Here is a 115343-nt window from a genome sequence, read left to right on the forward strand (position 1 = left end):
AAAGTCAATGTCTTAACTTAATGACATTGCCAAACGGATGACTTCTTTTTTAATTTATTGACCAGGCTTTAAAAGTCGCCTGAAGTACTAAACATGTAGTCCTTATTATGCCATTTCATGGACATGATGAGACCAATCCCGATCATGTTCCCGATCAAGGCAGACCCCCCTTGTGAAACAAATGGGAGGGGTACCCCCGTAAGGGGCAGTAAATCAATACTCATGCCGATATTTTCAAATACGTGGAACAAAATCATCATGATAATCCCTGTGGACACATAAGAGTAAAAGGCATTTCTGGTTGAAAAGGTAATCTTGACCATCTGGATAATTAAGATTAAGTAGATCCCAATCAGTCCTACCCCACCGACAAAGCCCAGGGTTTCGCCGATTACAGAGAAAATCATGTCAGAATTTCGAACTGGCACATAGACCTTGATATTGTTCAGGCCATTGCCAAAAATCTGGCCAGACCCGATCGCCTTCATGCTCTGCCAGAGCTGGTAGGCACTGTCAGAGTTGTCGCTTGACGGATCGCTCCAGGACTTGATTCTTTCCAACTGGTAGGTCTTAAAGTAATGCTTCAAGATAGTCTGCCCTTCGCTGGTAAAGACCAGTAAAATTGCGCAGGCCCCAACTATTACCAGGAGTAAGAAGACTGGAATGATAATCTTCCAGGAAATCCCAGAAACCAGTAAAATCCCGGCGGTAATCGCGACAAAGACCAGGGTCGTCCCAAAGTCGGGCTGCAGCATCAGCAAGATGGCGACTGGCAAGAACCAGGCCAAAACCTTGCCGATGAGCAGCCAGTCGTTGCGCAAATTGTGGGCATAGCGTTCATTGTGCTCCCGCACAACCCGGGCCAGTTGTAGGATAAAGGCCGGCTTCATGACTTCTGATGGCTGAAAGCTGACCGGTCCAACCACGAACCAGCTCTTGGCCCCGCTGCTGGCTGCCGTCGTTCGGTCATAAAGGAACAAAACCGCAACCAATAAGAAGATCCCAGCCCCATAAAGGTAAGGGGCCAGCTTAAAGATCTGCTCAGCATCAAAGCGCATGATAAAGGCAACCATGACCCAAGAGATGGCATACCAAACGATCTGCATCGCGACCGTTTTGGTTGGCGTTCCATAGCTGGAATCGTTGACGGATGCATTATAAATTGCGTAAAAACTGACGAATGACAGCAAAACGACTGGGATGATCACTCCCCAGGCTATGCGGTCATACCATTTGCTTTCTTCTTGAACTTTTGCCATTAAATATCACTGCTTAATTTAGATTTACTTTTCGTGCAAAGTGAAGTAAGCCAGCAGGTCACTGATGCCTGCATCCAGCGTTTTCGCATACATGACGCTGTTTGACTTGCTACTGGTTACCCGGTATTTGCCATCAACCAGTTCAATCAAGCCAATTTGGAACTTCTTAGGTACAACGACTTCCCAGGTCGGAACCTTCCGCCCAGTCAGTTCATTAACCTCAATGCCGATGTTTTCTTGCTTTCTTGACATATTCCCTCCTTGTTAGTGACTGTGAAATTTTCTAACAATTATTTCATCCTCATCTTCTTCTGGGTGGGGGTTGCGCAAAAGCGTAAACTTATCCGGAACTGGATCTACGCCGCCCCGATTAAAAGGATTGCAACGCAGTATCCGGGCACTCCCCATCAGCAGCCCCAAAATCAGTCCGTGCTTTTCCAACGCGGTAATCATGTAGCTAGAACAAGTCGGGTAGAAGCGACAACTAGCTGGGAAAAGAGGCGAAATCGCCTTCTGGTAAAAGCGAACCAGAAGAATCAGCACGTGGCGCATGATTAGTGCTGTTCGTGCTTTTCAATGTGCTGAAGCAAAATCCCAGTACCCAAGGCCACTGATTCAAGTGGTGACTCAGCGATCAAAACTGGTACTTGCAAGCGTTCGGCAATCAGCTTATCAATATTCTTCAGCAAGGCCCCACCACCGGTGATCATGATGCCGCGGTCAATAATGTCGGCAGACAATTCTGGTGGCGTTTCTTGCAAAACTTGCTTGGTTGCGGTAATGATTGATTCCAAACCGTCTTGCAAGGCCTCGGTAACTTCCTTGGCAGAAACAGTGATTTGCTTTGGCAAGCCATCAATCGTGTCCCGGCCACGCACGTTCATGCTGGCATCTGGATCTGGATCAGTGGCAGCGCCAATTTCAATCTTGATGGCTTCTGCCGTTCTCATCCCAATCAAGAGCTGGTGGTGCGTCTTGATGTAGTTGACGATCGCCTGGTTCATCTTGTCACCAGCATAGCGCAAGGACTTGGATGTAACGATTTCGCCCATTGACAAAATCGCAATATCAGTGGTGCCACCGCCGATGTCAATTACCATGTTGCCTTGAGGCTTGAAGATGTCAAGACCCGCACCAACGGCTGCTACCTTTGGCTCGTAGTCCAAGTATACCTTGCCGCCGCCGGACTTTTCAGCTGCTTGAATGATCGCCTTTTGCTCAATTGAAGTTACGCCAGTTGGGGTGCAGACCAGGATGTTTAGCTTGCTCATGAAGCCTTTAACATTGATCTTCTCAATAAAGTAAGACAGCATTTCTTCGGTCACGTCAAAGTCAGCGATCACGCCGTCTTTCAATGGCCGAATAACGCGAATGTTGCCGGGGGTCCGGCCAACCATTTCATAGGCATCAGTACCGACTGCTACCACCTTGTTGGTGTTAGTATCAATCGCAACCACTGATGGCTCATCAATAACAATGCCTTTACCTGAAACGTTGATTAAAACGTTTGCGGTACCCAAATCAATACCAATATCTTTTGACACGTTAATTTCCTCCATAACATATTAATTTTAATTGTACCATAAAAGGGCTCTACATAGCGGATGTTACAATTGTTTAACCGATTCTTTTAAAATAAATTCGATAGCTGCATGGAGGTATCGATCAAGGCAATGATAAATTGAGCTACTAAATAGCCCAGGCCAATTGCGGAAAAAAGCAAAAAGACCTGTGATTCAAAGACGCGATTGCTCCGGATCAGCTTTTCAATTCTGATCGCCTTGATCGCCTGAAAGGCCAAGGCAATGCAGACAAAGTAGATGATCAGGCTAATAACCGCGTGGATTCCAAGTTGTTTCATATTTTCACCATCAAAAAAGAGCGGATTGAATCCGCTCTTTTCCCTTTATTTGTGTAGCGCATCGTAAACGTGAATTCTGTTTACCGCACGCCGCAAAGCAATTTGGGCACGTTCAAGTGATTGCTCATCATGCTTTTCCTTAGCTTCCTTGATGTGAGCCTCAGCACGCTGCTTAGCGGCTTCTGCCCGGCTAAGGTCAATGTTACGTGCACGTTCTGCATTGTCGGCAATAATCGTTGCTTCGTTATTGGCAAATTCGATAATCCCACCGCTGACGGCAATGTGGTCAACTTTATGATCCACATCCGCGCCGCGCTGAACCCGAACTTCACCAATCGTTAATGGCGTCAAAATTGGCAAGTGATTGTACAAAATCTCTCGGTCACCATCAATAGCCCGCATAAAGACGGCGCTGCCACGGTGATTGTAAATGAGACCATTTGGAGTAACGATCTTAATCTTAAACAGTTTTTCTGCTTCTGCCATCATGCATCACCCTACTTTTCTAATAAGGCTTGTGCTTCTGGATCGCTTGGGGTAACGCCCATTTGTTGGGCCTTCTTAACAACGTCTTCGATTGGGCCAACGCCTCTGAAGGCATCTTCTGGCAGGTCGTCCAAGTGACCATCAAGGATCATCTTAAAGCCCTTTACAGTGTCCTTAATTGGCACGTATGAGCCTGGCACACCAGTGAAAACTTCAGCAACGAAGAAGTTTTGTGACAAGAAGAATTGAACCTTACGAGCCCGAGCAACAATCAGCTTTTCTTCGTCAGACAATTCGTCCATACCCAAAACGGAGATGATGTCTTGCAGTTCGTGGTAACGTTGCAAGATGTGCTGTACCCGAGTAGCAACTTCGTAGTGTTCTTGACCAACGATTTCTGGGTCCAAGGCACTTGAAGTAGATTCAAGTGGGTCAACGGCTGGATAGATACCCTGTTCAACCAAACTACGTTCCAGGTTAGTCGTTGCGTCCAAGTGAGCGAAAGTCGTCGCTGGAGCAGGGTCGGTGTAGTCATCGGCAGGAACGTAAACAGCTTGAATGGAGGTAATAGAACCCTTCTTGGTAGAAGTGATTCTTTCTTGCAATTGCCCCATTTCAGTCGCCAAAGTTGGCTGATAACCAACGGCACTTGGCATCCGGCCAAGCAAGGCTGAAACTTCTGAACCGGCCTGGGTGAAACGGAAGATGTTGTCGATAAAGAGCAACACGTCTTGACCTTCAACGTCTCTGAAGTATTCAGCGATCGTCAAGCCAGTCAAGGCAACCCGCATTCTGGCACCAGGTGGCTCGTTCATCTGACCAAAGACCATGGCAGTCTTGGACAAAACGCCAGATGCCTTCATTTCAAAGTAAAGGTCGTTACCTTCACGCGTTCTTTCACCAACACCGGTGAAGACGGAAATACCGTTGTGTTCTTGGGCGATGTTGTGGATCAATTCCTGAATGATCGTGGTCTTACCAACACCGGCACCGCCGAACAGACCAACCTTACCACCACGAAGATATGGTTCAAGTAAGTCAATAACCTTAATCCCAGTTTCCAGGATTTCCCGGCTAGTAGTTAATTCATCATACTTAGGAGCTTCTTTGTGGATCCCTGACCGAGGGTGGTCAGCTGGAAATTCCGGACCACCATCGATTGGTTGACCCAACACGTTGAAGACGCGGCCTAAAGTGTCGGGACCAACTGGAACAGAAATGGATGAACCAGTATCTTCGACCTTCATCCCGCGGCGAAGCCCATCGGTAGATTCCATTGCGATGCAGCGCAAAACGCCATCGCCTAGTTCAAGAGTAACTTCAAGGATAATTGAATCAGTGTCTGACTTGATAACCTTCAAGGCATTGTTAATGTCTGGCAGGTCTTTGTCAATTGGGAACTTGACGTCAACGACTGGTCCAATTACTTGAACGATTTCACCTTGACTCAAACTTCTACCTCCTTTAATTTTATTCAAGTGCGTTTGCACCACTAACGATTTCAGTCAATTCAGTGGTGATTTGTGCTTGTCTTGCACGGTTTAATTGTAAGCTAAGACTAGAAACAAGATCCTTAGCGTTGTCAGTAGCACTCTTCATCGCCGTCATTGAGCTTGCGTGCTCTGCAGTCTTGGCATCCAAGATTGCCCCGTAGATTTCGGCACGGGCAAACTGCGGAAGCAAGGTTGCTAAAACGCTGTCGATGTCAGGAGCGACTTCAAACTCGATCTTCTTGCTTTCCTTGGCTTCAACAGTACCAATGTCTAAGTCGACGATTGGCAGCATCTTTTCAGCCCGGAAGGCAGATGACAGAGAGTTCACGTGGTGAGTGTAGCAAACGTACAGCTCATCATAGACGCCGTTAAGGTACATCTTAATTGCCGTTGAGACAATTGGCAGAGTTTCTTTAAAAGTTGGCACGTCTGAGACGCCATTTTTTTCATAAACCACGTTCAGATTGTTCTTCTTAAAGAATTGGGAGCCTACGCTGCCGATAGACAAGATCTTAGACTCGCGGCCTTGAACCTTGTCATCTTCAATGATGCTCATCATCTGCTTGATGACAGAGCTGTTGTATGAACCAACAAGCCCCCTGTCACCAGTTACTACCAAGTAGCCGACTGAACGAACCTCTTTACGAGGCTTGATCATGTCAGAAATAATCCCCATCCCGAAGACATCGATGTAATCGATGCTGTCGATGTTGTCTTGGGTCAGCTTATAGTTTGCCTTGTTCAGGTGGTTAACGACACTGGCACTCATCAGCCGTGAAACGGTTTGGTGCAGGAGCTGATTATATTCTTGGTAGCCCTTGTCTCTTTTTTCAGTCTGATTCAGCTTAGCAGCGGAAACCATGTGCATGGCTTCCGTGATTTTACTTGTTTGCTTAACTGAAGCAATTCTCTTCTTCAATTCAAGTAAAGATGCAGGCATAGTCTACCTCCTATTCGTTACTTGATGAAAAGCCATCAACGAATTGTTGAAGAGCTTCCTTTAGCTTATCCTCATCTGGCAACTTACCAGTTGACTTAATCGTATCAAGCAAGTCAGCATGGTTGGCATCAAAGTCAGTATACAGTTCTTGTTCAAAGCGAGCGATGTCAGCAACTGGCACTGCATCCATAAAGCCGTGAGTCAAAGCGTAAAGCAAGACAACCTGCTTTTCAACAGGGATTGGCTTATGAAGTGGCTGCTTCAAAACTTCAACGGTCCGCCGGCCCCGGGCTAAACGAGCCTGGGTGGCTTGGTCAAGATCGCTGCCGAACTGAGCAAAGCTTTCAAGTTCCCGGTATGAAGCTAGGTCCGTACGCAAGGTACCAGCAACCTTCTTCATGGCTGGAATCTGGGCTGCCCCACCAACACGAGAAACTGAGGCACCGGCGTCAATGGCTGGCCGAGTACCTGAGAAGAACAGGTCACTTTGCAAGAAGATCTGTCCGTCAGTGATTGAAATCACGTTAGTTGGGATATAAGCTGAAATGTCCCCGGCTTCAGTTTGAATGAATGGCAAGGCAGTCAAAGAACCGCCGCCAAGTTCTGCGCTCAGTTTTGCGCTGCGTTCAAGCAGACGTGAGTGCAGGTAGAAGACGTCACCTGGGTAAGCTTCACGGCCTGGTGGACGCCGCAAAAGCAAGGACAATTCACGGTAGGCAACGGCTTGCTTGGACAAGTCATCGAAGACAACCAAAACGTCCTTGCCGTTGTACATAAACTCTTCACCCATCGCAGTACCAGAATATGGCGCAATGTACAGCATTGGCGCTGGTTCTGATGGACCGGCTTCAACAACAATGGTATAATCCATTGCTCCAAGCTTCTTTAATGTTTCAACTTGAGCTCTAACCGTTGATTCCTTTTGACCGATTGAAACGTAAATACAAATGACGTTTTGACCCTTTTGGTTCAAAATGGTGTCAATTGCCAAACTAGTCTTACCGGTCTTACGGTCACCAATGATCAACTCACGCTGACCACGACCGATTGGAACCAACGCATCGATAGCCTTAATCCCAGTTTGCAGTGGTTGGTTAACTGATTGACGCTGCATAACGCCTGGCGCCTTAGACTCGATTGGGCGAGTCTTATCAGTCTTGATTTCGCCCAAGCCATCAACGGGTTGGCCTAGTGGATTAACAACTCTACCAATCAATGCGTCCCCAACTGGAACTTCCATGATTCGGCCAGTTCTCTTGACTTGGTCCCCTTCACGGATGTCGTCAAACTTACCCAAGATAATGATACCAACGTCATTAGCTTCCAAGTTTTGGGCGATACCGTAAGAACCATTGTCAAACTGCAAAAGCTCACTGGACAAGACATTGTTCAAGCCGTGAGCGCGGGCGATACCATCGCCGACGTAAGTTACGACACCGACTTCATCAATGTCCAGCTTATCGTCGTAGTGTTCAAGTTGTTGCTTGATTAAAGAGCTGATTTCTTCCGCTTTAATGCTCAATGGTTTCACCTCTTTATAATATTACTTCGTTAAAACGGCGCGGATTTTTTCCAATCGATGCTTTACTGAGCCATCGATTACGCGGCCTTGAACCTTCAAGACCACACCGCCGATAATTTCTGGATCAACTTCATTTTCAAGATGAAGTTCTTGCAAGCCATACTTCTTCGCATAGCTGTCTGCAAGACGCTGCAGTTGATCTTTGTCGAGCTTAACTGCAGTCTTAGCAATACCCGTTCCGATGTGGTTGACCTTGTTGTACAAGTCGGTAAACTCGTCAATAATGTCAAGCAAGTTTCCAAAACGATCATAGCTAAGCAGGAAGTTTAACACTTCTTGAAGCTCCGCAGAAAAGCCCTGTTCAACAGCCGTTAAGAGATCTTTCTTTTCTTGGCTGTTAATGACAGGATTGCTGAGAACCTGCACAAAACGTGGCTCTGCTTGAACGGCCTTCTTTAATTCGGTCAGTTCCTTAAACATCAGCTCAGTTTTGTCTTGATCTTTAGCAAAATCAAAGATAGCAGTTCCGTAGCGTCTTGCAATTTCTTCTCTACTTAAGGCCATTAATCGTTCAACCCCTTAATAAACTGATCAACCAATTCCTTTTGATCAGCAGCAGATAAGTTCTTAGCAATTACCTTTTCCGCAATCGTTACAGAAAGATCAGCAACTTGGTCGCGAGCTTCTTGCAAGGCGTCAGCCTTAGCTTGAACGGCGTCTGCCTTAGCCTTTTCGCGAATTTGAGAAGCCTCATCATTGGCTTCGCTCACGATTTGCTTGCCAGTCTTCTGTGCATTGTCTTTTGCATCGGAGAGAATTTGAGTAGCTTCTTGTCTTGAATTCTTCAAAGCAGCTTCCCGTTCGTTGGCCAAGGTTTCAGACTTCTTGCGGTCGCTAGCTGCTTGATCCAAGTCATCAATGACTTTTTGGCGGCGCTTCTCCATCATGTCCTTAACTGGGCCCCAAGCGTAGTGCTTAACGGCAACCAGCAGAATTGCAAATACAATTAAATACCAAATGGTATTAACGATTGAGATTTCGGCGCCGGCGAATACTGGTTGAAATTCCATCGACAATCCTTCTCTCTCAATTTATTAGTGATAGTAAAGTTTTTTAAAAAAGACTTTATTTCAGGAACAAAATCAAGAAAGCGATAACGATGGCCAAAATTGGAACGGCTTCGATCAAACCAACACCGATAAACATGGTTGATCTCAAGTTACCAGCGCTTTCTGGTTGGCGAGCAATACCTTCAATAGTCTTGGAAATAACCTTACCGTTACCCCATGAAGCAGCTAAGGCAGCAATACCAGCAACAAGAGCAGCTGCTAAATCCTTCAAACCTGTAGTCATAATAAAACCTCCGAAAAATTATTCTTGCGTAACCTTCTTGCCAATGTAAACCATAGACAAAGTTACAAAAACATACGCCTGGATAGAGCCAATGAAGACAGAGAAACCTTGCCAAATCATTGCGAGTGGGGCTGCCAAGATTCTCGTGACAATCCCCATGCTTGGTCCCAGCTGCCCCCCGATCAGGGTCAGCAGAACTTCGCCCGCAAAAATATTACCGTAAAGACGCAGTGACAACGTTAAGAAGTTAGTAAACTCTTCGATAACGTTGATAGGCAGCAAAAAGCCAACTGGACGTGCATAATTCTGCAAGTAGCCCTTCGTGCCAAACTTCTGAATCCCAAAGGTAAAAGATAGGAGCAAGGTCATCATCGCAAACGACATTGTCGTCACTGGATCAGCAGTTGGTGATTTGATGACCATATAGTCACCGACTTTCACTTCTAAGAACAACCCAAGTTGATTCATGCAGAAGATGAAAAGGAACAATACGAATGCGTAAAGAGACAGATGTTTTTGCGCGTCTGGGTCTTCGACGTTGTCCTTAACAATCCCATCGGTAAAATCGATCAGATATTCAAGGACGTTTTGCTTCTTGTTCGGTTTCATTTCAACTTTACGTGAAAGAGCGTAACAAATGACAAAAACCACAATTGCCATCAAGGTTGAGCCGATAATGCCAACCATATCGACATTCAACCCGTGAATATTGAAGACAAGTGATTTCTCCAATTCTTCGTGACCTCCCTTCTTGTGTTGAATTCTTCGAACACGACATTAATTGTACACCTTTAAAATCTTTTTGGTACTTATGCAACCGCTTTAAAGGGCAAATTTAATTATTTCGTACCGAAGATCCGGTCACCGGCATCACCCAAGCCTGGGAAGATATAGCCGTTTGGCAGCAGCTTTTCATCAAGGGCAGCTGCATAGATGTCAACGTCAGGGTTTTCATCTTGTACAGCCTTAACGCCTTCTGGGGCAGCCACTAAAACGGCCAGCTTGATGTCCTTAACGCCGCGCTTCTTCAAAGCGGAAATAGCCAGGTTGGCTGAGCCACCGGTTGCCAGCATTGGGTCAACAATCAAGCATTCTCTTTCGGTGACGTCCTTTGGAACCTTGAAGAAGTATTCAACTGGCTGCAAGGATTCTTCATCGCGGTACATCCCCACGACGCCAACCTTAGCAGATGGGATCATTTCCAAGACCCCGTTGACCATCCCCATCCCGGCACGCAGGATCGGTACGATTGTCAGCTTCTTGCCGGCCAATTCCTTTTGAACCGTCTTGCCCATCGGCGTTTCAATTTCAACGTCCTTGAGTGGCAGATCACGGGTGATTTCATAAGTCATCAGACCTGCGATTTCACCGACAATTCTTCTAAATTCATTTGACCCAGTTTCCTTGCGGCGAATAATCGTCAGCTTGTGCTGGATCAATGGATGGTTTAACACAGTAAACTTTCCCATAAAGTCCTCCATTCAAAAAAATACCATGTCACACTTATTATATTAAAAAACGGAAATGGTTTAAAGCCATTTCCGTCTCTTTAATATCTTAAATATGTTTGCCGCCAGCGGCCTTGTTCAGTCGGTTCATGTAGGCCCAGCTTTCTTCGCCGTCATTGAAAGCCTCAACGTAAATTGCATTAATATTCTTCATGTCATCGAAGTAGCGCAGCCCCGCAAAGAGGTTATGATCGGCTTCAAGCAGGCTGTCACCCAAGCTAAACTTATTTTCTTCTGGGATAGTCAGTTTAGCCAAAATATCGCTAGTAGCCATAACGCCGCTCTTTTGGTCAAGCGCCAATTTCAAAAACTTTTCAGAGTGATCAACCACATAAACTTGGGCACTTGGGGCATAGTGGCGGTATTTCATACCGGGAGCTTTAGGAACGTCCTTATCAGCAACCTTGCCCCGGTTGATTAGGACTTTTTCGCCTAAAACCTGGCTGATTTCTTCTGGTGTGACCTTACCCGGCCGCAAAACAACTGCTGGTTCCACTGACAAGTCGACAATGGTGGACTCTAAGCCAAAACTGGTTTGCCCCCCGTCCACGATCCCGGCGATCTTGCCCTTTAAGTCATGGTAAACGTGCTCAGCGCTGGTTGGACTTGGCTTGGTCGACGTATTAGCCGATGGCCCAACGATCGGATAACCGAGCTTTTTAATCAGGTCATGGGTCAATTGGTCATCTGGGCAGCGGAAGGCAACGGTTTTGAGGCCCCCAGTAACGGAACTTGGCAAGGCGCCTTCTTTAGCAAAGAGCAGGATAGTCAAGGGACCTGGCCAAAAGTGCTTGATCAGTTTTTCGGCTCTTTCAGGCACTTCTTTAGCATATGGCCGCATCATTTCTGCATCAGCCACGGTCACGATCAAAGGGTTGTCGCTTGGCCGGCCCTTGGCTGCGTAAACCTTTTTGACAGAATCATCGCGAGTAGCGATTGCCCCTAAGCCATAGACGGTTTCGGTAGGAAAAGCAACTAGTTCCCCTTGCCGCAAGAGCTCCGCTGCTTCATCCAGCTCATCGCGCTTAAAAATCTTGGTTTCCATTATTTCGTCCACTTCCCAAACAGCATTCTTGGCTTGCCAGCCATGTCTTTTCTGAATTCTACCTCAAAATCAGGCAGTTCTTTGGCAAACAAGGCCTTTAATTCCGCTTCTTCGCTAAAGCCGAATTCCATGAAGAAACGGCCACCTGAATTTAAGTGGTCCCGCACTTCTTTGGCAAATTTCCGGTAAAAGTCTAACCCATCTTCGCCGCCAAACAGGGCTTCTTCTGGCTCATTAGCCAAGACATTTTTGTCCATTACGCCTTTTTCGCTTGGCTTAATGTAAGGCGGATTGGAGATGATCAAGTCAAACTTGCCAAGGCCCAATAATACGTTAGCCTTTCTGGTAGTTACGTTTAAACCGTAGGTCAAAAAGTTTTCTTCGCTGATCAAGAGCGGCTTGTCCTTAATATCGCTCGCATAAAAGTGAAGATCCTTAATGCCCTTGGCTTCAGCTTCTTTGGCCAAGGCCACGGTAATGCAGCCAGAACCCGTTCCTAGGTCTAAGACTGTATCGCCATCGCGCAAATTGTCCAGCGCCCATTCAACCAGTTCTTCGGTTTCAAAGCGCGGAATGAGGACGCCGCGGTCAACCAGCAGCTTGTAGCCCAAAAACCAGGCGTAGCCCAAGATGTATTGGGGAGACACGCCCTTAGCCAGCTTTTTCATATCGCGGCTGATTTGCTTGACCTGGTCGTCAGTTAAGACTAGGTCTTGCTTTAACTCGTATTCGCTAGGGGTTAAAGCAAGACGTTCTGCGATCACATAGTCAATATCTTCTGGGCGAGCTTCTTCAGCGGTTTCGCTCGCCAGAATCCGCATTTCTTTCAAAGTTTTAGGCATTTTCAGCCAGCTCCTCTAATTGCTTGGTTTGGTAGTAAACCGTCAAAGCATCGATGATTTCGTCCAGTTCTCCGTTCATGATCCGGTCCAGCTTGTTCAAAGTCAGGCCAATCCGGTGGTCGGTTACCCGATTTTGTGGGTAGTTGTAGGTTCTGATTCTTTCAGACCGGTCACCGGTACCAACTGCGCTCTTTCTCTTAGCGTCATAACTGTCCCGGTTTTGGCTTTCATAGTAATCATATACTCTAGACTTCAAGATTTCCATAGCCTTGGCCCGGTTTTGCTGCTGGGACCGCTGATCCTGCATGGCAACCACGATCCCAGTTGGGAGGTGGGTCATTCTAACGGCTGAGGAAGTCTTGTTGATGTGCTGACCACCGGCACCAGATGAACGGTAAACGTCAACTCTGATATCTTTTGGATCCAGGTCGATGTCCACTTGTTCATATTCTGGCATGACGGCAACGGTCGCCGTAGAAGTGTGAACCCGGCCAGCTGATTCGGTTACTGGGATTCTTTGCACCCGGTGAGCACCGTTTTCGTACTTCAGCTTAGAGTAAACCTTGTTGCCCGTGATCATGATGGCAACGCGCTTGTAGCCGCCCACTTCGGTTTGTTCGCTGTCGACGATAGACACGTTCCACCCCTGGGTTTCAGCATACTTTTCATACATCCGGAGCAGATCCCCGGCAAACAGGGAAGCTTCATCCCCGCCGGCTGCTCCGCGGATTTCCATGATAATGTCTTTATCATCGTTAGGGTCCTTAGGCAGCATCAAGATCTTGATTTCGTCTTCCAGCTTAACGACTTCGTCTTCCAGTTCAGAATTTTCCATCTTAGCCATTTCGACTAATTCAGCATCTGAACCGTCAGCAATAATTTCTTTGTTGCCGGCAATTTCTTCCTTGTCAGCCTTGTACTTGCGGAACTTTTGCACGACTTCGCGCATTTCGGCTTCTTCTTTGGTAATTTCCATGTACCGCTTGGTATCAGCAATTACTTCCGGGTCCGCCATCATTTCTTGAATTTCTTCATAGCGTACTTCCAAGCTCTCAAGCTGAGCCATTACATTGTCCATTTAGTCAACCTTCCAATCTTTGTTTGATAGTTATCTTGTTTTACTTTTTACCTGTATTTACTTAGTCTCTGGCCTGTCCAGGGTGGAAATAGTGGAAGCGGCAAACTGGGTAGTAAGCCTCATCGCCGCCAATCTGCACCTGCTCGCCTTCATAAACCGGCCGCCCATCCTTATAGCGCAAGGCCATAATTGCCTTATGCCCGCAGAAGTGGCAGATGGTCTTCATCTCCTCTATTTTATCAGCATATAAGAGCAAATACTCGCTGCCTTCAAAAAGATGGTTTTGAAAGTCATTTTTCAGGCCAAAAGCCATTACCGGAATGTGCAGCTCATCAACAATCTTAGCACATTCGATAACCTGCTCTTTTTTTAAAAATTGGGCTTCATCGATCAAAACCGCAGCCAGCGGATAGCCATCTGCCTCTTGCTCTTGCTGGTTGAGCTTAGAAATATATGCAAAAAGGTCCTGGTCAGGAGCAATTGGCTGGGCCTGACGGCTCAGACCAATTCTCGAAGCCACAACGCCGGCGCCGGACCGGTCGTCTAGGCTGCTGGTCATCAAAACCACCTTGCGACCTTGCAATTCATAGTTGTGGGCAACCTTCAAGATTTCAATCGTCTTGCCGCTGCCCATTGCTCCATATTCAAAGAAAAACTGTGCCATAGTTCCCACCTTTAATTTGTTCTGCTAAATAAGTATAGCAGTATTTTTCAAAAGTTTAAAAGCTTCGCATTTTATCCACTAAAAAATTCTCTATATGGTAAGATTTACTTTAGCCAAAATGCAAGAATAGGAAGTAAATCATGAGTATCAAATCAAGCATTGCAACTTTTGCCGGCAAGTCTTCATACTGGTTTTTGCATAACGTCTTAAAGGGCGGCACCAGTTTTCCAGGCAAGCTGGCAATGAAAATTGACCCTGAAGTCTTAGAAGACCTGGGCCAAAACTACGAAACCATTATCGTGACAGGGACCAACGGCAAGACCATGACCACGGCCTTGATCACCCAAACCCTGAAAGAAAAATACGGCGACATCCTGACCAACCCGTCCGGTTCCAACATGGCCCAAGGGATCGTCACCGCCTTTTTAGCCCACAGCCAAAAGGGCCAAAGAAAGATTGCGGTTTTGGAAGTCGACGAAGCCAACGTTAAGGCAGTCACGCAATTGGTTCACCCCAAGGCCTTCGTCTTGACCAACATTTTTAGAGACCAGATGGACCGGTATGGGGAAATCTACACCACTTACGAAAAGATCGTAAACGGGATTAAATTGGCTCCAGAAGCCACCGTCATTGCCAATGGCGATGCCAGCATCTTCTCTTCCGTTGACCTGCCAAATCCAAAAGTCTACTTTGGCTTTGAAACCGAGAAGGACAAGCCGCAAAATGACTTAAAGGCTGGCGTCAACACCGATGGAGTCTTATGCCCAAAGTGCAACCATATCCTCCACTACCACGCCATCTCTTATGCCAACTTGGGCGACTTCTTCTGCCCCAACTGCGGCTACAAGCGGCCAGAATTGACCTACAAGCTGGAAAAAATCAGCGAGCAAACGCCAAGCAAGATTGCCTTTACCATTGATGGACAAGACTTCGCCATCAACATCGGCGGGACCTACAACATCTACAATGCCTTAGCGGCCTTTGCCTGTGCCCGGGAATTTGACGTTTCCGGGGAAGAAATTGCCCAAGCCTTTGCCAAAAACAAGCGAATTTTTGGCCGGCAGGAACTGATCAACTACCAAGGCAAGGAAATCAACATTATCTTGGTAAAAAACCCAGTCGGCTTAAACGAAGTTTTGAGCCTGCTCAATACCGAAGAAGAGCCATACACCCTGGCTGCCCTCTTAAACGCCCACCACGCCGATGGGATCGACACCAGCTGGATCTGGGACGGGGACTTTGAAAGCCTGGAAAAGGAAAAAATCAAGCAAATCATTGTCGGCGGCGAGCGGCACAAGGATATGGACTTCCGCTTGAAGGTTGCCGGCTTTGATCCAGCAATCATGACGGTGGAAGCCGACTTTGATCAGTTGCCAGATGCCTTTACCAAGGCTGAGACTAAGAAGGTTTACGTTTTGTCCACCTACACGGCCATGCTCCACTTGCGGCAAATCTTTACCGACAAGGGCGTCTTGAAGCGGCGAATCAACTAATAAATCCCCATATTTTAAACCCATAGAAAAAGCTAGATCATTGATCTAGCTTTTTCTTTTGCCTTTAGCAAGTTGCTAAATTAGTTACTAAATAGCTGTCGTCATTACTGCAATCAAGGTCACAATCGCCACAAGTAAAGCTGCCTGGGCAACCGTCCGGTAGGTCCGGGCTTCTTTGACCTTGTTCTTAAAAATTAGGCTCAAGGCCATTTCGATCACAGCGATCAATAGAGCGGCAATTACTGTTAAGGCATAATACGGCTGCATCCGACTGTTAAAGCGGCCAAGAATAATGATCAAAATACCGTAAACGGCCAGAATGATGTAGCTAATCTGCTTCTTGCTCAGCTTCTTTGTTTTTTTCACGAAAATCTCCTTTGGTGTATGGTTTTCTACTTATTTTCTGCCAAAAAGGCGTGAATGATCCGGCTCCGCATGGTCAAAAAGGCCTGGTTGTGCCGGGTAGGGTGAACCCGGTTGGTCAGCAAGATCAGCCCTGACTGCTTGACGCGGTCAAAGAGGATCAAGGTGCCGGTATAGCCGGTGTGGTAGATCAAAGGGTAGTTTTTTTCAGGATCAAAAATGAGGTTCCAGCCCCAAGACCGCTCCTTTAACCCAGCTGGCGTCTTGACCTGGTAGAGGTCTTTTACGCTTTGCTTGTTTAAAAAAGGCAAATCTCTAACGCCCATATAGCCCTGGCCCAGCTTGACCAAGTCTTCCATTACGGAAAAAAGTCCCGCTGACCCGCAGCGCTTGCCCAGCTGCTGGGCCTTGGGGTCATGGACAATTCCTTGCAAGACCTGCCCATGAGCGAGTTCTGTCGGCACGCATTCAGCCTTGGGCGGGTCAAAAGTGGTTTCCGTCAATCCCATTGGCTGAATCACCCGCTCCATGGCTAATTCTTGGACGGGCTGGCCAGTCAGCCGCTCTAGAGCTAGGCCCAGCAAGACGAAGTTGGTATCGGCATAGCGGACGACCCGGTTAAACTCGCTGGTCACCGGCAAGGAGATAATGGCAGAGGCCAGCTCTTCCCCTGACAATCGGTCCCGGTTGGGGATCCAGCCCTTGATGCCAGAAGTATGGGTGAGTAGGTGGCGAATCTCTACCCGGCGATCCTGAAATTCAGGAATAAACTTTTGCAAGGGATCGGAAAAGGCCATCCGCCCCGCTTCGACTTCTTGCAAAACTAACGGCGTCGTTGCTAGCACCTTGGTGCAGCTGGCCAAATCATAGTAGGCAAAGGGGCTGAGCTGGGTGATTTGGGGATAGATGCTGGCAAAGCCCACCGTAGACGCAAAGACCTGCTGACCCTTTAAGAAGGCATAGTTGACGCCAGGCACGATCCGCTCTGAGGCTAGCGCCTCAATCAGGGTCTGGGTTTTGGGAAAATAAATCATCCTTGCCTCCTTTATGCGAAAGATAAAACTATGATCTATTATAAGCTATTGGCGCAAATCTTTATCACTTTTTTCACCATCTTGAAAAAACTTTTGCTTTTTTCTGCCTGATAACTTGACTTTCTTTTCTAAAAAAAGCATAATAATAAACGTCGGTGATGAACACTGAACTTCGCCCGTTGGTCAAGTGGTTAAGACGCTACCCTCTCAAGGTGGAGTCATGAGTTCAATTCTCGTACGGGTGATTTTACTGCGATGTAGCCAAATTGGTAAGGCAGTGGACTCTGAATCCATAATGTTCCGGTTCGAGCCCGGACATCGCAATAAAGATAAAAGCGAAGCTTGTAATCAAGCTTCGCTTTTTTGTTATCTTCTAGACTTTTTTGTTAAGGACTCAGCTATTTGATGTAGGCATTCTTGAAGTCCCAGTCAGCCCGGGTGCAGAGCCATCCCTTAACGTTTGGCCGAATCATCCATGCATCGTCTTCGTAGTAGACTGGTACCACGCCGCAGTCCTTTAGCATGATGCTTTCAGCCTGGCTCATGTCCTTCATCCGCTCGTTTTGATCATTGGTGGCCTTTGAAGCCTTGATCAAGCGGTCGTATTCACTGTTCTTCCAAGAGCCATAGTTAGAAGCGTTGGCACTGGTCAGCAATTCCAAGAAGGAAATTGGGTCGCCAAAGTCCGCTATCCAATCAGACCCACAGAGCTGGAAGTTGCCGTTTTCCCGGCGAGCCAGTCTAGTCTTAAATGGCACGCTGGTAACCGTTAGTTTGAGGCCTGACAAGTTGCTTTCCAGCATACTTTGGAGAGCTTCCCCGGTCTTCTTGGCTGAGTCCGTGTCACTGGTCAAGAGGTTTAAAGTGAGTGAGCTCTTGCCCAGTTCAGCCAGCCCCTTCTTCCAGTACTTCTTAGCCAGACTAGGATTGTAGGTCGCCATCTTCTTAGCACTTGCATCAATCATGCTCGTGTAGTCCTCGCCGTTCACCTTGGTCAAGTCCTTGGCCGTGTAGGTGTTGGCTGGCAGGTTGTTGCCGCCTAAGATGCTGGTCAGGTTCTTGCGGTTGATAGACAGAGAAATCGCCTTCCGGATATTGGCGTTAGCCAGGTTTTGGTTCTTTTCGTTTAATTCCAGATAGTAGGTCCCGCCATTTGCTAGGCTATGGTAGGCGGACTTACCCTTAAACTGCTTGGTCAGATTGGAGTCTAGGCCAAAGCCGTCCAGCTTGTTTGATTCATAGAGGTTGTAAGCCGTTGATGGGGTCTTGTTAACCGAGTAGCTGATCTGGTTCAACTTGACGCTGGACTTGTCCCAATACTTGCTGTTTTTCTCCAGCTTCCAAGATAAATTAGAGCCGGTCCAGCCCTTTTGAACAAATGGCCCGTTGTAAGCCATATACTTGGATGCCGTCCCGTACTTATCGCCGTACTTCTTGACCGCTTTTTCTTGTTGCGGGAAGAAGACTGGGAAGGCCATCAGGTCCTTAAAATAGGCCATTCTCTTCTCTAGAGTGACGACCAGCTGATACTTGCCCACAGCCTTGATACCGAGGCTAGAAACCGGCTTTTTGCCGTTTTGAATGCTGTCGGCATTCTTGATCCCGGAAAAGAGGTAGGCATATTCTGACTCGGTCTTGGGGTTAACGGTTCTGCTCCAAGAATAGACAAAGTCCTTCGCCGTCACCGGGCTGCCGTCGCTCCAAGTGGATTTACGCAAATTAAAGGTATAAGTCAAGCCATCTTTAGAAACTGTTGCACTGGTAGCCAGGCCTGGCGTTTGCCCATTCTTGCTGCTCCGGTACAAGCCTTCCATGGTGTTGACCATTTGAGTAAAGCTGACGACATCAGTTGCCTTGGAGGGGTCCATCGTAGTGATTTCCCCAGCTACCGACCAGCTCAAATCCTGCTTGCTGGAGCTGCTCTTCTTTGAACTGCCACAAGCTGTCAAGGCCGTCGCTGCTAATAGCACTGCCCCAGCTTGCCAAAACTTCTTCCGCTTCATCTTTTTCACTCCTTTTTCATCATTTTACAATCACAATCCATAAGGGATTATTTGCTGTATCCCCTTACATTCTATGTTATACTTTTACATTTTTATTTCAAGAGCGAAAAAGTAAGTAAAAAGTAAAGATTTTTGACCAAAAAGAAAAAGAGCAAAGCATTTGCTTTGCTCTTTTCATTGCTAAGATGTTAATCTTTTCGCTTGATTACAGGCGGCTTGCCAATTCGTCGTGCAAGTCTTCGTAGCCTGGCTTGTTCAGTAAACCAAACATGTTGCGCTTGTAAGCTTCAACGCCTGGTTGGTTGAATGGGTTGATCCCGTTCAAGTAGCCGGAGATTGCTACTGACAATTCGAACCAGTAGATCAAGTAGCCCAAAGTGTGTTCAGTTTGGTCGGCAATGTTCACAGTCATTACTGGAACGCCACCGTCAGTGTGGGCCAAGACAACGCCTTCGTAAGCACGGTCGTTTACGTAGTTCATGGTCTTGCCTGACAAGAAGTTCAATTGGTCCAAGTTGCTTTCGTCACTTGGGATTTCAACGTCAGCGCGTGGGCCAGCAACCCGGACTACAGTTTCCATCAAGTTGCGACGACCTTCTTGGATGTATTGACCAAGTGAGTGCAAGTCAGTGGTGAAGTTAGCACTTGATGGGTAGATGCCCTTTTGGTCCTTGCCTTCTGATTCACCCATCAATTGCTTCCACCATTCACCAAACATTCTGATGCTTGGTTCGTAGTTTTCAAGGAGTTCAGTAGTGAAGCCCTTGCGGTAGAGAATGTTTCTCAAAGCTGCGTATTGGTAAGGTGAGTCCTTAGTTACGTCGGCGTCAGTGTAAGCAGCGCGGGCGTCTGCAGCACCTTGCATCAAAGCGTCGATGTCGCAGCCAGCAGCAGCGATTGGCAATAAACCAACAGCTGACAAAACGCTGAAACGACCACCAACGTCATCTGGAACTACGAATTCTTCATAGCCTTCAGCGTCGGCTTCAGTCTTCAAGGCACCCTTCTTGCGGTCAGTGGTTGCGTAGATACGCTTAGCTGCTTCTTCCTTGCCGTACTTTTCAATCAGCTTAGCCTTTAAAACGCGGAAGGCAACTGATGGTTCAGTAGTGGTACCTGACTTAGAAATGATGTTCAAGGAGAAGTCCTTGTCGCCCAGCCAGTTGATCAAGTCTGACAAGTAAGTGCCTGACAAAGAGTTGCCGCAGAAGACAACCTTTGGATAGTCACTCTTTTCAGCCATGTAGAAGGATGAGTTCAAGAATTCAATAGCGGCTTGGGCACCCAAGTATGAGCCACCGATACCGATACCGATCAAAACGTCTGAGTCGCTTTGGATCTTCTTGGCTGCCTTCTTGATTCTGGCAAATTCGTCCTTATCATAGTCAACTGGCAGGTCTAACCAGCCGCGGAAGTCGTTGCCGGCACCAGTGCCGTCGCGGAGTTCCTTGTCAACTGCGTTAACCATTGCTTGCATTTCCTTCAGTTCGTTGTCGTGAACAAAAGGAGTTAACTTACTACTATCAAAACTAACTACACTATTCATTGATTTATGCTTCCTCACTAGAAAATGTTAAATAAATCATTCACAAGATAATAGTATCATTTATACCCTTACATTGCTAGTCTTTTTGCGATTTTTTACACAAATTTGAACTAGCTTGTAAAGGCTATACCCTAATAATACACCGCAAGTGTTAAAAAAGACATCATCGACATCGCTCACTCCGGTTAAAAGTAAAAATTGTAAAATTTCGATCGAAATTGAGCTTAGCATCCCGCTGATCAGTACCCGCCAAAAGCAGGCTTTTTGCCGCAAAAGGTTGGGGACCAGGAGACCAAAAGGCACAAAGGCCAAAATATTTCCCAGGGAATTATAGTAAAAGTCGACCTTGCTTGGGGCATAAATCATCTTCCAGGTATTTTTTAAAAAGACAAAATTGACATTGTCTAGGCTCCGGTCCCAGTGGAAGTTGAGTTCCCACGGGAAGTAGGTATAACGGAAGGTCGTCAGCATCAAAACCAAGATGAAGTAAAAGGCAAAGAGCCAAACGCCAAATTCTGATTGAACCGATCTTCTTTTCCGGATCAGCAAGAGCCAACAAAGCCGCACCAGGGCAAAGTGATTGATACTGGTCGCGTACCGGCTTGCCAAAAAGCTGTATAAGGGTCCTAAAAATAACATCTGCACCAAGCCAATCTTTTAAAGTCTGAAGTCAATTATACAAGTTTTTGACAGGGAGTTTTTTAAGAAAGGGATAACTCTTAAGAAATATTTGTCTATTTTTCCGCCAACCAGTAAAATTAAGACAGAATACAAGGAGAAATAATTTTGAAAAAGAACAACTTTCTCGGCAAAATTCAAACTAGAACCGGCTTCTTGACCCTCCTGGTCCTGACTTACTGGCTCAAGTACCTTTTTGTCGCTTATTTTGATTTTAATCTAGGCTTAGCAGATCCCTTGCAGCACATCATCATGTGGATCAGTCCCTTTGGCTTCAGCATTATCTTGCTTAGTCTCGGCTTTTACTTCTCAAAGCCCCTAGTTTCTTATATCGCCATGCTGGCAATCGACATTGCCAATACCGGGCTTCTTTTTGCCAATGTCCTAAACTACCGGCAACTTTCCGACTTTATCACCTTCAAGACCATGAGTAACTTCAGCAAGGTTTCGCAAGGGCTAGGTAAGTCCAGCGCTGCCCTTTTGGCCCCCAGCGATATCCTGCTCTGGGCAGATATTATCATCATAATTTTCTTGTTGATCTTCAAGGTCATTAAGATTGACCAAAAATCCTATGGCTTCTCGCGGGCTTTTGCCAATACTTCCTTGGGCTTTTTTGTCCTTGGCCTCAACTTGATGCTGGCTGAGTGCAGCCGGCCTCGCCTACTAAAAAACACCTTCGACCGGACCTACGTGGTCAAGTACCTTGGCATTGACGCTTTTACTGCCTACGACGGGATCAAGAATGAATCCAGCACGACCGTGACTAAAAACGCGACTAGCAGCGAATTGAACAAGATCCTCGACTTTGTTCAAAAGAATTATGCCAAACCAAATTCTACTTATTTTGGCAAAGAAAAAGGCAAAAACGTAATCGTCATCCACCTGGAAAGTTTCCAGCAATTTTTGATCAATTTGAAAATCAACGGTAAAGAAGTCACGCCATTCCTGAATTCCCTGTATAAAAACAAGCACACCCTCTCATACAGCAACTTCTACCACCAAGTGGGCCTGGGACGGACCAGTGATGCCGAAAACATGCTGGAAACCAGCACCTACGGCATTTCCGATGGTTCCCTCTTTACTTCTCTTGGCTCCACCAACACCTTCCAGGCGGCTCCGCAAATCTTGCGAAACAACGGTGGCTACACCTCTGCCGTCTTCCACGGCAATGTGGGGAGTTTTTGGAACCGAAATGACGTCTACAAGAACATGGGCTACAACTACTTCTTTGACCAAAACTACTTTAGTCAAGACGATAGCGACAGCGCCGGCTACGGCTTAAAGGATAAGCTGCTCTTCAGTGAAAGCATCAAGTATCTAGAAAAGATGCAGCAGCCTTTTTACGTCAAATATATTACCGTTACCAACCACACCCCCTTTGAGCTGGACGAAGAAGACCAGGATCCAGACTTTAAGACCAGCAACAGCTCTGACAAGACGATCAACAATTACTTCCAAACAGCCCACTACCTGGACCAATCTTTAAACGAATTTTTTGCCTACTTGAAAAAGTCTGGCCTTTACAAGAACTCCATGATCGTCATCTACGGCGACCACTACGGTCTCTCAAACGATGAATATACGACCCTGGCACCGCTAATTGGCAAGGACCCAGACGACTGGTCCAGCTTCAATACGGCCCAGATGCAGAAGGTACCGTTTATGATTCACGCCTCTAACTTAAAAGGCGGCATCAAAGACACCCTAGCTGGGGAAATCGACGTGTTGCCGACTCTCCTCCACCTCTTAGGGATTAATACGAGTCAGTACGTCCAATTTGGGACCGACATTCTGTCTAGCGCGCACAAGCAGATTGTCGTCTTTAGAAATGGCACCGTAATTACTCCGACTTACACCCTGATCGGTGGCAAAACTACGAAGGGCAATGTCTACGACTCAAAGACTGGCAAAGCCTTAACTAGCTTTACTCAAAAGCAAAAGGCCGCTATCAAGAAAATTTCTGTTTACGCCAAGCAATCCCTTGCCCTGTCAAACAGCCTGAACAACAAGAACCTGCTTCGTTACTACACGCCAAAAGGCTTTACGCCGGTGACGCCAACTTTTGACTATAGCAATAACTACCAGCAGATGATGGACATGATCGCCAGCTTGGGCAACAAGTCTACTGCCCTTTACAGTCAAAAAGGCTCAACCACCAAGCTCTATAAGACTAACGCCAGTGAACTGGTTGACCGAGAAAGTGAGATTACCAAGGTGCCTGAGAGCGTCTTAAATACTTCAACTTCCTCTAGTTCAGGATCAAGCAGCTCATCGGCAAGTTCAGCCAGCTCTAGTTCAGCTAGTTCACGCAAAAAAGAGTAGTAACAAGCAATAATAAGCAACAAAAAGCAATAAGAAATAATATTAGCCAAAAAGGCCAACAAAAAACATCTCGGTAATTACCGAGATATTTTTATTCGTCTTCGTATTTTTGCTCATAGCCCTGGTCATACAGGATGATGGTGAAGGTTGAGCCTACATTTGGCTCTGATTCCACCTTGATCTTGCCCCCGTGCTGACGCACCAGTGACAAAACGATGGACAAGCCCAGGCCAGATTCGCCGGTGCCGCCATAGCGGGCTCTGGCTGGATCAGCCTTGTAGAAACGCTCAAAGATGTACTTCTTTTGCTCCTCGTTCATCCCAATCCCAGTATCCTGAACGCTGAAAATCGTCCCGTGCTGGAAGCGCCGGCCCTTGACCGTGATCGTCCCGTTATTGGTAAATTGGATGGCGTTTTGGGTTAAGTTGACTAGCATTTGCTTCAGCCGGTCTTGGTCAGCATAGACCATCACCTCATCTGGCGTATCCAAGACGATCTTGTCGCCATTTTTGGCTGCGTTTTGCTTCAGCTGCTGTTGGACGTCAGACAGGATGTTATGGGCATTGAACTTGGTCTTGATCAACTGGTTCTTGCCGCTTCTGATCCGCTCATAGTCCAGGTTTTCGTTAACCAAGCGGATCAAGCGCTTGGCTTCCCGAGACATGAGGTCAACCGACTGCGGGATCGCTTCTTCTGGAATGGCATTATACTGCATCCCTTCCAAAAGGCCGTTAATGGTGGTCAGCGGCGTCCGCATCTCGTGTGCTACATCCTGCATGAATTGGTCTCGCCGCTTTTCCTGAGCCTTAACTTCTTCGTTAGACTTTTTCAGGGAGACCACCATTTCGTTAAAGTTCTCTGCCAGATCATCGATTTCATCTCCGCGCTTGTGGGCAACATGGACGTCAAGGTCACCATTTTTAACCTGGCGGGCCGCAATGGACAGCTTCTTAATCCGGGAGGTCTGGTAAAAGGCGATCACAAAGCTCAAAATCAAGCTGACCACAAAGGTGATGGCCGAGGCCTTGATGATGTTGGCCTTGACCTGCTGAACAGTAACCATAACGTCTTTGACCCGAGAGCCAATCATAATGGCGCCAACCAGCTTCTCGCCCGAGCTAGTGCTCTTCATCTGCGGCACGATCACCCAGGTATAGCTTTCAGCCGTAAAGAGGCGACTGCTCCGCTTGCCAGGGTCAGACCGCTTGACCCGACCCTTGATCTTAGGGGCTAGGGCTTTTTGCCCTTCACTATGGTCGTCTTTAATCCGGACAACCTGGCCCTTTTTTAAGAGCTTCTTAGCAGAAGGTTTCAAAATGTCGTAGCCGCCTAAAGGATAGGTTGTCTGCAACTTTTGGTCCATGATAAAAATCTTCAGGTTTTCATCGTGGAGGACAAAGGTTAGCTGCCCCAAGAAAGACTCTTCCTGCTGGCTTTTAGTAGCATTCTTTTGCCCGTAAAACTTCAGCTTAGAGATGTTGGTGGCATAGCCTTCAAGGCGGACATAGTTGCTTTGGTAGGCCTGCTCTTTTTGATAATTAATCGTGGAAAAACCAATAATCATCACGGCGGTTAAAATGACCACCAAAAAGCTCAAAATATGCTGATAAATCAGTTTCATGCTTAGATTTTTACCTGTGAATCGTCAAACTTGTAGCCAACGCCCCAAACGGTTTGAATGATCTGCGGGCCATACTTTTCCAGCTTTTGGCGCAGCTTCTTGATATGGGCGTCAACGGTTCTTTCTTCACCAAAGTATTCATAGCCCCAGATCAGTTCCAAAAGCTGCTCTCTTGAGAAGACCTGCTTTGGCTTTTGGGCCATGGTGTACAGCAATTCAAATTCCTTCGGCGTCAAGCCTTCGATCCGGGTGTCGTCAAAATAGACTTCCCGGCGGCTCTTAGAGATCTTGATGTGCTTAGTCTCCAGGTCAAAGTCAGTGGCTGCTTCCTTCTTTGGCGTTTCTTCTAACATTACCCGCCGGTGCAAGGCCTTGATGCGAGCAATCAGGGCCAACGGACTAAATGGCTTAGTTACGTAATCGTCTGCCCCAATGCCCAAGCCCAAAACTTGGTCAGATTCGCTATCGCGGGCCGTTAACATAATAATCGGCACAGTTTCAGAAATTTCACGAATTTCCCGGGCAACCTGAATCCCGTCTTTCTTTGGCAGGTTCAAGTCCAAGGTAATGATGTCGTAAGCATCTGGATTAGCCTTAAACTTGGCAATCGCTTCTTCGCCATCGTAGGCAGGATCTTGGTCCCAGCCTTCCTTCTTGAAGAAGAGTTCCATCATTTGTGATACTGAAATATCATCTTCAACCATTAGTATCTTCATTTTTATTCCCCTTTATCTAAGAAATTGCATAAGCGCACTATATCATTTTTACTCTAGCAAATATCTTGCACCTGCTGGCTAAAATTATGTGAAATTTGCTTGAATTTCATTTTTTCTACAAGCTCTATTCTTTTATTATAAGTTTTTTTGTTAAAAATTTCCCGTAAAAACAACTTATCCGTTAAAAAAGACAGCCCGCAGGCTGCCTTAATTAGTCATCTTCACTGGTTAAAAATTTGATAATTGCCGCCGCGAACAGGGCCACAGGAATAAGGCCAGGAGAGGCATCCAGCATGATATACTTGCGACCGTTTAGAGGTTCAGAGCTCTGAAAAGCCACATATGTAGAATCTAAGTCTGGAATATATAGGGTATCAAGTACTTTCATCGCAATCATTTTAATCTACCCGCCTTATTTTTCCACAGGATCACCCCCACATACGTGGGGAACACATAATTCCGCACTTGGGGTAGCACGCCCAATTAGGATCACCCCCACATACGTGGGGAGCACTTGCTTGAAGGCAATTCGCTTGACCTTGCTTTGGGATCACCCCCACCTGCGTGGGGAACACTGCAGAGGGCCGGACGGCTTCACCGACATGCGAGGATCACCCCCATTTGCATGAGGACTAAAGTAAGTATAGCATAAAAAGCAAAAGATCGACTTTGGCAATAAGGCGAAGAAGCCTTCGATGGATATATCCAATAAAGCTGTTTTCATATTAGTTCGTGGTTAAAAATCTAAATTTGGATCTATCATTCACGGTAACCAACACATCCACCCCCATGCTAGTTTTTGCGCAAATTTTTTCCTCCCCCTTTTACTTTACCTAACTTTACAGTATAACAAATGTTCTTGAGCGTTGGCAGAGTGGTAATGCAGCGGACTCGAAACCCGCCTGAATTGGCGCGCAGGCTCAAATCCGTACGCTCCTTAAAATATAGCCCCTAATCATTGATATAAAAATGATTTTAAAGCATCTTGGGAACCAAGCCATGTAAAAATAGAAAAAGCCTAGCTTGATATGCCCCCCGAAATTAGGACACTAATTTTTGGGGGGCACATCCATCGCTTTTTCTAGTTAGTTTCTAGTTTAAACAATAAAAAAGCCACGCACTAGTTTAGTACGTGGCTTTTTTGGGCTTTAGGGTCCTTTTGGGGTCCCTATAGTCGCTGAATTGTTGATATATCAAGCTTTCCCGCCCTATATCAATGGAGATGAGGGGAATTGAACCCCTGTCCAAACGCATTCCGTCACCAATATCTACGATCATAGTTATATTACTTAAATTTCACCAGCACCAAACGCCATATAACAGGGCAAACAAGTCCTGGCTAACCTGATGATCTCTTCTTACTTATTCAGGTCTGATAAGCAAGCGTATCCCGTAAGGTTGATACCGCAAGACGGCCACGGGCCGGTCATCTATTGGCAGCTGAGCGCAATTAAGCAGCTACAGCGTATGAGTTTTCGTTTGCAGTTAATTTAAACTGTTAACGTTTTTACGTAGACGTAACCTACGAATCGCAATCAGCGCGAATCTACGCCTGTCGAATCCCAAAACATCCCCATAAAAGAAGACAAGGTCATTTTATCAAAAAATAACCTTGCCCTCAAGATTTTTGCTTAATTACTTAAGCTTAGCCAAACGTACAACGTCACGTTCGATCATCAATTCTTCGTCAGTTGGGATTACCAAGGCCTTCAGCTTGGAATCCTTGGTCGTGATGAATCCTTCTTCATTGCTTTCGTTAGCTGCGTCATCAACTTCAACGCCCATGTAAGTGAACTTGCTCAAAACGTCTTTTCTCATTGGATCGTCGTGTTCACCGATACCGGCAGTGAAGATAATCGCATCAGCCCCGTTCATTTCAGCAATGTAAGAACCAATGTAGCGAACTACACGATCATCGAAGATATCACTAGCCAGCTGAGCTCTTGGTGAGTCGCTGTTTCTGATATCACGCTTGTCGCTGGAAATGCCAGAAATGCCCAACAAACCTGACTTATGGTTCAAAATGTCGATCATTTCGTCAAAGTCAGTCATGCCTTCCTTGTGCATGATGTGCTGAAGAGCTGATGGGTCAACATCGCCTGAACGCGTACCCATGGTAACACCGGCAAGTGGAGAGAAGCCCATTGACGTGTCGTAGCACTTTCCATCCTTAACGGCAGTCACAGATGCACCTGAACCCAAGTGACAAACGATCAGCTTCAAGTCCTTCAAATCCTTGCCCATCAGTTCAGCTGCTCTTTGAGATACGAAACGCACTGAAGTGCCGTGGGCACCGTACTTACGAACCTTGTACTTTTCGTAGTATTCGTATGGCAAAGAGTAAAGGTAGTGAACCGCGTCCATTGATTGGTGGAAGGAGGTGTCAAAAACCCCTACTTGCGGAACATTTGGCAAGAGTTCCATAAAGGCTTGAATGCCGCGGCCTTCTGCCGGGTTGTGGAGTGGTGCGTAGTCAGCCAAATCAAAGACCTTGTGCAAGTTGTCCTTGTCGATAATGGCTGAGTCTGGGAACAAGTCCCCACCACTAACGATTCTGTGGCCAACCCCAACGATTTCTTTAACGTCTTCAATTACGCCGTATTCCTTTAACCACTTCAGCAAGGTTTGAACGGCAGCCTCTTGGTTTGGCAAGTCAACTTCCGCCTCATGCTTTTCACCATTGGCTAATTTAATGGAAAAAGTTGATCCATCGATACCGATCCGGTCACCTAAACCAGATGCGAGGACTTGTTCATCATCCAATGAGAAAATCTTATATTTGAATGATGATGAGCCAGAGTTGATTGCTAAAACCTTATCCATAATTAAATTACTCCTTTAACTTACTTCACAAACTTAATCATCTCTCTTAGTATACCACTCGTTCAGCTTAATATTAAGGCCAACCAGTGATTCTTCACTCTTGAGATTATCAAGCTTTGTGAGCAAGACTTCCTTTGGTGGACGGCTTTGGCCGTGGTTTTGGAAGACAAGGATGCTCTTTTCACCTATTTTACTTTGGAATAGGCGGCTTGGCAGCTGGACAATGGCTTGCAAGTGAACCTTGCCAGCCAGCCAAGGCATAAAGTCAGCGCCGACTTGGCCGGTCAGCATGCTTTGCGGCACTAGCAAGAAGGCAAAGCCGTCTGGTGCCAGATTTTTGACGATTTGTTCTACCATCAAAACATGGGAGTAAGAATGCCCTTCCTTGGTGCGCAGGTCAAAGTTTTGGGCGTTTGCGTCATTAGCGTAAAAGCCGATTGGCATGTCACTAACAACAGCGTCTGGCTTAACCGGCCAAGGGGTCAAAGCGTCTTGGCAGTAAAAATCAACGTCCAAACCAGCCAGGTGGGCGCCAACATCAGCCAGGTTCAGCATTTCTTCATCGTTGTCAAGACCCACCAAATCAAAGTAGTTGACTGAGTGGTTTTCTTGAGCAAGCTGCTTGGTCACCGTAAACAGTAGGTTGCCGCTGCCTAGGGCTGGGTCAAGCAGGAGCTGCTTTTTCTTAGGCAAGAGCTTGTCCATAAACAAGGTCAAAACCGTGGCCATGATTGGGGGAGTTGGCATTTGGTTGGCATCCCGGCCATCGTCATTGATCGCCTTCAGCATCAAGAGGCCGTAAACTTGGCTCTTTTGTTGGCTGGACCAGTGGTCATAGCCTAAGGCAGCGTACTTTTCCTTCAGCTGGTCAACGGCAGCTTGGTCAGGAGCACCCATTTCCACGCGGATGTCGCCATTTTCCAAGTTGTCAAAAGTTTCCGTCAAGGCTTCAGCCAAGGGAACGTTCAAGGCATCTTGCAAACATTGTACTGCGTCAAGCGTTTGGCTAAAAAGTTCTTCAATTCTATTCATCAGATTCACCCTTCTTTTTCGTACATATTTATTTTAAAGAAAGGCAAATCAAGCCGCAAGCATTTGACTTTCCCAGCAGGTACTTGATTAAGAGACTGTTGTTAGTAACGGACTCTTTATAGGTGCCTAAGTAGCATTCAATCAGCAACAAGCAGGTTGCTGTTAAGAGGACTGCGCTAAGCAGGGCGCTAGCCGCTTGCGGCCTTACTAGTATCCTTTGCAGGCTCTGAACTTTTTCCATCATCGCTCTTTTGTTCATTTTTCTAATCCTTCGTTTCCTCTTTGCTTTTGACTTGCTCATCATCCTTTGGCGCTTTGTCCAACTTGAGGTAGAGTTTAGAGTAGTTCTTGTTGGGCTCGGTGATGCTGATCTTGACTAGGCCATCTTGGGCTTCAAAACTGGCTGACCAAATCCTTAGCAGGCGCATGTTGCCCTTACCAGTACCTCCTGAGAGAACTAATTCATTGCGATGGTTTGCGGTTGTTAAAAGGTAATTCTTATCTACTTTACCCTTAGCCTCTTTGACAATCCTCACCTTATCTTCGTCAGAATTTTTCAAATCGACATAGACCCTATCGCAGTCCTTTTTCAAAAAGCGATCCAATTGCAAATAAGACAAGGCTAGTTGATTGACCGGTTGTTCCTGCTTTTCAAAGCTTTTCAGCATGGACAAGAGGTCACCAGACAAAGAGATGGCAATGGCAGTCACGAGCACTGCTAAACAGGCTTCTAGCAAACTAAAGGCTGGTTGTTTACTTGAACGCGTAAGTCTTGTTTTCTTCCTCATCATAAACTTTCTTGTCCCCCCTCAGCTGGTAGTAATGTCCATGCACCTTCACCCGGTCGACCTGGCACTTTTTTAGGACATGGTAGGCCAAGGCTTGGTCGCAACGTCTGCTAGACTTTTCGACTAGAGTCTTGCTGCCACTCAGGCAAACCGCCGTCGTATTAATTGCTACACAGATGATTGCTAAGGCTACAATAGCTTCTACCGCCAAAAAGGCTGGACTACTTTTCTTCGGCCGTACCAAAGGCCATGCCAAACGTATATTTCTTTTCACACTGCCCCCTATATTTGAATTCAATAGTACAAGCCTTATCAAAGTGGCCATCTTGATGGATCATTATATTAGTATCCTGAGTAAGAATCCCAACCTTCATCCCTTTAGGGAGGTTAATGTACTGCACATCATCTCCCTGAGTGATTTTGACTTTCCCATCGTTAAAATAATTTCTAATCTCCCCTGCCTTGCCGGTAATCATCACTTTCCTAACCGTGTTGTTGATGGCATCCATCACTTGATCGGTCGTCCGGACAAAACGCAGATGGTCTTCATAACCGGTTAAAGTAAACTCGCCGATTCCAAGTACCATGATCGTAATCGCTAGGACGATCACCGTTTCTAGCAGGGTAAAAGCCCGAGCTTTCATTTTGTACCAGCATCTTTAGCAGTTTGATCTTTCATTACCTCTTCGATCGTAAAGTTGTTCTCTTCTGCTTTCTTTTGTTGATCAGCAGTTAAATAATGTTCATCAGTCATTTGCTTAAAAGTAGTAGGATCTGTATTATTGTGATCTTCCCGATACAATTGAATTTGCGTCTGTAACGTTGATACAAACGCATTCTTCGACCGATTATCCGCCTTCTCCTTCTGTGACAGCAAGTTCGGCGAGATCAGCAACACCAAGGTTGCAATGATCGCAACCACAATTACCATTTCGATCAGGGTAAAACCCGGCTGCTTTTTTGGAAAAAGCTTCTGCAGCTTCTTTTCCAAATGATTCTTCATCATTTTCATTATTTTCCTCACAATCTACATCCGCTGCATGCTGCCGTAAATCGGCAACAGCAGCTTTAGATACATCCCAATAATGCACAGGCCAATCAAAATGAAGCAGATTGGCTGAACATTCACAATCATTTTTTCAATTTTCTGCGTTAGGCGGGTAAACAGCAGCTTGGCTAGGAGCAGGCACTGCTTGCTGAGTTCTCGCCGGCTAGCGCCAGTTTCGACCAGCAAGAGCAAATTAGCGTTTAAAAAAGGCTCTTCTTGAATAATCTTGGATAAATCCTTCCCTCTTTTCAATTGCTCACTTACCTTTTTCCCTACAGCTTCTTGCAAGGAGCCCTTGGTCTGCTGGCTGGCAAAAAAGCACATCTCCTGTAAAGAAAACCCGCTCGCCAGCAGCATCCCCAGGTCATAGCAAATCAGGTACTGCCCGTACAGTTTCACGGCTTCCCCAATAAACGGCACTTTAGTTAGCTTTAGGAGCGATCCATAGTCCTGCTTTTTGAAGTAGCCTGCCATGATGGCAATCGCTGCAAGCAAAGTAACCGTTGCTATAACCAGCAGGTAGATCAGCAAATCTCCCTGCTTTGCAGAACTGCCTGCAAATTGTACTGACAAAAAGTTTTGCATGAAAACCAGCAGCAGGGTCATCATGATGGCTAGGACAATCGGATAGGCCAATTCCCCTTCCAGCTTCTTGATCTGCTCATTCTTCATCCGGCCGAGCTGGGCAAGCTGGGCAAGGGATTCTTGCAGCTTGCCCTGGCTGAGCGCGATGTTCAGCTGGGTGGCTGCTGTTTTGGAGTAGCCTAACTTCACCAGCTCCTCGCTAAAACTGCCCCCTCCCCGCACTTGTTCATCCAGCTGCCTCAGCCAGGACTTTTTGGGCCACAACAGAGGCAAGAGCTGCAAGCCCTTTGACAGGGGAAAGCCATTTTGCAGGCTGGTGCTTAAAAAGTTTAGCAGCTCCACTTGTTCTTCCCGGTTCAGCTTATCCTTGGCTAAACTGGCTGGCAGTAGTTTCATCAATGATGCCCTCCTTCAAAAGCTGGGCTAGGTTGTCTGCCCAATTATGAAAGTCTCCGCGTTTTTTTTGCAAGAGCACTTTTTTCAGCAAGTCCGGTCCAGCTAGGTCTAAGAGGCAGGCGGTCCCCTGCTTGCCCGGCAAGAGGCGTTGATATGATACAGCCGTCAAGCAGTTGACCAGCTCATTTTCTAGCACTCCTAGGCTTTCTAGACGGGAAATTGTTTGAAAAGTACTCTTGGCATGGACCGTAGCTAAAACCAGATGCCCGCTTAAGGCAGCATCGACTGCCAGGTGGGCCGTCTCGCTATCGCGGATTTCCCCGATGATCAAGACGTCCGGCCGGTGGCGCAAAGCCGCCTTTAGCAGGCTCAAGTAGCTGATCCCAGCAACCGGATTGATCTGAGTTTGCAAAAAACTCCCCTCATGCACCTCGACCGGATCTTCAATCGTCATCACCATCTTAGTCTGGCTGAGCCTTTTGGCTAGCTCGTACATGGTGGTCGTCTTGCCTGACCCAGTAGGGCCACTGGTGATAATCAGCCCCCTTCTCTGACAAAAGCGGGCTAGGTCTTCTAATTGCTCTGGGAAAAAGTAGCGGCTCTGGCTCAAGGCATAGATCAAGCGAATCACCAAAGACTCGCGGCCTTGATAGTCTCCTAAGCTCGATAGTCGCAGCCAGTAGTCCTTGCCCTCTATGGCTAGCTTCATGCTGCCCACTTGCGGACGCCGCTTTTCGGCGATGTCCATCTGGGCGGCATACTTAAACCAGGTCAAGAGCTCTTGGCCGCTTTGAAAGCTAACCCCTTTTAAGGGGGCTAGACCCTTGGAGGTTCTGAGCTGGATCAGATAGCCCTTTTCCTTAGGCAGGAAAAAGATGTCGCTAGCACGTTCATGAATCGCCTCCTTGACTAAAGCTAAAACCTGCTCTTCGATTGCCATGCTTTCCTCCTTTCAAAAAATGCCGATTTTTACCCCCCACTATTTATTACGCCAAAAATGCAATTTTTACCGAAAAAAGGCGCAAAAAAACCGCTTCTCTCTTACGAAAGTGCGGTTTTGTAAAATATTCAGCTTATTTCGAACTAGTCTTCGTCTTCATCAGCTGCGGCGGTGTAAACGTTAGAAACGTCATCGTCGTCTTCCAAAGCGTCAACCAGCTTTTCAAATTGTTCCTTCTTGTCAGCAGGAACTGGAGTGGTATTTTGTGGCACCATGGTCAATTCAGAAACAGCAAGCTTGTAGCCAGCCTTTTCCAAAGCGTCACGAACGCTAGTAAAGCTCTTCGCGTCAGTGTAGATTTCGTAGGCGTCATCGCTAGTTTGCAAGTCATCGCCGCCAGCTTCCATGACGTCCATCAGCATTTGGTCTTCGTCAGCATCAGTGGTTGAGCGGTCAATTACGATGTAGCCCTTCCGGTCAAACATGTAAGAAACTGACCCAGTAGCACCAAGGCTGCCGCCGTTACGAGTAAAGGCAACGCGAACTGAAGAAGCAGTCCGGTTCTTGTTGTCAGTCAAGGCTTCAACCAAGACAGCAACGCCACCAGGTGCGTAACCTTCGTAAGTTACTTCATCGTAGTGTTCGTCTGAGTTGCCTTCAGCCTTCTTGATTGCCCGTTGGATGTTGTCCTTTGGCATGTTGGCTGCGCGAGCCTTGTCCATGACCAAACGCAAACTTGGATTACCTGAAGGGTCAGGACCACCACTCTTTGCAGCCATGTAAATTTCACGAGAAAGCTTTTGGAAAACTTTCCCTCTCTTAGCGTCTTGCGCATTCTTGCGGCCTTGAATATTGTGCCATTTTGAATGTCCTGACATTTAGGATCCTTCTTTCTTTAATTAATATCATCAACTTTTTAATCATAACGCAGGCAGGCAAGAAATTCAACGGTTTCTCCAGGCAAAAGCTAGTTTTTTCTCGCTTTTTTCCCCTGAATCAGGTAAAAAATTACCGCCAGCAAGATTGCACAAAAGGCGCCGCTGCCGTCCAGCATCACGTCGTGGATGGTCGGCGTCCGGTCCCCAGTTAAAAATTGGTGGAATTCGTCCATGGTCGCAAAAGCCAGACTGCTGAACCAGACAAAAATCGGGCCAGTCCATTTAATAACAAAAATTCGCCTTAAGCCTAGGTAGGCAAAGAGACCATAAAAGAAGTAGCTGGTAAAATGGGCCAATTTTCGCACCACAAACTGAGTGAAGCCCGATGAGCCATCAGTTTTAACATTGTGCCACTCGCCCGCGTAGTAGATATTGAGCTTGTGGATCAGCTCTTCTAGCCAGCCTAGGTAGGTGTGGATAAAGCCTGGCTTCATTTTTTGCTCATGGTAGGTCATGGAGCTGGAAATGAAGAGCATGACCAAGATCAAGCAGGCTAATAACAGGTAAACTTTTTCTCTTTTCGTAAACTTAAAATCATTCATGAAAAATATTTTACCATCTTTTTTCGATCCTATTTAGTCAAAAAGCTTGACAAGCTATTCTTTTTCTCGTATTCTGATATGATTTGCAGGTTAATGTGAATCATTAGACGAATTATTTTTTATCTCGTGAAAGGAAAAATTCATCATGAAAAAACGTAAATTGATCTGGCCCCTGCTGCTCCTTTGTCTCGGACTGCTCACGGCCTGCAGCCAGCAAAATAATAGCGGAAGCAAGATTAACATTGTCACTTCCACCAACATTTATGCGGATATCGCAAGCCAAATCGTCGGCAAGTACGGCAAGGCCACGGCTCTGATTGCTAATGGCAACACTGACCCCCACGACTTTGAGCCTACTACGGCTTCAGCCAAGGTCGTGGTCCAAGCCGATATTGTTGTTGCCAACGGCATGGGCTATGACTCCTGGATGGGCAATCTGGCCTCTTCTAACGACAAAAAGGAAGTCAAAGTTGGCGAAGACCTGATGGGGCTGTCTTCCAGCGCTAATCCGCATATTTGGTACAACTTGACCATGCCTAAAAAATACGTAGCCTACCTGGTTAAAAAGCTGAGCAAGCTGGACAAAAAGCACGCTAGCTACTACCAGGCAAATGCCAAGGCCTACCTCAAGCAGATCGCCAAGATTGAAAAGGTCGCTGACCAAACCGATGGCAAGAAGAGCAAGCCAGTCTTTGTCAGCGAGCCCGTTTTTGACTACGCCTTAGAGCGGACCGGCTTTACCATCGGCGACAAGAACTTTGAAGAAGCTACCGAAAAAGAAACTGACCCAAGCGCAGCCATGATTGCAAAAATGAACAAGGCAATCGAGAAGAAGCAAATCGCCTTCTTTGTCAACAACACCCAGTCAAGCTCTGACACGGTGAAGACTTTTATCAAAAAGGCTAAGGACAAGAACATTCCAATCATCGAAGTGCGGGAAACCATGCCTAACAGGGTTTCTTACGCCAAATGGATGTTAAGCAACTACCAAAAGCTGGCTAAGTTTAGTCAGCAATAACTTGAATAAACGAAAAAAGGACTCACAAGAGTCCTTTTACTTTGCCAAAAATTCTTTTAGTTCTAAAATCCGCTCTTCTGCATCCCGGACCCCCACTTGGTAGACCGCCTTTAAGCGCTTAGGGTCTTTTTCTAAGGCACTGACATCGATGTCAGCCGTTGGCCGGAAGACGAAAAGGCTGCCCTTTTGCTCCTCTTGCGCGATGTAGTCCAGGCAAGCGTTATATTCCAGGTGCCGGACATGGAGGTGGCGGACAATAGCCGGGTACTTTTTAAGCAAACGGTCAATCAAGGGCTGCAACTTGTCGGCCTCTTTCCGGTAACCGGCTGGCTGGGTCAAGATCACTACGTTTTTCTCGTAGCCTTGCTCTTTTAAAAAGCGGGCCGGGATCGAGTCGCTGACCCCGCCGTCGAAGTAGAGTCTTTGCCCAATTTTAACCGGCCGGGCAAAAAAGGGAATAGAGGCCGACGCCCGAATCCAGGAAACGTCCTCGCCCTTGCCATCCTTTAAGAGGTGGTAAACCGGCTTGGCTGTGGCGACATCAGTGGCAACGCACCAAAACTTCATGGGGTTTCTGGCGAAGCTGGCCGTATCAAAGGGGTCATAGTGCTCCGGGATCTGCCGGTAGCAAAAGTCCACCCCATATAAGTCGCCGGTCGTGAAAAAGGACCGCCAGCTCTTAAACTGGGGCCAGGCCCCATAGCGCATGATGTACCGAAGAACCCGCCCGGCTTGAAGAGATTTATAGTTGCAGCCAAAGGTGACGCCGGCTGACACCCCAACGGCGCCATCAAAGGTGATGCCATATTTCATCAAAACATCGGTCACGCCCGCTGTATAAAGGCCCCGCATGGCCCCGCCTTCCATCACTAAGCCTTTTTTCACTTCGTGCATCCCTTTCTTTGCTTGTTAATCTTTTTGCTTCCAGTGGTCTTCAATGAACTTCGCCCGCCCTTGAGCTTCTTCTAAGGCATAGCGGTCAGGATTTTTCTTGTAAAAGTCCTGGTGGTAGTCTTCAGCTTCATAAAAAGGCGCTGCTGGCTCAATCTTGGTTACGATTGGGTCATCAAAACGGCCGCTTTGAGCTAGCCTTTCCTTGGACGTTTCAGCCTGAGCCTGTTGCTCTGGCGAATTGTAAAAAATGACCGGCCGGTAGTTGTCGCCCCGGTCTTGGAACTGGCCAGAAGCATCGGTTGGGTCCGTCACCTGCCAGTAATAGTCCAAAAGCTTTTCATAAGGCATCAATTCTGGGTCAAAAACAATCTTGACGGCTTCGGTATGGCCGGTCGTTTGGCTTTTGACTTGCTCATAGGTGGGATTAGCCACGTGCCCGCCGGTATAGCCGGAAGTCACGCTGACGACGCCTGGCAGGCTATCAAAGGGTTCAACCATGCACCAAAAGCAGCCTCCGGCAAAGATTGCGCTATCTAGTTTCTTCGTTTCGTCCATTTTTCTGCCTCTTTTCTATTTTTTCATGAAAAGTTAATCATGCAAGTTAACAGCTATTTTACACCAAACTGTAACTAATTTCCTGGATATTCGACTTACAATTAGTGCATTTTTTCATTGTCTTTTCGCTTTCAAGCCTGTAAAATATTTATGTTCAAAAGCAAGTTATTATAGATTGGAGATGGAAATGCGCTCATTAAACAAGTCCCCGGGCGAGGCTTCTTGTTAAAAAGCAATGATTTAACAGGAAGGACAATTTATGGACGATTTAACGAATGAAAAGGGAAAGTATATTTCCTGGCAAACGCTGGCAATGATGGCCTTCGTGACCGTGATTGGACTAGAAGACATCATGTACAACTTCCAAAACCAAGGAATGGCGGTCATTACCTCCTGGTTTTTGATGATGTTCCTCTACGTGGTTCCTTATGCCTTGATCGTGGGGCATCTGGGCTCCGTCTTTAACAAAGAAGGCGGTGGCCTGTCTTCATGGGTCCGGGCGACTGACGGGGAATTCCTCGGCTACTTTACCGCTTGGACCTACTGGGCTGCCTCCATCCCTTACGTTGTTGATACCGCTAACTGCCTCTTGGTTGACGTTGGCTGGGGTCTTACGGGTACGGACGAATTTGAGGACCCCAAGTTTTTGTCAACGGCCATGTTTACGGCAATTACTTTCCTCATTTTCATTATCTTAACCTTGATTGAGCACAAGTTCTCTGAATCAATGGAAATTTTGGCCAATATCGGCGGCTGGGCCATGTTTGTCATGACCATCCTCTTTGTCTTACTGGCCATGGCGGGCCTCGCCAAGTCTGGCGGCAGAACCGCTACGCCTTTTACTTGGAAAACGATCATCCCGAAATTTGACCTCAAATACTTCTCGACCGTGGGGATGCTGATTTATGCCGTCAACGGCTCTGAACTAGTCGCTCCTTACGTTACCCGGATGAAGGACCCTAAGCGGGAATTCCCAAAGGCCATGATTGCCTTGGCCGTCATGACCTGCTTTTTGACCATCTTTGGCTCCATTGCCCTCGGCATCTACATCGATGCCAACCACATGCCTAACGACCTGAAGATGAACGGTGAATACTACGTTTTCGGTGCCATGGGCAAGCAGTTTGGCGTGGGCAACCTGCTGGTTTACATCTACGCATGGTCATCCTTCTTCTACAATGTGGCCCTCTTGTCTGTCCTTTTGGACGCCATGACCAGAATGCTGATTTCTGACACTGGCGACAAGTACATGCCGAAGTTTTTGAAAAAGACCAACAAGGACGGCTTGCCAATCAATGGCTACATCTTGACGGTCTTCCTCAGCGGCTTCATCATGGTCCTCGGAATCTTCTTGCCAGACATGAACGACATCTTCAACTGGCTCTTAAACTTGAACGGGATCATCTCCCCAGCCGTTACCTGCTGGATCTTCTACTCCTTCATGAAGGTTAGAGGGAAAAATTCCAAGAAGTACCCTTCAGTTTACCGATATATTAAAAATGACACGGTTGCCTGGTTGGTCGGCCTAGCCCTCTTGGTGGTTACGGCCGTAGCCACGGTCTTAGGCTTCATGCCACAAGACGTTAAGGAAGGCACCTGGGTTTGGTGGTACGAATTGTCCATCAACATCGTGGCCTGCCTGGTCTTGATCGGTCTTGGCGGGATCTTCCCTGGCATCCGCCGGCGCGAAGAAGAATACGGCCTGGCCTTTGACAAGCAGCAATGGACCTGGATGATCGTTTTGATCTTAGGTTCCATCACCTTTAACGTTTGGCTGGGCGGGACCAAAATTCACCTGCGAGCCCTTTACATCGTGATCGAATCCGTGATCGCACTCTTAGCTGTCTGGCTGATTGGCCGCCGAGTTCCCCAAGGTGCTAAAAAGACGACTACTGCTAATTAATTTAGCCAAAAGAAAAAGACTTGCTCATGCAAGTCTTTTTTCTTTTGGATTCTTAATACTTTTCGTGTTCCCGCTGCAATTCGTCATAGATCAGCACTGCTGCAAAGAGGATCGGCATGATAAATGCGAAAGCGATCCAGCCCGTGGTGTAACCAGCCAAGAAGCCGGCAGGAATGGCAACCACGATGGCAATCACGGTCATCACTTGCGCTGTGCGGCCCTTGTACCAAGGGGTTAAACGGAAAACGGCATAGACTGGTTCGAAAATCCAGCTGAAATAGACAATGCCCGCTAGGATTTCTCCTTCAAACTCAGGCATGGTCAGGTAGAAATTCCCACCGATGGCCATGCCCAAGAAGTTGAACAAGCTCATCCAACAGACGGCAATAATCACAAATGCGTTGATGACATATTTAATGGCCTTGTCACTGCCTTTTTTGTGTGTTCCATAATGACATACACCTCCGATCTCCCCCCGACCTTGATCGGGGGTTTTCTTTCAGCAATTTCAGTCCCTTAGTTATTTATATTATATCATTTGCCAAACGAATGGTTACGTGTTAAAGCAAAAAAGAGGGCGAGAAAACGATCTGGGGTCTAATTAGCCTTTTCAGCTTCGGCAGAAACATGTTTCTTTTTCCCATAATCCGGATGGCCGCCGGGTTCCCCAAGGGGCTAAAAAGACGAATACTGCTAATTAATTTAGCCAAAAGAAAAAGACTTGCTCATGCAAGTCTTTTTTTGATGCCTAATAAACTGGACGCTCATAGCCGGCTGTTTCAGGCTGGGCAATGCCCACGCTGGCATAAGCCAGATAATTGGGATCCGCCATGATCTTCAAAACCAGATCGGCAACACTGACCCGAGAAACCGAAACGCCAACGAATTCCTGATCTCTTTGAGTCAGGCTATACTTAACGTCTGGCCAGTCGGTCAAGGCCGGCATTCTGATCAAGGTGTAGTTGACGCCCGCTTCTTCCAAGCGGTGGCCCGCCTCCCTAGCTGGCAAAAAGCGGCCGCTGCCGACCCATTCATCCACCCAGGTGCCGAATTCACCGACGATTTCATAATAAAGGCCAGCTAGGCTCAATTCCACGATCCGGTCAAAGCCATTTTCTTTAGAGGCCTTGACCAAATTGCGGGTAATCCGGGTGAACTTTTTATCATCGACCTTGGCCAAAAAGACTAGATCGCAGTCCTTGGTGGCTTCCATGATGACTGCTAAATCGCTAGCCTTGCCAGGAATGATTTCAACTCTGTCGGAAGCCAAATCCTGGATGAGTTCAGGCCGGTCAGTCACCAGGGTCAAATTGACGTCCTTAAACTGGTCATCAGCTAAAACTTTGTCAATTACCATCCGGCCAATGCGGCCAGTGGGATGTAAAATCACAAATTTTCTCATTATTAAACCTACTTACATGTAACATTACTTTTTTACTTACATGTCGATTATAGCAGATTTGTCAGTTTAGCGCTTACTTCTCTTCTCGCTAATCTTCTACGATCTTGGCCAGCAGTCCTTCGCAGCCTCTTTTAATCTCCTGAAAAGCAGTCTCAAAGTCATTGCTGTACCAAGGGTCATCGATATCATTGTAGCTGCCGGTAAACTGCAGGAGCTTGTATTCTTTCCGGTCCGGGTCGCCGCCGCAGATCTGGTTTAAGGCCAAAAGATTTTCGTTATCCATGGCAACCAGGTAGTCATACTTGGCATAGTCTTCTTTAGTCGTCAGCTGAGCCCGGCGCTGGGTAAAAGGCACGCCTTGCTTGGTTAGTTCCCGCTCAGCCCGGGGATCCATCAGATTGCCGATTCCACCGATAATTTCCTCGCTGCTGATGACCTTGGAGTCAACGCTAACTAACTTATCTAACCCCTTTTCCGCCAGCAGCTGCTTCATGATAAATTCAGCCATGGGTGAGCGACAGATGTTGCCGTGGCAGACAAAGAGTATCTTCGTTTCTTGTTTCTTATCCATACTTTCATTTGCTCTTTCTTGCATATTTTCACTCTTTCCTGAAAAGGTAAAAAATATTATACCATGATTATTTTGCTAGCAAAAAAGGAGACGCCCTGTCTCCTTTTCTATAATCTGAAAACTATGCTTCTACTTTCATGCGATTGATTTCTTGATCCAGTTGCCGGGCCACATCTTGGACGTGGCGCGGGTAGGGACAAAGCTTGCCAGCAACCTTCAGTTTAACTGGATCACTAGTCTTTAAGCCCTCTTTCACAGCAGCCATTTTGGCATCCAGCTCTGCCTGATCTGCCTCTGGCATAACCGCGGCAAAGAGCTTGCCGCCAATCCGGTAGAGCTGGCGGACGTCAAAGTACTGGTTCAAGAAGTCAGCCGTATTTTGCAAGAGTAGGTTCCCTTCTTGTGGGTCATGACTGGCATTGAATGCTTGCAGGTTGTACAGGTCAAAGTAGATCAAAGATGATACTTGCCGCTGCTCCTTAAGCTCATTCAGTTCCTCATTAAAGGCGGCCTGGTTGCCCAAGGCCGTCAAGTGGTCGCTCCCCCGGCTTGGGTCCAATTGTCTCAACCGGAGCATCGCAACCAATTTGGCTGCCAGATACTTGCTGTACTCGCTCAAGAGGTCCTTGGCATAAGCCAGGCGGTCAGAGTCAAAGTTTTCCACGCCAATATAGCCTAAAAGCTTTTGCCCGCTAAAGAGTGGGAACATCAAGATCCGGACATTTTTCCGATTGATTTCATAGAGCTCCCGGTCAAAACGAAGGCGCTCCATGTCGCTGATTAACAAGAAGTCCTTTCCCGCCCGCAGCTTTTCCAGATATTCTGGCAGCTTCTCGGCCAAGCGGTCAGACATCCGACGAAGCATGCTCTTGTCCTTGGTCCATTCAGCTTCCACTTCGATCTTGCCATTTTCATTAGCCAAGGTATAAACCCGCTCTGGCTCCAGCAAGCTGGCGATTTGGACCATGGAGAAGTTGATCTCTGAAGCTGCATCTTCTGGACCGTTCAAGCTGCGGGCCAGGCTGCTGACCTGGCTGTTTACGTTGCCAGTCTTTAAGGCCTTCAGCTTCACATCGTTATCTTCAATCTTGGTAAAGGCAAAGGCCACGCAGCCCGGCAGAGTGGCCGGCAAAACGGTAAACTCCGTCCAGGCCTGCATGTACTTAGAGTAAAGCCGCTCTGACCGAGCCCGGCTGGTTCTTAAGACATCCAGCGGCAGGTTGACCCAGGCCAGGTTGCCGCCTGATAAGACTTCCGTCATCTTCTTGCCTAAGAGGTCATTCTTAGCCAGGTCAACTTGGGCGGTAAAGGCCCGGTTAACTGAGACAATTTCACATTCAGCCTGATCTTTGTCGCTATCATAGTATGGCCGCACGACAAAGTATGGAAGCGGCAGGTTGTCAAATTCATTGTTGTCCACTTGACTGTTGTTTCTTTGGCTGGACAAGACAAGCACCTTCAAGAGGCACTTGCCCTCAATGTTGACGATCATTTGGAAGCTCAGCTGGTAGCTTAAAGAGCCAGCTTCAAAAAGAATCTTCCGCTCATGACTTGACCGTTTAACCACATTGGCCACTTGGAGCAAGTGATCGCGCTCTTCCTGGTTGTCCCAAGCCAGGTCATGGTCACCAATCAGGCAGACGCCAATTTGCGCTGCAAAAGAACGGAAGCCCTCATTCATGTAGTAGGACTTAAAATTTTGTCCGTCAATGGCCAACAGAGCCAGGGGCTGAGCAACATTGACATCCACTAAACCAGCCGTTTCAAAGAATGAGCTTTCTGCTGCGTTTTCCCAGTCAACGTCTAATTCATCCAATCGATCAACGACTTCGGTAAAGATATTTGGCTTGCTGTAGTAGTAACCCTGCACAAGCTCACAGCCAACCGACTTTAAGAAGGCGATTTGCTCCTTGGTTTCCACCCCTTCACAGAGAGTATGGACGCCCAGACTCTTGGCCATGGTGATCAACGGCTTAACAACCTTTTCGCTCTTTTCGTCAAACTTGCGCATGAAGGTCATGTCCAGCTTGATTTCATCAAAGCCATATTCCTTCAAGGTGTTTAAAGATGATGCCCCGCTCCCAAAGTCGTCCATCAGGACCTGGAAGCCATTTTGGTGGAAGCGGTCGATGGCTCGCTTGATCTTAACGGGGTCTTCAGTCAAAATCGTTTCCGTGATTTCTACCCGCAACATTTCCCGGGGAATATCGTACTTTTTGACCAAATCGAGCAAGATCTGGTTAGGATCACTCGTGACAAAGTCGGTTCTAGATAGGTTGAAGGAGATTGGCACCATCTTTAGTCCCTGGTTCAGCCGGCTCTTGATCAGCTTAATCGCTTCTTCTAGGACATACAGGTCCAGCTTATAGGTCAGATTACTGTCTTCCAAAACCGGCACAAAGCGGCCTGGTGACATGAAGCCCCGGTTTGGGTCATTCCATCTAACCAAGGCTTCCAGCCCGTTCAGCTTGCCATTCATCAGGTGGACTTGCGGCTGGTAGTAGACCTGGATGTCGCCATTTTGAATGGCATCATCGATGTGGTCGACAACAAACTTGGTGTATTCAGCTTGTTCGCTGAATTCTGCCGTATAGACTTGGTAGCAGTTTTCTGCCCCATCCTTGACTTCGTCACAGGCAGTCTTGGCATAGTCATATTCCGTTTCAACCGACTTGCTGCCGTCTGAATAGTAGATACCAGCCTTCAAGTACAGCTTGAAGGACAAGTCAATCTGGGCCACCAACTGGTTGGCCTTTTCAACCTTGGCAATGGAATTTTCATCATCAAAGTCAACAATAACAAAGTGGTCGTTCCCAAAGCGAGCCAAGTTTTCCTCGCCAAACACGCTCTTTAAGATGTCAGCGACCTGCTTCAAGCATTCGTCACCTTTTTCGTGACCATTGATGACGTTGTAGAGCTTGAACTTGGCCAAGTTGATGTGATGACAGCCGGCATCAAGGACGGATCCTCTGCCCGCTCCTTGCTGATCTTGTCAGTTAGGTAATACTGGGTGTAAAGACCAGTCAGCTGGTCGTAGTTGACCATCTCATTGTAGGTGTCGTCATGCCCCTGTCTCTTCATCACATTCAATTCAGAAACGAAGAACTGAACAAACATCCCCAGCTGAGACAAGAAGAAGCCGTAGCGGGTAAAGGGATAACCAGTAACCGCCGCACTATAATTGATAAAGTGACGACCAAATAAGTCACAGGCCAGACAGATGAGCATCACGGATAAAGAGGCAAAGTAAGCCCAGTGGACATCCCGGCGAATCTTAAAGTCATCCCCAGAAAATTCTGGGTCTTCTTTTTCTTCCGCAATTTCCTGCTTCTGCAGCCTTTTCACGTAACGGTAATCAACCATTTGGATGACCAGCCCGCTGACATAAGCCAAGCCGACAAGCAAGACTAAAACTGGCAAGTCACCATTAAAATCGATTCCGCGAGCCAGCTTGTTATAAAGAACATAAGCCGTTGAAAAAGCCGTTAAGCCAAAGGCATAAAGGGCATTGCCTTCTTTCGGGAATTCCAGCTGCTCGTTAATCATGGTGACCAAGAGATAAGGCAAAGCCACTAGTACTGGATAGGTAAAAAGCCGCCACAGACGGTAATTGCCAAAAATGGCTGTCAGCTGCATCTCACTTTGTATTTGCAAAAGCGCACACAGAACCACCGAAATGGCGTAATAAGCCAGGCTACGCTTGATTCTAATGTCAAGCGGCGCAAAGAGAGCGAAGAAGATCGAGGTAATCCCCAAAACTACTTCGATCACCGCCAGCAAGATTACATTGGCATTCTTTTGGATAAAGTGGCTGTAAAAGGCCCCTTCACTTCCTAGGCTAGCATGGCTGAACTGTCCGGTCCCATAGTAAAAGCCGGTCAGCTTAACACGGAGCTTTTTACCAGCATCGCTCTTGGAAATGGCGATGTTATTGGTAAAGGCCTCCCAGTGCTCGGTAAAGTTGAGCCAGTCTGCCGCAATCTCGGCATGACTTTGATAGATATGTTTATTGCCAATATAAGCATCAACCCGCTTGATATTGTTGGAGAAAAAGATCACGTACTGACCGCCAGTAATTTCCTTTGGCAGCTGGTAGTACAAATTAACCGCCTTATTACTAGTAGGAGTAATGTGGTTGAGGTCGACCTTTTTCCCTTGGGCATTTGTCCACTTGTTTTGGATCGAGCTTAAGCTGTCTTTCGCGTACATCCCGCCAAATTTAGTTTGCCCTTGCCCGACAAAGCTGAGAATAGCAAATATTGCCACTATACAAAAGACAATGGCTGAATAAATAGTATTGCTTCTTACTTTTTTCATGCTTAATTCCAGCTTTCACTTCTTGATACTTAGTCTTACGTCTTTACCGGTAGCGTTTGTGCGTTTGGTAGTAGGCTTCCTTGCTACGCTGCATCGAGCGGTCTGCTTCTTCAACACAGCCTTCTATTTGGTGAGAATCCTCACACCAAACAGAACCAACAGAAATTGATGGTGCATCTGGCTCAGTCATCGCCTTTAAAAAGGCCTGATAGTCCTTTTCAAAAACATCACGTGGATTCCGGTCATCCAGCACTACAAACTCATCCCCGCCGACCCGATATACCATCTTGCGGCTGAAGTATTGGGTAATAAACTTGCTTGCCTTAATCAAAAGGTTGTCGCCGGCCTCGTGGCCAAACTTGTCGTTAGCTTCCTTCAAGCCGTTTAAGTCCATATAAATTATACCAATTTCCTTGGAGTTTTTGCTCTTTTGGTAGTGCTTCAGCTTGGCAAAATATGGGTGGCGGTCATTTAAGCCAGTTAAGACATCAGTATCTCTTTGCTTTTCCAGCCTTCTGCCTGTAATCTTGGAGCCAAAGAAGTCAGAAACCAGTTCAATCAAGTTGGTAAAATCGAGACTCAGGTCCAAATTGAAATTTTCAACCATGATGAAGCCACGAACCGCGCCGTGTTCATAAAATGGTGCTAGCAAAACATTCTTCAAGTGGTAGTCTGCCGGGGATGAGGCAATAATCTCTGGAAAGGCTTCTTTGATCTGACCTGGATCAGTCAGAAGATAGCTGTCTTCAACTGCGAATTCTTCAATGCCAAAGCCAGCTGAATCTAAATCAAAGCTAAGATGCTGCTGCTTGTCTTTGACATCAGCCAGCCCTACTTTATGCCAGCTATAGGCGTTTTTCGCTGAATTGCCGCTAGTTTCCATCAGGGAAACCCGATCAGCCTGAAGATCTTCGCCAAGTTTGGCTAGTCCTTTTTGGATGGACTGCTTGAAATCATTGCCTTCAACGTTCAGAATTTCTGAAATTCGCAGAATTTCACTGGTTGTATTTTGCTTTTGTTGAATTTCTTGCTCTTTTTGCTTTTGGTCATCGATGTTGATCATGGCAAAAGAATAGGCGTCAGGAACTGAGGCGGGGGCGATGACGTATTCATACCAGTGACCATCGTCTCTTTGCATGATCCCAGAGTGGCTTTGCCCATTCTTGGCCTTCAGCAACTCCTTCATCCAAAAAGCAAGCTCATCATTTTGGTGGAAGAGGGAAATCAGGTTTCCTAACAGCTCTTCACGGCCAAAGCCAATGATTTCAGAATAAGCCTGGTTGACATAAACGTACTGCATGTCAACGACCCTTTTATGGTCGTAAATTGGACTGACCGTGACAAAGGGAATTGGCAAGTCCCGGTACTGGTCGGTATTGAGGTTAAAGGCAGCCGTCTTGCCTAAGTCATGCCTTTGCTGGTAGACCTGGTTGGCGTTATAAGAAGTTAAAACGTCAACGATGGCATAGGCATTGGTATAAGGGTTATAAGACATCAAGCGCTGGTAGCCTTCCACATAGAGACCGTTAGGGTAGCTGTGGACGCCATAGTGCCATTCGGTCTTGTGGTTTTCCCAGTATTCTTCTCTGATCCAGCGGTCTAATTCTAGATACAGCTGCTTGCCCATGTTTTTCATCTCTGTGGCAAAAGGATGCGCTTCTAAATCTTCTTGGGTGACCGACCCGCAGCTAAGCAGGTATTGGGTGTAGCCTTCGTTTCCTCTTAAATAGTGCAATTTACCGTCTCGGTATTCCAAAAAGCCCAGCGGCGTCCCCTTAAAGTAGCGGTCAAAAATCATGTCTGGCTGCTCAAAGGTGAGGAAATGGTCCTGGATCGGTTCAATAAATTGCGGCTTTTCTAGACTCATCATCCCGATGCTGTTGTAGTAGTTGGATTCAGCCAGCTGCTCGACGTTGGCATTTGGTCCCTTGACCCAGGTGCTAAAGGCTTTGGCAAAAGGCAGCGGCTGACCAAAGTAGTAGCCTTGAGCGGCTGAGCAGCCGATTTCTCTCAAGGTCAGCAGCTGCTTGGCATTTTCCACGCCGCCGACCACCGTATCGATTCCCAGTTCTTCGGCTAGCTCGATCATCTTTTTCAAGACTTTCTTAGACCGGTCAAAGTTGTCATCGGTGATAAAACTGGCATCAAACTTGATGCAGGAAATTGGCAGGTCATCCTTCATGATGCTGATGGAAGAATAGCCTTCCCCAAAGCTGTCCACCCAAACGGAAAAGCCATGGCGGTGGAAGATCTCAATCTGATCCTTGACTTTTTCTGAATTCAAATTGCGGATATCATTGCTGATTTCGATGACCAAAAGTTCTTTGTCTAAGCCACTCGCTTCAAAGCGGGAGACGATTTCTTCAGCCATATTGTACTGCTCAAATTCTGAGCTAAAGAGGTTGACGGAAATCGCAATATCCTCGCTGCCCTGGGCCTGCATCGTCTTTAAGTCGGCAATCACCCGGTCAACCATGTAAAGGTCCATCTTGTAGAGGATCCCCGCCCGGTCCAAAATTGGCACGAACTGCTCATTCATCAAGATTCCCTTGTCTGGCACCCGCCACCTAGCTAAGGCTTCCCAGTTGCCTGTCTGACCGTTTAAGATGCGGACGATTGGCTGGTAAAAAGGCTCAATCCAGCCTTCCTTTAAGGCCCGGTCAAAATTCTTCAGGACATAGTTTTCCAGCTCCAAGTCATGCTGGTTGTCCTTGCTGAAGTAAGTAACATGAGACTTAGCACTGTGCTCATAATTGCAAGCTGATTTAACAAGGGTGCAGCTAGAGGCAATATCATCATAAGGCAGATTAGCGCTGTCATAAACGCCAATTCTGACATTTAGGCTCTTTCCCCCATTGATGCTTTGGCATTCCTGGATAAAACTGTCTAGTCTTTTGTCAAGATCTGTGTCTTCGGTAAAAGCATAGAACTCATCCTCATTGAAGTGACCGCAATTTTCAATGCCAAAATACTTTCTCAGCAAATTAGCAAAAGCCTTCAGCAGCTTGTTGCCTTCGCTATAGGAATAGCTGACGTTAAAATGACTAAAGCCAATCAGGTTAAAGGCTAAAAGGACTGGAGTCTTGTCTGCCCGAAACAGGGCCTTGATCCCAGCGTCGGCCAGTTCATAGAAATAAGGCATGTTAGGCAGACCAGTCACGCTGTTATAACGGCTATCCACGTTTAAGAGACAATAGGAAGTAGATTTCATGGGAATATCTAAACCTCTTTGCTGGTCCAGTTCTTTTAATCGCTTTAAAGATAAAGTGGTCATCCAAAAAAGAATCATTTCCTGGCCCTCACAAAGGACTTTTTCCCCTTGGACTTGCATCAAGCAATAATCTTTTTTCAGCAGGCAGCTTGATTCTAAATTGATTTTCGTAGATGACCTCTTCACTTTGCATAAAGGCATAGAAGTCTTGCTGGACATCGGAAATTTCCCGCATGGAGATGCCCATGTAAGGATCGTGACTCAAGAAAGCAAGGAGTTTTTCGCGACTTAAGCCGTATAAGTGGCAGATGCCTTTAGACAAGGCAACCGGAATTAAGTGCTGGTTAGCAAATTGGCAAAGTGCTATCACCACTTCATTATTCGTGATGTCTTGTTTATTAATTTCTCTAAGCTGCTTTTTCATCTTTTCTCCCAAAATTGTACTTTACCCGCGGTAATATCAAGATTTTTAAGAGCCAATAATTAATCAACTTTTAATTTGTTTGTTAAATAGCAATAAAGCACCAATTTAAACGTATTTTAGTTATTATATATTACTAATTACCGAACGGCAAGTCAAACAAATTCAAACGCTTACTTTAAAACCAAATAAAAAGCCGAGGATTATTCCTCGGTTTCGGTTAATTCTGATGTTTTTGGTCCCTTGCCCCGCCATTTCCGCCAATCCTGATAAAAAAGAAAGGCAACTAAGACTAAGGCAACTGCGAACCCGGCAACGCTAAGCCAGGAATAGTTGAACCAGATCTTGCTGTAAACTTCTTGCTGGGCCAGCTTGGTCAGGTAGTTGCAGATAAAGACCTGAAAGCCAAAAGCACTGACTGAGCCAACCAAAATCGGCAGCCAGGCAAAGTGCCTGTTAAAGATCAACAAGGCTACGCCCAAAATATACAAGAAGCAGACAACCCACAAAGACAGCTGGTAAATTTGAGTAATCTGCTGAAGCTCAGACTCATGCAGCTTGAGCTCACTGTTGACCAGGTACAGGATAAGTTCAGATAAAAACTCTTGCAAACTATTTTTGGCCGGCAGCTTCAAGTCAGACGACTTAAGTTTTTGGTTTTCCCGGTAGCGGACCACTAGGTGGTAAAGGCTCAAATAGGATTCACTCAGCGAAACCTTTTTGGGCAATTCCTTGACCAAGTCATCTTTCAATCCAGAGTTAATAGCCGCATTGGCCGCCATCGACATCGCAGTTGGCTTTTTGGCATTGGCAAAATTTTCGATCGTGTCTGATGCAAAATCCTTAGCACCATCCATTTTAAAAGTTACCGGACCCGTCAGCAAGGCTACTAAAGAGAGAATCGCTAACAAGGTACAGATGATTTTTTGCACCCGTAGATAATTTTTCTTCATCAATTCTTACAGGCCGCCTAGAGCATAGCCCACAGTCACCAAGGCCAAGCCGCCCAAGTAGCTGGCTAGCAAGTAATGCTTCAAGGTGCGCCTTTGGCCGCTGTCTGCCAAAGACAGCATCTCCACGTTCAAAGTAGAAAAAGTGGTGTAGCCGCCCAGCACTCCGCTGCCCAGCAAGGCATACCAGAACACGCCCAGCTTTAGCCGGAACAAAAGTCCCAGCAAAAAGGCTCCGGTCAAGTTGATCAGCAAGGTTGGCCACGGAAAAACAGATTGCTTCATCCAGTGCTTCTTGCCATAATTGGTAATCGCATAGCGTAAGACTGCGCCAAAACTAGCGCCAAATGCTGCTGCAAAGCCCATCTCTAGCTCCTTTCTATCATTTTTTGACTGACTGCCAGTGTAGCCTTTTTACCCAAAAAAGCAAAGAAAAAGCCGCACAGAATGCTGAGCAAAAAATAGAGCAAGGCGCCAAGGCTTTGCCCGGCTGCCAGCAGCTTCAAGGTGTCCAGGTTAAAGCTGGAAAAAGTGGTAAAGGCCCCCACAAAGCCCGTGCTTAATCCAGTTACCAGCCAGTCTTTGGTAGTCGTGATCTTCAAGAACAGGTAAGTTAAAAAAGCGAGCAAAAAACAGCCTAAAATATTGCCGGCAAAAGTGCCGTAAAAAGAAAATTGCTGATTTAAGCCATAACGCGCTGCCCCGCCCAAAAAGGCAAAAAAGGCTACGCTCAAGTACTTTTTAGTTGCTTCCAAAATTGCTCCTAACTAACGAATGTTTCTTTGAATAACACACTAGTTATTAGCATACAACATAAAGCGCTTTACAGGCAAACAAAAAGTGAAATCGATCACACCGATTTCACTTAATTTTTGCGTCATTTTTTCCTAGCCTTAACTTTAGCTGGCCTGCCCAGCAATCTTGACCCAGTTGAGCATGAGTGAAGAAGTCACAACCGAAACTGAGCTGAGGGCCATGGCTAAACCGGCTAGTTCAGGGCTTAAGCTAATGCCGACCCCCACTAAAACGCCAGCCGCAATCGGAATCCCGATCAAGTTGTAGATCAAGGCCCAGAAGAGATTGAGCTTGATTCTTTGAAAGGTCTTCTTGGCCACGTCCAGGGCTCTTAATACGCCCTTCAGGTCGTTTTTGACTAGGACAATGCCGCCGGCTTCTTTGGCCACGTCGGTCCCGGTTCCCATGGCAATGCCGATATCAGCCGTAGCTAAAGCTGGCGCGTCATTGATCCCGTCTCCGGCAAAGGCCACTGTACCGGTCTTTTTCAATTCTTCAATGACTTCTGCCTTTTCCTGGGGCAAGACGCCGGCAATCACCTGGTCTAAGCCTAGTGCTTGGCCGATGGCATTAGCCACAGCAGAGTTATCCCCGGTCAACATCACGGTCTTGATCTTGCGCTCTTTCAGCTGCTGGATCACGCTCTTGGCTTCAGCCTTTGGTGGATCTTGCAAAGCCAAGAGGCCGATGGTCTCGCCAGCCTTTTGCACGTAAACGACAGTCTTAGCTTCTTTGGCCAAGGCTTCGCCCTGTTTGGCAAAAATCCTATTACCAGCAAATTCGTCCTTACCAACCCGAACTTCTTGGCCATCGATCAGCCCCTTGACCCCCTGGCCTTCAACCGCCGCAAAATTCGCAACTGGCAATAAAGACAACTTAGCCTTTTGGGCCTGGTCTACAATGGCGCTAGCCAAAGGGTGCTCAGAACTGGCTTCCAGGCTAGCAGCTAAAAGCAAAGCGTCTGAATCGCCCACCTGGTTCACCACTTGCGGGTGACCTTCAGTTAAGGTACCAGTCTTGTCAAAGACCAAGGCATCAACTTTAGCCGCCTTTTCCAAGACTTCCCCATCCTTGATCAAGACACCTAAACGGGCGCTGCGGCTGCTGCCAACTAAGAGAGCAGTTGGCGTTGCTAGGCCTAGGGCACATGGGCAGGCAATTACGACGACGGACACGGCAAAAAGCATGGCCTGCACGGGGTCGCTGCTGATCAGGTACCAAACCGTAAAAGTCGCGATGCTCAAGATCAAAACGATTGGTACGAAGTAGTTAGAGATCTGGTCGGTTAATTTTTGGATTGGAGCTCGTGAATTTTGCGCCTTTTTCACCACGTCCATGATCTGAGACAGCATGGTATCCTTGCCGACTTTTTCGGCTTCCATCAAGAGCATCCCTGCCCCGTTGACGGTCGCCCCAATCACGCTGTCGCCAGGCTGCTTTTTCACCGGCATGCTTTCCCCAGTCACCATGGCTTCATTGATGGTGCTTTGCCCCTCTAAGACCTTGCCATCGACTGGCACCTTTTCACCCGGCCGGACCTTGATCATGTCGCCAGGCACCACTTCAGCCAGCGGTATCTTGATAAATTCCCCGTTTCGCTTGACTTCGGCCTCTTTAGCCTGCAAATCCAGCAGCTTGCTCAAGGCCGCTTCGGCGTTAGCATGCATCTTTTCTTCCATGGCATCGCCTAAGAGGACAAAGATCAAGACAAAGGCCGCACTTTCAAAATACACCGCCCGACCCGTGAAATAGGCAAAAACGCTGTAGAGGTAGGTAATGGAAGTCCCAACCGCGACTAGGGTGTTCATGTTGGCCAGGTGCCGCTTAAAGGCGGCCCAGGCGCTGACGATATAAGGCTTAGCCGCAATCAGCATGATCAGGGTCGTTGCGATCAGGCTGTATTCTCTGCTAAAGGGCAGCATCACGTGCCAAAGCATCAAGGTCATCTCAGCCAGCATGGGCAAGGCCAAGACCAGGCACAGCCAAAAGCGGCGCCAATTAGTCATTTCCATCTAGTCCACCACGATCTTTCCGTGAAACATGTCCATCCCGCAGACAAAAGGAATTTCCCCCTTTTGGTCGGTTGGAATGGCAATTTGGTGCTTGCCTGGGGCAAAGAGGTCCATTTTTTGGTCTAAAGACTTAAAGTCAACCTCCCGGAGACAGGCATTATCAGTCTTCACTTTAAAAGTAATTTCAGCAGGCTTGCCCTGCTTAAAGTGAATTTCACTTGGCTCATAGCCCTTGTCAACGACGATGGTTTGCTTTTGCTTGTTTGAAAAGAACATTATTGTACAATCACCTTTCCATGGAACATGTTCATCCCGCAGGCGTAGTCAATTTCGCCCTTCTTGTCGGTTGGGATAACGATTTTGCTTTCTTTGGCTAGAGTCAGGTCCTGGTCAACCCCTAAGTCTGGGAAGACTACTCGGCTTAGACAAGCTGTTTGGTCTTCCATGTCAAAAGTAATTTCGGCGGGCACGCCCTGCTTTAAGTACAAGACTTCTGGCTCATAGCCGCCCTTGACCACCACGCGGCCCTCTTGCTGGCCATTAATGATTTCAGCATGGGCCTGCTTTTTGTCAAAGTTGCCGAAAAACCACCAGCAGGTTAAGGCCGTCAAAGCCAAGGCGATCGCTACCACAAGTATTTTCATCAACATCCTATTTACCTTCTTTTATCTTTTCTAGTTCGAAATATCGCTTTATTTCTCAGCCTTCATCGTCATTTCTTCCATAACCGGATGGCAAGCTGCTAGGCAGTTGCAAGGGACCGCCTCAGGAGCAGTTTGCTTTTTTTCTTCCAGTTTGGCAACCAGCAAATCAATGTCTTCTTGACTCAAAGGAATCTCGTCTATCAGCCGGAGTAATACCGCCCCCTTGTGCATGTCGCACATGGCTGAAAGTTCTGCTTTGAGGTTTTGGTACATCCCCTCTTCTTCGCTCAGCTGAGCCTTGTAGGAAAAACGGTGGCCGGTTCTGGCCACTTCCAGGTAGCCTTTTTCGACTAGCCGGCGCAGCAGGGTCTTGGTCGTCGACGCACTCCAACCGTACTTTTGCTGCAGCTGGTCGACCACCTGGCTGCTAGTCACCTCGCCTAAAGACCAAACGATTCGCATGGCCTGCCATTCGCTGCTAGAAATCTGACAATCTTTTTCACTCATGATTTTTGCCTCCCTTAGCAATTCGTCCAAACATGTTTATCGTGATCTATCTTCTTACTTTTGTTTTCTGTCTACGTCTGTAAACTTACAATAATTATTCTAGCACAATGTTTACACTTGTCAACTTTTTCGATACTGGTTGCCAAAAAATACGGCCGCAGCTGCTCTTCTCGCCTCTTGCCAGGCGGTATTGCCCCTTTTTGGATAAACAGCGTTGGTCAAAATGATTATCGCCCGCTTATTGTCCAAATCGATCCCTAAACCTGGACCGGTAAAACCGGTATGCCAGTAAAACTTTTTGCCAGACTGCCAGCGGATCCAGGCCAGGGTTCTTTCAAAGACATCGTAGTCGCCCAATGACTGAATCACTGAACTCTCTTTTCCTTTTTCCAGGTAAAAAAGGCTAAAGCGGACCAAGTCATCGAGGGTCGAGAAGAGGCCAGCATGGCCAGCAACTCCCCCCATTTGATAGGCTGTTTCGTCATGGACGCTGCCCCAGACCCAGCCCCGCTCTTTGGTTACTTCCGTTGGCACAAAGCGGCTTTTTTCAGCTTGGGGCAAATAGCCGGTATCCTGCATCCCTAAGGGCTGAAAAACTTGCTCTTGTAAAATTTCATTTAAAGGTCGCTGGTAAATCGTCTCCATAATTTTTCCTAGGACAATAAAGTTCAGGTCAGAATAAACCGAGTCCGTCCCCGGCTGGTAGACCTGCTTGCTGGCCTTTACTGCCTCCCAGACAGCCGCTGGGCTAGCGTACTGCCAGACATTTTCTAGGTCTGGCGCTAGGCCACTATTGTGGAGCAAAAGCTCTTTAATGGTCACCTGGTCAAAGCCCGTATCAAAAAAGTTACCCACCTGATCCTCCAGCTGAATTTTTCCTTGATCCAGCAAGTAAAAAATGCCGCTGGCCGTCCCCACCACCTTGGTAAGAGACGCCAGGTCATAGAGCATCCCGGGCACCAGCTCTGGCCCATCCTGATAGCTTTTGCCTAGGTAGTGGGTAAAAGTCTGTCCTTCATCTAAAACGGCGTAAGAAACGCCGCTGACAATGCCCTGCTTAACTGCTTGGTCAAAAATCTTGTTTATCTTGTGATCAATTTCCTCTAGTTTCATAGACCCTCCTTAAAGCAGAAAAAGGGCAAATCCTGCGATTTGCCCCTTCTCACTGATTCGATACTGATCTATGCTTTTTTTAGCAAAGATCCTACATGACCAGCTTGTGCAAGGCCTTGGCAATCCCGTCGCGGTCATTGGTCTCGGTCACGTAATCTGCCAGTTCTTTGATTTCGTCAATGGCGTTGCCCATGGCGACCCGCTGGAAGTCTGCGATTTCAAACATGGACCGGTCATTGCCCTGGTCGCCAAAAATCATGACTTCGCTGTTCTTGAAACCAAGGCGTGAGGCCAGTTCACTGATGGCCAATCCCTTAGAAGCCCCTAGTGACCCTGCTTCTGCCACATCGGGCCAGCTGCGGACCATGGCATAGCTTTGGAAGAACCAGTCTGGCAGCCGGTTCCAGAAGCGATCCATCTGCTCTGGATCATCGCAGGTATAAACAGCCTTGGCGAACTTGAAGTCTTTTTTAAAGTCTTCCCGGTCTTGCAGCCACAACTGGTTCTTGGTTTCCGCTCCATCGACCTGCATTCTGATCGAGAGCTTTTTATCCATAGAATAAAAGCGTTCTGGCGTCTCAAAGGTCAAGTTGACATGACTCAATCTTTGCATGTGAACGAAGGTGTTAAAGTCCTGCATGTCCAGCTCATGGCTGATCAAGACTTCCTGGTCAAGATTTTGCACGATTGCCCCGTTAAAAAGGATCGCGTACTCGTCCCGCCCCTTTAAGCCCAACTGGTCTGCATATTCTTTAATCCCCGACAAGGGTCTGCCAGAAGCCAAAACGACTTTAATCCCGGCTGCTTTGGCTTCTTCTAGTGCCCTTTGGGTGGCAGGCAAAATGGTTTTGGCACTGGACAATAAGGTTCCATCCAGGTCGATGGCAAGCATCTTAATCGACATAATCTTCCTCCTAAAAATTCCCACTAATCTTTCAGATGTAACTTCTCTTAGTTAAGCCTACTTACTTTTCTACACTTAATTATATTAGATTTGTCCAAATTCATGTAAAAAAAGAAAGCCTGTTTCCAGACTTTCTTTGCTTGCTATCTAATTAAGCACCCATTTCGGCTTCAACTACCTTAACGATGCGGTCAACGTAGCTTTGCGTCAATTCTTGGGTTGGGCCTTCAGCCATAACCCGGAGCAGTTCTTGGGTACCAGATGGGCGAACCAGAACCCGGCCGTCGCCTGCCATGTCGCTTTCAACGCTGGCAATGGCATCAGTAATGGCTGAGTAGTTCTTCCAAGTGTTCTTGTCCTTAACTGGGACGTTAACTAAAACTTGTGGGTATTCCTTGAAGTCAGCCAGCAGTTCCGTCAAGCTCTTGCCAGTCTTCTTCATGACCAGCATCAAGTGAATCCCAGTCAGCATCCCGTCACCGGTGTTGTGGTAGTCGCTGATGATGACGTGGCCAGATTGTTCCCCGCCAAGGCTATAGCCGTTAGCCCGCATTTCTTCTGAAACGTAGCGGTCACCAACTTGGGTTCTTACGTTCTTGATGCCGCGACGTTCCAAGGCCTTGGTGAAGCCCAGGTTGCTCATCACGGTCGTTACGATCGTGTCCTTCTTTAAGCGGCCGTGGTCAGCCAGGTATGAACCGATCACGTACATGATGTGGTCACCGTCAACTTCGTTGCCGTTTTCGTCAACGGCGATGCAGCGGTCAGCATCCCCGTCAAAGGCCAAACCTAATTGAGCACCTTGCTTAACGACTTCTTCTTGCAAGCGCGCCGTATGGGTTGCCCCGCAATGGTCGTTGATGTTCAAGCCATTTGGATGGGTTGAGATCGTGGTAAAGTCAACGTCTAGGTCCGCAAACAAGCGGGAGATGAAGGCGCTGGCAGCCCCATTGGCACCGTCAATGACAACCTTGATGCCGCTCAAGTCTTCTGGAATGGTGTTTTCCAAGAATTGGATGTATTTGTTAGAACCATCGCGGAAGTCAGTGACCGTACCCAAGCCCTCAGCAGATGGTCTTGGCAGCATGTCTTGCTTAGCATCAATCAATTCTTCGATTTCTTCTTCCTTGGCATCTGACAGCTTCAAGCCGTCGCTGCCGAAGAACTTAATCCCATTGTCTTCAACTGGGTTGTGAGACGCTGAGATTTGAACGCCAGCATCAGCGCCTTGAGCCCGAACCAAGTAAGACAAGCCCGGAGTGGTCATGACGCCGCATTCCAAGACTTCAATGCCGACTGACAAGAGCCCAGCGATCAAAGCATACTCCAGCATTTCGCCTGAAATTCTGGTGTCCCGAGATACCAAGACCTTGGCTTGGCCACCATCTTCTTTTTCCTTGGTTAAGACGTAGCCGCCCATCCGGCCCAACTTAAAGGCCATTTCTGGAGTTAAAACCTTATTTGCTTCACCGCGAACGCCATCAGTACCAAAATATTTAAGCATTATTTAAAAGAACCTTTCTTTGTTTCTTTATCTTGATTTTCGACTTCTTGTTTTTATATCTATTCTTTTTGCCAAGCCTTAGTCACTTGAATCGCTAACGTCGATCTTCACGCTAACGCTAGCCGGGTCTACCCAGGCAATCCCGTCAGGAACGGGCAGCTTGATAGTCTGGGTTGTACTTGCCTTCACGCCGGTTAAGTCAACGTTCAGGGTCAAGGAACTCAGCTTCTTCAAGGCTTCCTTTTGTCCATACAGGGTAACCTTTTCTTCCTTGGCGGTCAAGGAGTAAACCTTGCTCTTAGACCCATTCTTCGCGTTCAGCTTCAGTTTTACCGTCTTCTTGGAAACCGAAATCGGTAAGGTGACTGTAGCTGTAGACGGCGTAATCACCACGTTCAGCTGCCGGTCCTTGGCATCATAAGCCTGAAGCAGGACGTTGCGCTTCATGGTCTTATTGGTCCCATTTGGCACAGAAAGCTTGGCTTCAATGTGGTCAATTTGGCTGACTTCGCTTTGAGCACCGGTAACCTCAACCGTTTCCGGACTGACGCTAGCGGTGCCAATATCATAGCCACTGGCCACAGCATTTTTATTATAACCTATTTGGACCGCCATGGTACGGGACTTTCGCTTTTGGATGTTGACCGTCACGTACTTTTGCGACAACTTGTAAGACAGCTGGCTAGGCAGACCTGAGACCTTGATCTTGACCCGGTGGTTGCCCACGCTGAGCTTGCTGAGGTCAATATACACCCGAAAATTTTGGGTATTTACCGCCGAAGTCACCAGGGCGTTAGGCCCTTCCAAAGTCACTTTGACCTTGTCCGGATAGCCAGTCACATAGTACTTGTCGGCATCAACCGACACCTGCAAGGGCATCTTCAGGCTCTGCTTGGTCGTTGCCGTTTGCTGAACCTTGCTTTGGTTGTTGGTCGAAACCTGGGTATTGTCCACGAAAGCCACTAAGATAATGGCCAAGACCAGGGAAAAAAGCTTGTAGAACCACTTGGTTTCAATAATTCGGTGCATTACTTTTCACCCCAATTCCAGATTTTCCGAGCTAGTCTGATTGGCCATGGGGCCTTCTTCTGCTCTTCAGTCACCAGTTCAGCCCGCAGGTACTTGAGGTATTCTTGCTGGCTTAAGTCCACCATAAACTGGCCGTTTCTGGTGATGGTCACGCCGCCTGTTTCTTCGGAAACAACCACGGTGATGGCATCGGTCACTTCACTGATCCCGACTGCCGCCCGGTGTCTGGTCCCCAGGCTCTTGGGGATCATGGCATTGTCTGACAAAGGCAGGTAGGCTGAAGCTACTTGAATGCGGTTATTTTTAATAATCACCGCACCGTCGTGCAAAGGCGTATTCGGGATAAAAATATTGATCAAAAGCTCCCCGGTCACTAACGCGTCCAGCTTGATCCCCGTTTCTACGTACTCTTCTAGCCCCGTCTTTTGTTCCAGGGTAATCAAGGCCCCAATCCGGCGCTTAGACATGTACTGGATGGCCTTGTCGAGCTCTTTAACCAGCCGCTCTTGCTGCTTGCGCTCGCTGTTTTCTTGATCTGAAAACAGTGATACCCGGCCAAGACGCTCTAAGCCCCGTCTGATTTCCGGCTGGAAGATGACGATAATCCCCACGACGGACCAGGAAACGATTTGGTCCAAGATGAAGGTCACTGTTGTCAATTGCGCCCAGCCTGCCAAAACCCGGGCAATCATGATCAAGATGATCCCGTTGGCCAGTTGGACAGCCTTGGTCCCCTTGATTAAGAGGGTCAAGTGGTAGATAAAGTACCAGGTAATCAAGACATCCAAGATCATGGACAGGGTTTGCCAGGTCCAGAGGCTTGATAGGTTAATTTGCATTCCTCCACTATCCTTTCTATCTTTTGCCTATATAGTCTATTTTAGCCTAATTTCGCGCGTACATCTTAAATTCTAGGAAAAGGTCGTTATATTCTTGGACCTTGCTGCTTGGCAGGTCTTCGTAAACCTCTAGATTCTTCAAAGTCGACATTGGTGGATAGAACTGCTTGTCGTTTCTAACTGATTTTGGCAAAATCTTCTGTGCTGCCAGGTTTGGCGTTGCATAGCCGATGTACTCAGCATTTTGGGCCGCATTCTTAGCTTCCAGCATAAAGTTGATGAACTCGTATGCGGCTTTCTTGTTCTTGGCAGTCTTGGGAATCACAATGTTGTCAAACCAGAGGTTGGACCCCTCGCTTGGTACATAGTAGTGGATATGGGAGTTTTCGCTCATCATGGTTGCTGCTTCCCCTGAATAAGTCACCCCGATCCAAGCTTCATTTTGGACCATGTACATCTTCAGTTCGTCAGCCACAATCGCCTTCACGTTTTGCCCCAATTTGTCCAGCTTGGCCTTGGCCTGGGCCAGGTGCTTAGAATTAGTGTCGTTGACCGAATAGCCTAAAGAGATCAAAGCTACCCCCATCATGTCCCGGGCAGAGTCAACGAGCAGGATTTGGTCGCGGTACTTCTTCTTCCAAAGGTCATCCCACTTCTTGATCTCGCCAGGCTTTACGTAGCGGTCGTTATAAACAATCCCCAAAGTGCCCCAGAAATAAGGCACTGAGTATTCATTCTTGACGTCAAAGGACTTGTGCAAAAATTGCTTGCCAATGTACTTAAAGTTGCTGAGCTTGCTGGTGTCGATTTTTTCCAGCAAGTTGTCTTTGCGCAATTTGGTGATCATGTAGTCTGACGGAACGGCAATATCGTAGGAAGTCCCGCCTTGCTTGATCTTGGTATACATGGCTTCATTGGAGTCAAAAGTCTCGTAGATAACGTGGTAGCCAGTCTTTTTCTCAAATTTGGTGATCAAGTCAGGATCAATGTAGTCGCCCCAGTTGTAGATGATCAAGTCCTTCTTGCTGCTGGCACTGCCGCCGCTTGAGCTGTCAAGCTTTTGTGCACCCCAGTAAAGGCCGAGGCAAACCAGCAGGATAATGGCAGAGGCTGTGAGTATTTTTTTCATCGCAAAAGTCCTCCCAGCTTACTCCCCTTCTTGCCCTGCTGATTAGAAATCAGGTAGTAGATTCCCACTAATAAGAGGACAAAGAGGAAGATGATCGTACTCAAGGCATTGACTTCCAGGTCAATCCCCTGCCGGGCCCGGGAATAGATTTCCACCGACAAGGTGGTAAAGCCGTTCCCGGTTACAAAAAAGGTTACCGCAAAGTCATCCAAAGAGTAGGTCAAGGCCATAAACATCCCCGACACAATCCCCGGCGTCAAAGCCGGCAAAAGAACCTGGCTGAAGACCTGGTAGTAGCTGGCCCCTAAGTCGCGGGCTGCGTCAATTAAGGAATTGTCCATTTCCCGCAGTTTTGGCAAGACCATCAAGACCACAATCGGCACCGAAAAGGCAATGTGGCTGAGCAAAACCGAGGCAAAGCCCAGGCTGAAGCCTAAAGTGGTAAAGAGGATCAAGAAGCTGGCCCCGATGATGACGTCAGGTGAGACCATCAAGACATTGTTTAAGGACAAGAGCAGTCTTTTCACGCCAGATTTTTTGACATTTTCAATGGCAATGGCGCCCAAAGTCCCCAAAATAGTCGCAATCAGGCTGGACAAAAGGGCCAGCATGATCGTTTCCAGCAAAATGGCCAGCAGACGTCCATCATTAAACAAGGTCTGATAGTGCCGCCAGGTAAAGCCTTTAAAGTGGTCCATGTTGGAGCCGCTAGAAAAGGAGAAGTAAATCAGGTAAAAAATTGGCAGGTATAAGATTGCCAAGACCAGGAAAAAATAAACTTTGCTCCAGATGTGTTTTTTCATAGCTTGATCTCCTTCTTATGCTGCTTGCGCGAGGTCAAAACCATCACGATGGTCATCAAAACGATCAAGATGACCCCAATGGTTGACCCCATATTCCAGTTCATGGTGGTCAAGAAGTACTCTTCAACCGCCGTCCCCAGGGTAATTACCCGGTTACCACCGATCAGCCGCGTCAGCATAAAGAGGGACAAAGACGGAATGAAGATCGCCTGAATCCCAGATTCAACGCCAGGCCAAGACAGGGGCCAGATCACGTAGCGGAAGGTCTGCCAGAAGTTGGCCCCTAGGTCGGAACTGGCCGAGATCAAGGCCGGATCAATCTCTTTTAAAGAGTTGTAAATCGGCATGATCATGAAGGGAATTTCGATATAGGTAGCCACAAAAATAAAGGCGAAGTCGGTAAACATGATTTCCGCCGGGCCCAGGCCAAAGAGGTGGAGGAACTGGTTAACCATTCCATCTCTAGAAAAAATCCCGATAAAGGCATATGCCTTGAGCAGCAGGTTGATCCAGGTCGGCAGGATCACCAGCATCAGCCAGAATTGCTGATTTTTAAGCCGGGTTAAGGCTAGGGCTGCTGGATAAGAGATCAGCAAGCAGAAAAAGGTGATCAGCAAGGCATACCAAAAGGAGTTCAGCATCATGCCGATAAAGGTGCCCTTAGAGAAAAAGAGGGTAAAATTCTGCAGGCTGAAGTGTCCCTGACTATTGGTCAAGGAGTAGCCCACGATCAAGACCATCGGCGCGATTACGAAGAGGATGATCCAGAGCAGGTAGGGCAATAGAAAAAATGATTGTTTCTTTCTCATTCCTTGTCCTCCCCTTCGTAAGTTTCCAGCCGGGCATCGAATTCTTCTTCGGTTTCGCCCAGCCGCATGACGTGGATGTCTTCAGGATCAAAGAAGATCCCGATTTCTTGGCCAATCTTGACCCCGTTAGTGGAATGGATCAGCCATTCAAAGCCAGATTCATCGACTGCCTTGATTTCAAAGTGGTCGCCCAAAAAGAGCTGGCTTTGCACCGTCATGGTCAGCTTGGGATCAGTCGCTGTGATGTCCAAGTCTTCCGGTCTTAAAACGACTTCAACTTTTTCCCCTGGCGTAATCCCGGCATCGGCACATTCAAACTGCTTGCCGGCAAATTCGACCTCAAAGTCCCGAATCATCTTCCCAGACAATATGTTGGAATCGCCGATAAAGCGGGCAACAAAGTCATTAACTGGCTCATCGTAAATGTCGACAGGAGATCCGCTTTGCTGGATGGTCCCGTCATTCAAGACGAAGATTTCGTCACTCATTGCCAAGGCTTCTTCTTGGTCGTGGGTGACAAAAATAAAGGTGATGCCCAGCTTCTTTTGGATCGCCCGCAATTCAAACTGCATTTCTTTTCTAAGGCGCTTGTCTAAGGCTGACAAGGACTCGTCCAAAAGCAAGACCTTTGGCTCATTGATAATGGCCCGGGCAATGGCCACCCGCTGCTGCTGGCCCCCGCTTAGTTCTGAAATTTCCCGGTTGGCATAGCCGTCCAGGCGGACGGTCTTCAAGGCATCTTTCACCTTTTGCCGGATTTCGCTGTCTGGCCGGTGCTTCAGCTTCAAGCCGAAGGCCACGTTTTCATAGACATTTAAATGCGGAAAAAGAGCATAATTCTGAAAAACCGTATTGATATGTCTCTTGGATGCATCAAGCCCGGTAATATCTTTTCCGGCGAAATACAGCTTGCCGGCTGAAGGCTCGGTAAAACCGGCAATTATGCGCAAAATCGTCGTTTTGCCTGAACCTGATGGCCCAAGCAAGGAGTAGAACTTGCCGGATTCAATTGAGATATTAATATCCTTCAAGGCCACGAAGCCATCATCATATTCCTTGGTGATGTGATCCAACTTAATAATTTCCATTTGCAGTTCCCATTTTTCTATTAAAAAAATTACTTATTCTTCGCCAATAATGCGGACCTCAGTTTCTAGACTAATGCCATCTTTCTCTTTAATCGTCTTTTGAATGTAGTGGATCAAGTTGAGGTAGTCAGTTGCCGTTGCGCCGCCCTTGTTCACGATAAAGCCCGCGTGCTTCATCGAGACTTGCGCCCCGCCAATCTGCTTGCCCTGCAGACCCGCTTCAATGATCATTGGGCCTACAAAGTGGCCGGTTGGCCGCTTAAAGACGCTGCCGCAGGATGGATATTCTAGAGGCTGCTTGTATTTTCTGAGCGCATTCAGGTAATTCATCTGGTCCAGGATTTCGGACTTGTCGCCCTTTTTCAAGGCAAAAGTAGCTTTGATCACGATATCGCCAGTTTCTTGTACCAAAGAATGGCGGTAGCTGAACTTCAAGTCAGCATTATTATAGGTCTTGATTTCGCCATTTCTGGTTAATACCGTGGCGCTTTCCAGGCAGTCCTTGGTTTCCCCGCCATAAGCGCCGGCATTCATAAAGACGGCCCCGCCGACAGAGCCGGGGATGCCCGCCGCAAATTCAAGGCCAGACAAGCCGCTATTGCCGGCCGCAAAAGAGGTATCAATGATCTTGGCGCCGGCTTGGGCTACAACCTTGTCGCCGTCGACCGTGATCTCGTTCATTTCCGTTAAGATCACGACCAGACCCTTGATCCCCTTGTCGCGGATGATCAGATTTGAGGCATTGCCAATCACCGTCAAGGGCAGCTGCTCTTCTTTAGCTGCCTTTACCACTTCCTCAAGCTCGAGCACATTCTTAGGAAAGGCGAGGTACTGGGCCTTGCCACCGGTTTTGGTAAAAGTATACCGGCTCAAAGGAATATGTTCTTGAATATCAACGCCTTGAGCCTTTAATTCTTCTAACTTCAAAATAAATTTGCCTCCTCGTAATTCTTCCTTTGTTATTTTACCGCATTCAAGCTGTGTTATACTACCAATAACGCGTAAAATTGCTTCAGAGGGATGAAAGGGTAAAAAAAGCATGATGAATTTTGTCGCAATGGATTTTGAAACGGCCAACCAGCACCCGGCCAGTGCCTGCTCGCTGGCCCTGGTCTTGGTCAGAAACAGCAAGATTATTGATCGCTTTTATACGGTTATCAATCCGCAAATGGCCTTTGACGCCCGGCAAGTAAAGGTTCATGACATTACGGCAGAAGACGTGGCGGCTGCCCCCACCATGGCCGAAGTCTGGCCTAAGATCAAGGGACTTTTTCAGCCAGGGATGCTGGTCACCGCTCACAATGCCCGCTTTGACGTCAACGTCATGAAGCAGTCCCTAGCCCGCTACGGCATCCCTGAGCCCCACTACCTGGCCATCGACACCCTAGCCGTCTCCAAAAAGCTGGAACCAGGCTTAACCAATTACCAGCTAGACACCGTGTCAGACCTCTTGGATGTCCAGCTCTGGCACCACCACAATGCCTTAAGCGACAGCGAAGCCTGCGCCGGTATCTTGCTCAAGGAAGAAGAAAGACATGGCGATGACCTTCTGAAAAAGTTTGTCTACCATGTCTAAAAAAAGATCCTCTAGAAAAACACTAGAGGATCTTTTATATTTTATTCGCTTTCTTGGTAAATTTTTAGAGCATCTTCGGCCCATTGACTAGCCCGGCTTCCGTGCGGATCCAGGGTGACGACCCGCTTGGTAGAATCCCAGGAATCGTCAACCCGCTTTAAGATCAAAGACAGGTATTCATCCGGCAGGTTGCTGCTAATCACTTGCGGCCATTCGATGATCACAACGCCGTCTTCAGCCAGGTAATCGTTTAAGTCGATTGAGGCCAGGTCATCGCCTTCCAGCCGGTAAAAATCCATATGGAACAGGGGCATCTTCCCCTCCCGGTATTCTCTAACCAGGGTAAAAGTCGGGCTCTTGACGGGCCGCCTAATGCCTAGTTCTCGCCCAAAGCCCTGGGTCATGGTCGTCTTGCCAGCGCCCAGGTCCCCTTTTAGCAGCAGGAGGTCATGAGGCTTAGCGCTTTTGGCTAGAGCTTGGCCGAGCTTTTGCATTTGCTCAGCTGAGTTGATTGCGATTTCTGTCATACTTTTTCCCATCTATAACTTATCAAATTCTGCTAATCAGCACTTACAGCTTGTGCTGCAGTCAAAATGCTGATCTTGTAGACATCGTCAGCGCTGCAGCCCCGTGAAAGGTCGTTAACTGGCTTAGCCACGCCTTGCAAAACTGGACCAATGGCGGTAAAGCCGCCAAGGCGCTGGGTAATCTTGTAGGCAATGTTCCCAGATTGCAGTTCTGGAAAAACAAAGACATTGGCGTGACCGGCAACTTCTGAGCCAGGTGCCTTGAGCTTGGCGACAGCTGGCACAAAAGCGGCGTCAAATTGCAATTCACCGTCAGCGGGAATTTCTGGATGCTGATCTTTAAAGATTTTAGCAGCTTCGCTGACCTTGTCAACTTGCGGCCCCTTGGCTGAGCCCTTGGTAGAAAAGCTTAAGAAGGCAACCTTGGGATCGATCCCAATCATCTTGGCCGTAGCTGCGGATTGAGCAGCGAATTCCGCCAATTGGTCAGCGGTTGGGTCAATGGAGATCGCACAGTCAGCGAAGACGTACTTTTCTTCGCCTCTTTCCATGATGAAGGAACCAGAAATCCGGTGCATGCCCGGCTTGGTCTTCAGGATAAAGAGGGCTGGGCGCACCGTGTCGGCAGTTGAGTGGGCCGCCCCAGACACCATCCCGTCTGCCTTACCGGTATAAACCAGCATGGTGCCGTAGAAGTTGGCATCGTGCATGGCCTTTTCGGCTTCTTCCATGGTCTGGAAGTGCTTGCCACCCTGCATGCGTTCATGGAACTTTTGGCACATGTCTTCAAAGTCAGGGCTGGTCACCGGGTCAATGATCATTACGCCGCTTAGGTCAAGGTCATTTTCCTTGGCCAGAGCCAAAACCTGGTCTTTCTTGCCGAGCACAATTGGCTCCAGCAAGTCATCTTTTTTCAGCTGGCTAACGGCGGTCAAAATCCGCACGTCGTCTCCTTCAGGAAAAACGATTCTTTGCTTATCCTTAGACTTGATTAACTGCTTCAACTGTTCAAATACTTCCATCAAAATTCTCCTCGATAAATTTTACTATCTATTTTACTTTTTGGCTATTCAGCTTCTGGATCAGCTGGCAATTGCCAGTCGATCGGTCTTTTGCCAAAATTGATCAAAGCTTGATTGCATCTAGAAAATGGCCGGGACCCGAAAAAACCGCGGTTAGCTGAAAAAGGACTCGGGTGGGCGGACTTGATGATGACGTTCTTAGACTCATCAATTAAGGGGATCTTGTTTTGGGCAAAGCGCCCCCACAAGATAAAGACCACTTGGCCGCGCTCGCTCAAGGCCTTGATGGCGGCATCCGTTACCTGTTCCCAGCCCTTGCCTTGGTGGCCATTAGCTTGGCCATAAGGGACGGTCAAAACAGCATTTAGTAAAAGCACGCCTTGGTCAGCCCACCTCTTCAAGTAACCATGGTTAACCGGCTGAGCGCCCACGTCGTTATAGAGCTCCTGGTAAATATTCCGCAATGACGGCGGCAAGGGCGTCCCCGGCATTACAGAAAAGCTCATGCCGTTGGCTTGCCCGGGATTGTGGTAGGGATCTTGACCCAAAATAACCACCTTGGTCTCTTTAAAGGAGGTCAATTTAAAAGCCGTAAAAATGTGGTACATGTCAGGATAAATCTGCTTGCTTTGGTACTCAGTCTTCAAAAAGTCATGCAATCTGTGATATTCCTCACTTGCAAAAACTGGCGCCAAAACCTGGTCCCAATCATTTCCGATAAAATGTTTCATCTGTTTCTCACCTTTATTTATCTTACCATTCTTACCTGAGCAATTAAAGAACTTAGTGAAAAAAATCACACGTATTTTTTTCTTAAATTTTGCGTCTTTTTCGCAACCATTTTCCCGCTTTATGTTATGATGAAATCGATAACATATAAGGAGGAAAAAACCTGATGATTAAACTTATTGCTTGCGATTTGGATGGGACGCTTTTGAACTCCTCGATGGAGGTCTCTTCAGCTAATGTTCAAGCAATCAAACGCGCACAAGAAAATGGCATTGAATTCATGGTAGCCAGTGGCCGCGCTCCCCATGAATCTCAGCCAATGATTCAAGAATATGGCATTCAATGCGGCTACATCAACTTAAACGGGGGCCTAGTTTTTGATACCGAAGGCAACTTGATCGTGAAAAATCCGATTGACTTAGACGTTGCTAAGAAAATCTGTCGCTTGCTCAAAAAAGAAAACTTCTACTTTGAAGTGGTCACCGGCGACCATGTCTACTCCGACGACCTCAGCAAGCGGATTACCAACGTTGCCCACCTGATGGTGGAATTGAACCCGCAGCTGACCTTTAAAGAAGCCGTTTTGGTTTCTGCCAGCAAGCCAGCCATCGTTTCTATCCAGCAGGTTCCAAGCTATGAAGACTTGTTGGCCGAACCAGGCGTGGAAGTGATGAAGATCTTGGTCTTTGACTCACGCGGTCAATGGGCCTTCACCGATGTCATCAAGGAAATCAACGCTCTCGCCGACTTGTCCATTACCTCGAGCGCTGCCGACAACATCGAAATCAATGCCAAGAGCGCCCAAAAGGGGCAGTCCTTGATGGACTACGCGGCTGCCAAGGGCTTAAAGTCAGAAGAAGTCGCTGCTATTGGCGACAACTTGAACGATGAGAGCATGATTGTTGCTGCCGGCACTGGCGTGGCCATGGGCAACGGCGTACCGCAAATCAAGAAGGTGGCCAGCTTTGTCACCAAGACCAACAATGAAGATGGGGTTGCTTGGGCGATCGACAAGATTATCGCCGATAATGCCAAAGAGCAAGCGGGAGCATAATGCTTTTTACCCTCTACCTCAGTCAAGAGCAACAAAGCGGCCAAATTCCCATCACCGATGAACAGGGACAGCCTTTTGGCGCCATTCGCGGCAATCTTGACAACCCCAACCACACCCTCTATCTCATTGATACGACGGGTGCGGAAATTGGCCGCTTGTTCAGTGATGGAACGGGCCTAATCAACTCTTATACCATCGACGTGATCCACCACTCCTTGGTTCATGTTGAAAAGGTCAACAGCCACCAAGTCAACCTCTTGTACATTACCCGCCTAAACTACTGGGTCAACGGCTCCATCAAGCAAGGCAGCTATGCTTTTCGCAGCGGCGTGAAAAAGGTGGCCAGCGTCAAAACCACGGTTGCTGACAAAGGCGTCACCTTGACTTGCCAGATTGACCGGGAAGAAGATATCCCTTTTATTCTCTTAATTGCGGTCCTCTTCACCCAGTGGCACGTAACGCCCTTAAAGCTGCCGGACTTTCCGCCCCTGATGAACCGAAGACGGACCGCCGGCAATACCAGCTTTTTTAAACTGCTTTTACCATGTGGTCGTAAACGCGGTCGCCGATAGTCATGGAATTAGTGGTAAGAAAACCCTTGTGCACATACAATCTTTGTGCGCGAGGGTTTTCTTTGTCTACATTCAAGCTGACCTTCTTGTAGCCATGCTTTTTGGCAAGCTTAGGCGCAATTTCCATCAAGCGGCTGGCAATTCCCTTGCCCCAGTCACGCGGCGCCACGGCCAAGGCATCGATGTACCATTCGCCCTTTTTAGCTTCTTTATCGGTAAAAATATCAGTGGTCAAGGGCAGGCCGACTCTGGCCATGTACTTTTTCAAAACGACGTCGATAATGCCTTGGGCCTTGTCGGGGTACATGCAGATCATGCCCCTAACCCGGTCATTTTGGTCGACGTCCACCCAGATCCGGTTGTAGGAATAGCGGTAGTTTTCGGAAATAAAACCCAGTCGCATTAAATCGTAAAATTGGCTTTCTGGCAGGCGGTTGATGGTGTCCATGTCCATTTCGTCAAAAATCTGGTTTAAGATTGGATAAATTGCTTCATAGTCGCTCTTTTGTGCTTTGCGAATCATTTTTGCTTCCTTTCTGAAAATTCTAATAACTCCATCTTACCGTAAATGACCAGAAAGCCCAACTTTTAGCAACTGCTAAAACTATCAGGACAAACCAAAAGTTCCTAAAGGCTAATCCGCATCTCGCGCTTATCCTTCAGGAACTTCTTCGATCTTCAATTGTCTCTTGCATTTTATGGTGGTCTCATTCCTTTCCCGAGCCTAATCTAGTCATGCTCTGCGAAATTAAACTTATCCTTCTGGTGGAGTGTCCTCCTAAAATACTCGATTACTTGAATCTTTTAACACTTTTTCTTTACACCTTAATCATACCACTATTGTAAGCGGTGTCAACTATTTTTGACAAACTTTTTTAGTTTTTTCTCACCAATTTTTTAGGCAACAGAAAAAGGCCTCCCATTGAGGGAGAGCCTTTTTGATATGACAGTTAAAAATTAGTCTTGGTAGTTAACCAATGCCAAGTATGAGTCTGGCTTAAGTGAAGCACCACCAACCAAGCCACCGTCGATGTCTGGCTTAGCCATCAGTTCCTTAACGTTGGCTGGCTTTACTGAGCCACCGTATTGGATACGTACGTTTTCAGCAGTTTCTTCGTTGTACAAGTCCTTAACAGTTTCACGGATAGTCTTGCACATTTCTTCAGCTTGGTCACTTGAAGCAGTCTTGCCAGTGCCGATTGCCCAGATTGGTTCGTAGGCAATAACCAGCTTGGAAACTTGTTCACTAGTCAAGCCTTCAAGACCAGCCTTGATTTGGCTGACAACCCATTCATTTTCCTTGCCGGCTTCACGGGTTTCCAGTGATTCACCGCAGCAAAGAATTGGAGTCATGCCGTTAGCAAAGATTGCCTTTGCCTTCTTGTTGATGTCTTCATCAGTTTCGTGGAAGTAGCCACGACGTTCTGAGTGACCGATGATTACGTATTGAACGCCCATTTCCTTCAAAACTGCTGGAGAGTTTTCACCAGTGAAGGCACCGGAGTTTTCCCAGTAGCAGTTTTCTGCACCAACGTGCAGGTTTGAGCCTTCAGCAGCCTTGAGCAAGGCGTCAAGGTCAACAGCTGGGGCACAAATAAGTGATTCAACCTTTGATGAGTCTGGCAATTGGTCCTTAACAGCGTTTACGAACTCAACAGTTTCCTTTGGGTTCATGTTCAACTTCCAGTTACCAGCAATAATTGGGGTACGTGACATTTAACTAATTCCTCCTAATTACTTGTCTGAAACGCAGGCGATACCTGGCAATTCCTTACCTTCAAGGTATTCAAGAGAAGCGCCACCACCAGTTGAGATGTGAGTCAACTTAGGAGCGATGCCCAATTGCTTAGCAGCGGCAGTTGAGTCACCACCACCAACGATCGTAGTTGCGTCCTTAAGGTCTGCTAAAGCACGACCAACTTCCAAGGTACCCTTGGCGAAGTTTGGCATTTCGAACACGCCCATTGGCCCGTTCCAAACAACAGTCTTAGCACCTTCAAGAGTCTTCTTGAAGAGTTTTACTGACTTAGGACCGATGTCCAAGCCCATTTCGTTGTCAGGAATGTCTTGGCCAACAACTTCTGAAGGAGCGTCGTTCTTGAATTCAGTTGCAGCAACAGTGTCAACTGGCAATACCAGCTTGTCGCCAGCCTTTTCAAGAAGTTCCTTGGCAAATTCAACCTTGTCTTCTTCAACAAGGGACTTACCGATCTTGTGGCCTTGAGCCTTGAGGAAGGTGTAAGCCATACCACCACCGATGATGATGTGGTCAGCCTTTGGAATCAAGTTGGTGATAACGCCGATCTTGTCAGAAACCTTAGCACCGCCCAAGATAGTTACGAATGGGTGAACTGGGTTGGCAACAGCTTCGCCCAAGAACTTGATTTCCTTTTCAAGCAAGAAACCAGCAGCTGCAGGCTTGCCAGCAGCCTTCATGGCCGTAGCAATACCAACGTTTGAAGCGTGGCTTCTGTGAGCAGTACCGAAGGCGTCGTTTACAAAGACATCGCCAAGTGAAGCCCAGTATTCGCCCAAAGTTGGGTCGTTCTTGGATTCACGCTTGCCGAAGTCGTTGCCAACGTCTTGGAAACGAGTGTTTTCAAGGACAACAACGTCGCCGTCCTTCATGTTGTTGATCGCATCTTCAACTTCCTTGCCTTCGTTTGAAGGTACGAAAGTTACAGGCTTTTCCAACAATTCGCCAAGGCGCTTAGCAACTGGTGCCAAGCTCAAGCTCTTCTTGTCTTCTTCAGACTTGATCCGGCCAAGGTGGGAAAGCAAGATAGCCTTGCCGCCGTGTTCGATGATGTACTTGATGGTTGGCAAAGCAGCAACGATACGGTTGTCGTCGCCGATCACGCCATCCTTGATTGGCACGTTGAAGTCAACGCGAACCAAAACCTTCTTGTCCTTAACGTCTACGTCAGAAACAATCAATTTAGCCATTGAAATAATCTCCTCGATTCTTCATCGAAAAAAGGCGGAAGGAAGAATTTTCCCTCCGCCTTCTTTCATACTACTAATTAAATTTAGAGAACTTTAAATTAAAGAGTAGCAAAGTGCAACAAAGTACGTACCATTTGGCAAGTGAATGAGTATTCGTTGTCGTACCAAGCAACAGTCTTAACAAGTTGCTTGTCACCTGCAGTGATAACTTGGGTTTGAGTTGGGTCAAAGATTGAACCAGCAGTCATGCCCAATACGTCAGTAGAAACGATTTGGTCTGCGTTGTAAGCAAATGATGGGCTTTCGTACTTCTTCATAGCTGCGTTAACTTCTTCAGCAGTTACCTTCTTGTCCAAGATAGTTACAAGTTCAGTTTCTGAACCGTCCTTAACTGGAACACGTTGTGCGTGGCCGTCAAGCTTACCGTTCAATTCTGGCAATACAAGGCCGATAGCCTTAGCAGCACCAGTTGAGTGAGGAATGATGTTTTCAGCAGCGGCACGAGCGTTGCGGAAGTTGTTACCTCTGTCAGGACCATCCAATACCTTTTGAGTAGCAGTGTAAGCGTGGATAGTAGTCATAGTACCAACTTCGATACCAAATTCCTTGTTCAAAGCGTTAGCCATTGGAGCAAGTGAGTTGGTAGTGCATGAACCAGCTGAAACGATCTTGTCGTCAGCAGTCAAAGTGTCTTGGTTTACTGAGTAAACGATAGTCTTCAAGTCGTTGCCGGCTGGAGCTGAGATCAAGACACGCTTTGCACCAGCGTCAAGGTGGGCTTGTGACTTAGCCTTGCTAGTGTAGAAACCAGTACATTCAAGAACGAAGTCAACGCCGTCGTTCTTAACCCAAGGAATGTTTTGAGCTTGTGGTTCAGCGTATACGCGGTACTTCTTGCCGTCTACAACCAGTGAGTCTTCAGTAGCTGAAACTTCGTGGTCGAAAGTGCCGTGAGTTGAGTCATACTTCAACAGGTGAGCCAACATAGCTGGAGTAGTCAAGTCGTTGATAGCAACAACTTCGATGTCCTTGGTTTCTTCACCCAAGTCCATGATACGACGGAATGCCAAACGACCAATACGGCCAAAACCGTTAATACCAATCTTAACTGTCATATTCGAAAAGTCCTCCTTAAGAACTATAAACAACATTTTATTTTAAGCGGGAATTCCCGTTTAAAATCTGATTTGCGGCAGCCTCATCCGTAATTAACCAGGTCTGATGAGGTGCGTTGCGCATATATGCCTTGATGGCCTTGGCCTTTCTCAGGCCCAGTGCGATGGCGATAATATGCGGGACGTTCGTTAAATTCTCGAACTGCAATCCAACCTGTCTGATGCGTTCGACAACATTGCCTTCTTCATCGAAGAAACATCCAAAACATTCGGTGACGGCTTTGTTCTCTCTCAGTCTTGCTAGGTCAACGGCGTCATAGCCCCTGCGCCTAGCCATCTCACCGGCTAAGCCGATGCCGTGGATCACCACGTCGCTTTGAGAGATATCTTGCAGAACCCCGCTGATTTCCGGATCACGGATCAAGGAGCGATAAGCTTCTTTAGAAACGTGCTCTGGTAAAAAGAGCGATTCGTAGCTGCCCCTGGTTGCCCGGGCCATTTCCTGGACAACCGCGTTGCTTTCCGTGTTAACCCGGCCGCCCAAGGCCCCTCTGCCGGGGACAAAGCGCAAGGTCCGGTTTTCACTCAAGCTTGGACTAAGCTTCTTTGCTAGTCTAGCAATCGTCTTGCCACCCATCACGGTGACAATGCAATCAGCTAGCGGCAAGAGCAGGTTCAAGGCTGAATTCAGCTCTTCACCGGCCAGGTCATAAACCCGGCTTTGCAGATCAGCATCCCCAGCTACGATAATCGTTCGATCGATTCCTAAGACCTGAGCCAGCTTAACTTCTGCCTGGCTCGCATTAAAAAGTCGATCAACAATTGGTGCTGCGTCTTTTACAACACTCTCACCCTTTTCGGTTAAGAACATGCCGAAATTCTTGATTTCGATCAAGCCATGGTCGCGCAAGTAGTCGGTTTCCGTGCGCGTCGTCCGCTCACTTAGGCCAAGCTGCTTAGCCACCATCCGCCGGCCGACCGGACCGTGCAGGCCGATCTGCTCTAGGATGAGATATCTTTGCCGAAAGATCTTTAAAGCATCAGGAACAAGCAGCTCGAGCAGGGAAAAGTCCGTGTTCAAAGTAACCATCCTTCTAGTGGGACATCTTCCGACCATGCTATTGTCGTTTACTGTCCCACGTTGCTTAAAAATATAAGAGAAACAAGACTTCGCTTAATCTCCATTTCTCTCTCGACACTTTTAGTATAGCAGAATTGACCAAGTATGCAAGTTTTTTATTCGAGATTGGGAAGGATTTAACTAACCTTTGCATTTTTTTGACTTTTTTAAAACATTTCGACTCTTTTTTGCACTTTTTTCCCTTTTTACTCTTCCCATTTTGCTGAACTCTGCTATAATTAATAACTGTGATTGGGACCCTTAGTGTAATGGATCGCACGCGAGATTCCGGTTCTTGAAATCTGGGTTCGACTCCCAGGGGGTCCATCATGAGAAAAGCTACTGCAAATGCAGTAGCTTTTTTGTTTCTCTATTTACTATTTTCTAAAAGCTCTTAATCAAAGAAGGCCGCTAGATCCTGCAGGGTTAAGGCGTCTTTGGCCTTGCCTTGGTAGTCCTTGACTACTTGGCCATGGTCTAACACGATCAGCCGGTTGCCATATTTTAAGGCATCTTCCATCCGGTGAGTAATCATCACCGCCGTCAAGTGCTGATTTTGAATGCGGTCATTGGTTGCTTCCATGAGTTTCTTGCTCGACTTCGGGTCAAGGGCTGCCGTATGTTCATCTAAGAGCAAGAGTTTCGGCTTTTTATAAGTAGCCATTAAGAAACTGAGGGCCTGTCTTTGTCCACCAGACAGCTGGTCGACCGCCACATTCATTTTTTCTGGCAGGTCCGGATTAACCTTGGCGAGTTCCTTTTTGAATTCTGCTTCATGGTCTTTTAGTCGGCGGAGGCGGAAGGATCTTCTCTCCCCTCTTTTAGCGGCTAAGAGCAGGTTTTCGGCCACAGTCATCCGGGGCGCCGTTCCCAGCTTGGGATCCTGAAAGACCCGAGCGATATAGCTGCTCCTCTTCACTTCACTTTCCTGGACGATATTTTTCCCTTGGTAAAAAATCTCCCCTTGACTGGGCTTAATTTGGCCAGCTAGGACATTGAGCAGGGTACTTTTCCCAGCACCATTGCCGCCAAGCAGGCAGATGAAGTCGCCCTCTTTAATTTCCAAGTTGATCTGCCGCAAGATCTTTCGCTCATCGGCAGTACCCTGGTTAACCACCATCTCTACGTTTTTTAACTCTAAAAGACTTTCCTTATTGGTCATTCTTCTCACCCTACGCTTCCTTTAAGCTTCTCACAACGGTTTTCTTTAAGTGCAGCTTGCCTTCCACCTGTGGCAGCATCATGCAGATAGCCAAAACAATCGCTGAAATCAGGTTCAGGTTGTCTGAAGACAGGCCAATTTGCAAAACTGCTAAAAGGAGCAGACGGTAAATGATAGAACCTAGGGTAACCGCAAATAGCCGGCTAGCCAAATCCAGGCTTCTAAAGAGGACTTCACTGATAATAATGGAAGCCAGGGCAATGACAATAGTCCCCGTCCCCATGCTGATGTCGGCATAGCCATTGTTTTGGGCAACAACCGCCCCGCACAGGGCGACTAAGCCGTTTGACAGCATGAGCCCGGTTGCCGTCATGACGCCCGGCTTGATCCCCATGGCCTTGGCCATTTGGGGGTTGTCGCCATTGGCGATAAAGGCCTGGCCAAAGTCGGTCATCAAGATGTAGATCACGATCGCCGTCACGACCACCATGATGATGGTGCCTAAAAAGACGCTGTCGAAGTACTGGGGCAAGGAGCGGAAGATTTTTGCTGAAAAAATCGTCTTCTGTCCCAGCAGGGAAACGTTGGACTTGCCCAGGATCCTCAAGTTGACCGAGTAAAGGCCGGTCATGGTCAAAATCCCGGCTAAGAGGCTCGGAATCTTGCCCTTGGTGATTAAAAATGACGTAACTAGTCCGGCTAATGCACCCCCAAAGAAGGCTGCGAGGCTGGCCAGCAAGGGGTTGACCCCCTTGACGATCAGGCTGACGGCGATGGCGGCGCCTAAAGGAAAGGTCCCTTCCACCGTCATGTCGGTCGTGTTCATGATCCGGAAGCTGATATAAAGAGCTAGCCCCAAGACGCCCCATAAAAAGCCCTGACCAATTGCTGAGACGATTAAGTTCATTTGTAAATTTCTCCCTTCTTCTTTGCTTCAGCTAAAAAGCTAGCTGGAACCTTTAAGCCTAGTTTCTTGACTTCTTTCAAGTTCAAGTATGGTGTGCCGTGGGTCACGTAGCGAATGGCCATGTTGCCCGGCTTTTTCCCTTTTAAGATCTGGATGGTCATCTTGGCCCCGATTTGGCCCAGTTCATACTGGTCAACCCCGTAAGTGGCGACGCCGCCATCCTTAACCATGCTGCCGGCTGCCGGAAAGACCGGCTTTTGGGCAGCATTGGCATTTTTGACCAGGGTCCGCATGGCGCCGGCGATGGTGTTGTCGGTTGGGACGATCACAGCATCGACCTTAGTCAGCATCTGCTGGGAGACCTGGTTTAAGTCGTTGCTGTTAGAAATGGAATATGCCTGGTAGCTGATCCCCATTTGCTGACAGTCTTTAACAATCTGCTTGTAGCCGGCTACTGCCGAGCTGTCACTTGACGTGTAAATGATGCCCAATTTTTTCAATTTTGGCACAAAGCGCTTGACCAATTTTAATTGCTGCTTGATCGGCGCTTGGTCAGAAACCCCGGTGATATTTTTGCCAGGATGAGTGGCGCTTTTGACCAGACCTGCCCCCTGTGGGTCGGTAACGGCCCCTAAAACGATCGGTTTGGTCTTGGTGGCGTTAGCCAGCGCCTGACTAGACGGGGTGGTGATGCCAAACAGGACCTGGTCTGAGCTGTTGACCAATTTTTCACTCATGGTCTTTAAATTGCTTTGGTCATTGTTAGCGTTTAAAAAGGCGATCTTGATTTTCATCCCTGACTTTTTTAATTCGTCTGTATAACCCCGGTAGATTTGGTCTAGGGCCGGGTGCCGCATCAAGGTTAAGACCCCCACACGGTAGGTCTTAGCTTCAGTCTTCGCAGGCTTAACTTCTATAAAGAAGGCTGCCGCTAAAAATAAGTAAATTGCCAAAAAGGCTAATCCCACTTTTTTCATCTGTTACCTCTTTTACCTCATTCAATCTGGTTCAAATAATGTTTCTTCATGATCAAAAATTGCGCAATCAAGATCAAAAACAAAAAGAAAATAAAAATAAAAACTATAAATAGCAAAAAGAAAAAGGGCCCTGGCGGACCCTTTGTGAAAAATAAAAAGTCCGGATAGTTTATGTACTATCCGGACTTACGATAACTTTCAGCAAATTCAGATAGCAACTCAAGCCAAACTGGATTGAATCGCTACTTGCGATCAATCCTACTTGAATTGCCACCATTCCTTTACATTTGCTACAAAAGTCATCGTTTTTACCTCGTCATTATTTATAATTTTTCTTTAAGGATACTGGTAAATCTCTCCTTTGTCAAGAGTCTTTTACCATTTGCCTGACAAAATTTCGCCCCGCTGTGCCAGTTGGACGTAGAGCTTGCTGCCAGAAACGGACAAGCCTTCGATTTCCCGGTTGGTAGTATGTTTCCAGGTCTTTTCGTACTTGCCGTTTTCTTGAACCTTGAAGAGCAGGTTGTTGAAGGCTACGTAGAAGTGGCCATTGCCGTAGGCCAGCCCTTGAACTGGAGAAGCACCAGAATTTTGCTTAACAAAGTTGCCAGAGGTCCCAGTTACCTTGGTTACCTTCCAGGTATTGCCAACCAGGTTCAGCTTCCAGTATTCGTAGCTGTGAGATCCGCCATTATGGAAGAGGCCATACATGGTACCATCGCCGGCAAAGGCCGCATTGTGGAAATAGCGTGCAGAGGTCCCAACGTCCACCTTGATAGACCAGATCTTGTTCAGTTGCAGGTTGCTCTTGTTTAATTGCAGAATTTCTTCTGAGTAAAAGCCATTGCTTTGCCCACCTGGCAGCTTGTTGCGGTTAGCCAAGACGTAGATGTACTTGCCGCTGGCACCCAGAGATTGGCCGTGCCCTAGCTTGATGTATGGGCTGACCTTCAGGTTTTGGGAGTATTTTTCAAAGGTCTTAAAGCTAAGGTGATTATACAAGTAGTTTCTTGGTGACAGGTATTGGGCCTTGTACTTGTTGATCTTGGACAGGTTGAAGGCGACAATGTTGCCCTTGGGGTTGGCAACATCGGTCGCACCGGCACTGGCATACCAGGAACTGTAAGCCCAGCCGCCGTTAACGGCCAAGCCTTCCATGACTGGCCCCACTTGCTGGAAGCCATTGCCTTCTAGACTCAGGTTTCTTGGTTCCCACAAGTTGGTTCTCAAGGTCAAGCCGCCGCTAGTCCAGGAGTTAGAGCTGGTTTCTACACCGTAGTGGTTTCTAGTGTTCCACTTGGCAGAAGAACCTGAGTGTGACCGGGTACTTGCAACTTCCTTTGGCCCCTTTTGCGTGGACACTCCTGGGTGGATGCCAGAGTTAGGGTTGCTGACATGGTGGAGCTTAACCGTCTTCTTGATCTTACCGTAGGAATAAGTCAGCTTATCGCCGCTAACTCTAGCTTGAACGCTATTAGGGTTAATCACATTACCGCGGCTGTCTACCGCATAGTTTAAAGCATCCCGCTTGTCAAAACTGTTGTCGCCCTTAACCAGGTAGACGTTGCCAGCAGCTGAGATCTTGTTCTTGAGAAACCAGCTTTCTTTAACCCAGCCGACTGGCCGGCCGTTAGCGTACATGTAGTCATAGTAGCCCTTCTTGGTCTTTTTGCTAGCAGACACTTGGATCTTGCTGGTCTTGAAGTACTTGGTTGAGCTGACCTTCTTGGATGGGCCCTTGGCTGACACCTTACTATAGATATTCATGGTCTTGCCATTAGGCATTTTGGTCGTGACGGCTGCTTGGGCTTGGGCTGGTTGGCTGACTGCTAAAGCAGCACCAGCTGCAGCTAAAAGCAACAGGCTTTTCTTCCCTTTTTCCATTGAGCTTTTCTCCTTCTTCCTTTTGCAATCAAAACAAAAGGCTAAATAAACAATCGATTTACACATAGCAACAAGAATTCCTTGCCGTATCAATTTAATTATAGCACCAAAAAGAAATTCAAAAATAAATCCTAAAAATAAGACTCCAAGTTTGACAGACGCGCCTAGGAGTGTTTTAATTAGCACTGTATTCAAATGAGTGCTAATTAAATTCATTAGGAGGATCTTATGTTAGTACCTACTGTTATTGAACAAACCGCTCGCGGTGAACGCGCATACGACATTTACTCAAGATTATTAAAGGACCGCATCATCATGCTCAGCGGTGAAGTTAACGACCAAATGGCCAACTCCATCATCGCTCAATTGCTTTTCCTTGATGCGCAAGACAACACTAAAGACATTTACATGTACATCAACTCCCCAGGTGGCGTGATCACTTCCGGGATGGCAATCGTGGACACCATGAACTTCATCAAGTCCCCAGTTTCCACCATTGCTACTGGGATGGCCGCTTCTATGGCCTCCATCATCTTGGCTGAAGGCGAAAAGGGCAAACGTTTTGCCTTGCCACACGCTACGGTCTTGATTCACCAACCTTTGGGCGGGGCTCAAGGGCAAGCAACCGAAATCCAAATTGCGGCTGAAGAAATCTTGAAGACCAGAAAGATGATCAACGAACTCTTGGCTAAGGACTCTGGCCAAGACATCGAAACCATCAAGCGCGACACTGAACGCGACCACTACATGACTGCTCAAGAAGCCAAGGACTACGGCTTGATCGACGACATCATGGTTAACCAAAACAAGTAATTTGATAGTTACAAACAAAAGACCAGATACAAAGTATCTGGTCTTTTTGTATACAATTGTTATTTACCGCAAGTTGTCCGCAATCTCGTGCAATTTCTTCAAGCGGTGGTTGACCCCGGACTTGGAAATGGGCCCATCTGGCACTTGCTGGGCCAGTTCCTTCAGGGACAATTCCGGGTGCTGAAGACGGAAACGGGCCAGACTAGCCAATTTTTCTGGCAAGGAATCCAGTCCTTGCTTTTCATCGATCAATTCGATGTCTTCGACCTGCTTGGCGGCAGCGCTAGCAGTCTTGCGCAGGTTAGCCGTATCGCAATTAACCAAGCGATTGACGGAATTCCGCATGTCCCGCATGATCCGCAGGTCTTCAAAGGCCAGCATGGCGTTGACCGCGCCCACCACGTGCAAAAAGTCGCCGATCTTTTCGGCTTCTTTCAAGTAGACGATGCTGCCGCTTCTTCTGGCCGTTACCTTGGCGTTTAGGTCAAAGTACTTGTTCATGATCTCCTGCAGATCCTCGCAGTGGTTGGAGTAGGTGCAGTAGATTTCCAGGTGGTAGCGGCTGGTTTCGGGGTTATTGACGGAGCCGCTGGCCAAAAAGGCCCCGCGCAGGTATGACATGGATCGCTGCTCAGAGTGCTTGATCTTGTCTGGGATCCCGGTAATAAAGCCTTTTTCCGGTGAATAAATCTGCAAGTCTTCCATGATTTCTGGCACCTGCTGGGCGACCCGAACCAGGTATTGGTGGTTCTTTTTCAGCTTCATCTTCCGGGTCACGATCAGCTGGGGCTCAAAGCCGTAAGCCGTCTTAATCAGGGAAAAAATCCGCCGGGCGATTGCCGGATTTTCCGTCACGATGTCCAGACTCATCTGGCCAGCATGCCGGCTCAAAACCGCGTTCATTCGCAAAAAAGCGGCTAGTTCTGCCTTGGCATGTTCAGGGTGAACCTCAATTGAAGTTAGTTCTTTTTTTACGTCACTGGCATAACTAGCCATTTATTTCCTACTTTCTCTTAAACATTTCCTGCAGGGCCAAGTCAATGATTTCATTAGCAACCTTGTCCCCGTCATGGAAGACCAGCCCGTTTCGCTGGTCGGTAAAGTCATCCATGATCACCCGGCAGTCTTGGGCCTTCAAGCCCTCAAAGTCATTTTTAACTGGCATCAGGTATTCGTCATAGTCTTCTGGGTGGAACTTGGTCATGTCGATCTTGGCCCCGTTGATCAAGGCCGTATCGATATAGTTGCCGCCCAGGTGCTGGTTGATGATCCGGACGTGGTCAGCATCGGTCAAGCCAACGGTTTCCCCGGCCTGGGTCATGATGTTGCAGACATAGATAGTTTCGGCCTTGGTCTGGCGCATGGCTTCGCCCACATTCGGGATCATCAAGTTGGGCAAGATGGAGGTAAAGAGCGACCCTGGCCCAAGCACGATCGCGTCGGCACCCATGATAGCATCGATCACGGCGTCAGGCGCCTTTGGCGTATCGTCAGCCGTCACCCAGACCCGCTTGATCTGCTTGTGCTGGCTGGTGATTTCAACTTCACCCTTGGCCTTTGACCCATCCATGAATTCGGCATTTAGGGTCAAGGGCTCGTTAGCTGATGGGTAAACGTGGCCATCCACCTTCATCATGGCCGACAGGGTCTGCACCGCGTCAAAAATGTTGCCCTGCATTTCACTCAAGGCCGCAATGATCAAGTTGCCGATAGCGTGGCCGGAGAAGAAGGCGTCTTTTGAATCAAAGCGGTATTGAAAAATCTTCTTCTCATCGTCTGGCAGTTCGCTTAAAGACACCAAGACGTTCCGGATATCACCAGGCGGCACCACGTTGATATAGTTGCGGATGACGCCGGAAGAGCCGCCGTCATCTGACACGGTAACGATCGCCGTAATTTCGGCATCCTGCTTTTTTAAGGCCTTTAAAATGACCGGCAAGCCCGTACCCCCGCCGATCACCACGACCCGGGGTCTTCTTCTCTTAATGACCCGAATAATCTTGTTTTCACTAAACATTCTGTTTCCTACTTTCTGAGATAACGGCTGATTTCTCTGTGCGTAATGTCCACAGGATACTTTTCAGAAAGGTCCCGGGCCAGCTGCTGGGCAATGGAGACTGACCGGTGCTGGCCGCCCGTGCAGCCAATGGCAATGGTCAACTTTTCCTTGCCTTCAGCGATGTAGCCAGGGATCGCCGTTAACAATAAGTCCAGTAATTTTTGGTAGAAAACCTTGGTCTCGGGCTTGTCCATCACGTAGTTGAAGACCCGCTTGTCAAGGCCGGTAAAAGGCCGCAGCTCTGGAATGTAAAAAGGATTTGGCAAAAAGCGCACGTCCATGACGATGTCGGCATCGATTGGCATCCCGTACTTAAAGCCAAAGGACATGACTTCAATGCCAAAGCTGGGCTTGGAGCTTTCACCAAACTTCTTTTGCAGCTTTTCCTTCAGTTCCTTAGGCTTCATCTTGGAGGTATCGATGATGTAGTTGGCCCGGTTCTTGACGCGGGCTAGATATTGCCGCTCCTCCTTGATCCCGTCCAAAAGGCGCCCATTTTGCCCCAAAGGTGGCAAGCGGCGGGTTTCCTTGTAGCGGGCCACCAGGGTGTCATCTGAGGCATCCAGGAAGACAACCGTCGCCTGGGTGTCGCCATTGTCCTCTAAGGAGTTGATCTCACTGATCAGGTCCTTGTAAAAGGACTTGACTCTGAGGTCGATGACCACGGCAACTTTTTCAAAGTCTTCTGAGTTGTTCATCAAATCCCAAAGGTTGACCAAGAGCTCTGGCGGCAGGTTGTCCACGACAAAGTAGCCGATGTCTTCCAGGGAGTGGGCAGCGACCGTCTTGCCGGCGCCGCTCATCCCCGTCAGGATCAACAGTTGTTTTTTATTTTTTTCGCCCATGCTTGTCATTTGTACCACCTTTTTAAGTCATTAAATTCTATCATACCGGGTGTTTCATCTTCTCGCAAGAATTTTACTTTAAAAAATCTCTTAAACCGTATACCGTTCGTCCTTGAAAACCGGTCAGGGTCTCGGCATGGGCCAAGGCGCTAAGGACGGACTCCTCAATCGTCTCAATCCCAGCTTCAAAAACGGGATCCAGTTGGCTGTCGGGCATGAAGGCAAAAGTCTGTATGCTTTTAGCATCATGGCTGACCTTTTGCGCCGTGGAAAAAGCCAGGGCGATGTCGCCGGACCCGTCGCCGATGTAAGAGCCGGTCCGCCCAAGGCCTACCGCGCTACGTCTAGCCAAGCGGCCCAGCTGCCGGCTGGACAGGGGCAGGTCGGTGGCAAGCACCATCACGATTGAACCCTGGTCTTTTTGGTAGCGGTCATAGAGCTGGTTGCCCTCTCGCTTGGCCCAGGCTAAGACGTTTTCTCTTAATTCTTCACCTAAGAGGCGGTTGCCAGCCCGCAGGCGGCCAAAGGCCCCAAAGTTGGTGCAAACCAGAGCCCCAATCTGGTACTTTTTCCCTTGGTAAGGCACTTGCCGTGAAGCTGAACCAATGCCGCCCTTAAAGCCTAAGCAGCGCATCCCGGTCCCGGCCCCGTAATTGCCCTCAGAAAAATCCTTGCCCTTCTCCGCAATCGCCAAGGCCTCTAGAGCGTCTTTCTCCGTGACCGCCATTTGCCGGATCGCGTTTAAGTCGCCGTCATTGCACTCCATGACCACCGGGTTGACCGTGCCGGTGGTCAGCCCAATCTCGGGATTACGGTCCAGCATGTACCGGGTCAAGGCCGTCCAGCAGGTCCCCACCGCCAAGGTGTTGGTCATCAAAATTGGCGTCTCTAGTGTTCCCAATTCAGCAACTTGGACCAAGCCAGTCGTCTTGCCGAAGCCGTTGATAACCTGGCCACTAGCCAGCAATTTTTCTTTAAAAAGATGCTCGGCTGGAATAATGGCGGTCACGCCGGTGTTAATGTCCCCCTTTTTCAAAGTTACCTGGCCCACCTTGACACCCGGCACATCGGTAATCTTGTTCTTGACCCCGACCTGGTAGCGGCGGGGCAGGTCTAGTTCTCCTTTTAAGCCCATTTTGTCTATAGCCCCCCTTTTTAGATCTCGGTCATAAACATCTTGGCAACCAGCAAGTCTTGAATGCGATCCGTCTGGTAACGGACGATCCGCTCGTCCACGGCTTCAGCGCCTGGGTAAAAAGCAGCCGCACGAGCCCGGCCAGCACTGGCAAAGCAGAATTCCACTGTATAGCTCTCTGGCAAGGGCCCTAGCTTGGCTGGCTTCAGCAAGGCGCGTTTGATCCCCTTTTTGATCCCATCATAGACATCTTCAGGGTGCTTGTTCCAAGTGGCGCTGCCTACGCCCTTCTTGGTCGCAAAGGTCACGATGCCGGGGCTGATTAGTTCGGCGCGTTTGCACATCCCGGCATCCCCTGACAAGAAGATGGACGGCACTCCGCAGTCAGCGGCGCAGAGGTAGTTGAAGGAATATTCTGATGCTAATTCTCCGTTCAGTTTCACCCAGGAATACCAGCCATGCTCCACCGTGTGGTCAAGCGGCGTTTCACTTGAACCAGCCGGTGAGTGGTAGCCGATATGGATGGCAAAGTCGTAGCTGTCATCGATTCCGGCCATCATTTCAGCCGGTGACGAGTCCCACCCCCGGATCAGCTCAATCCCACTCGGCAGGGTGGCTGGGTCCAGGTTCATCCCGTCTTCGTGGCCATCTTTGACCGTCACTTCATAGCCAGCTGCCTGACAGGCCTCAATCGCCGCAATCGTTTCTCGGGTCATTTCGGCCACAGCCAAGTCATAGCCTTTTTCCCCGTAGTGAGTTTCCGGCCAAGAGGTCACGCCGCTGCAGCCTTCTAGGTCGGTACTAATGTAAATCTTTTTTGCCATTTTTCTGCCTCATGAAAATAAAAAAATACTTGCTTTTCCTATTACCTTAAATTTTAGCATTAAAAAAAGCTGCTGAGTCTTTAACCTTAGGTTAAATCTCAGCAGCTAGCTATTACCGGTGCATGAAGGCCAGGGCAATTTCATTGACCCCGAAGATCATGAGGTAGATAGCAATTAAGTAAATTGTGCTCAGCCCTGCGATTTCCGGCCTAAACAAGAGCATGATCCCCAAAACCAGGCCCAAGATATTCAAGAGCAGGTTAAAGAAGAAGTACCAGCCTGTTTGGAAGAAGCGCAGGTGCCAAGAGAAGACAATCCCAATGATTGAGTCAACAATGAACCAGAGGGCCACGAAAATCGCAATCGTGTAAGCCCCAATCCGGTTGTTCCACAAGAAGAAAACCCCAATTAGGATGTCAAAAATCCCCGATAAGAGGGTCGTCCAAGATGGGCCAAAAAATCCGTGGAATGCGGCGAACATGGAGATCCAGGCAATCCCCTGCATGATGGCTAAAACGGCCAAGATGATGACCAAGCCTTTCAAGCCCTTGCCCGGGTGGGCAAAGAGGTAGATGCTCAGAATTACGGAAACCACACCGCCGATAAAGACGCCCCAGTCAAAGTTGCGTCTAGTGTTGTAGTTGGAATCAAACATAAAAATCAGTCCTTTCAAATTAATGAAAATCTAAGATCGTTACATTGCCTTCCGCTTTCATTTTACAATACTTCATGGAAAAGGGTTAGTTTCCCATAAGAAAATTTATTTTGCTTCTTTCTCGACTTGTTCTTCTTTTTCCATTTTGGCCATCGCCTGTTTGGTCAGCTTGACGTCCCGATCTAAAACCGGCTTTAGGTACTTGCCCGTCCAAGAGTCTGGGCAAGCAGCCACATCTTCAGGCGTTCCTTGGCAAACTAACTGGCCGCCCCGCTCGCCCCCTTCTGGGCCCAGGTCGATCAGCCAGTCAGCCGTCTTGATTACGTCTAGGTTGTGTTCAATCACCAAGACCGTGTTGCCCTGGTCCACCAGTCGGTCCAAAACGCCAATCAGGCGCTTGATGTCGTCGGTATGCAGACCCGTGGTTGGTTCGTCCAAGATGTAGAAGTTCTTGCCAGTCGACAATTTTTGGAGTTCACTAGCCAGCTTCATTCTTTGGGCTTCCCCACCGGACAGAGTCGTGGCAGGCTGGCCCAGTTTCACATAGCCTAAGCCCACGTCCACGATGGTTTGCAATTTGCGGTGGATCTTCGGGATGTTCTTGAAAAAGTCAGTTGCTTCACTAACCGTCATGTCCAAAACTTGGGCAATGTTCTTTTCCCGGTAAGTAACTTCCAGGGTTTCAGAATTGTAGCGCTGGCCATGGCAGACTTCACAAGGGACGTAAACGTCTGGCAGGAAGTTCATTTCAATCTTGAGGATCCCTTCGCCGTGGCAGGTTTCACAGCGCCCGCCCTTAACGTTAAAGGAGAATCTGGCCTTGGTGTAGCCCCGCATCTTAGCCTCGTTGGTTTGGGCAAACAGGGTCCGGATGTCGTCAAAGACGCTGGTATAAGTAGCCGGGTTGCTCCGCGGCGTTCTGCCGATTGGGCTTTGGTCAATATCAATGATTTTTTCAATGTTCTTCCAGCCAGTGATCCTGTCATACTTGCCCGGCTTTTGGGAGTTATGATTCAATTTTTGCGCCAAAGCCCGTTTTAAGATCTGGTTGACCAGGGTGGACTTGCCAGAGCCCGACACCCCGGTAACTACTGTTAACTTGCCGAGCGGGAAATCAACCGTCAAGTCTTTCAAGTTGTTTTCCTTGGCCCCAGTCACGGTAATCTTCTTGCCGTTTCCCTTGCGTCTAGTTAGCGGCACAGGAATAAACTTGTCGCCTCTAAGGTATTGGCCGGTCAAGGAGTTGGGATTGGCCATCACCTCTTCTGGAGTCCCGGCCGCCATGACCTCGCCGCCGAATTCCCCGGCACCTGGCCCCATATCGATCAGGTAGTCAGCCGCCTTCATGGTTTCATCATCGTGTTCAACCACGATCAAGGAGTTGCCGAGGTCCCGCATCTTCTTTAAAGATGCAATTAACCGGTCGTTGTCTCTTTGGTGAAGACCAATGGATGGTTCGTCCAAAACATACATGACTCCAGACAGGTTAGACCCAATCTGGGTTGCCAACCGAATTCTTTGGGCCTCGCCCCCTGACAAGGTCCCAGCTGACCGAGACAGGGTCAAGTAGTCCAGGCCCACGCTGACCAAGAAGGTCAAGCGGTCGCAAACTTCTTTTAAGATTGGCTTGGCAATCGCAGTTTCTTGTTCAGACAGCTTGGCCCCTTGGAAAAAGTTCAAGGCATCGCTGATCGGTTGGTCACTGGCGTCGGCAATGTTTTTGCCATTAAACTGTACGGCCAGAGCCTTTTCGTTCAAGCGCTTGCCGCGGCAGACCTCGCATGGCAGTTCCGTTAAGTACTTGGACATGGATTCCTGCATAAACTTGGACATTGGCTTGTTGTAGCGGCGCTCAACATTGTTCATGACCCCTTCATAAGGCCGCTTGGTGTCGGTAACTCCGAAATCGCCTTCTAAGTGGAAGGCGATTTCCTTGTCGCCGGACCCGTACAAAACCAAGTCTTTTTGCCGCTTGGTCAGCTTTTTAAAAGGCTTATCCATCGGAATCTTCAAGGCAGCGCAGGCTTGTTCCAGCATCCCCGTGTAGTACTTGGAGTTGGCCCACGGCGCCAAAGCCCCTTCTGCCAAGCTCTTATCTTTATCTGGAATGACCAGGTCTGGGTCAACCGTCAGCTTCATCCCCAAGCCATCGCAGGCTGGGCAGGCCCCAAATGGCGCGTTGAAGGAGAAGAGCCGCGGCTCCATTTCCCCCACCGTAAAGCCGCAAAGCGGACAAGCGTAGTATTCAGAAAAGCTGATCTTCTGGTCGCCAATTACGTCAACGTCCATGTAGCCTTCTGACAAGCGCAGGGCTGCTTCAACTGAGTCAAAAAGGCGAGAGCGAATGCCGTCTTTATTGACTAAGCGGTCAACGACGATTTCGATATCGTGGCGCTTGTTCTTCTCCAGTTGAATGTCTTCGCTGATATCGTGCATTTCACCATCCACAATCACCCGGACATAGCCGGCCCGCTTGATTCTGGCAAAAACTTCCTTGTGCTCGCCCCGCTTGGCCCGGATCACCGGCGACAGGACCTGCAGCTTAGACCTTTCCGGCAAAGACAGAATCCGCTCTACCATCTGGTCAACTGACTGCCGCTGGATCAGGGTCCCGTCGTTTGGGCAAATCGGGTGGCCTACTCTAGCCCAGAGCAAACGCAAGTAGTCGTTAATTTCTGTGACCGTCCCCACGGTTGAGCGGGGGTTATGAGAAGTGGTCTTTTGATCGATGGAAATAGCTGGATTTAAGCCATCAATAGAGTCAACGTCTGCCTTGTCCATTTGGCCCAAAAATTGCCGCGCATAGCTGGACAGGGATTCTACATAACGTCTGCGCCCTTCGGCATAAAGGGTGTCAAAGGCTAGAGAACTCTTGCCTGACCCTGACAAGCCAGTAATCACGACCAGCTGGTCCTTGGGAATGGTCACGTCGATATTTTTCAAGTTATGCTCGCGGGCACCCTTAATCACGATTTTTCTATCTGCCATTGAAATTCTTGCCTTTCTTCGTCTGCGGCTTTCTGACTGAGCCTTCTAGTTCAATGATTGCGTCGCGGAGGTTGGCAGCTGATTCAAAGTCCAGCTTCTTGGCAGCAGCCTCCATCTGCTCTCTTAAGTTGGCGATCATTTGCTGCTTTTGCTTGACGGTCAATTCGTCAAAGTTGAGGTCCGCAAAGCTCTTTTCATCTTCGGCCAGCTGGTCCTTGTCGCCCTTGACCACGCTGATCACGTCCCGAATTGGCTTAATGATGGTCTTCGGCACGACGCCGTGCTCTTCGTTAAACTTCATCTGGATGGCCCGGCGGCGGGTCGTTTCATCGATAGCGGCCTTCATGGAGTCGGTGATGTGGTCAGCGTACATGATAACTTCACCGTTGGCATTTCTGGCTGCCCGGCCCATGGTTTGCACTAATGGCCGGTAAGCCCGCAGGAAGCCTTCCTTGTCGGCATCCAAAATGGCTACTAAAGACACTTCTGGCACGTCGATCCCTTCTCTAAGCAGGTTGATCCCAATCAAAACGTCAAACTTGCCAAGGCGCAAGTCCCGAATGATCTGCATCCGCTCTAAGGTCTTGATGTCTGAGTGCAGATACCTGACCTTGATGCCGAGGTCTTTCAAGTAGTCGGTCAAGTCTTCCGCCATCTTCTTGGTCAAGGTGGTCACAAAGACCCGCTCATTGCGCTCAATCCGCAAGTTGATTTCCCCAACCAGGTCATCGATCTGCCCTTCGATTGGACGAACCTCAATTTTGGGATCCAAAAGCCCAGTCGGCCGAATCACCTGTTCCACGATCTTGCTGGTCCGGTTTAATTCATAGTCGCCTGGCGTGGCAGACACATAGATGATGTCGTTGACGTGCTGCTCAAATTCTTCCAGTTTCAATGGCCGGTTGTCCAAAGCGGATGGCAGGCGGAAACCGTAATCGATCAAAGTCTGCTTGCGGTTGCGGTCACCGTTGTACATGGCACGGATTTCTGGCATGGTGGCGTGGGATTCGTCGATCAAGAAGAGTGAGTCTTCTGGGAAGAAGTCTAAAAGGGTGTATGGCGGTTCGCCAGCCTTCCGGTTTTCCAGCTGCCGGGAATAGTTTTCGATCCCGTTGGTGTAGCCGACTTCTTCCATCATTTCCATGTCATAAGTGGTCCGCTGCTTGATTCTTTCGGCTTCCAGCAGCTTGCCCTCACTCTCAAACTTTTTCACCTGGTCAGCCATTTCCTGCTTGATCCGCTTGATGGCGCCGTCCAGCTGGTCCTGGTTGGTCATGAAGTGGGTGGCTGGAAACAAGGACACGCTCTCTCTTTCGCCCCGGATTTCCCCGGTTAAGGGATCAATCTCCACGATCCGGTCGATTTCATCCCCGAAAAATTCGATCCGGTAGGCCCGGTCTGAATAGCCGGCTGGGAAGACTTCTACAATGTCTCCGTGGACCCGGAAGCGGCCCCGCTGAAAGTCGATGTCGTTGCGGTCATATTGGATGTTAACTAGATCTCTAAGTAAGGTATTTCTTTCGTATTCTTGGCCCACATAGACGTTCAAAACGCTGGCTGCGTACTCCTTAGGCGAACCCAAGCCGTAGATGCAAGATACGGAGGCTACAACGATGACGTCGTTTCTGGACATCAAGGCACTGGTAGCCGCGTGCCGCAGCTGGTCGATTTCGTCGTTGATGGAAGCGTCTTTTTCAATATAGGTGTCTGATGAAGGCACGTAAGCTTCTGGCTGGTAGTAGTCATAGTAAGAGACAAAGTATTCCACGGCATTATTCGGGAAAAAGTCTTTGAACTCGTTATACAGCTGCCCAACCAAGGTCTTGTTGTGGGTGATGACCAAGGTTGGCTTGTTCATCTTGGCAATCACATTGGCCATGGTATAGGTCTTCCCGGTCCCCGTGGCCCCTTTTAAGATCTGCTCTTTCGTGCCAGCCTTAAAGTTAGCGACCAACTGGTCGATAGCCTGGCCCTGGTCGCCGGCTGGCTGGTATGGGGAAACCAGGTCAAAATGGTTGTTGTCTTGCCGCTTAATCACGCGCTTTTCCTCCTAACGCAGTATTTAACACTAATTCAGTCTCTCTATTCTACCACTTCGAACGTACATTCTAACAATAATCTGCTTATAAAAAAGTACTAAAAAAAGACCACCTACTGGTGATCTTTTCTAAACTATTCTCTTTTTACTTCAATAAACCCTGGCTTTGCAGGTAGTTGTAGGCTTCTTGGCCCGCAGTACTGCCTTCGCCAACCGCCGTTGAAACTTGGCGGAGGTCCTTTGGCCGCACGTCGCCGGCCGCAAAGATCCCTTCTTGCTTGGTGTGCATGTTTTCATCGGTTGGAATCCAGCCGTTTTCATCCAAGATGCCCAGGTCCTTAACTGCGTTAGTTACTGGCAAAAGGCCAACGTAGATGAAGACGCCCTTAGCTGGCAAGACCTTTTCTTCACCGGTTACCTTGTCCTTGTAGCGAACCCCAGTCACCTTGCCGTCTTCACCGACGATTTCTTCGGTTTGAGCGTTCCAGACAAAGTTGATCTTGTCGTTGGCAAAAGCCTTCTCCTGCAGTTCTGGCTTGGCCCGCAGTTGGTCCCGGCGGTGAATGATGGTCACGGTCTTGGCTGACCGGGTCAGGTAAAGCCCTTCTTGCACAGCAGAGTCGCCCCCGCCGATGACAGCCACGTCCTCATCTCTAAAGAAAGCAGCGTCGCAGACCGCGCAGTAGGAAACCCCATGCCCTGAATATTCATCTTCGCCAGTTACGCCCAAGTGCTTGTGCTCAGCCCCGGTCGTAATGATCACGGCTGGTGCCACGTACTCTTCACTGTCGGTAATGACATGCTTATACTTGCCATCAAGCTTGATGGCTTGTACGTCGCCGTATTCATAGCTGGCACCGGCATTTTGCACCGTTTGGTACATCTTTTCACCGAGTTCTGGCCCCTGAATTTCCACAAAGCCTGGGTAGTTGTCAATCCCAGCCGTGTTGTTCATTTGCCCGCCATAAATGCCGCGGTCAAGCAAAACAGTCTTCAGATTAGCCCGGGCCGCGTAAACTGCAGCGGCCATGCCGGCAGGACCGGCACCAATAATTACAACGTCAACTTCTTTAGCCATAAGCGGCCTCCTTTTGCTTACTTTTTATAAGCAATATCATACCTGATTTTTGAGAAAAAGCAAGCCACTTGCTTAAATTCGGATTTCTGGCCCCATTTCCCGGCTCATCATCAGCTTGATTTCGTCTTTGACATCAGAGCCTTCAAACAAAACGTTGTAAATCGCTGCTGAAATTGGCATGTCTAAAGAATACTTGTCGCAGATCTCGCGAACCGCCTTAACGGTCGTTACCCCTTCAACGACCTGGCCCATATTGGCCAAGACATCTTCCAGTTTTTGCCCCTGCCCCAGCTGGTAGCCGCAGCGCCAGTTTCGAGAGTTAACCGAGGTACAGGTAACGATCAAGTCGCCGATGCCGGACAAGCCGGAAAAAGTCCACGGCGCCCCGCCAAAGGCAATCCCTAACCGGGTCACTTCGGCTAGCCCCCGGGTCATCAGGGCCGCTTTAGCGTTGTCGCCGTAGCCTAAACCCGCCAAGATCCCGGCGGCAATGGCGATGACGTTTTTCACCGCTCCGCCAACCTGCACCCCAATTGGGTCATTGCTAGTATAAAAACGAACGTAATCGTTAGAAAAAATCCGCTGCAGTTTGGCCGCATTGTCCAAACTGGTGGAAGCCAGGGTAATGGCCGTCAGGTCCTTTTGGGCTAAATTTTCCGCATGGCTAGGACCCGACAAGACAACCATCTTGTCCATTTGGTCTGGATAGATTTCATCTTTAAAAATCTGGGTCACCAGCTTTTTGCTCCCTGGCTCAATCCCCTTGGTAGCACTGACCAAGAGCGGCTGCTCGCCGCTTTTGTCTAGCTCCTGTTTAACTAGTTTGGCCACAGAGCGAATGGCAGAAGTTGGGACAACAAACAGGATTACGTCGGTGTCCTTTAGCACCCAGGATAAATCTAGACTAGCCACCACTTTTTCATTGGCCCGCCAATCTTTTAAATAGTGGGCATTTGTGTGATGAGTGTTGATCTCGTCAACTACGCTTTGCCGGTGACCATATAGGGCTACCTCGCAGCCATTGTCAGCCAGCATTGAAGCCAAGGCGGTCCCCCAGGAACCGGCCCCTAAAACGGAAATTTTCGTCATAAGTGTTTACCTTTCGTATGGATATTTTAAACCGCTACCATCAAGATACCACTTTGGCTTGACTTTTACACGCCGGTAGACAAATAAAATAATGACCGCCACAAACAAAACTAGGCTCAAGGCTTGGGAGACGCGGATTGCGCCAAAGATATAGAGGCTGTCCGTCCGCATCCCTTCGACAAAAAAGCGCACGACCGCATACCAACCCAGATAAAACATGAAGACTTCTCCCTGCTTAAAGAGGTACTTTTTGTGCCGCAAGGACAAGATCAGGATCAAGCCGATCAAGTTGAAGAAGGATTCATATAAAAAAGTTGGCTGGTAGTAGTGGCCGTTAATGTACATCTGGTCGATGATGAACTTGGGCAGGTGCAGGCTTTGTAAAAAGGCCAGAGTCGTTTGGCTCCCGTGAGCTTCTTGGTTCATGAAGTTGCCCCAGCGGCCCAAGATCTGAGCCGCCATAACGCCTGGCGCCACCACGTCCAGCATCAAGAAGGGCGGCAGCATCCGCTTGTAGCAAAAGACAAACAAGACGATCGCCCCGGTAATGAGGCCGCCATAAATGGCGATCCCCCCGTTCCAGATGGCGATGATTTCACTGGGGTGCTGGGAGAAATAGCCCCATTCAAAAATCACGTAGTAGATTCTGGCCCCGATAAAGCCGAGCGGCACGCCCCACAAAAGCAGGTCGATGAAGTCATCGCTCATGATCTGCCGCCTTTGCCCTTCCTTGATGGCCATGTAGGTCGCCAACAAGATCCCGGCGGCGATGATAATCCCGTACCAGCGGACGTGAAAGGGTCCAAAACTAAAAGCAATTGGGTTCAGTGCTAAATTCACTAATCCTTGTCCCCCTCTTTTTCTTCTTCAGTATTTTCAGCGATCAGGCTGGTCAGGTTTTCGTCAAAAGTCTTTGCCGCATCAAAGCCCATGGCCTTGGCCCGGAAGTTCATGACGGCTACTTCAACGATATTTTCCATGTTCCGGCCGACCTTGACAGGGATGGTGACTTGCGGAACGGCAATCCCGCAAATGATCCGAGTATTTTCCTGAAAGCCTAGGCGGTCGTAGTTGGCCTTAGAGTCCCAGTTGGTCAGGTTGATAACCAAGGAAATTTCCGTTTCGTCCTTGATGGCCCCGATCCCAAACAGCTTCAAGACGTCAATGATCCCAATGCCGCGAATTTCCATCAGGTGCTTCAAGATCTTTGGGCTTTCGCCAACCACCGTTTCGTGATCTCTTTGGTAAACGTCCACCCGGTCGTCCGCGATCAAGCGGTGGCCGTGCTGGACTAAGGCAAGAGCCGTTTCTGACTTGCCGACGCCGGATTCGCCGGTCAAAAGGACCCCCATCCCGAAGACTTCTACCAAAACTCCGTGAACGCTGACGCGCTTAGCCAGCTTAGCGGCTAGGTACTGGTTGATCATGCTCATCAGGTAGGTAGTAGCATCGTTAGAAATCAAGATTGGCGTCTTACTTTCAGCCGCTGCCGCTTTTAATTCTTTTGGCACCGGCAGGTTGCGTGAAATCAAGACACATGGCGTTTCTGGTTCACAAATCTTATCAAATACCCGCTTGCGCATATCGCTGTCTAGGCGCGCTGCGTAAGAAATTTCCGTCCGGCCCAAGAGTTGAACCCGGTCGACGGGGTAGAAGTCAAAATATCCTGATAATTCTAGCCCTGGCCGGTAAATATCGGAAACCTTGATCTTCTTTTGGGATACATATTCTTCGCCCTGCAAGACGCGGATATTCGCATTGTCTTGCAAAAAATCAGCTAATTTAACTGCGTTGCTCATTTTTTCTCCGATCCTTTACTTAATCCTCTTGATCATCATCTTTAACATCCTTGGTCGTCACATTCCGGGCATGCTTGCGGCCGCTTGCCGGCTCTTGGCTATCAAAACCCTGGAAAAAGTCCTGGAAATTAGAAAAAGTCCCAGAACTTGGCAGGTCTTCATGATGCTTTTTGTAGTAAAAGCGGTAATAAAGCCACAGGCCCAAGGCAACGACAATCCCTACTGGCAAGAGTGCAATAAAGGCCTTAAAAAAGACCGACAGAATTGCCAAGATAACGATTGCCGCCAAGACGATCATGATAATGGTGATAAACGACATTTAAATTTTTTCTCCTAATTTTTAATCTGGATTTTCCTGGCTGAGCCGCCACTGCAGGTAAGCGTAGATAAAGGGATCCAGCTTGCCATCCATGACCCCGTTGACATCGGCTGTTTCATAATTGGTCCGGTGGTCCTTGACCATGCTGTAGGGGTGGAAGACGTAAGATCTAATCTGAGACCCCCAGGCAATGTCCAGCTGCTCGCCCTTTAAAGCGGCCTTTTCCTTACGCTTTTTCTCTTCTTCCAGGTGAAAGAGCTTGGCCCGCATTTCGTTCATGGCCGTGTCCCGGTTTTGGAACTGGGAACGCTGAGCCTGGGAAGTCGTCACGATCCCGGTTGGGATGTGGGTGATCCGGACGGCACTAGAGGTCTTGTTAATGTGCTGGCCACCCGCCCCGCTTGAGCGGTAAACGTCGATTCGCAGGTCTTTAGGGTCGATTTCAATGTTGATGAAATCGTCCACTTCTGGAATCACTTCGACTGAGGCAAAAGAAGTGTGCCGTCTTTTGGCCGAGTCAAAAGGCGAAATGCGTACCAGGCGGTGCACCCCGTGCTCTGACTTTAAGAGGCCATAGGCGTTTTTCCCGGAAATTCGGATGCTGGCACTCTTTAAGCCGGCTTCATCGCCAGGCTCAAAGTTGTTGACTTCAAACTTGAGGCCGTGGGCATCGCAGTAGCGCTGGTACATCCGCAAGAGCATGTTGCCCCAGTCCATGGCTTCCGTGCCGCCGGCACCTGGATGGATTTCCATCAGGGCATTATGGCCATCATATTCACCAGACAAAAGCAGGTTCAATTCGTATTGGTGGAAAGCCTCTTTCAGGTCCTCCAGCTCCTTTTCCGTGTCCGCCTGCAAATCTGGGTCTGGTTCCATTTTTAGCAGCTCTACGGCCGTTTCTTCGTCTTCTAGGGCCTTTTCCAGTTTTTGAAAGGAGTCCCGCTTTTCCTTTAAGACATTGTTTTCAGCGATCAGCTTTTGCGCGGCTTCTTGGTCATTCCAAAAGCCCGGCTCAGCCATCTTTTCTTCGTTGATGCCAATGCTTTCGCTAATGTTGTCGAAGTCAAAGAGACCCCCTAAAGTGGTTCAACCGGGTTCTAAGCTCGTCTAAGACTGATTGGATTTCACTGATTTCCATTATTGTGATCTTCTCTTTCTAGTTTTCTATTTTCGTAATTTTTTACTTTTTACTAAAACAACAATCAAAGCAATACTATCTTACTAACTAGTATTATAACCAAAAAAGAGAGGCAATTGCCTCTCTTTTAAAAAGTCTTATCTAGCCAAGTTTTGTCTAATTTGGGCCTTCATGAACAAACGAGTGGTATCGAATTCGATATCGCTGATCATTTCTTCAAACATGTTGTAGCCAGAGTCTTGGTATTCAACCAGTGGGTTCAATTGGCCGTAGCCTCTCAGGCCGATTGATTGCCGAAGTTGGTCCATGGCATCGATGTGGTTGGTCCAGTGTTCGTCAACCACCCGCAAGATAACCACCTTTTCAAATTCCAGCATTTGTTCTGGATCAGCCAAGGCTTCTTCTTTTTCCTGGTAGTTGTCTTCTACCAGGTCGTAGAGCTGCTTCTTCAAGCCTTCTGGGGTGAAGGTCTTGAAGTCGATCTTGCTATCAACGTAGTCTTCACTAGCCAGGCAGGAAACGATGAAGTCGCGCAAGGAGTCAAGACGCCAAGTTGACCGGTCCCCTTGGGTGAACATGTCCACTTGGTGGTCGATAGTCCGGTGGATCATTGGCATCAAGACTGACTTGAGAGACTTTTGTTCATCGATAACCTGCATCCGTTCCTTGTAGATGATTTCACGCTGAATCCGCATGACGTCGTCGTATTGCAGGGTTTGCTTACGAGTGTCGTAGTTGTTCCCTTCAACCCGCTTTTGGGCAGATTCAACCTGCCGAGTGATCAGGCGGCTTTCGATGACCTTGTCGTCATCGTTGTCTGACAAGCGGTCCAAGAAGTCCTTTACTCGGTCCCCGCCAAAGCGCTTCATCAAGTCGTCTTCAAGAGACAGGTAAAAACGGGTGTAGCCTGGGTCACCCTGCCGGCCGGAACGACCACGCAGCTGGTTGTCAATACGGCGAGATTCGTGTCTTTCAGTACCGATAACGGCCAAACCGCCTAATTCCTTAACGCCTGGCCCCAGCTTGATGTCGGTACCACGACCAGCCATGTTGGTAGCGATGGTTACGGCACCGCGCTGACCGGCGTTCATGATGATCGCTGCTTCTTTAGCGTGGTTCTTGGCGTTCAAAACCGCGTGAGGGATGTGTTCTTGGTCCAGCATGTGGCTGAGCCGTTCAGAAGATTCGATAGAAACCGTACCAACCAGGACTGGCTGCCCCTTGGCGTGCCGCTGCTTGATTTCTTCCACAACCGCCTTGAACTTGGAATCCAGAGTTGGGTAAAGCAGGTCAGGCATGTCTTGTCTAATGACTGGACGATTGGTTGGGATGGTGATGACTTCCATGTTATAGATTTCACGGAATTCTTCTTCTTCAGTCTTAGCCGTACCCGTCATCCCGGCCAGCTTCTTGTACATTCTGAAGTAGTTCTGGTAAGTGATGGTAGCTTGGGTTTGGGATTCTTCTTGAATCTTAACGCCTTCTTTGGCTTCAATGGCTTGGTGGAGACCATCTGAGTAGCGGCGGCCTTCCATGACACGGCCAGTGAAGGAGTCAACGATCATGACTTCGCCATCTTGAACCACGTAGTCAATGTCTTTGAGCATGATGTAGTTGGCCCGCAAGGCTTGGTCAATGTGGTGGACCAGCTTTTGGTTTTCGACGTCATAGAGGTTCTTCAAGCCGAAGTGGTCGCAGGCCTTTTGAATCCCGGTTCTAGTCAGGGAAATGGTCTTGGTTGGCCAGTCGATCTTGTAGTCGCCATGGTCTTCATCGTCATCAGCATCGTTGTCTGACTTGTCTTCAACCAGCTTCTTAACGAAGCGGTCAGCCCGGATGTAGTCAGCGTTGGCTTGTTCTGCTTCACCAGAAATGATCAAAGGCGTTCTGGCTTCGTCGATCAAGATGGAGTCAACTTCGTCGATGATCGCGTAGTTAAGCGGTCTTTGCACCATTTGTTCCTTGTAGACCACCATGTTGTCACGCAGGTAGTCAAAGCCAAGTTCGGAATTGGTGGAGTAAGTAACGTCACAAGCATAAGCTTCCCGCTTTTCTTCAGCGGACATGGTGGACACGTTCAAGCCAACCGTCAATCCCAGCCAGCGGTACAGCTGACCCATTTCGGTTTCGTCACGGCTTGATAGGTATTCGTTAACCGTAACAACGTGTACGCCCTTGCCAGTCAAAGCATTCAAGTAAACTGGCATAGTGGCCGTCAAGGTCTTACCTTCACCGGTCATCATTTCAGCGATGTTACCCTTGTGCAGGGCAATCCCACCCAAGATTTGCACGTGGAATGGGTACAAGCCCAAAACCCGCTTAGAGGCTTCCCGGGAAACCGCAAAGGCTTCAGGAAGCAAGTCATCCAAAGTTTCGCCCTTTTCTAAGCGAGAACGAAATTCTGGAGTCTTTGCTTGCAGCTGCTCGTCGGTCAAAGCAGCCATTTCATCGGCATGAGCTTCGACCTTGTCTGCAATTTTTTCAAAGCGTTTCAGTTCGCGCTTATCAGCGTTATACAATTTCTTTAAAATGTTTGCCATTTAATCGTCCTTATTTCTGATATTTAGTCTAGAATCACAGAATAATTTTAACATGTAAATGCGTAAATTTAAAATTTTCTACAAAATAAAAGGCATGATTTCTCATCATGCCCCTTATTTGACTAAAAATCAGTCTTTTTCGGTCTTAATTTACTAAGTCAAAATTATTCGTTAGTTTCGATCAAGCCGTAGCTGCCGTCATTACGACGGTAAACTACGCTAGTGCCGTTGGTTTCAGCATCTTGGAAGACGAAGAAGTCGTGTTCCAGCATGTCCATTTGCAAGATTGCTTCTTCTGGGTCCATTGGCTTCAAGTTAACGCGCTTGTTGCGGACAATCTTGAACATTGGAGCCTTTTCTTCCTTGGCTTCTGGAGCTTCTTCTGGAACAAAGAATTCGTCCAAGCCCTTTTCACGGCTCTTGCGGTTGACACGGGTCTTGTACTTTCTGATTTGACGTTCAAGCTTCTCTGAAACAAAGTCAATGCTGCGGTACATGTCATCCGTCGTTTCTTCAGCTCTCAAAACCAAGTATGGAAGTGGAATGGTTACTTCGACCTTAGCTGAGTGGTCACGGTATACCTTCAAATTAACGTGAGCGATCACGTCTTGGTTCAATTCAAAGTACTTTTCAAGCTTAGTCAAGCGCTTTTCAACGTAATCTCTTAAGGCTTCGGTTACTTCAATATTTTCGCCACGAACATTGTACTTTAACATAATAAGTATCTCCTTTCCCGCTTTCGCGGTTTCTTTCTACTCATATTATACCAAATCTGAAAGCGCTTTGTGAAAATATTTAGCGACTAATTGAAAAACTTTCGATTTCTACTTCAGGAAAAGCCGTCCAAATCATGTCGCGAGCATGGTAAAGCGTTCGGCCTGTGGTATAAATGTCATCCAAAAGAAGGATCTTGCCTGTTATTGTACCCCTAAATTCCGGATTTAAAAAGAAATTTTGCTTGGCCTGCATTCTGGCTTTTTTATTTTTTTCGCCCTGAGCCCCGCTGCCCGCTTTTTTCAGGAGCAGGGGCGTCAAGGGCACTAGGGGGTTAAAAATCTCCCAAATAGTATCGTAACCCCGCTTTTGCTGGTGGTCAGGGTTGGTGGGTACGGGCACATAGTAGTCAAATTGCAGCTTGACTAGGTCCTCTTTGGCTAGTTCGGACAAGAGCTGGCAAAGGATATAGTCACCGTAGCGCTTGTAGCTGACCATCAGGTCGTGAAAGGCTGCGTTATAGTCATAAGCAGCATGGTTGAGCAGAATCTTGCCCTGGTATGCCCTTTGCCATTTTTGACAGTCTTGGCAAATTTCGCTTTTTTCTTGTTCTCTGCCGCATTGGGGGCAGCGGGTGCCAGTCAGTCGGTGAAACTTTTGCCAGCAAGCCGGGCACATGGTGCTATTTTTTTCTTTTTTCGGGGAAAAAAGCGCTAAAAAGTCGATCTTCGGCATAAAGTCAGTATTGCACACTAAACACTTCATCGGTTCATCTCCTTGATCTGCTTGACGGCCTGCTGGATCTGCCGGGTGTAGTAGTGGTAGCAAAATAGCACCAGTCCCGTTTGGTCGTCCTTGTCTCGCCCGACCCGGCCGGCAATCTGGACTAGGCTGGAGGTTTGGTAGATCCGGTCGTCGGCAGCGACGATAATTACCCAGACATGCTTGAAGGTGACCCCGCGCTCTAAGATAGTCGTTGTGACCAGCAAGTCTAGCTTGCCCTCCCGAAAGGCTTGGACTTTTTCTAGCCGATCGGGGTCCTCAGCGTAGACGCCAGCCATTTTAAGCTCAGCCAGCCCTTTTTCTTTTTTCAATAAATCAAGGTAAATTGGAATCTCGCTGATTCTGGGCACAAAGACTAAAAGGGGGTGGCCGCTTTGGCAGGCCTGAACAATCCGCTTGACCAGCTTGGGATGGAGGCCCTTCTTGCCGATGAAGGGCCGGTAGTACTGGTCTAGTTTCGGGATCGGCAACAAGCCCCCGTGAAAGCGCCGCTTCAGCCTAATTTCGGCCAGCTGGCCCTTTTTAACAGCAATTTCCAGGTCCTTTGGCGGCGTCGCCGTGAGAAAAACGCGGCTGCCCGTCTTTTTGACGGCATTTTGGGCAGCAAAGTGGAGCTGGGGGCTGCCGGCAAAAGGAAAGGAATCAACCTCATCGATGATCAAGAGGTCAAAGGCCTGGTAGTACTTCATCAATTGGTGGGTGGTGCAGATGACCAGCTGCTCGCCGGCTGGCTCTTTCTCCATTTTGCCGTGGTAGCAGCCGACCATAATTTGGCCAAAAGCGGCTGACAGGCGCGGAAAGAGCTCATTAACGACGTCAATCCGCGGGGTGGCGATGGCTGCCCTCTTTCCTTGGCTAAAGGCTTCTGCCAAAAGGGGAAAAATCATCTCGGTCTTCCCCGCCCCGGTTACGGCATGAACCAGGCAGTCCTTTTTCTTGGCAAATTGTTCTAGCAAAAATTGGCTGACCTCGGCTTGAGCTGGCCGCAGCTGCCCGGTCCAGGTCATGCCCCTTTGCTTAGGGTAAGTGCCGCTAGCTGCTTGCCGAACCAGGTACTTGCCCTGGTCCAGCCGGCCCAGGCCCACGCACTCCCGGCAATAAAGTGCCCCACTTGGCAAGCGGGCGTAGCAGACGCTCCCGCAGCGCTGGCAGCAGCCCTTTTGAACAGCCGGAATTGCAGTTTGGCCTTGATTTGTGCTATGATCCAAGTTGTCAACCAACCACTGGCGACCAGCCTTGGATGAAATTGCTTCGTTCATGAAAAATCGCCTCCACTTATTATTACGCCAAAAAAGGAGATTTTCTTGTCAAAAGGTGCATATTTTTTAACAATTTTAACAGATGGCCAGCATGAGCTGGTAATTAAGAAAAGCCGCTTCATCGCAACCATGGCCCGGGTCAACAGCGAAGAAGAAGCCAAAGCCTTTATCGCTCAAACCAGCAAGAAGTACCATGACGCTACCCACAACACTTATGCCTACACGATCGGTGAAAACGACGAGCACGTCAAGGCCAGCGACAACGGCGAACCCTCTGGTACAGCCGGCATCCCCGAACTCAAGGCGCTCCAGCTGATGCAGCTGAAAAATGTCGCCGTCGTCGTCACCCGCTACTTTGGCGGGATCAAACTGGGCGCTGGAGGCTTGATCCGGGCTTATTCAAACAGCGTAACCGAAGCCGCTGAAGCCATCGGGGTGGTTAAAAGGGTCCTGCAGCAAGAGCTCCTCTTTACTATACCTTATAATCGCTATGATGAGGTCAACCACTTTTTAGAAGAAAAAGACATCTACGTAGCTGACCGGGAATACGCGGCCGAGATCACCATATCGGTTTACCTGGACTTAGACCAAGTAGACGACTTTAAGGCAGAATTGACCGACCTTTTGGCCGGCAAGGTCAAAATTATCAAGGGCGACCAGCGCTACAACGAAATTCCGGTTAAAAATCATCATTATCGCCAAGAAGACTAAAACAGAGACCATAAAGGTCTCTGTTTTTTCTGCTTATTTTTTATTTTTTGACTGATCAGCCTTGGCTTCAGGCTTGTGGCCGCCCTTAGACCGCTCCTGCCACTCTTTAGGCTTGGCCTGGCCCTGGTGCCAGACTTCCACGTGCGGCTCTTTAGAAGTGGCCGTATGAAGGACCAGGTGACCAATCAACTTGGTTAGAGGCTTATACTTTTTCCCCAACAGGCCAATCGATTCCACGAAAAGCTCAACGGCAATCAAGAGCCCGATGAGCAGCATGGCCATGGCCCAAACCGGCGACAGCAAGAAGAGCATGGATACGAAGGAATAGATCAAGGACAAGGCATAAATGACCAAGACCGTCTGCCTTTGGGTCAGCCCCAGCCGCATCAACTGGTGGTGGAGGTGGTGCTTGTCAGCTTGAGAGATCGGCTTATTGTTCAGCTTACGCCGGATAATGGCATAAATCGTGTCGGAAATCGGCACGCCCAAGATGACAATGGGCACGACCAGGGAGATAAAGGTGACGTTTTTCAGCCCCTTCAAGGCCAAAACCGAGATCATGAAGCCAAGATAAAGCGCCCCGGTGTCACCCAGGAAGATTTTGGCCGGGTTGAAATTATAAGGCAAAAAGCCCATCAAACACGCTGCCAGCATAAAGCAGGCAATTGGCACGTACAAGCCCTGGTTTCTTAAGAAGTAGTAGCCCACGATCCCCATGGTCAATAAGGAGATGCAGGACACCCCGCTAGCTAGACCATCTAAACCATCGATCAGGTTAACCGCATTGGTCAAGGCCAGGATCCAGAAGATGGTGATCGGCAGACTGAGATACCAAGGCAGGTTGATCACCTGATTGGTCAAGGGGATGTTCAATTCCGTCATCCGGATTTGGGCCAGGTAGTAAATGACTAAGGCCGCAACGAAGATCCCGGCCATTTTTTGCCAAGGCTTCAGCTCCAAGATATCGTCAATCATCCCGGTCAAGACGATCACGCTTGAGGCTAAGAAGACAGAAAAGAGCTCATGGGTTGGGAACTGCTCTCTTAAAAGGATAAAGCAGCCAATGTTAAAAGTGACAAAAATCCCGAGGCCCCCGATGGTTGGCATGGGCTTCTTGTTCACCCTGCGGGCATTAGGATTGTCCACGGCCCCTAAGACAAAGGCCAGACGTCTGATAAACGGCGTTATTGCAACTTGAATGATGACCATTAAGAACAGGTCGACAAAAATCTTAAACATGCAATGCTACTTTCTGAATTAGTTAATCTAAATTATTATACCGACCTTTGACCCCTTTTGCCAAATCCAGGAGAAAAATCACAAAAAAGCCTAGAAAAAAAGTCCAGAATAATCTGGACTTTTCCTTATTTGGCAACTGCCACAGCACGTTTCTCCCGTATAACGGTAATCTTGATATTGCCTGGGTAATCGAGTTCTTTTTCAACTCGGTCGCGAATTTCGTGGGCCAAAACCGTGATTTCATCATCAGAAATCTTGGCTGGCTCAACCATTACCCGCACTTCGCGGCCCGCTTGGATCGCGTATGCTTGCTTGACGCCATCGTAGCTGTTGGCGATGTCTTCTAGTTCAGTCAAGCGGCGGATGTAGTTTTCTAGGCTTTCAGAACGGGCACCTGGGCGAGCTGAGGAAATCGTATCCGCTGCTACGACCAGTTCCGCAATAAATGACAATTTCGGTACATCCCCGTGGTGGGCCGCAATTGCGTTTACCACCAATTCTGGTTCATGGTACTTCCGTGTCAATTCAACACCGATTTCTACGTGGGAGCCTTCAATATCGTGGTCAATTGCCTTGCCAATATCGTGTAATAATCCCGCGCGAACTGCTAATTTTTCATCCAAACCAAGTTCTGCAGCCATTGTCCCAGCTAACTTGCCGACTTCAATTGAGTGGGCTAAGACATTTTGCCCATAAGAAGTCCGGTACTTCAACCGGCCTAAGACCTTGACCAGTTCTGGGTGCATCCGGTGAATGCCCAGTTCCATCAAGGCACTTTCCCCGGCTTCGTAGATGTCGTCATTGACTTCCTTGCGCGCCTTGTCCACCATCTCTTCGATGCGAGCTGGGTGAATGCGGCCGTCCTTGATCAGCTTCTGCAAGGCTCTTTTTGCCACTTCTCGTCTGATCGAATCAAAGCCGCTCAAGGTAACCGTCTTTGGCGTATCGTCAATGATCAGGTCCACCCCGGTCATGGCTTCAAAGGAGCGAATGTTGCGGCCTTCGCGACCAATAATCCGCCCCTTCATTTCATCATTTGGCAGGTCGACGACTGAGACGGTCGTTTCCGCTACCGTGTCGGCAGCACTGCTTTGAATGGCGTCGACAATGACTTGGTGAGCAAAGCGATCAGCCTTGGCCGTGACATCTTCTTGCATGTTTCTGATCATTTCGGCCTTTTCTTTGACCAAGTGATCAGATACCTGGGCCAAAACGATCTTCTTGGCTTCGTCTTCATCTAAGTTAGAGACTTCTAAAAGCTTCTCGTTTTGCTGCTTGACCAGGTCTTCGGCTTCGCTTTGCAACTGAGCAGTTTTTTCTTCCTGCTTCTTGATTTGGTTCTTTCTTTGTGTGAGTTGGTTCTCCTTCTCATCCAGCACGCCGCTGCGATGATCCAAAGTATCTTCTTTTTGCTGGAGACGGTTTTCCTTACGGGCGATTTCATCTCTGCGCCCATTCAACTCATCTTCAACCTTTTGCCGGTAATCCCTGATTTCTTCTTGGGCTTCCAGGATCTTAGCCTTCTTTTCGGTTTCCGCATCCCGCATTGCTGCCTCTGCTTCCTGCCTTTTGGCTGCGGCTTCTGCCTTAGCAACTTCGACTTCCGCTTTAGCCTTGGCTAAAAGGGAGTCGGCACTTTGCTTGGCATTTTCAGCCTTTTGTTCCCAAGAGTTCTTTCTGATGGCGTAGCCAATCAGGATCCCCACGACAAGTGAAATAAGAAAAACTACCACGAACGCGACGAGATAAAATATACTGTTATTCATCATAAATCACGTCGTCCTTATTTCTAGAATTATTCACACACACTTAATCATAAGTTACAATCTTATTTAAGTCAATTATTAGATTAAGCTGAAAAGAAAAAAGAAACTGCCAGCAAATTGGCAGTTCTTTTAAGAGCTTTTAGCTATTTGTCTTCGGTCTTAGCAGCATCGGCAGCTTCAGCTGGTGCTTCTTGACCAGCATCAGCCTTCTTAGCCCGCTTTTCCTTGATCTTTTCTGGGTTTTCCTTTTCTTCCAAAGATTCGTCATCAATGCCGTAGGCCTTGCGGACTTGACTTTGGATGTCATTGTAGATGTCAGGATGCTCTTCCAAATACTTCTTGGCGTTTTCCCGGCCTTGGCCGATCTTTTCGCCGTGGTAGGAGTACCAAGCTCCGGCCTTGTCCACGATGTCTTGGTCGGCAGCCATGTCCAAAAGTTCACCTGATTGGGAAATACCTTGACCATACATGATGTCAACTTCAGCAACCTTGAATGGCGGAGCCACCTTGTTCTTGACAACCTTAATCTTCACCCGGTTACCGATCACGTTGGTGGATTGCTTGATTTGTTCTGCCCGGCGGACTTCCAAACGGATAGTGGAGTAGAACTTCAAAGCCCGGCCACCTGGGGTGGTTTCTGGGTTACCAAACATCACGCCGACCTTTTCCCGGATCTGGTTGATAAAGATGGCGATGGTCTTGGTCTTGTTGATAGTCCCTGACAACTTTCTCAAGGCCTGGCTCATCAAACGGGCCTGCAGACCCACGTGAGAGTCACCCATTTCCCCTTCAATTTCTGCCCGCGGCACCAGAGCGGCAACGGAGTCGACAACCACGATGTCGATGGCGCCACTGGAGATCAAGGTATCCGCAATTTGCAGACCTTCTTCCCCAGTGTTTGGCTGTGACAGGATCAACTGGTCGATGTCAACGCCCAAGGCTTCAGCGTAAGCTGGGTCCATGGCGTTTTCGGCATCGATATAAGCAGCCGTGCCACCGCGCTTTTGTACTTCAGCAACGGCGTGCAGGGCAACAGTCGTCTTACCGGATGATTCTGGACCATAGATTTCTACGATCCGGCCTCGTGGGTAGCCGCCCACGCCCAAAGCCGCATCCAGGGCCAAAGAGCCTGAAGGAACAGTGGAGATTTGGGTATCAACCTTTTCCCCCATCCGCATAACGGCACCTTTACCAAAATTCTTTTCGATTTTCTTTAAAGCAGCCTCAAGAGCAGCTTGCTTTTCATCTTTAGCCAAATTTAAAACCTCCTGGAGTTTCTTACATGTATCTATTATACTTTGAACTTGCCTCAAAAAGCAAGAAAAAAGCGAACTAGAGTTCCAAACTTTTCCCTCCACTTGTTATTACGTCAAAAATCGCATTTTTCACCTGAGAAATCGCAAATTTTAGAGAAAATTAAAAAACGCGCTAACGCGCGTTTTTACAATTACTATTGCTTGGCAATTTTTACATTGAGCCCTTGAAGACGTCCCATGATGAGTGGAAGTAGTCGTAGCCAGAGTAAATGGTGAAGATCAAGGCGATGTAGAGCAGAACCGTCCCAATATGGAAGATGTCGCCAAAGAGCAAGAAGATGATTGACAGCATCTGGCAGGTGGTCTTGATCTTGCCTGGCATGGCGGCTGCCATGACCTTGCCGTTGTTTTCAACCACGATCAAGCGCAGACCCGTTACGGCCAATTCCCGGCAGACGATGATGGCCACTACCCAAGCTGGGGCCAGTTTCAGGTCCACCATGAAGATGAAGGCCGTCATGGTCAGCATCTTGTCAGCCAGGGGGTCGGCAAATTTACCAAAGTTGGTTACCAGGCCTCTTGACCGGGCAATGTGACCATCAAACCAGTCAGTTGCAGATGCTACGGCAAAGACGATCATGGCAACCACCCGGCTCCACAAGATCGTCGTCCCGGCAATTTCAAAAGAGCCGGCTGGCCAGCCCAAGATGAGCAAGAGCATAAAAACTGGGATCAAGAAGATCCGGAAAACAGTTAACTTATTTGGTAAATTCATTTTTGTAAAATCCTCACTTTTTTACACGACGGTTTATTGAGCCTTGCTGGATGATTGAGCTCGGCTGCTTTGAGCTTGACTGGATGAAGCCTGGCTGCTTTGAGCCTGACTGGATGAGGCCTGGCTGCCTTGAGCTTGGCTAGAAGCTTGACTAGCGCTTGATTGGCTGCTATAAGTCCGGCTTGAGTAGCTAGAAGAAGCAGCGCTAGAGTAGCTTGATGAACTGCTTGAGCTAGTGGATGAGCCAGTAGTGCTGTTGTTGTTTGCCCCCAAGTAGATGGTCAAGCGGCTAGTCCCGTTAACTTGCGTAAATGGAATCTTCTTGCCGCCGATCGTCACCGTTACGCCGGTGTCAGTCCCCAGGTAAACGATCAAAGTTGAGCCGTTCTTAACCGTTTCCGTGTGCTTTTCACCAGATTGCAAGGTGCCTTGGTTGGTGATGGCATTGTTGATAGAAACGTAGTAGTAGATAGCTTGCTTGCTTGAGCGAACAACCAGTGGAGCGCTAGACTTAATGCCAGTTACCCGGAAGGCAGAATTGCCCAGAGACTGTACCTTGATGGTGCTGGTCTTCTTCTTGGATGAAGAAGAAGCTGAGCTGCTCTTCTTGCTGGATGACTTCTTAGAAGAAGTGATCGTCACGCTGGAGCTGGCCTTTTCAGCACTGTTTGAGCTGGACTTCTTGTTGTTGGCAAAAACTAAAGCCGCAATCACTACGATCAAGACAATGCCGCAACCCAGAGCCAATTTTGGCACTAGCTTGCGCCACTTGGCGTCTTGCTTTTCTTCTTTGTAGTTTTCTTCTTTAGCAATTTGCTTTTGTCTTGCCGGAGCTGGCTGGTAGACCTGTTCAGTTGGCGCTTCAACAGGTTCTTCTTCCTGCTTTTCAGCTTCAACTTCTTTTTCGTGCTCTTCCAGCTCTTCTTCAATGTCGCCTGAGTACTGGCTCAGCAGTTCCTTGCCGTCTAAGCCAACGACTTGCGCGTATTGACGGATAAAGGCGCGAACGTAAAAGTCGCCTGGCAGCTTGTCGAATTCGTTGTTTTCGATGGCTTCCAAGTAGCGGCCTTGAATCTTGGTAGCTTTCTCAATATCGGAAATGGAAAGCCCCTTAGCTTCTCTTGCAGTACGTAATTGTTCTCCAATGCCTGACATTATTAACCTCTTCAATCATCTTAAAATCTGTTTATAAATTATAGCACAATCCCGCTAGTTGTGCCGCCTTATTCTAGCCAGCCACCGCTTACATAGATCGTTTGCCCGGTTAAATAGTCGCTTTCCGGGTTTAGGAGGCAGTCAACCCAGTAAGCAATTTCCGTAGGATTGGCCAAATGGCCAGCTGGAATTTCTTCTGCTAGGTCAGCCAGCGTCTCTCCTGAAAACATGGCGTTCATCGGCGTCATCACGGCACCAGGCGCCACCACGTTTACCGTAAAGTGGCTAGCGGCAACTTCTCTAGCATAGGCCTGGGCAAAACGGCTGATACCGCCTTTACTTGCACTATAAACGGCCTCCATGGCGCTGCCCTGGCCACCATAAACGGAGCCCAGGTAGACAATCCGGCTGTGGTCGTGCTTTAACAGCTGGCTCTCCAGCAGCTTGGTCAACTTAATCGGATTTTCCAGGTTGACCTTCAAGATGCGCTCAATCACTTCAGAGCTTTGACTGCCTAAGAAGTCATAGTTGGTGATCCCTTGGGCAAAAATTGCCGCGTTAACCGGGAGCAAGCCTTCAACGAACTTCTTTAAATCCGCGTCTGCTGCGCAAAAGTCCTGCTGGATGGGCATGAAATCCTGGTCTGGATAAAGGCTGGCTAGCTCTTCCCCTAATTCAGCAGCTTCAGCCCAGTGACTGTTGCAGTGGAGGTAAAGGGACCAGCCGCTTTGAGCCAGTCGCTTAGCGATGGCTTGGCCGATGCCGCCAGTTGCGCCAAAAATGATTGCTCTTTTCATGTTAGTCCTCCTGCCCTTGTGCCAGGTATGCGGTGCTGATGCCGCAGCCCTGCCACAGGTCTAGGCAAAAGGCCTGGTAGTCAGCAAAGCTCATGGCCTGGATTTTTTTCGTCATGGCAAAAATATCCTCGCCGTCTAAGCTTTCTTCGGCTAGCTCAACGCTAAAGGCCGGCAAGTGGTCCAAGCCGCGAATGGTTTGGGCCAGCCAGCTTCTCTTCAAGAGGTCAAAGAAGCCGTCCATTTCTCGGCCAGCAAAGAGCTGGTCCGCTTGGAGCTGCTTTTTTAATTCCGCAATAACCTTTTCTGCGTCTTGGCTAGTTCCCAGGATCATAACATAGTTGCCCTGTCTGGTCGTATTGACGCTGATCTGCAGGGGCTGGTTTAAGAGCTGCTTTTGCCGCATCCCGGCAAACCAAGTGCTCATGGAGCCTAATTTTGATTCTAACATGATTTCTAAGAGAATTTGTGCCAGATCCTGACTTGCTAAAACTTTCTTAAAGTTTGGCAAAGAAACTTCCAGGGCAAACAGGGGCACGCCCTGGCTTGGCAAAACCAAGTCTTGACCAGCCTTAAAAGGCAAAGGCTTGGACCTTTTAGCCCCTTTTCCAGGCTTAAAATAGGTTTCTGATAGGGTCTTGGCCTGGCGCATGATAGTTTTTACCTGGTTTTCTGAAAAGTCACCGCAAGCAACGAATGACAGCTTCTCAGCCACGTAATTTTCTTCATAGGTGGCCAGCAGCATGCCGCTGGTTACACTGGCAATCGATTCCTTGGTCCCGGCCACGTCGATAGCTAGGTTGCTGTCGCCGTAAACCGCCCGCAAGAGGCTGTCGCCCAGGACCCAGTCAGGCTCATCTTGGTACATGGCCAGTTCTTGCTGGATGATGGGGATTTCTTGCTCCACGTTTTCCTTGGTAAAAAAGGGCTCGCCGACCAGCTTAAAGAGGAGGTCAATCGTTGGGCCCACGTTTTTCACGCCGCTAGCGTAATACATGGTCTCGTTAAAAGAGGTAAAGGCATTGACATCGCTGCCCAATTTTTCAAATTCTAAAGACAGGTCCCCTTCCTGGCTGGCAAAGAGCTTGTGCTCTAAAAAGTGGGCCAGGCCCGGCACCGGCTGGGGGTCGCTGCTGCCAAAGTCGACAATGATCCCAAAAAAGCGCTGGTTAAAGCCAGGCTTTAAGATCACCTGGGCCTTGAAGCCGGAAGGAAAAGTCTTTTTGACAATATTTGGTCTAATCATTTTAAAACATAGCTTTCATTTAAGTAGAGATTTTTGACAAAGTTAGCCAGGTCCTTGCTGGTGACCGCCTTAACGGCCTGAGCGAAGTTAAAGCCTTCGTAGTTTTCATGCAAGGCATAGCGGATCTTTCTGGCAAGCAACCAGGCTGAGCTGTCCTGGTTGATCAATTGCCGGTTGACTAGCGCCTGCTTGCTTTGCTTGAGCAGGCCTGGATCGATCCGGCCATCAGCCACCATCTGCATCTCTTTAGCGATAATCTGCTCGGTTAGTTCCACCTTGCCTGGGTCAAGGCCGGCATTGATCAAGAAGAGGGAGTTGTCAGCGTACCAGTTGCTTTCAACGGCATAGGCTGCCCCCTTTTCTTCTCTGACTTTGGCAAACAGTCTTGAAGACTGCTCACCCGTCAGGTATTCCCGCAAGACCGTGCCGCAGGCTAAATCTGCCAAATTTGGCAAGGCCTTGTAGCCATAGCCCAAAAAGAGCTGGGCTTGCTGGTTGCCCTGCTCGGCAGCTTTAGCAAAGCGGAGGTCCGGTGCGGCAATAGCCAAATCGCTCATTGGGAAGGCAAGGCTAAGGCCTGAAGCATCAAGGCCCTCATTAGCCAGCCGCGCCACCTGCCGGGCATCATAGGCCTGGCCTAAGAGGCAGGATGGGCAGCTTTCCAAGCTATCAAAGAAGCGTCGGACATCTTGCACGGTGGCGGCCTCTATTTCTTCGATTGGTCCTAAAAAGCTAGCCGCATAGTCGGGCTGGTCTTGGTACCAGTAGTTGAAAAAGTCGATCAAGGCCTGGTTGTTGGGCTGAGCCACTAATTCTTGGTACTCATCCCGGAGCTGCCTTTGGCTGAGCTCCAGATTTTTTGCTACCAGCAAGGGATTAGTGACCAGGTCGATAAAAGTCTCCATGATTTCCCGGTAGTTGTAATCCGGATCCAGGATTTCTTGGGGCTCCACAAAGTCGACCAAGTAAGAAATAACCAATTCCTTGCCAAAGAGCTGCGGAGCGGCTTCAAAGCGGAAGGAATAAAGCTCGCTAAAACGGGCCGCGATCATGGCCGGATCCGGGTAACTTTCACTGGCATTGCCCTGCATCTTGGTCAAAAGCGTTGCTAGCGCCAAGTTGTGCTGAGTCAGCGGCAAGCGGACAAAGTAGCCCAGACTGGCAGCTGAAAATTTTTGATTGCTTTGAATCTTGATATTTTTGTCATTTACCATTAGTTTTCTTGTCCTTTAGGAGGCAAAAGCACCTTGCGCGGCTTAGAGCCTTCTGGCGGCCCCACGACGCCGTGCTCTTCCATTTCGTCAATTAAACGGGCAGCCCGGTTGTAGCCAATCCTAAACCGCCTTTGCAGCATGGAGACGCTGGCTGATTGCTGGCGCTGAACCAGGTCAACGGCTTGAGCATAGTACTCGTCATCGGGTTCATCGCTGCTTGCTTCAGTCTCATCCCCTTCTTGGGGAATCATCTCTTCGTCGTATTCAGCTGGCTTTTGCTTTTTCACCCAGTCAACGACGGCCTCGACTTCGTCGACGTCAATGTAGGCGCCTTGAATTCGCTCAGGCTTTGACGCCCCAATCGGCAGATAGAGCATGTCGCCCCGGCCCAAGAGTTTTTCGGCACCGACTTGGTCCAAAATCGTCCGCGAATCGACCCCGCTAGAAACGGCAAAGGAGATTCGGGATGGCACGTTGGCCTTGATTAAGCCGGTGATGACGTCCACGCTCGGTCTTTGGGTGGCCAGGATCATGTGGATGCCGGCTGCCCGGGCCATTTGGCCTAAACGGACAATGGAGCCTTCGACTTCGCGTCCGCCCACCATCATCAAGTCGCTTAATTCATCGACCACGACCAGGATGTAAGGCAGAGGCTCCATGGCCGGTTTTGAGGTATCTTGGTTATTTTCGGCAACCTTGGCGTTAAATTCGCCCATGTTGCGGACGCTAGCTGCCGCAAAGAGCTTGTAGCGGCGCTCCATTTCGTCAACGACCTTTTTCAAGGCCTTGGCAGCTAGCCGGGAGTCAGTGACAACCGGGATCATCAAGTGGGGAATCCCGCTATAAACAGAAAGTTCCACCATCTTGGGGTCGATCAAGACCAGCTTGACTTCGTCAGGCCGGGCCTTCATCAAGATGCTGGTCAAGATGGTATTGATGGCCACGGACTTACCAGACCCAGTTGACCCCGCCACCAAGAGGTGGGGCATCTTGGTCAGGTCTGCTGAAATAATTTGCCCAGCAACATCCTTGCCTAAAGGCACAACCAGGGGCTTTTGCTTGTCTTTTGGCGCCTGGTGCTCAATCACATCCTTGAAGGCCACGCTGGCTGCCTGCTGGTTGGGCACTTCAATCCCGATATAAGGCTTGCCTGGAATGGGCGCTTCGATTCTGATGTCTTTGGCGGCTAAGGCTAAAGCCAGGTCATCAGCTAGGTTGACGATCCGGGACACCTTGACCCCGACGGCCGGCTGGACCTCATAGCGGGTGATGGTTGGTCCCAGGATCGCCTTTTTAACATTAACGTCCACGCCAAAGCTCTTAAAGGTGGTCTCTAAAAGCTGGGTATTGTGACCAATCAGGTTCTTGTCCTGGCTTTGGTCACTGGCCTTGACCGACTTGAGCAGGGTCAAAGGCGGATATTCATAATTGTCATCATATAAGGGCAAGTGCGGCGCTGGCGCCTTTTCTTCAGGCTCAGCCTTTTTGGCATCTTCGTCTGGATGCTGCTCGGCCACCTGGATTTCAGGCAAGGGCCGTTCAGAAGCTGGTTCAGGCTGAACAGCTGGCTGCTTCTCAACTGATCTTTCTGCCTCAGTCTTTCCCGCTTCTGCCTGAGAATCATTGCTTGCCGGCTCTTGCCAAGGATCAGTCAGCTTCTCGCGGTTGTCCCGCTCTCTTTGCCGGCGCTCTTTAAACAGCTCCCGCTGCTCTTGATACTTCTCCTTGATTTGGCCCGCCCCAGTCCGGCTTTCCTTGATGAAGGCCTGGCTGAACTTCTGAAAATATGCCACCAGGGTTCTAAACTTGACGTCAAAGAACATCAAGATGCCGCTGATTAAGGTTAATAGCGACAAGGCAATAGTGCCCACATGGCCCAAGAGCTGGTAAAAAATCCCATAAAGCCAGCTGCCGATCACCCCGCCGCCAACATTCTCGGTCACATTGGCCCGGCCAATTTCTCCGTAAATGGCTGTTTTAAAAGCAGCCGTGAAGTTGCTGTGGATGTTTTCGCTAGCAAAAAAGTGCCCAGCCAAGATGACCAAGAGCGACAGGTAGGCTAAGACCAGCCCGCTGCTCCTTTTAAAGCCAAAATGAGGCGGCTGACCATAAATCAGCATCACCAGGCCAAAAATGGCCAAAATGCCGCCGCCTAAAAGGTAGCTGTCGCCGATCACCAACCGCAGCAAATTAGCTAATTCATTGCCCAGCCAGCCAACTCGCAATAACGCCAAAATGGCTACCAGGATCAAAACGATTCCGGTAACCACCCAGCTTAAAGATTCTTCTTTTTTCTTATTTTTATTTCTAGCGTTTTTACTTGCCTGCCTTTTCTTTCGAGGCATTTACTCACCTTACCCTTAGAAATTAGGTTCAAAGTCCAGGTTGATTGGTTCGTCCAAGGCAACTTGGGTTACTTCGTAAGTCAAGGTTTCGATGTATTCAACCAGTGGCCGGCTGAGCAAACGGTATGTTTCTTGGTCAAGGTCTTGGCCATCGCCGTGGTAGCCCATCAATTGCACCACTTGGGTGTTAACGCCGCTGACTTCGATCACGTTGTCAGCGTCTGGAGTTACGTCGTAAACAACGGCAACTTCGTAGTAGCCGCCTGCTTCACCGGCATCTTCAACGCCGTCTTCGCCAGTTGCGACCACTTGGCGGATGGCCACGTTAACTTCGTTCTTTTCTTCTGGTTCGTCCAGCAAGTCATAGTGGAAGGCACGTACGATAATTGGGGTTTGCTTGTTAAATTCCATATTTTTACCTCAGTCTTTTTCTTCTTTAACAAAAATTCTAGTGTCCGTTAAGGTTTCTTTGATAGCGGCCAGGACGATTGTAGTCGTCTTTCAGCTTGTCGTTTTCGTAGTGGTGGGACTTTTCCATGTGGGGGAAGCCTTGCTGGCGCAAAGCTTCAAAAATCACGATCGCTGCTGAGTTGGACAAGTTGAAGGCCCGAATCTTATCAGACATCGGAATTCGCAAATTGCGTTCTTCATATTGTCGCATAAAGGTTTCTGGTAAACCAGTAGTTTCTCTGCCAAAAACAAAGAAATATTCCTTGCTTGGGTCGGTGTAGTCAACATCCGTATAAGCCTTGCTGGAGAACTTGGAAATGAGGTACATTTCCGCATTGTCTGGCAGGCTGGCCAAGAAGGCCCTTAGGTCATCGTGGCGGCGGATTTCAACTTCCCCGCCGTAGTCTAAGACGGCCCGCTTTAAGTGCTTGTCGTCTAGGCGAAAGCCCAGGGGCTCGATCAGGTCCAAAATGGTGTTGGTCCCGGCACAGGTTCTGGCAATGTTGCCAGTGTTGTCCGGAATTTCCGGTTCAAACAAAACGATATGGTTTGTCATTTTTTAGCTATTTTCCCTTTCTTCTTTTTGACCATTTTCTGGCGCTTTTTGCTCAGTCAAACTATCTGCATAAAGGTGAGAGACCTTCTTGTAGTAAGCAAACAGGTGGCTGACTAAAATTTTGGCCACTGCGTACATGGGAATCCCGCCGATTACGCCGAGCAGCCCCCAGACAGAGCCGGCCCCCAGCATGACGACAATAGTCGTCACCGGGTGCATCTTCAAACGGTTGCCCACGATCAGGGGGCTGATAATCCGGGTTTCAACCAGCTGCTCGATGAAAAAGACGATCAGCACGTTGACCAGCAGTGGTATCGACGTGACCGACGCAATGATCAAGGCTGGGATCAGCCCCAAGAAGGTCCCAAAATACGGAATCAAGTTCAAGCAGCCGACCGCAATCGCCAAGGCTGCCCCGTAAGGCTCACCAATAATGGTGTAGCCGATAAAGAACATGATGCCGACGCAGATGGCAACGGAGACTTGACCTCTAACGTAGGAGGACATGGCCCCGTTAACTTCACTAAGCAGGCTGCTTGTGGCTTGTTCCCAGCGCTTTGGTGCAAAATGGGCCAGGTAAGGCCGCAATTTGGAGCCATCCTTTAGCATGAAAAATAAGATGAACGGCGCCGTGGCAAGGGTTGTAAAGACCGAGGCCGCCACATTGACGGCATTGGTCAAGTTGCTGAAAGCATTAGAGACCGCAGAGCCAGTTAACTGGTTCATGTCCTTTTGCAAGGAAGCCAGCTGCTTTTGAATCGAGTCTCGCAGGCCACTAAGCTTGGGCTTGCTGAGTAAGTCATCGATCGCCTCTGTGGCATTTTTCCAAATT

General features: G+C 48.3%; 114 protein-coding genes, 4 tRNA genes and 1 other RNA gene (1 of these 119 running past the window's edge). 13 read left to right on the forward strand and 106 right to left on the reverse strand.

Translation table 11 applies throughout. The annotated features are described in order from the left end of the window. Nucleotides 1-68: 68 nt before the first annotated feature. The 18 genes from FC20_RS00005 to FC20_RS00090 all read right to left on the reverse strand — a co-directional run bounded on the left by FC20_RS00005 (nucleotide 69) and on the right by FC20_RS00090 (nucleotide 14051). Nucleotides 69-1259 carry an FtsW/RodA/SpoVE family cell cycle protein gene (locus FC20_RS00005; protein WP_008462333.1) on the reverse strand — a complete coding sequence of 397 codons (1191 nt, stop codon included), beginning with the start codon at nucleotides 1257-1259 and terminating at the stop codon, nucleotides 69-71. Nucleotides 1260-1283: 24 nt separating this feature from the next. Beyond that, a complete protein-coding gene (locus FC20_RS00010) occupies nucleotides 1284-1511 on the reverse strand; it encodes a DUF2969 domain-containing protein (RefSeq protein ID WP_008462331.1) in 228 nt (75 codons plus the stop codon). A 12-nt stretch (nucleotides 1512-1523) separates the two neighbouring features. Then, entirely contained in the window at nucleotides 1524-1811 is a 288-nt protein-coding gene (gene yidD, locus FC20_RS09910) for a membrane protein insertion efficiency factor YidD (RefSeq protein WP_081586779.1), read from the reverse strand. Nucleotides 1812-1813: 2 nt separating this feature from the next. Further along, nucleotides 1814-2803, reverse strand: coding sequence for a rod shape-determining protein (mreB, locus tag FC20_RS00020; protein ID WP_008462330.1), 990 nt, complete (start codon nucleotides 2801-2803; stop codon nucleotides 1814-1816). An 86-nt stretch (nucleotides 2804-2889) separates the two neighbouring features. Next, nucleotides 2890-3120 (reverse strand): DUF1146 family protein, encoded by a 231-nt coding sequence (locus tag FC20_RS00025; RefSeq protein ID WP_008462328.1) that lies wholly within the window; start codon nucleotides 3118-3120, stop codon nucleotides 2890-2892. Nucleotides 3121-3165: 45 nt separating this feature from the next. Further along, entirely contained in the window at nucleotides 3166-3606 is a 441-nt protein-coding gene (locus FC20_RS00030) for a F0F1 ATP synthase subunit epsilon (RefSeq protein WP_035173761.1), read from the reverse strand. 11 nt (nucleotides 3607-3617) lie between these two features. Continuing rightward, complete coding sequence (gene atpD, locus FC20_RS00035; protein WP_008462325.1) at nucleotides 3618-5057, reverse strand: F0F1 ATP synthase subunit beta; 1440 nt, start codon at nucleotides 5055-5057, stop codon at nucleotides 3618-3620. A 19-nt stretch (nucleotides 5058-5076) separates the two neighbouring features. Next, nucleotides 5077-6039, reverse strand: coding sequence for a F0F1 ATP synthase subunit gamma (locus FC20_RS00040; protein ID WP_008462323.1), 963 nt, complete (start codon nucleotides 6037-6039; stop codon nucleotides 5077-5079). A 10-nt stretch (nucleotides 6040-6049) separates the two neighbouring features. Next, nucleotides 6050-7561 carry a F0F1 ATP synthase subunit alpha gene (atpA, locus tag FC20_RS00045; protein ID WP_008462321.1) on the reverse strand — a complete coding sequence of 504 codons (1512 nt, stop codon included), beginning with the start codon at nucleotides 7559-7561 and terminating at the stop codon, nucleotides 6050-6052. Between the two features lie 21 nt (nucleotides 7562-7582). Further along, entirely contained in the window at nucleotides 7583-8125 is a 543-nt protein-coding gene (gene atpH, locus FC20_RS00050) for an ATP synthase F1 subunit delta (protein ID WP_008462320.1), read from the reverse strand. Continuing rightward, entirely contained in the window at nucleotides 8125-8631 is a 507-nt protein-coding gene (gene atpF, locus FC20_RS00055) for a F0F1 ATP synthase subunit B (protein WP_008462318.1), read from the reverse strand. Before atpF ends, atpH begins: the two co-directional genes overlap by 1 nt. A gap of 55 nt (nucleotides 8632-8686) precedes the next feature. Beyond that, nucleotides 8687-8902: a F0F1 ATP synthase subunit C gene (gene atpE / locus FC20_RS00060; RefSeq protein ID WP_035173763.1), complete on the reverse strand. Its 216-nt coding sequence runs from the start codon at nucleotides 8900-8902 to the stop codon at nucleotides 8687-8689. 30 nt (nucleotides 8903-8932) lie between these two features. Next, complete coding sequence (atpB, locus tag FC20_RS00065; protein WP_008462314.1) at nucleotides 8933-9646, reverse strand: F0F1 ATP synthase subunit A; 714 nt, start codon at nucleotides 9644-9646, stop codon at nucleotides 8933-8935. A 107-nt stretch (nucleotides 9647-9753) separates the two neighbouring features. Continuing rightward, complete coding sequence (gene upp / locus FC20_RS00070) at nucleotides 9754-10383, reverse strand: uracil phosphoribosyltransferase (protein ID WP_008462313.1); 630 nt, start codon at nucleotides 10381-10383, stop codon at nucleotides 9754-9756. Nucleotides 10384-10471: 88 nt separating this feature from the next. Further along, complete coding sequence (locus FC20_RS00075; RefSeq protein WP_008462311.1) at nucleotides 10472-11467, reverse strand: L-threonylcarbamoyladenylate synthase; 996 nt, start codon at nucleotides 11465-11467, stop codon at nucleotides 10472-10474. Continuing rightward, a complete protein-coding gene (gene prmC / locus FC20_RS00080; RefSeq protein ID WP_008462309.1) occupies nucleotides 11467-12309 on the reverse strand; it encodes a peptide chain release factor N(5)-glutamine methyltransferase in 843 nt (280 codons plus the stop codon). Before prmC ends, FC20_RS00075 begins: the two co-directional genes overlap by 1 nt. Further along, nucleotides 12302-13387, reverse strand: coding sequence for a peptide chain release factor 1 (gene prfA / locus FC20_RS00085; RefSeq protein ID WP_008462308.1), 1086 nt, complete (start codon nucleotides 13385-13387; stop codon nucleotides 12302-12304). Before prfA ends, prmC begins: the two co-directional genes overlap by 8 nt. 61 nt (nucleotides 13388-13448) lie before the next feature. Then, entirely contained in the window at nucleotides 13449-14051 is a 603-nt protein-coding gene (locus FC20_RS00090; RefSeq protein ID WP_056945271.1) for a thymidine kinase, read from the reverse strand. 140 nt (nucleotides 14052-14191) lie between these two features. Here FC20_RS00090 and FC20_RS00095 point away from each other — a divergent pair, with 140 nt between their 5' ends. Further along, entirely contained in the window at nucleotides 14192-15544 is a 1353-nt protein-coding gene (locus tag FC20_RS00095) for a Mur ligase family protein (protein WP_056945272.1), read from the forward strand. Between the two features lie 87 nt (nucleotides 15545-15631). Here FC20_RS00095 and FC20_RS00100 read toward each other — a convergent pair whose 3' ends face one another. Beyond that, a complete protein-coding gene (locus tag FC20_RS00100) occupies nucleotides 15632-15910 on the reverse strand; it encodes a hypothetical protein (protein WP_008462299.1) in 279 nt (92 codons plus the stop codon). Nucleotides 15911-15936: 26 nt separating this feature from the next. After that, complete coding sequence (locus tag FC20_RS00105; RefSeq protein WP_008462297.1) at nucleotides 15937-16941, reverse strand: serine hydrolase domain-containing protein; 1005 nt, start codon at nucleotides 16939-16941, stop codon at nucleotides 15937-15939. A 173-nt stretch (nucleotides 16942-17114) separates the two neighbouring features. Between FC20_RS00105 and FC20_RS00110 the strand changes: the two genes are divergently transcribed. Together FC20_RS00110 and FC20_RS00115 are read left to right on the forward strand one after the other, a co-directional pair. Continuing rightward, nucleotides 17115-17186 (forward strand) — tRNA-Glu (locus FC20_RS00110). Nucleotides 17187-17192: 6 nt separating this feature from the next. Further along, nucleotides 17193-17265: transfer RNA gene (locus tag FC20_RS00115), tRNA-Gln, on the forward strand. 74 nt (nucleotides 17266-17339) lie between these two features. On the opposite strand, the gene FC20_RS00120 is transcribed toward FC20_RS00115, so the two are convergent. The 3 genes from FC20_RS00120 to FC20_RS00130 form a co-directional block, all read right to left on the reverse strand. Continuing rightward, on the reverse strand, nucleotides 17340-18944 hold the full coding sequence (locus FC20_RS00120; protein WP_008460799.1) for a peptide ABC transporter substrate-binding protein: 1605 nt from the start codon (nucleotides 18942-18944) through the stop codon (nucleotides 17340-17342). A gap of 205 nt (nucleotides 18945-19149) precedes the next feature. Continuing rightward, nucleotides 19150-20490, reverse strand: coding sequence for a glucose-6-phosphate isomerase (locus FC20_RS00125; RefSeq protein WP_008460800.1), 1341 nt, complete (start codon nucleotides 20488-20490; stop codon nucleotides 19150-19152). 60 nt (nucleotides 20491-20550) lie between these two features. After that, nucleotides 20551-21129: a VanZ family protein gene (locus FC20_RS00130; protein ID WP_008460802.1), complete on the reverse strand. Its 579-nt coding sequence runs from the start codon at nucleotides 21127-21129 to the stop codon at nucleotides 20551-20553. A 147-nt stretch (nucleotides 21130-21276) separates the two neighbouring features. Between FC20_RS00130 and FC20_RS00135 the strand changes: the two genes are divergently transcribed. Beyond that, complete coding sequence (locus tag FC20_RS00135) at nucleotides 21277-23490, forward strand: LTA synthase family protein (RefSeq protein ID WP_008460804.1); 2214 nt, start codon at nucleotides 21277-21279, stop codon at nucleotides 23488-23490. 91 nt (nucleotides 23491-23581) lie between these two features. Here the strand turns inward: FC20_RS00135 and FC20_RS00140 are convergent, their stop codons facing one another. The 3 genes from FC20_RS00140 to FC20_RS00150 form a co-directional block, all read right to left on the reverse strand. After that, nucleotides 23582-25111, reverse strand: coding sequence for a sensor histidine kinase (locus tag FC20_RS00140; RefSeq protein ID WP_008460806.1), 1530 nt, complete (start codon nucleotides 25109-25111; stop codon nucleotides 23582-23584). Nucleotides 25112-25113: 2 nt separating this feature from the next. Beyond that, nucleotides 25114-25827: a response regulator transcription factor gene (locus tag FC20_RS00145; protein WP_008460807.1), complete on the reverse strand. Its 714-nt coding sequence runs from the start codon at nucleotides 25825-25827 to the stop codon at nucleotides 25114-25116. A gap of 211 nt (nucleotides 25828-26038) precedes the next feature. Then, the gene (locus FC20_RS00150; protein WP_008460809.1) at nucleotides 26039-26224 is read right to left on the reverse strand and encodes a hypothetical protein; all 186 of its coding nucleotides are present in this window, start codon (nucleotides 26222-26224) and stop codon (nucleotides 26039-26041) included. Nucleotides 26225-26688: 464 nt separating this feature from the next. On the opposite strand from FC20_RS00150, the gene FC20_RS00155 reads away from it, so the two are divergent. Next, nucleotides 26689-26765, forward strand: a tRNA-Ser gene (locus FC20_RS00155). A gap of 276 nt (nucleotides 26766-27041) precedes the next feature. On the opposite strand, the gene ssrA is transcribed toward FC20_RS00155, so the two are convergent. The 12 genes from ssrA to FC20_RS00210 all read right to left on the reverse strand — a co-directional run bounded on the left by ssrA (nucleotide 27042) and on the right by FC20_RS00210 (nucleotide 34919). Further along, nucleotides 27042-27402, reverse strand: a transfer-messenger RNA (tmRNA) gene (ssrA, locus tag FC20_RS09915). A gap of 60 nt (nucleotides 27403-27462) precedes the next feature. After that, complete coding sequence (locus FC20_RS00160; RefSeq protein ID WP_008461813.1) at nucleotides 27463-28650, reverse strand: acetate/propionate family kinase; 1188 nt, start codon at nucleotides 28648-28650, stop codon at nucleotides 27463-27465. 33 nt (nucleotides 28651-28683) lie between these two features. Next, nucleotides 28684-29682: a class I SAM-dependent methyltransferase gene (locus tag FC20_RS00165; RefSeq protein WP_008461810.1), complete on the reverse strand. Its 999-nt coding sequence runs from the start codon at nucleotides 29680-29682 to the stop codon at nucleotides 28684-28686. A 28-nt stretch (nucleotides 29683-29710) separates the two neighbouring features. Beyond that, nucleotides 29711-29941, reverse strand: coding sequence for a hypothetical protein (locus FC20_RS00170; protein WP_008461807.1), 231 nt, complete (start codon nucleotides 29939-29941; stop codon nucleotides 29711-29713). Between the two features lie 4 nt (nucleotides 29942-29945). Further along, nucleotides 29946-30392, reverse strand: coding sequence for a hypothetical protein (locus FC20_RS00175; protein WP_156402932.1), 447 nt, complete (start codon nucleotides 30390-30392; stop codon nucleotides 29946-29948). A gap of 43 nt (nucleotides 30393-30435) precedes the next feature. Then, entirely contained in the window at nucleotides 30436-30681 is a 246-nt protein-coding gene (locus tag FC20_RS00180; RefSeq protein WP_008461804.1) for a hypothetical protein, read from the reverse strand. A 10-nt stretch (nucleotides 30682-30691) separates the two neighbouring features. After that, entirely contained in the window at nucleotides 30692-31114 is a 423-nt protein-coding gene (locus tag FC20_RS00185; protein ID WP_008461802.1) for a pilus assembly FimT family protein, read from the reverse strand. Beyond that, nucleotides 31111-31482: a competence type IV pilus major pilin ComGC gene (gene comGC, locus FC20_RS00190; protein ID WP_155859269.1), complete on the reverse strand. Its 372-nt coding sequence runs from the start codon at nucleotides 31480-31482 to the stop codon at nucleotides 31111-31113. Before comGC ends, FC20_RS00185 begins: the two co-directional genes overlap by 4 nt. 15 nt (nucleotides 31483-31497) lie before the next feature. Further along, the gene (locus tag FC20_RS00195; RefSeq protein ID WP_039943865.1) at nucleotides 31498-32499 is read right to left on the reverse strand and encodes a type II secretion system F family protein; all 1002 of its coding nucleotides are present in this window, start codon (nucleotides 32497-32499) and stop codon (nucleotides 31498-31500) included. Beyond that, nucleotides 32465-33439: a competence type IV pilus ATPase ComGA gene (comGA, locus tag FC20_RS00200; protein WP_008461797.1), complete on the reverse strand. Its 975-nt coding sequence runs from the start codon at nucleotides 33437-33439 to the stop codon at nucleotides 32465-32467. The genes FC20_RS00195 and comGA overlap by 35 nt, the downstream gene beginning before the upstream one ends. 143 nt (nucleotides 33440-33582) lie before the next feature. Continuing rightward, complete coding sequence (locus FC20_RS00205) at nucleotides 33583-34317, reverse strand: YebC/PmpR family DNA-binding transcriptional regulator (protein WP_008461796.1); 735 nt, start codon at nucleotides 34315-34317, stop codon at nucleotides 33583-33585. Between the two features lie 89 nt (nucleotides 34318-34406). Next, complete coding sequence (locus FC20_RS00210) at nucleotides 34407-34919, reverse strand: VanZ family protein (protein ID WP_008461792.1); 513 nt, start codon at nucleotides 34917-34919, stop codon at nucleotides 34407-34409. A 145-nt stretch (nucleotides 34920-35064) separates the two neighbouring features. On the opposite strand from FC20_RS00210, the gene FC20_RS00215 reads away from it, so the two are divergent. After that, entirely contained in the window at nucleotides 35065-35937 is an 873-nt protein-coding gene (locus tag FC20_RS00215) for a metal ABC transporter solute-binding protein, Zn/Mn family (protein ID WP_008461790.1), read from the forward strand. 36 nt (nucleotides 35938-35973) lie between these two features. On the opposite strand, the gene FC20_RS00220 is transcribed toward FC20_RS00215, so the two are convergent. Beyond that, entirely contained in the window at nucleotides 35974-36822 is an 849-nt protein-coding gene (locus FC20_RS00220; protein ID WP_039943877.1) for a patatin-like phospholipase family protein, read from the reverse strand. Nucleotides 36823-36846: 24 nt separating this feature from the next. Continuing rightward, complete coding sequence (gene msrA / locus FC20_RS00225; protein WP_008461786.1) at nucleotides 36847-37386, reverse strand: peptide-methionine (S)-S-oxide reductase MsrA; 540 nt, start codon at nucleotides 37384-37386, stop codon at nucleotides 36847-36849. Between the two features lie 259 nt (nucleotides 37387-37645). On the opposite strand from msrA, the gene FC20_RS00230 reads away from it, so the two are divergent. Continuing rightward, nucleotides 37646-39289, forward strand: a complete 1644-nt coding sequence (locus FC20_RS00230; RefSeq protein ID WP_008461784.1) for an APC family permease — start codon at nucleotides 37646-37648, stop codon at nucleotides 39287-39289. Between the two features lie 52 nt (nucleotides 39290-39341). On the opposite strand, the gene FC20_RS00235 is transcribed toward FC20_RS00230, so the two are convergent. From FC20_RS00235 to murB, 24 genes are all read right to left on the reverse strand, one after another. Next, complete coding sequence (locus FC20_RS00235; RefSeq protein ID WP_236697612.1) at nucleotides 39342-39662, reverse strand: hypothetical protein; 321 nt, start codon at nucleotides 39660-39662, stop codon at nucleotides 39342-39344. Between the two features lie 375 nt (nucleotides 39663-40037). Then, nucleotides 40038-40679: an NAD(P)H-binding protein gene (locus FC20_RS00240; RefSeq protein WP_008461781.1), complete on the reverse strand. Its 642-nt coding sequence runs from the start codon at nucleotides 40677-40679 to the stop codon at nucleotides 40038-40040. A gap of 100 nt (nucleotides 40680-40779) precedes the next feature. Beyond that, complete coding sequence (locus FC20_RS00245) at nucleotides 40780-41286, reverse strand: low molecular weight protein-tyrosine-phosphatase (protein WP_008461779.1); 507 nt, start codon at nucleotides 41284-41286, stop codon at nucleotides 40780-40782. A 97-nt stretch (nucleotides 41287-41383) separates the two neighbouring features. Next, entirely contained in the window at nucleotides 41384-44194 is a 2811-nt protein-coding gene (locus tag FC20_RS00250; RefSeq protein ID WP_008461777.1) for an EAL domain-containing protein, read from the reverse strand. Beyond that, on the reverse strand, nucleotides 44134-45528 hold the full coding sequence (locus FC20_RS00255) for a hypothetical protein (protein WP_155859267.1): 1395 nt from the start codon (nucleotides 45526-45528) through the stop codon (nucleotides 44134-44136). Before FC20_RS00255 ends, FC20_RS00250 begins: the two co-directional genes overlap by 61 nt. A 94-nt stretch (nucleotides 45529-45622) precedes the next feature. After that, nucleotides 45623-48790 carry an EAL domain-containing protein gene (locus FC20_RS10775; protein ID WP_162137590.1) on the reverse strand — a complete coding sequence of 1056 codons (3168 nt, stop codon included), beginning with the start codon at nucleotides 48788-48790 and terminating at the stop codon, nucleotides 45623-45625. 88 nt (nucleotides 48791-48878) lie between these two features. Further along, nucleotides 48879-49214 (reverse strand): hypothetical protein, encoded by a 336-nt coding sequence (locus FC20_RS10780; RefSeq protein WP_008461771.1) that lies wholly within the window; start codon nucleotides 49212-49214, stop codon nucleotides 48879-48881. Between the two features lie 200 nt (nucleotides 49215-49414). Then, entirely contained in the window at nucleotides 49415-50164 is a 750-nt protein-coding gene (locus tag FC20_RS00270) for a hypothetical protein (RefSeq protein ID WP_008461769.1), read from the reverse strand. A 6-nt stretch (nucleotides 50165-50170) separates the two neighbouring features. Then, entirely contained in the window at nucleotides 50171-50527 is a 357-nt protein-coding gene (gene crcB, locus FC20_RS00275; RefSeq protein WP_008461767.1) for a fluoride efflux transporter CrcB, read from the reverse strand. Between the two features lie 2 nt (nucleotides 50528-50529). After that, nucleotides 50530-50916, reverse strand: coding sequence for a fluoride efflux transporter FluC (locus FC20_RS00280; protein ID WP_008461765.1), 387 nt, complete (start codon nucleotides 50914-50916; stop codon nucleotides 50530-50532). A gap of 144 nt (nucleotides 50917-51060) precedes the next feature. Continuing rightward, nucleotides 51061-52968 (reverse strand): copper-translocating P-type ATPase, encoded by a 1908-nt coding sequence (locus tag FC20_RS00285; RefSeq protein WP_008461763.1) that lies wholly within the window; start codon nucleotides 52966-52968, stop codon nucleotides 51061-51063. Next, the gene (locus tag FC20_RS00290) at nucleotides 52969-53244 is read right to left on the reverse strand and encodes a cupredoxin domain-containing protein (protein WP_008461761.1); all 276 of its coding nucleotides are present in this window, start codon (nucleotides 53242-53244) and stop codon (nucleotides 52969-52971) included. Next, a complete protein-coding gene (locus FC20_RS00295) occupies nucleotides 53244-53618 on the reverse strand; it encodes a cupredoxin domain-containing protein (protein WP_008461760.1) in 375 nt (124 codons plus the stop codon). Before FC20_RS00295 ends, FC20_RS00290 begins: the two co-directional genes overlap by 1 nt. Before the next feature lie 42 nt (nucleotides 53619-53660). Then, entirely contained in the window at nucleotides 53661-54119 is a 459-nt protein-coding gene (locus FC20_RS00300; RefSeq protein ID WP_008461758.1) for a CopY/TcrY family copper transport repressor, read from the reverse strand. Nucleotides 54120-54239: 120 nt separating this feature from the next. Then, complete coding sequence (locus FC20_RS00305) at nucleotides 54240-55232, reverse strand: serine hydrolase domain-containing protein (RefSeq protein WP_008461756.1); 993 nt, start codon at nucleotides 55230-55232, stop codon at nucleotides 54240-54242. A 91-nt stretch (nucleotides 55233-55323) separates the two neighbouring features. Beyond that, complete coding sequence (locus tag FC20_RS00310; RefSeq protein ID WP_008461755.1) at nucleotides 55324-56136, reverse strand: Cof-type HAD-IIB family hydrolase; 813 nt, start codon at nucleotides 56134-56136, stop codon at nucleotides 55324-55326. A gap of 151 nt (nucleotides 56137-56287) precedes the next feature. Further along, nucleotides 56288-57640, reverse strand: a complete 1353-nt coding sequence (glmM, locus tag FC20_RS00315) for a phosphoglucosamine mutase (RefSeq protein ID WP_008461754.1) — start codon at nucleotides 57638-57640, stop codon at nucleotides 56288-56290. A gap of 78 nt (nucleotides 57641-57718) precedes the next feature. After that, the gene (locus FC20_RS00320) at nucleotides 57719-58669 is read right to left on the reverse strand and encodes a CdaR family protein (protein ID WP_008461752.1); all 951 of its coding nucleotides are present in this window, start codon (nucleotides 58667-58669) and stop codon (nucleotides 57719-57721) included. Next, on the reverse strand, nucleotides 58669-59508 hold the full coding sequence (gene cdaA / locus FC20_RS00325) for a diadenylate cyclase CdaA (protein ID WP_008461750.1): 840 nt from the start codon (nucleotides 59506-59508) through the stop codon (nucleotides 58669-58671). The genes FC20_RS00320 and cdaA overlap by 1 nt, the downstream gene beginning before the upstream one ends. A gap of 46 nt (nucleotides 59509-59554) precedes the next feature. Then, complete coding sequence (locus FC20_RS00330; protein WP_008461748.1) at nucleotides 59555-60637, reverse strand: ABC transporter substrate-binding protein; 1083 nt, start codon at nucleotides 60635-60637, stop codon at nucleotides 59555-59557. After that, nucleotides 60634-61440, reverse strand: coding sequence for an ABC transporter permease (locus tag FC20_RS00335; protein ID WP_008461745.1), 807 nt, complete (start codon nucleotides 61438-61440; stop codon nucleotides 60634-60636). Before FC20_RS00335 ends, FC20_RS00330 begins: the two co-directional genes overlap by 4 nt. Beyond that, entirely contained in the window at nucleotides 61437-62249 is an 813-nt protein-coding gene (locus FC20_RS00340; RefSeq protein WP_008461743.1) for an ABC transporter permease, read from the reverse strand. Before FC20_RS00340 ends, FC20_RS00335 begins: the two co-directional genes overlap by 4 nt. Further along, nucleotides 62246-63337 (reverse strand): ABC transporter ATP-binding protein, encoded by a 1092-nt coding sequence (locus tag FC20_RS00345; protein WP_008461741.1) that lies wholly within the window; start codon nucleotides 63335-63337, stop codon nucleotides 62246-62248. The genes FC20_RS00340 and FC20_RS00345 overlap by 4 nt, the downstream gene beginning before the upstream one ends. Before the next feature lie 33 nt (nucleotides 63338-63370). Then, nucleotides 63371-64264, reverse strand: a complete 894-nt coding sequence (murB, locus tag FC20_RS00350) for a UDP-N-acetylmuramate dehydrogenase (protein WP_008461739.1) — start codon at nucleotides 64262-64264, stop codon at nucleotides 63371-63373. 115 nt (nucleotides 64265-64379) lie between these two features. Here murB and FC20_RS00355 point away from each other — a divergent pair, with 115 nt between their 5' ends. Beyond that, entirely contained in the window at nucleotides 64380-64913 is a 534-nt protein-coding gene (locus FC20_RS00355; RefSeq protein WP_039943857.1) for a 3'-5' exonuclease, read from the forward strand. 41 nt (nucleotides 64914-64954) lie between these two features. Here FC20_RS00355 and tsaE read toward each other — a convergent pair whose 3' ends face one another. From tsaE to FC20_RS00370, 3 genes are read right to left on the reverse strand one after another with little or no spacing between them, the layout of a single operon-like run. Continuing rightward, nucleotides 64955-65440, reverse strand: coding sequence for a tRNA (adenosine(37)-N6)-threonylcarbamoyltransferase complex ATPase subunit type 1 TsaE (tsaE, locus tag FC20_RS00360; RefSeq protein ID WP_008461736.1), 486 nt, complete (start codon nucleotides 65438-65440; stop codon nucleotides 64955-64957). Nucleotides 65441-65472: 32 nt separating this feature from the next. Next, nucleotides 65473-66462, reverse strand: coding sequence for a phosphate acetyltransferase (pta, locus tag FC20_RS00365; RefSeq protein WP_008461735.1), 990 nt, complete (start codon nucleotides 66460-66462; stop codon nucleotides 65473-65475). A 44-nt stretch (nucleotides 66463-66506) separates the two neighbouring features. Continuing rightward, entirely contained in the window at nucleotides 66507-67193 is a 687-nt protein-coding gene (locus FC20_RS00370) for a uracil-DNA glycosylase (protein WP_008461733.1), read from the reverse strand. A gap of 164 nt (nucleotides 67194-67357) precedes the next feature. Between FC20_RS00370 and FC20_RS00375 the strand changes: the two genes are divergently transcribed. Both FC20_RS00375 and FC20_RS00380 read left to right on the forward strand, forming a co-directional pair. Beyond that, nucleotides 67358-68245, forward strand: a complete 888-nt coding sequence (locus FC20_RS00375) for a Cof-type HAD-IIB family hydrolase (protein WP_008461731.1) — start codon at nucleotides 67358-67360, stop codon at nucleotides 68243-68245. After that, on the forward strand, nucleotides 68245-68817 hold the full coding sequence (locus FC20_RS00380) for an LURP-one-related family protein (protein ID WP_008461727.1): 573 nt from the start codon (nucleotides 68245-68247) through the stop codon (nucleotides 68815-68817). Before FC20_RS00375 ends, FC20_RS00380 begins: the two co-directional genes overlap by 1 nt. Here the strand turns inward: FC20_RS00380 and FC20_RS00385 are convergent. The 5 genes from FC20_RS00385 to FC20_RS00405 all read right to left on the reverse strand — a co-directional run bounded on the left by FC20_RS00385 (nucleotide 68774) and on the right by FC20_RS00405 (nucleotide 73959). Next, nucleotides 68774-69340 carry a GNAT family N-acetyltransferase gene (locus FC20_RS00385; RefSeq protein ID WP_008461726.1) on the reverse strand — a complete coding sequence of 189 codons (567 nt, stop codon included), beginning with the start codon at nucleotides 69338-69340 and terminating at the stop codon, nucleotides 68774-68776. The genes FC20_RS00380 and FC20_RS00385 overlap by 44 nt on opposite strands. A gap of 434 nt (nucleotides 69341-69774) precedes the next feature. Next, on the reverse strand, nucleotides 69775-70533 hold the full coding sequence (gene tpiA, locus FC20_RS00390) for a triose-phosphate isomerase (RefSeq protein ID WP_008461724.1): 759 nt from the start codon (nucleotides 70531-70533) through the stop codon (nucleotides 69775-69777). 18 nt (nucleotides 70534-70551) lie between these two features. After that, complete coding sequence (locus FC20_RS00395; RefSeq protein WP_008461722.1) at nucleotides 70552-71763, reverse strand: phosphoglycerate kinase; 1212 nt, start codon at nucleotides 71761-71763, stop codon at nucleotides 70552-70554. Nucleotides 71764-71861: 98 nt separating this feature from the next. Continuing rightward, on the reverse strand, nucleotides 71862-72878 hold the full coding sequence (gene gap, locus FC20_RS00400; RefSeq protein ID WP_008461720.1) for a type I glyceraldehyde-3-phosphate dehydrogenase: 1017 nt from the start codon (nucleotides 72876-72878) through the stop codon (nucleotides 71862-71864). A gap of 37 nt (nucleotides 72879-72915) precedes the next feature. After that, the gene (locus FC20_RS00405; RefSeq protein ID WP_009557344.1) at nucleotides 72916-73959 is read right to left on the reverse strand and encodes a sugar-binding domain-containing protein; all 1044 of its coding nucleotides are present in this window, start codon (nucleotides 73957-73959) and stop codon (nucleotides 72916-72918) included. 294 nt (nucleotides 73960-74253) lie between these two features. On the opposite strand from FC20_RS00405, the gene FC20_RS00410 reads away from it, so the two are divergent. Further along, nucleotides 74254-74325: transfer RNA gene (locus FC20_RS00410), tRNA-Arg, on the forward strand. A 67-nt stretch (nucleotides 74326-74392) separates the two neighbouring features. Here FC20_RS00410 and FC20_RS00415 read toward each other — a convergent pair. From FC20_RS00415 to FC20_RS00430, 4 genes are all read right to left on the reverse strand, one after another. Next, nucleotides 74393-75160 carry an ABC transporter ATP-binding protein gene (locus FC20_RS00415; RefSeq protein ID WP_008461717.1) on the reverse strand — a complete coding sequence of 256 codons (768 nt, stop codon included), beginning with the start codon at nucleotides 75158-75160 and terminating at the stop codon, nucleotides 74393-74395. 10 nt (nucleotides 75161-75170) lie between these two features. Further along, entirely contained in the window at nucleotides 75171-76067 is an 897-nt protein-coding gene (locus FC20_RS00420) for an ABC transporter permease (protein ID WP_008461715.1), read from the reverse strand. After that, nucleotides 76064-77044: a tryptophan ABC transporter substrate-binding protein gene (trpX, locus tag FC20_RS00425; protein WP_008461714.1), complete on the reverse strand. Its 981-nt coding sequence runs from the start codon at nucleotides 77042-77044 to the stop codon at nucleotides 76064-76066. Before trpX ends, FC20_RS00420 begins: the two co-directional genes overlap by 4 nt. A gap of 375 nt (nucleotides 77045-77419) precedes the next feature. Beyond that, nucleotides 77420-78928 carry an SH3-like domain-containing protein gene (locus FC20_RS00430; protein WP_008461712.1) on the reverse strand — a complete coding sequence of 503 codons (1509 nt, stop codon included), beginning with the start codon at nucleotides 78926-78928 and terminating at the stop codon, nucleotides 77420-77422. 228 nt (nucleotides 78929-79156) lie between these two features. On the opposite strand from FC20_RS00430, the gene FC20_RS00435 reads away from it, so the two are divergent. Beyond that, nucleotides 79157-79741, forward strand: a complete 585-nt coding sequence (locus FC20_RS00435; protein ID WP_008461710.1) for an ATP-dependent Clp protease proteolytic subunit — start codon at nucleotides 79157-79159, stop codon at nucleotides 79739-79741. A 63-nt stretch (nucleotides 79742-79804) separates the two neighbouring features. On the opposite strand, the gene whiA is transcribed toward FC20_RS00435, so the two are convergent. The 18 genes from whiA to FC20_RS00525 form a co-directional block, all read right to left on the reverse strand. Continuing rightward, the gene (whiA, locus tag FC20_RS00440; RefSeq protein WP_008461709.1) at nucleotides 79805-80737 is read right to left on the reverse strand and encodes a DNA-binding protein WhiA; all 933 of its coding nucleotides are present in this window, start codon (nucleotides 80735-80737) and stop codon (nucleotides 79805-79807) included. 7 nt (nucleotides 80738-80744) lie between these two features. Beyond that, nucleotides 80745-81758 (reverse strand): gluconeogenesis factor YvcK family protein, encoded by a 1014-nt coding sequence (locus FC20_RS00445; RefSeq protein ID WP_056945273.1) that lies wholly within the window; start codon nucleotides 81756-81758, stop codon nucleotides 80745-80747. 8 nt (nucleotides 81759-81766) lie between these two features. Further along, a complete protein-coding gene (gene rapZ / locus FC20_RS00450; RefSeq protein WP_035172933.1) occupies nucleotides 81767-82645 on the reverse strand; it encodes an RNase adapter RapZ in 879 nt (292 codons plus the stop codon). Nucleotides 82646-82718: 73 nt separating this feature from the next. Further along, nucleotides 82719-83780, reverse strand: a complete 1062-nt coding sequence (locus FC20_RS00455; RefSeq protein ID WP_008461697.1) for a DmpA family aminopeptidase — start codon at nucleotides 83778-83780, stop codon at nucleotides 82719-82721. A gap of 20 nt (nucleotides 83781-83800) precedes the next feature. Further along, complete coding sequence (locus FC20_RS00460) at nucleotides 83801-84604, reverse strand: M55 family metallopeptidase (RefSeq protein ID WP_056945274.1); 804 nt, start codon at nucleotides 84602-84604, stop codon at nucleotides 83801-83803. 112 nt (nucleotides 84605-84716) lie between these two features. Then, the gene (locus tag FC20_RS00465; protein WP_008461690.1) at nucleotides 84717-85259 is read right to left on the reverse strand and encodes an HdeD family acid-resistance protein; all 543 of its coding nucleotides are present in this window, start codon (nucleotides 85257-85259) and stop codon (nucleotides 84717-84719) included. Nucleotides 85260-85364: 105 nt separating this feature from the next. Then, on the reverse strand, nucleotides 85365-88247 hold the full coding sequence (uvrA, locus tag FC20_RS00470; RefSeq protein ID WP_008461688.1) for an excinuclease ABC subunit UvrA: 2883 nt from the start codon (nucleotides 88245-88247) through the stop codon (nucleotides 85365-85367). Further along, nucleotides 88237-90285, reverse strand: coding sequence for an excinuclease ABC subunit UvrB (gene uvrB, locus FC20_RS00475; RefSeq protein ID WP_008461686.1), 2049 nt, complete (start codon nucleotides 90283-90285; stop codon nucleotides 88237-88239). The genes uvrA and uvrB overlap by 11 nt, the downstream gene beginning before the upstream one ends. 145 nt (nucleotides 90286-90430) lie before the next feature. After that, nucleotides 90431-91363 carry a thioredoxin-disulfide reductase gene (gene trxB / locus FC20_RS00480; protein ID WP_008461684.1) on the reverse strand — a complete coding sequence of 311 codons (933 nt, stop codon included), beginning with the start codon at nucleotides 91361-91363 and terminating at the stop codon, nucleotides 90431-90433. 72 nt (nucleotides 91364-91435) lie between these two features. After that, the gene (locus FC20_RS00485) at nucleotides 91436-92452 is read right to left on the reverse strand and encodes an NAD(P)H-dependent glycerol-3-phosphate dehydrogenase (RefSeq protein WP_008461682.1); all 1017 of its coding nucleotides are present in this window, start codon (nucleotides 92450-92452) and stop codon (nucleotides 91436-91438) included. Nucleotides 92453-92458: 6 nt separating this feature from the next. Then, nucleotides 92459-93292 (reverse strand): prolipoprotein diacylglyceryl transferase, encoded by an 834-nt coding sequence (gene lgt, locus FC20_RS00490; RefSeq protein ID WP_008461681.1) that lies wholly within the window; start codon nucleotides 93290-93292, stop codon nucleotides 92459-92461. Then, nucleotides 93292-94251 carry an HPr(Ser) kinase/phosphatase gene (hprK, locus tag FC20_RS00495; RefSeq protein WP_008461679.1) on the reverse strand — a complete coding sequence of 320 codons (960 nt, stop codon included), beginning with the start codon at nucleotides 94249-94251 and terminating at the stop codon, nucleotides 93292-93294. The genes lgt and hprK overlap by 1 nt, the downstream gene beginning before the upstream one ends. A gap of 19 nt (nucleotides 94252-94270) precedes the next feature. Beyond that, entirely contained in the window at nucleotides 94271-94570 is a 300-nt protein-coding gene (locus tag FC20_RS00500) for a membrane protein (protein WP_008461677.1), read from the reverse strand. A gap of 21 nt (nucleotides 94571-94591) precedes the next feature. Then, a protein-coding gene (gene prfB, locus FC20_RS00505; protein ID WP_169788887.1) for a peptide chain release factor 2 occupies nucleotides 94592-95708 on the reverse strand; the annotation gives its coding sequence in 2 pieces (ribosomal slippage) (nucleotides 94592-95635 and nucleotides 95637-95708; 1116 coding nt in all). A 137-nt stretch (nucleotides 95709-95845) separates the two neighbouring features. Next, complete coding sequence (gene secA, locus FC20_RS00510; protein ID WP_008461674.1) at nucleotides 95846-98248, reverse strand: preprotein translocase subunit SecA; 2403 nt, start codon at nucleotides 98246-98248, stop codon at nucleotides 95846-95848. Nucleotides 98249-98412: 164 nt separating this feature from the next. Further along, nucleotides 98413-98964, reverse strand: a complete 552-nt coding sequence (gene hpf, locus FC20_RS00515) for a ribosome hibernation-promoting factor, HPF/YfiA family (protein WP_008461672.1) — start codon at nucleotides 98962-98964, stop codon at nucleotides 98413-98415. 79 nt (nucleotides 98965-99043) lie between these two features. Next, the gene (locus tag FC20_RS00520; RefSeq protein ID WP_008461671.1) at nucleotides 99044-99727 is read right to left on the reverse strand and encodes a ComF family protein; all 684 of its coding nucleotides are present in this window, start codon (nucleotides 99725-99727) and stop codon (nucleotides 99044-99046) included. Further along, nucleotides 99724-101004 (reverse strand): helicase-related protein, encoded by a 1281-nt coding sequence (locus tag FC20_RS00525; protein ID WP_008461669.1) that lies wholly within the window; start codon nucleotides 101002-101004, stop codon nucleotides 99724-99726. The genes FC20_RS00520 and FC20_RS00525 overlap by 4 nt, the downstream gene beginning before the upstream one ends. A 45-nt stretch (nucleotides 101005-101049) precedes the next feature. On the opposite strand from FC20_RS00525, the gene FC20_RS00530 reads away from it, so the two are divergent. Further along, the gene (locus FC20_RS00530) at nucleotides 101050-101715 is read left to right on the forward strand and encodes a YigZ family protein (protein WP_008461667.1); all 666 of its coding nucleotides are present in this window, start codon (nucleotides 101050-101052) and stop codon (nucleotides 101713-101715) included. A gap of 33 nt (nucleotides 101716-101748) precedes the next feature. Here the strand turns inward: FC20_RS00530 and FC20_RS00535 are convergent, their stop codons facing one another. The 12 genes from FC20_RS00535 to FC20_RS00590 all read right to left on the reverse strand — a co-directional run. Next, entirely contained in the window at nucleotides 101749-102954 is a 1206-nt protein-coding gene (locus FC20_RS00535; protein ID WP_008461664.1) for a glycosyltransferase family 4 protein, read from the reverse strand. A gap of 125 nt (nucleotides 102955-103079) precedes the next feature. Continuing rightward, nucleotides 103080-104723: a ribonuclease Y gene (gene rny / locus FC20_RS00540; RefSeq protein ID WP_008461661.1), complete on the reverse strand. Its 1644-nt coding sequence runs from the start codon at nucleotides 104721-104723 to the stop codon at nucleotides 103080-103082. A 140-nt stretch (nucleotides 104724-104863) separates the two neighbouring features. Beyond that, entirely contained in the window at nucleotides 104864-105976 is a 1113-nt protein-coding gene (recA, locus tag FC20_RS00545; RefSeq protein ID WP_008461660.1) for a recombinase RecA, read from the reverse strand. Nucleotides 105977-106187: 211 nt separating this feature from the next. Beyond that, a complete protein-coding gene (gene pgsA / locus FC20_RS00550) occupies nucleotides 106188-106751 on the reverse strand; it encodes a CDP-diacylglycerol--glycerol-3-phosphate 3-phosphatidyltransferase (RefSeq protein WP_009557322.1) in 564 nt (187 codons plus the stop codon). Between the two features lie 33 nt (nucleotides 106752-106784). Beyond that, complete coding sequence (locus FC20_RS00555; RefSeq protein WP_008461659.1) at nucleotides 106785-107906, reverse strand: helix-turn-helix domain-containing protein; 1122 nt, start codon at nucleotides 107904-107906, stop codon at nucleotides 106785-106787. A 68-nt stretch (nucleotides 107907-107974) separates the two neighbouring features. Then, nucleotides 107975-108703 (reverse strand): elongation factor P 5-aminopentanone reductase, encoded by a 729-nt coding sequence (gene ymfI, locus FC20_RS00560; RefSeq protein ID WP_008461658.1) that lies wholly within the window; start codon nucleotides 108701-108703, stop codon nucleotides 107975-107977. Between the two features lies 1 nt (nucleotide 108704). Beyond that, nucleotides 108705-109946 carry a M16 family metallopeptidase gene (locus FC20_RS00565; protein ID WP_008461657.1) on the reverse strand — a complete coding sequence of 414 codons (1242 nt, stop codon included), beginning with the start codon at nucleotides 109944-109946 and terminating at the stop codon, nucleotides 108705-108707. Continuing rightward, nucleotides 109943-111160, reverse strand: a complete 1218-nt coding sequence (locus FC20_RS00570; protein ID WP_008461656.1) for a M16 family metallopeptidase — start codon at nucleotides 111158-111160, stop codon at nucleotides 109943-109945. The genes FC20_RS00565 and FC20_RS00570 overlap by 4 nt, the downstream gene beginning before the upstream one ends. Further along, nucleotides 111160-113505 carry an FtsK/SpoIIIE family DNA translocase gene (locus FC20_RS00575; RefSeq protein ID WP_008461654.1) on the reverse strand — a complete coding sequence of 782 codons (2346 nt, stop codon included), beginning with the start codon at nucleotides 113503-113505 and terminating at the stop codon, nucleotides 111160-111162. Before FC20_RS00575 ends, FC20_RS00570 begins: the two co-directional genes overlap by 1 nt. Nucleotides 113506-113520: 15 nt before the next feature. After that, the gene (locus FC20_RS00580; protein ID WP_008461652.1) at nucleotides 113521-113916 is read right to left on the reverse strand and encodes a DUF1149 family protein; all 396 of its coding nucleotides are present in this window, start codon (nucleotides 113914-113916) and stop codon (nucleotides 113521-113523) included. A 37-nt stretch (nucleotides 113917-113953) separates the two neighbouring features. Then, nucleotides 113954-114511, reverse strand: a complete 558-nt coding sequence (locus tag FC20_RS00585) for a tRNA (cytidine(34)-2'-O)-methyltransferase (RefSeq protein ID WP_008461650.1) — start codon at nucleotides 114509-114511, stop codon at nucleotides 113954-113956. 3 nt (nucleotides 114512-114514) lie between these two features. Next, a protein-coding gene (locus FC20_RS00590; protein ID WP_008461649.1) for an AI-2E family transporter crosses the window boundary here: on the reverse strand, nucleotides 114515-115343 show its 3' portion. Its footprint extends 359 nt past the window's final position; 829 of the gene's 1188 nt are visible here — the last part of the coding sequence; its start codon lies beyond the right edge, outside the window — the gene reads right to left on this strand; the stop codon is at nucleotides 114515-114517.

It is taken from the genome of Lactobacillus equicursoris DSM 19284 = JCM 14600 = CIP 110162 (genome assembly GCF_001434815.1).
Lineage (GTDB): Bacteria > Bacillota > Bacilli > Lactobacillales > Lactobacillaceae > Lactobacillus > Lactobacillus equicursoris.

Coding starts and splice junctions, on each gene's coding strand:
- FC20_RS00005 (WP_008462333.1), bottom strand. CDS start 1,259: ATGGCAAAAGTTCAAGAAGAAAGCAAATGGTATGACCGCATAGCCTGG.
- FC20_RS00010 (WP_008462331.1), bottom strand. CDS start 1,511: ATGTCAAGAAAGCAAGAAAACATCGGCATTGAGGTTAATGAACTGACT.
- yidD (WP_081586779.1), bottom strand. CDS start 1,811: ATGCGCCACGTGCTGATTCTTCTGGTTCGCTTTTACCAGAAGGCGATT.
- FC20_RS00025 (WP_008462328.1), bottom strand. CDS start 3,120: ATGAAACAACTTGGAATCCACGCGGTTATTAGCCTGATCATCTACTTT.
- FC20_RS00030 (WP_035173761.1), bottom strand. CDS start 3,606: ATGGCAGAAGCAGAAAAACTGTTTAAGATTAAGATCGTTACTCCAAAT.
- FC20_RS00040 (WP_008462323.1), bottom strand. CDS start 6,039: ATGCCTGCATCTTTACTTGAATTGAAGAAGAGAATTGCTTCAGTTAAG.
- atpH (WP_008462320.1), bottom strand. CDS start 8,125: ATGGCCTTAAGTAGAGAAGAAATTGCAAGACGCTACGGAACTGCTATC.
- atpF (WP_008462318.1), bottom strand. CDS start 8,631: ATGGAATTTCAACCAGTATTCGCCGGCGCCGAAATCTCAATCGTTAAT.
- upp (WP_008462313.1), bottom strand. CDS start 10,383: ATGGGAAAGTTTACTGTGTTAAACCATCCATTGATCCAGCACAAGCTG.
- FC20_RS00075 (WP_008462311.1), bottom strand. CDS start 11,467: ATGGAAACCAAGATTTTTAAGCGCGATGAGCTGGATGAAGCAGCGGAG.
- prmC (WP_008462309.1), bottom strand. CDS start 12,309: ATGCCTAAAACTTTGAAAGAAATGCGGATTCTGGCGAGCGAAACCGCT.
- prfA (WP_008462308.1), bottom strand. CDS start 13,387: ATGGACAATGTAATGGCTCAGCTTGAGAGCTTGGAAGTACGCTATGAA.
- FC20_RS00090 (WP_056945271.1), bottom strand. CDS start 14,051: ATGGCACAGTTTTTCTTTGAATATGGAGCAATGGGCAGCGGCAAGACG.
- FC20_RS00095 (WP_056945272.1), top strand. CDS start 14,192: ATGAGTATCAAATCAAGCATTGCAACTTTTGCCGGCAAGTCTTCATAC.
- FC20_RS00105 (WP_008462297.1), bottom strand. CDS start 16,941: ATGATTTATTTTCCCAAAACCCAGACCCTGATTGAGGCGCTAGCCTCA.
- FC20_RS00120 (WP_008460799.1), bottom strand. CDS start 18,944: ATGAAGCGGAAGAAGTTTTGGCAAGCTGGGGCAGTGCTATTAGCAGCG.
- FC20_RS00125 (WP_008460800.1), bottom strand. CDS start 20,490: ATGAATAGTGTAGTTAGTTTTGATAGTAGTAAGTTAACTCCTTTTGTT.
- FC20_RS00130 (WP_008460802.1), bottom strand. CDS start 21,129: ATGTTATTTTTAGGACCCTTATACAGCTTTTTGGCAAGCCGGTACGCG.
- FC20_RS00140 (WP_008460806.1), bottom strand. CDS start 25,111: ATGAAACTGATTTATCAGCATATTTTGAGCTTTTTGGTGGTCATTTTA.
- FC20_RS00145 (WP_008460807.1), bottom strand. CDS start 25,827: ATGAAGATACTAATGGTTGAAGATGATATTTCAGTATCACAAATGATG.
- FC20_RS00150 (WP_008460809.1), bottom strand. CDS start 26,224: ATGATTGCGATGAAAGTACTTGATACCCTATATATTCCAGACTTAGAT.
- FC20_RS00160 (WP_008461813.1), bottom strand. CDS start 28,650: ATGGATAAGGTTTTAGCAATCAACTCTGGCTCATCATCATTCAAATAT.
- FC20_RS00165 (WP_008461810.1), bottom strand. CDS start 29,682: ATGAATAGAATTGAAGAACTTTTTAGCCAAACGCTTGACGCAGTACAA.
- FC20_RS00170 (WP_008461807.1), bottom strand. CDS start 29,941: ATGAACAAAAGAGCGATGATGGAAAAAGTTCAGAGCCTGCAAAGGATA.
- FC20_RS00185 (WP_008461802.1), bottom strand. CDS start 31,114: ATGAAAGCTCGGGCTTTTACCCTGCTAGAAACGGTGATCGTCCTAGCG.
- comGC (WP_155859269.1), bottom strand. CDS start 31,482: ATGAAAATGATGAAGAATCATTTGGAAAAGAAGCTGCAGAAGCTTTTT.
- FC20_RS00195 (WP_039943865.1), bottom strand. CDS start 32,499: ATGAAACTACTGCCAGCCAGTTTAGCCAAGGATAAGCTGAACCGGGAA.
- comGA (WP_008461797.1), bottom strand. CDS start 33,439: ATGGCAATCGAAGAGCAGGTTTTAGCTTTAGTCAAGGAGGCGATTCAT.
- FC20_RS00205 (WP_008461796.1), bottom strand. CDS start 34,317: ATGTCAGGACATTCAAAATGGCACAATATTCAAGGCCGCAAGAATGCG.
- FC20_RS00210 (WP_008461792.1), bottom strand. CDS start 34,919: ATGAATGATTTTAAGTTTACGAAAAGAGAAAAAGTTTACCTGTTATTA.
- FC20_RS00215 (WP_008461790.1), top strand. CDS start 35,065: ATGAAAAAACGTAAATTGATCTGGCCCCTGCTGCTCCTTTGTCTCGGA.
- msrA (WP_008461786.1), bottom strand. CDS start 37,386: ATGGACGAAACGAAGAAACTAGATAGCGCAATCTTTGCCGGAGGCTGC.
- FC20_RS00230 (WP_008461784.1), top strand. CDS start 37,646: ATGGACGATTTAACGAATGAAAAGGGAAAGTATATTTCCTGGCAAACG.
- FC20_RS00235 (WP_236697612.1), bottom strand. CDS start 39,662: ATGAGCTTGTTCAACTTCTTGGGCATGGCCATCGGTGGGAATTTCTAC.
- FC20_RS00245 (WP_008461779.1), bottom strand. CDS start 41,286: ATGCAAGAAAGAGCAAATGAAAGTATGGATAAGAAACAAGAAACGAAG.
- FC20_RS10775 (WP_162137590.1), bottom strand. CDS start 48,790: ATGAAATCTACTTCCTATTGTCTCTTAAACGTGGATAGCCGTTATAAC.
- FC20_RS10780 (WP_008461771.1), bottom strand. CDS start 49,214: ATGAAAAAGCAGCTTAGAGAAATTAATAAACAAGACATCACGAATAAT.
- FC20_RS00270 (WP_008461769.1), bottom strand. CDS start 50,164: ATGAAGAAAAATTATCTACGGGTGCAAAAAATCATCTGTACCTTGTTA.
- crcB (WP_008461767.1), bottom strand. CDS start 50,527: ATGGGCTTTGCAGCAGCATTTGGCGCTAGTTTTGGCGCAGTCTTACGC.
- FC20_RS00285 (WP_008461763.1), bottom strand. CDS start 52,968: ATGGAAATGACTAATTGGCGCCGCTTTTGGCTGTGCCTGGTCTTGGCC.
- FC20_RS00290 (WP_008461761.1), bottom strand. CDS start 53,244: ATGTTCTTTTCAAACAAGCAAAAGCAAACCATCGTCGTTGACAAGGGC.
- FC20_RS00295 (WP_008461760.1), bottom strand. CDS start 53,618: ATGTTGATGAAAATACTTGTGGTAGCGATCGCCTTGGCTTTGACGGCC.
- FC20_RS00300 (WP_008461758.1), bottom strand. CDS start 54,119: ATGAGTGAAAAAGATTGTCAGATTTCTAGCAGCGAATGGCAGGCCATG.
- FC20_RS00305 (WP_008461756.1), bottom strand. CDS start 55,232: ATGAAACTAGAGGAAATTGATCACAAGATAAACAAGATTTTTGACCAA.
- FC20_RS00310 (WP_008461755.1), bottom strand. CDS start 56,136: ATGTCGATTAAGATGCTTGCCATCGACCTGGATGGAACCTTATTGTCC.
- glmM (WP_008461754.1), bottom strand. CDS start 57,640: ATGCTTAAATATTTTGGTACTGATGGCGTTCGCGGTGAAGCAAATAAG.
- FC20_RS00320 (WP_008461752.1), bottom strand. CDS start 58,669: ATGCACCGAATTATTGAAACCAAGTGGTTCTACAAGCTTTTTTCCCTG.
- cdaA (WP_008461750.1), bottom strand. CDS start 59,508: ATGCAAATTAACCTATCAAGCCTCTGGACCTGGCAAACCCTGTCCATG.
- FC20_RS00330 (WP_008461748.1), bottom strand. CDS start 60,637: ATGAAAAAAATACTCACAGCCTCTGCCATTATCCTGCTGGTTTGCCTC.
- FC20_RS00335 (WP_008461745.1), bottom strand. CDS start 61,440: ATGAAAAAACACATCTGGAGCAAAGTTTATTTTTTCCTGGTCTTGGCA.
- FC20_RS00340 (WP_008461743.1), bottom strand. CDS start 62,249: ATGAGAAAGAAACAATCATTTTTTCTATTGCCCTACCTGCTCTGGATC.
- FC20_RS00345 (WP_008461741.1), bottom strand. CDS start 63,337: ATGGAAATTATTAAGTTGGATCACATCACCAAGGAATATGATGATGGC.
- FC20_RS00355 (WP_039943857.1), top strand. CDS start 64,380: ATGAATTTTGTCGCAATGGATTTTGAAACGGCCAACCAGCACCCGGCC.
- tsaE (WP_008461736.1), bottom strand. CDS start 65,440: ATGACAGAAATCGCAATCAACTCAGCTGAGCAAATGCAAAAGCTCGGC.
- pta (WP_008461735.1), bottom strand. CDS start 66,462: ATGGAAGTATTTGAACAGTTGAAGCAGTTAATCAAGTCTAAGGATAAG.
- FC20_RS00370 (WP_008461733.1), bottom strand. CDS start 67,193: ATGAAACATTTTATCGGAAATGATTGGGACCAGGTTTTGGCGCCAGTT.
- FC20_RS00375 (WP_008461731.1), top strand. CDS start 67,358: ATGATTAAACTTATTGCTTGCGATTTGGATGGGACGCTTTTGAACTCC.
- FC20_RS00380 (WP_008461727.1), top strand. CDS start 68,245: ATGCTTTTTACCCTCTACCTCAGTCAAGAGCAACAAAGCGGCCAAATT.
- FC20_RS00385 (WP_008461726.1), bottom strand. CDS start 69,340: ATGATTCGCAAAGCACAAAAGAGCGACTATGAAGCAATTTATCCAATC.
- tpiA (WP_008461724.1), bottom strand. CDS start 70,533: ATGTCACGTACCCCAATTATTGCTGGTAACTGGAAGTTGAACATGAAC.
- FC20_RS00395 (WP_008461722.1), bottom strand. CDS start 71,763: ATGGCTAAATTGATTGTTTCTGACGTAGACGTTAAGGACAAGAAGGTT.
- gap (WP_008461720.1), bottom strand. CDS start 72,878: ATGACAGTTAAGATTGGTATTAACGGTTTTGGCCGTATTGGTCGTTTG.
- FC20_RS00415 (WP_008461717.1), bottom strand. CDS start 75,160: ATGACCAATAAGGAAAGTCTTTTAGAGTTAAAAAACGTAGAGATGGTG.
- FC20_RS00420 (WP_008461715.1), bottom strand. CDS start 76,067: ATGAACTTAATCGTCTCAGCAATTGGTCAGGGCTTTTTATGGGGCGTC.
- trpX (WP_008461714.1), bottom strand. CDS start 77,044: ATGAAAAAAGTGGGATTAGCCTTTTTGGCAATTTACTTATTTTTAGCG.
- FC20_RS00430 (WP_008461712.1), bottom strand. CDS start 78,928: ATGGAAAAAGGGAAGAAAAGCCTGTTGCTTTTAGCTGCAGCTGGTGCT.
- FC20_RS00435 (WP_008461710.1), top strand. CDS start 79,157: ATGTTAGTACCTACTGTTATTGAACAAACCGCTCGCGGTGAACGCGCA.
- whiA (WP_008461709.1), bottom strand. CDS start 80,737: ATGGCTAGTTATGCCAGTGACGTAAAAAAAGAACTAACTTCAATTGAG.
- FC20_RS00445 (WP_056945273.1), bottom strand. CDS start 81,758: ATGTTTAGTGAAAACAAGATTATTCGGGTCATTAAGAGAAGAAGACCC.
- rapZ (WP_035172933.1), bottom strand. CDS start 82,645: ATGGGCGAAAAAAATAAAAAACAACTGTTGATCCTGACGGGGATGAGC.
- FC20_RS00455 (WP_008461697.1), bottom strand. CDS start 83,780: ATGGGCTTAAAAGGAGAACTAGACCTGCCCCGCCGCTACCAGGTCGGG.
- FC20_RS00460 (WP_056945274.1), bottom strand. CDS start 84,604: ATGGCAAAAAAGATTTACATTAGTACCGACCTAGAAGGCTGCAGCGGC.
- FC20_RS00465 (WP_008461690.1), bottom strand. CDS start 85,259: ATGTTTGATTCCAACTACAACACTAGACGCAACTTTGACTGGGGCGTC.
- uvrA (WP_008461688.1), bottom strand. CDS start 88,247: ATGGCAGATAGAAAAATCGTGATTAAGGGTGCCCGCGAGCATAACTTG.
- trxB (WP_008461684.1), bottom strand. CDS start 91,363: ATGGCTAAAGAAGTTGACGTTGTAATTATTGGTGCCGGTCCTGCCGGC.
- FC20_RS00485 (WP_008461682.1), bottom strand. CDS start 92,452: ATGACGAAAATTTCCGTTTTAGGGGCCGGTTCCTGGGGGACCGCCTTG.
- hprK (WP_008461679.1), bottom strand. CDS start 94,251: ATGAGCAACGCAGTTAAATTAGCTGATTTTTTGCAAGACAATGCGAAT.
- FC20_RS00500 (WP_008461677.1), bottom strand. CDS start 94,570: ATGTCGTTTATCACCATTATCATGATCGTCTTGGCGGCAATCGTTATC.
- secA (WP_008461674.1), bottom strand. CDS start 98,248: ATGGCAAACATTTTAAAGAAATTGTATAACGCTGATAAGCGCGAACTG.
- hpf (WP_008461672.1), bottom strand. CDS start 98,964: ATGTTAAAGTACAATGTTCGTGGCGAAAATATTGAAGTAACCGAAGCC.
- FC20_RS00520 (WP_008461671.1), bottom strand. CDS start 99,727: ATGAAGTGTTTAGTGTGCAATACTGACTTTATGCCGAAGATCGACTTT.
- FC20_RS00525 (WP_008461669.1), bottom strand. CDS start 101,004: ATGAACGAAGCAATTTCATCCAAGGCTGGTCGCCAGTGGTTGGTTGAC.
- FC20_RS00535 (WP_008461664.1), bottom strand. CDS start 102,954: ATGTTTAAGATTTTTGTCGACCTGTTCTTAATGGTCATCATTCAAGTT.
- rny (WP_008461661.1), bottom strand. CDS start 104,723: ATGATGAATAACAGTATATTTTATCTCGTCGCGTTCGTGGTAGTTTTT.
- pgsA (WP_009557322.1), bottom strand. CDS start 106,751: ATGAATTTACCAAATAAGTTAACTGTTTTCCGGATCTTCTTGATCCCA.
- FC20_RS00555 (WP_008461659.1), bottom strand. CDS start 107,906: ATGTCAGGCATTGGAGAACAATTACGTACTGCAAGAGAAGCTAAGGGG.
- ymfI (WP_008461658.1), bottom strand. CDS start 108,703: ATGAAAAGAGCAATCATTTTTGGCGCAACTGGCGGCATCGGCCAAGCC.
- FC20_RS00565 (WP_008461657.1), bottom strand. CDS start 109,946: ATGATTAGACCAAATATTGTCAAAAAGACTTTTCCTTCCGGCTTCAAG.
- FC20_RS00570 (WP_008461656.1), bottom strand. CDS start 111,160: ATGGTAAATGACAAAAATATCAAGATTCAAAGCAATCAAAAATTTTCA.
- FC20_RS00575 (WP_008461654.1), bottom strand. CDS start 113,505: ATGCCTCGAAAGAAAAGGCAGGCAAGTAAAAACGCTAGAAATAAAAAT.
- FC20_RS00580 (WP_008461652.1), bottom strand. CDS start 113,916: ATGGAATTTAACAAGCAAACCCCAATTATCGTACGTGCCTTCCACTAT.
- FC20_RS00585 (WP_008461650.1), bottom strand. CDS start 114,511: ATGACAAACCATATCGTTTTGTTTGAACCGGAAATTCCGGACAACACT.